This window comes from Arthrobacter cryoconiti (assembly GCF_020905375.1).
Lineage (GTDB): Bacteria > Actinomycetota > Actinomycetes > Actinomycetales > Micrococcaceae > Specibacter > Specibacter cryoconiti.
Window position 1 is genome coordinate 1 of sequence record NZ_JAJJBU010000009.1, and the last position, 115343, is coordinate 115343.

Genomic DNA, 115343 nt, shown 5'->3' on the forward strand with positions numbered 1-115343 from the left:
GTTGCGGGCCGGACTTAGTCCGGCCCGCAACTATTTCTGAAAACGTCCGATTACTTCAGAACGTCTGCAAACTCCTTTTCAAAGTATTGCTTGGGACGGGCCCCTATGACGGTTCCCTTGACTTCACCCTTGTCAAACAAATACACCGCAGGTATGGAAGTGATACCGTACTTCGCCGAGATGGCTGGGTTAGCATCGACGTCCACCTTGATGACAGTAACCTTGTCCGCGTATTCAACAGAGATCTCATCCAGAATGGGTCCCAGTTTGCGGCAGGGGCCACACCATTCTGCCCAGAAGTCAACAATCACTGGCTTGTCTGACTTAAGGACGTCGGCATCGAAGCTTGCGTCGTTTGTGCTCTTTGCGTTGCTCATAGCTATTTCCTTTTCTAGGATTCCGACTCGGACAGGTAGTGCTCCACGTCCAGTGCAGCTACGCAACCGGATCCGGAAGCGGTGATTGCCTGGCGATAGGTGGGATCAATGACATCACCGGCGGCGAAAACTCCGGCAATTGACGTCTTGGACGAGCGTCCCTGAACGGCGATGGTGCCTGCAGGAGTCAATTCCAGTACGTCCTTGACTAAATCAACACGAGGATCGTTGCCTATGGCAACGAAAACGCCGGTGACTGGAAGCTCGCTTTTCTCGCCGGTTAGCAAATTACTAAGTGTGATGCCAGTTACTTTGTTCTCGCCAGAAACGCTGGCAACTTCCGAGTTCCACACAAATGTAATCTTTGGGTGGTTCAAGGCGCGATCTGCCATGATCTTGGAGGCTCGTAGCGTGTCACGACGGTGCACCACTGTGACTGACTCGGCAAACTTCGTCAAAAAGATGGCCTCCTCCATCGCGGAGTCACCGCCACCGACGACGGCAATATTCTGGCCCTTAAAGAAGAAACCGTCGCACGTCGCGCAGGAACTGACGCCGTGGCCGACTAAGCGCCTTTCACCGTCCACACCCAGTTCCCTGTAGGCCGAGCCAGTGGAGACGATGATTGCTCGTGCCTTGAACTGCTGGCCGTCGGCCAGTGTCACGATCTTGACGGCACCATCGAGTTCTAGTGAGGCGACGTCCTCGTACATGACTTCCGTGCCGAAACGCTCGGCCTGCTTGCCGAAGTTCTCCATCAGATCCGGACCCATGATGCCATCGGGGAAGCCCGGGTAGTTTTCCACGTCAGTGGTGTTCATCAGTTCTCCACCTGCGGTGACTGAACCGGCGATCATCAATGGAGAGAGATCTGCGCGAGCAGTGTAAATGGCGGCCGTGTATCCTGCCGGACCGGAACCGACGATGATAACGTCGCGTACCTCATCGGCGGGGGTAACTTGCGTGCTCACAGGTACGGGTTCCTCTTCCTTCAGGGCGTGGTTGCCGACGGTAAGTCGACCAGCACGTGCGTTGCGCGCGTGCCACGCATGGCTTTCGATATTAGACAACTGTAACGGGCACACAAATATTCCGTGCCAACATGCCGTGGTGACTAAAAAGCAGCCTCGGTTTGGATTACTGAATGCTGATTTCAGCGATCTTTAGTCCATAAGGATAGGTTGCAAAAGGCTGCAGCTTAGGGAGCTGTGTGAAGTTGATGATCACATACTGGGCCTTGACGCCGGCAGCAACTTTGAGCGTGAAGTCTGGGGCCGTGAAGGAACCACTGCCAATCTTCACCGCACCTTCAAGGGACGGCTTGCTGTTAGTTAGAATGTTGAATTGGCCACCGGAACCGGCGATCTGGTTGATGGTCACAGAGCTCACAGTTGATTCCTGGGCTAACTCCACGGCCAGGTCGATGCTGGTAGTGACATGGGCAAACGCGTCATCAGTGAACTCAACAGTGGGCCAATACGTGCCCTTGTTGCCGTCGATGGCGTCTTTGAGACGCGGCATAAAAATGTCGTTGTAGTGCTGGGCGCCGGGAGCATAGGCCGTAATATCTGTTAGTCCCTTGATGACGGGAGCGACCACTGGAGCCGAGGAGGGTGTGGCTGTAGCCGGCTGTGCTTCTGTGGCAGCCTGCGAGGCGGAGGATGAGGTATTTCCACCGTCTGCCACAGGCGAGGCGTTGAATAGAGTACCAATGTGGGAGGCGGCGAAGATCAGCGCGCCAACTACCAGGACTCCTACGATGATTCCCGTCAGCCACCGGCCCCCTGTACGCGGAGCATTGCTGTCATCTTCATCCTCGAAGCGATCCTCTGCATTGTTGGAGTCCTCATAGCTGGCCAGCGCGCCACGGGCAGCACTTGAGAATGTGCCTGAACGACGTGCAGTGTCAGGGACGGCGTCGTCGTAATCATCATCGTTCCACAGCGTGACCTTTGAGTCCGTGTCGTCGAAAGCGCCTGAGGAAACGGGAGGCGTGGCAGGAACCGCAGCCGTTGGCGTGTGCTTCGACGCAGGCAGCGCGGAGGAGGGGTGCCCCGGTGTTAGGGGGCTGTTGTCTTCGTAAACGTAGGCGCCGGAGGATGGCGCCTGGTCGCGGGCTGACCCGAAAATCTCGGTGCCAAGGGTATCTGTGAAAAAGGGTTCTTGGTAGACGTCTTGGGCGTCTGTGGGAACAACCAGGTCAAGTAGATCAGCGGGGGTGGTGCGTGCGGCTATCAAATAAGTGACCCCGGCTTCGGACCCCAAGTCCAAAATTGAGACGGAAGAAGGGCGCTCCCCGGTGGCAATCTCACGGGAACTTTGCGTCAAGTTTGCGGAGTTTTCAGGGGCCGCTACCAAGATACTGACTGGTCGGTTCAAGACCTGATCTAGGCCATCCAAAATGACGTCGTCCTCGGCGGAGGCCAGGATACGACCGGTTACTTTGTAGCGGCCGCCGAGGATAGAGCCCACATCAATGGGTTGTGGCACCTAATCCTCCTTGTAAATGGGTTGATCCGGGCATGATGAATAAGCCTAGACCACAGTTAAACTGATTCTATAGGACGAAGACGGGGCTTCCGCGGAAGCATGCGGAATTTAAGCGCGACGCATGCGGATTCTGGAAATCAGTGGGGCAACTGCGTGGTCTAATTCCTTGACTTTCATTAGTTTGAGCATAGCTACGTAAACGATCGCCATCAGGGTCCCCACAACGGCAAGTGTTAGCACCGAAGCGGGGATTGACTGCCACATAAAGCCGTGAGTCCCCCGGCCGCCGAAAAGGGCCAGAACCGCCTCACCAGCCAGGCCAGAAACGAGCGCTGCGAACAGAAAGCGCATATGTGCCCGGAGAATTAGCCCGCCTCCGTAGTCGCCAAGCTTGGCTCGCAGGAAACGGTGGGCGATCAAAGGACCAATGACGTTGCTGATGGTGTACGTGCACGCGATGCCATAAATGATCAGTTCTCGAGGGAGTAAGGCCACGGAGAGCGCAGTACCTAAACTAATGGCGACCACGATGGATTGCATGATAAAGGGTGTACGAGCGTCTTCCTGGGCATAAAAAACACGGTTCAAGATGAAGTTGATGCTGTAAAAAGGGGCACCGATGGCCAAAATGGTCAAAATGATGGCTATTTGTCGGGCTTGGGTCTCTTGATTTCCACCGAACAGCACGCCAAAGGGGCCGGAGAGAACTATTAGTGCAACCGCTGCAAACACCGTGGCCACACCCGTGGTCCGCAGTGCGCCGGATAGAGAATTGCGCAGGCCCGAAGTGTCCTTGACAGCAGCTGCCCGTGCCATGGCTGTGAACATTACGGTGGCAATCGATAACGCAATGATGGAGTGGGGCACGATGTAAAGCTCAACGGCCCGGTTCAACAAATAGACACCTGGTACGGCTGAACTGGCATTGATAGCCGAATCTGACATGCCGTCCGTCGGAATGCTTGCGATATGCAAAATGATAAGGAAGCTCAGATTGCCCACCACCATGGTGCCCATGGTCCAACCGGCGATTCTCGCCGTCGCACCAAGGCCCGTTCCCCGCAAGCCAAACTTAGGGCGTAACCCTAAGCCGAGCCGCTTGACAGGTATGAGGAGCACGAGCGATTGGACCACGATGCCCAAGGTCGCGGTGCCGGCCAGCATCCAGCTCTGCCCGATGGTCCAGTTATCCACTGTGTGTTCAGTGGTGACCGAACTTCCAGCTACTCCAATAAAGACAAGAAGCCCAGCGATGGCAACAACATTGTTGAGCACGGGGGCCCACGCGTACGCCTTGAACGAATTATGCGCGTTGAGCACCTGACCCAACAGTGAGTACAGGCCGTAGAAGAATATTTGAGGAAGCAAAAAGAGCCCGAAAGTGATGGCTAGTTCAAGTTGTTTGCCGTGGAGCCCGAGCACTAGGCCAGTGATGGGTGCTACCAAAACCACCACCAAGACGGTCACGGCTAAAAGCCCGATTACCCCGACCGTAAGGAGTCGGGAGATGAAATCGGCGCCCTTGTCCGGGTTTTTGCTTGCCTTAACGATCTGCGGGATCAGCACGGCATTGAAGACGCCGCCTGCCACGAGCAGGAAGATCAGGTTAGGCAGGTAGTTGGAACTCTCGAAAATATTGGATACCGCGACGCTGCCGACAATTGCAATGCCCAGCACAATGCCTTTGATAAAACCGAGGATGCGAGAGACCAACGTGCCAACCGCCATACTCATGCTTGAGCGGGCAGTTTGCTCATGGGTAAGGGACATCTCATCGAGCTTCGGCAGTGCGCCCGTGGGCGGCCCGCTAGTTGCCACGGGAAAGTTCGACGGCGGCAAGCTGGGTTTGGGGGGGATTCGCACCCGATCTACGTTAGACATCGCCCCTATCATCTCATTGTGAACGGGGAGAGTCTTCAAGAATACTTAGAAGTACTCTGGCAACAGCTCCCGTGCCAGGTCTGTAATACGGCGTTCATTGGGAAAGGACAACTTTCTGCCCAAGTCCTCGATTGGCACCCAGGCAACATCAACGGCCTCATGATCTGGATCATTCTCAATGGTCAAGAATCCGCCTGTGGCACGCAACAAGAAGTGATGGACAGTCTTGTGTACTCGATGCCCACTGACCGTAAACCAGTAGTCAATGCTGCCCAGCGGAGCCAGGATGTCCCCGGCTATGCCGGTTTCTTCCTCGATTTCCCGAACAGCAGCCTCAGCGTAGCTCTCTTCCCCTTCGGGATGACCTTTGGGCAGGCACCACTCAAGGCGTCCACCTCGATTGATGCGGGCAATGATGGCAACCCGCAGACCGCCGTCAAAGTGTTCAATCACCACGCCACCGGCGGAGATTTCCTCCACTGTAGGTAATTGGCTGCCTGAGACCTGTGTTGTAGGCGCAGCGAGGCTACCCGCTGCCGACGGCAGTGGGCTCCTCTTAGGCGCACGCGGCACAGGATGGACCATAAAGTCCACTCTAGCTACCTTTGCCGCGTCTTGATGACAGGGCTCGACACGCTGTTTTGACGGCGAAGTCAGAGGGGTGCACGGTAGCCACACAAAAAGTCTGGCATTCTTAAGGGACTATGGAAATGGCTCCAGATACCTCTAATTTAGACCCGGTGGTCCTTGAATTGGGCCACCTCTTTGCCCTTGCTGGCTTTGAGCTGTCCCTGGTGGGTGGCCCCGTTCGTGACCTTTTCTTGGGCCGGGTATCACCTGACCTTGACTTCACAACCAACGCCACACCGGATGAAATCCTCGCTGTGGCCAATGGCTGGGCGGACTCTCACTGGGAGATGGGACGGGCGTTTGGCACCATCGGCTTCCGCAAACGCAACCGCAACAAGGAAATCCTTCTCCTTGAGGTGACCACCTACCGCGCCGAAGCGTACGACCCTGATTCGCGTAAACCTGCCGTTGCATTCGGCACGTCTCTAGAAGAGGATCTCTCCCGCCGCGACTTCACCACCAATGCGATGGCTCTGCGTCTGCCTACCTTGGAGCTGTTGGATCCGCACAACGGGGCAGCTGACCTCGCAGCGGGTGTGTTGCGTACTCCTGGAACCCCGGAACAGTCGTTTTCCGACGATCCGTTGCGCATGATGCGCGCAGCCCGCTTTGCCTCCCAATTGGGCCTTACACTGCACCCCGAAGTAAGCCGGGCCATGACGGAAATGGCCGGGCGCATAGCCATTATCTCTGCCGAACGTGTGCGCGATGAGCTAGTCAAGCTCATTTGTGGCGCTCACCCCCGCGCTGGGATCGACATCCTGGTCGAGACCGGACTGGCCGATTTGGTATTGCCCGAGGTACCAGCCCTGAAGTTGGAAACGGATGAGCATCACCGGCACAAGGATGTTTATGAGCACTCTCTTCAGGTCTTGGAGCAGGCTGTCGCCCTTGAAACCGGCCCCGACGGGCCCGTGCCAGGACCAGACTTTGTTCTGCGGTTTGCCGCGTTGATGCACGACGTCGGCAAACCTAAGACCCGCCGTTTTGAACCCGGCGGCGCCGTCAGCTTCCGCCATCACGACCTGGTGGGGGCCAAGCTGAGCTCAAAGCGCATGAAAACGCTGCGCTTTGATAATGAATCCATCAAAGCTGTCTCACGGCTCGTGGAATTGCATATGCGCTTTTACGGTTACGGAGACGCCGGGTGGAGCGATTCGGCAGTGCGCCGATATGTCACCGACGCCGGCCCCTATCTGGAACGACTACACCGCCTTACCCGCTCAGACGTCACGACGCGCAATCAGCGCAAGGCTGACAGGCTTTCTTTTGCCTACGACGACCTTCAGGCCCGCATCGACGTACTGGCACAAAATGAAGAGCTAAACTCCATCCGTCCAGACCTGGACGGAGGCGCCATCATGTCAATGCTGGGGCTCAAACCAGGTCCCGTGGTGGGCCGGGCCTACAGGTTCTTGCTTGAACTTCGAATGGAGGAAGGCCCGATAGAGCATGATGCTGCGGAAGCGGCACTGCGACTTTGGTGGGCTCAACAGCCTGAGGCACAAGCGAAAGAATCTGCGCCAGAAGAAGTTCAGCTAGGCGATTCACAACAGTTCCAGTCACAACAGAACAGGAATAACTCATGAACCACCCCGAAACGGCAGAGGGATCCACCCCATTAAGCCATATTCCCGTTCCCGGCGGCCCCAAATTGTGGTTGCTGCGCCATGGTGAAACGGAGTGGTCGCGCAGCGGACAGTACACAGGCTTGACCGACCTGGCCTTGACACAAGACGGTGAAGATCAGGCCCGGGGGGCCCGTGCCGCCGTGGCGAATATCGATTTTGATCTGGTTCTGACCTCGCCCCTGCAACGCGCGCAGCGCACGGCCGAATTAGCAGGTTTCCCCGACGCAGAGGTGGAGCCGAACGCCGTTGAATGGGACTACGGAGATTACGAAGGGATCAACAGTGCCGTGGTACGAGCCGAGAACCCGGGTTACCTGATTTGGGATGATGGCGTTCCCAACGGAGAAACCATAGAGCAGGTAGCTGCCCGTGCCGACGCGATTGTTGAGCGCGTACGCGGTCCATTGGCGGACGGGAGCGTTCCCGCCAATGTACTGCTGGTGGCCCATGGACACTTCCTGCGGATCCTCACAGCCCGGTGGCTGGGACTAGATGCAGGCCAAGGCAGACACTTCCTGTTGGGCACGGCGAAAGTTTGCACACTCGGTTGGGACAAGAAGACACCCGCCGTCGAGCAATGGGGCCTTTAGCAGGCGCACGGGCGAACCATGGAAGCAGCGGGGGGCATGGTTCGCTGTCGCTTTATTCCATCCCTACCCGCGCACTCGCCGTGACTGCGTGGGTGTTTTGTGCTTTCTTTGCCAGCAATTTATTGCTCACGGGAACAGCGGCAGCCATCTGGCACTTCTTGCCGTCGTTATTGGTGGCCGCCTGGGCCCTGTATGTACTGCTGTGGCGGCCACGATTGCTGGTAACAAATGACGGTCTCACGGTGGTGAACATACTGCGTGAGCACCGAATCCCGTTCTCAGCACTCAAATCCATCCGTGTGGGTCAAAACGTCGCCTTAGAGACCACCGACGGGCGTATCGGTAGCTGGGGAGCGCCCAGTGCCGGCAAGCTTGGTCCTCGCCGGGAAGCCGGTTCTAGAGGTATTCCAGGAACACCTGCCCTCTCGCCGACGCAGGCGGGTATTCAGCGGGCCTGGGATGCCTGGGAACAGCGCGAGGGAGATACCCTCAAGCCTGAGCTCACAGGCGTGTCTGGAGACGGTTCAGCCGTTGCCGGCCTCACTTTCGCGGTGGAGAGCCGCTGGAGTGTCGCCGTCGCCGTCGTCAGTCTGGTTCTGTTGCTACTTTGCGTTGCCAGCGCATTGACGTAACGCCGGTATTGGAGCAGGATCGGGCTCCTTGGCCAGTAAATAGGCTCCGGCCCCGCTCGTAGTGAGCGGGGCCGGAGCCTTCGGTGCAAGTGGGGCTTTAGGCTTTCCAGCCCACAGCTGTCCAGTCTACGGAGCGGAACTGAGCCGCGCCGTAGTTGACCAGACCATTCGTCACACCGTATGTGATGGGGGTTGGGGTTAGCGGGATAACGGGGACGTAGGAGAAGATTTCCTTGTCGATGTCATTTGCCATGACCAGGCGCTTGGCCGGGTCCAGCTCAGCGTTGGCCTTCTTCCACATGTCACCCAGCTTTTCGTCGGTGATACCGGTGAAGTTCTGACCAGAATCCACGGGGTAGAAAATCGATTCCGTGGAAGAGATCGGGAATGCCGTGCCGGACCAAGCGAAGCCGGTCATTTCGAAGTTTGACTTCAAAACATAGTCGGAGAAGAACTTATCAGCGGGAACTGTATCGTTCTTCATCGAGATGCCGACAGCTTTGAGATTCGCTTGGAGCTGCTTGAATATTTGTTCTGAAACGGGATTGTTGGCGTCTAGCGTGTAGGTCAGCTCGAGGGCTTTGCCGTCTTTGGCGTACATGCCGTCGGAGCCTTTGGCGTAGCCGGCCTCCTCAAGAAGCGCGGCAGACTTAGCCACGTCGTAGCCGATCGCTGCTGTGCCGTGATCTTCATAGCCCTTCTGGCCGGGCATGAAGATGTAGCTGTTCATGTTGGTCACCGGAGCGCCGATGGGGGCCAGACGGCTGGCGGTGATGGTGTCGCGATTGATGGCATGGGCAACGGCCTGACGTACCTTGACGTCCGCCAGCGGGCCCTTAGAGGCGTTGAGGGTCACATGGTTCCACGTCAAACCGCCGGACTGTTCGATGCCGCCATCCGCGCGCTTCTTTGCGGTGTCGTAGTTGTCCTTGTTGGTGCCGATGCTGATGGCATCGATCTCTTTGTTGGCATAGGCCTGAGCCAATTGATCACGGGAGACAACCTTCATGATAATTTTTTCCAGCTTGGGCTTTTGGCCCCACCACTTCGGGTTCGGCGTGAAGGTTACGATCTTCCCAGTTGTGTCCACTGTCGAAGCAATATATGGTCCGTTGGAAGGCAGCGGCTTGGACTTATAGCCCTCATTGAAGGCTGTGGGATCGGAGGCTATAGCCGCAGGCAGGAAGCTGGCAGTCGCTTGTCCGTTGGTGCTGCCGCCCAAGATGGACGGCCAGTCGGCGTTCTTATTTTTGAACGTGATTTTGAAGTTCTGATCGGTGTCCTCACGGGTGACCGATTCAATGTCCTTGTACACGTTGTCAGCGGCGATCTGAAAGGCTTTGTTGGTGCCGTTGTTCGCCTTCCACGTTGCTTCAAAGTCCTTGTACGTGATGGGGCTGCCATCTTCCCACACCGACTTTGTGTTCAGTTTGATTTCAACAACCTGGGGATCCTCGCTGACGAGCTTCACTTCCGTGGCGTAGTCAGGGTTGATCTCCCATGTTCCATCGTCCTTGATCCGGACGGGCCCGCCTGTCGTTGGGTCCGTAATTTGGGTACCGGAAACATTGGCACCGTCAGCCTGGAGAGTGTTCCAGTTGTCTGGCATCTGGTCAACCGCAAGAGTTAGCTGGCCGCCATCCTTGACCTTTGAGTAGTCAGCCAAGTTCCACGCCGTCGTGGGAAGCTGGCCTGTTTCACTGGCGCCCTTGCTACTGTCTACGGTTGCGTTGGTCCCGCCTCCTCCTCCGGCACTGCAACCGGTGATGGTCAGCGCCAGCGTAAGAGCTCCGGCCCCCATCATTTTTCTAATATTTCTCATGATTTCCTCCTTGATACTTATCCCCATGTGGCCTGAACAGCCGTACTGGCGAGTTAGGGTCTTTGTGGTTGTTTGGTAGTTCCGGTCATACGGTCAATGTGTTCGGCATGGTGGCAGGCCACTTCACTGCTGTTAAGTGGGCGAGAAACAGGATCCACCGTCCTGCACTTCTCTTGGCCGGCCGGGTCCATAAGTAGGTAGAGCGGGCACCGAGTGCGGAAATTGCACCCGCTGATCTCCTCCGTGGGACTGGGAAGATCGCCGTCCAAGATAATGCGCTGGCGGGTCCTCTCCACTGTCGGGTCAGGGACGGGGACCGCTGAGAGTAGTGCCCGCGTATAAGGGTGTTGGGGGTTGTCGAAAATGGCTTCCGCCGGTCCGCTTTCCACAATCCTGCCCAAATACATGACACTCACAGTGTCCGCAATCTGCCGGATCACAGCAAGGTCATGGGCAACAAACAGGTAGGAGAGTCCCAATTTCTCTTGCAGGTCCTCTAAGAGATTGATGACACCGGCTTGGATGGAGACATCCAGTGCCGAGACGGGTTCATCCAGTACTACGATCTTGGGATCAGTGACCAAAGCCCGGGCAATGCCGATGCGCTGACGTTGCCCACCGGAGAACTCGTGTGGATAGCGTGAAGCCATGGAAGGGTCCAAGCCCACTAGTTCAAGGACGTCCAAAACCTTTTTGAGGCGTTCCTTGGCTGGCACACCATGGACGGTAAGAGGTTCGGAAACGATGTCCTGGACGGGCAGACGCGGGTCCAAAGACGCCATGGGATCTTGAAAGACCACCTGAATGTCCCGGCGCAGCGCCTGTCTTTCTTTCTTGGACATAACGGCTACGTCCACGCCATTGATGGTTATCTGTCCTGCTTGGGGTTTAGCCAGCTCCAGGATCTCCATAATGGTGGTGGACTTTCCGCACCCAGATTCCCCCACCAAACCCAACGTCTGGCCAGACTTGATATCAAAACTGACACCATCCACTGCCCGCACCGTGCCAATGGAATGTTTGAACACCGAACCCTTCGTGAGGGGGAAGTGGCGCACTAGTTTCTCCACGCGCAGCACGCTCTTTGAAAGCACCTCTGCCCGATCGGCAGGGGCAATGGGTTCTGGTACCGGATACAACTGTGAGCGGTCCAGCGCGCCGGAGGCAATTTCCGCCACACGCAGGCAAGCCGCCGAGTTTGCTGGGTCATTACCAAAAACTATTAGTGGTGGCTCAGTGGTTCGGCAGGCATCGATGGCCACGGGACAGCGCGGTGCAAAGGGGCAACCCGGTGCCAGGTTGGTCAAGAGCGGCGGACGGCCCTCCAGAGGTACCAAGCGCGTATGGCCGGCTGTCGCAAGGTTAGGCATGGACCGCAGCAGCCCTACGGTGTACGGCATGGAAGGCTCATGGAAGACCTGGTCCACTGTGCCGGTTTCCACAATGCGCCCGGCGTACATGACGGCGATCCTGTCCGCGTTACCCGCTACCACTCCTAGGTCGTGGGTGATGAGTACGACCGCGGCCCCGGTCATTTCCTTCGCCTTTTGCAGAACCTCTAGAATCTGGGCCTGGATGGTCACATCCAACGCCGTCGTAGGTTCGTCAGCGATGATCAGGCGCGGATTGTTTGCGATCGCGATGGCAATCATGGCTCGCTGACGCATGCCGCCGGAGAACTCATGAGGAAACGCTTGGGCTCGACGCTCCGGGTTGGGGATGCCCACCACTTTTAGCAGTTCCACGGCGCGTGCGTTTGCGGCCAGCTTCGACAATGATTTGTCGTGAAGCAACAGGGCCTCGGCAATTTGTGTGCCGATCGTGTACACAGGGGTCAGCGCCGACAGTGGGTCCTGAAAGATGATGGAGATGCCTTCGCCACGCAGCTTGGACATTTCCTTATCGCTGCGGCCCAGCAGGGAGCGACCCTCGAAGAGGATATCTCCACTCACCTGCGCGGATGAGGGCAAAAGGCCCATGACGGCCAGGGAAGAAACCGATTTTCCAGAACCGGATTCGCCCACAATGCCGAGAAATTCTCCTTGGTCAACGTGGTAATTGACGCCTCTCACAGCAGTGACGGAGCCGCTGGGTTGGGGGAACGTGACGGTGAGATCGCGGACTTCCAACAAATGATTCGACGGCGAGGCACCGCGTCGCCGGGCGAGAGAAAGGTCTGTGGTCAAATTTTCAGTCACGGTTGACTCCAGAGGTTGGGTCCACGGCGTCGCGCAGGGCGTCGCCGACCAAGCTGGCGGAGAGGACCGTAAATACGAGGATGGCGGCGGGGAAGATAAAGAGCCAGGGACGCGTCACAGCGGCTCCTTGCCCGGAGGCTAGCAGGGTTCCCAATGACACATCGGGTGCCTGGATGCCAAAGCCGAAGAAGCTCAGGGTGGTTTCACTCAAGATAGCCCCACCCACGCCCAGCGTGGCGTCGATGATCAGCAACGAGGAAACATTGGGCAAAACGTGCCGCCGAATGATGGTCCAGGTGTCCACACCCATGAAGCGTGCTGCCTTGATGAAGTCCCGCTCACGCAGTGACATTGTTTGCGCCCGGATCACCCTGGCCATGATCATCCAACCGAAGCCTGCCAAAAGGAAGATCAACGCCACCCACGAGAGCGACTTGAAAATGGGGCTGAGCAAGATAAACAGAAACAGGCTCGGGAGCACAAGCAACAGATCGATGAACCAGATAATGGTTCGATCCCACCAGCCGCCGAGGTAGCCGGCCACCGCACCGACGATGCCGGCGATGATGGCCGCAATGGGCCCTACCAACAATCCGATGACTAGGGATTTACGCAGGCCCACAATGGTTTGGGCGTAAATGTCCTCGCCAATGTCGCTGGTACCGAACCAGTGCACCGAGTTGGGACTTGAACCCATGCTGTAGACGTCTAGATCGGTGTAATTCCACTGATTGGGAATCAGACCAAATGCTGCCCACAAGATCACTGCACCAAGACCAATGACACCCACCCAAAAGCGTGGTGTGCTGCGCAGCCGGGACAGTACTAGTCTCATCCGGGATACAGGCTTGCTCGCCTGGGCTATTTCTGGTTCCGGAACACCGTTGTTGGATACCGGAATTTCTTCAAGCATTGACATCTTTATACCCGCACTCTCGGGTCGAGGGCGGCGTACACAACGTCGGAGAGAGTTCCGGCAATGAGCACCAGGATGGCATTGAACAGCACAGCACCGGTAAACGCGTTAATGTCACTTTGCTGGATGGCCTGAAAGAGGAACTCGCCCATGCCGTGCCAGCTGAACACCAATTCCGTCACTGCCGCCCCTGCCAACACGGTGGCGAAGGAGTAGGCGAAATATGTGGACATGGGGATCAACGCCACACGTACGCCATGGCGGACCAAGGCAGAACCACGGGTGCGGCCCTTGGAACGGGCGGTCCGAATGTAATCGGCAGAGAGCACATCCAACATGGCACTGCGCTGGTACCGCGAGTAGCCAGCCGCACCCATGAGAGCCAAAGAGATCGTGGGTAACAACAGGTGGGCGGCTCGGTCCCAGAAGTGGACCCACAGGCCGCCGTCGAGCCCTGCAGTGTATTCACCCGTGAAGCTGATGAGCTGAACGCCCAAGAATCCGTTGAGAGCTGTTGCGGCGATCATCAATAAGATGCCCAGCACAAACGACGGCGTCGCCAAGATCGCGAACGAGCCGTAGGAGATTGCCTGATCACTGAACTTGTACTGGCGTACCGCACCCCAGACGCCCAAGATGACGCCAAAGACAGCGGCAATGATGGTACCCAGTATCAATAAACGCAAACTCGTACCGGCCCGTGCCGCCATCTCACTGATGACTGATGTGTTGTGAATGGTTTCACCCAAGGAACCTTGGGTCACCAAATTCACTGCCCAATTCCACAGCCGCTCGATCACAGGAGTGTTGGGGTTGACACCCAGTCCGTCCAGGATGGTGTTTATGGTCGCATCAGAGGGGCGTGGGTTGCGGCCAAGGTAGCGACCCGCTGGATTGAGAATCATGCTTGCTAGAACATAGGCGCTCAAAGTGGCGATCGCGGAGAGTATGGCGTAATTGATGAAGCGTTTGACGATGAAGCCAATCATGTGATTGGCCTCCCGTGTGCAGTACGGTGCGCGTCATCGCTAAGATGCGCCATCCGCCGCGTGGGTGGGTGCAGTGGCAAAAGATCATCCTTTAAGCTGGTCCGCCGAGATGGCCGCTGGTGGTGGCCGCGTCACAGCGGACGGGTTTTAAGTCCCATGGCAGCAAGAGGAATGTGTTCCCCTTCACACCATTACGGAGCTAACTTACCCCCGGTTGCCCAGAGGGTGGGCTGCACTCGCCGATGAAAGAAGATATTTCTCTTTTTGATGGGCACTACCCCCCCGTGAGTCGGGAGGCGGCGTCCGCTGAACGCTTCATGGATACCTTCAGCACTCTGCCGGGGAAGACGCGATTTGTATTTTTTCTTCGCTTATTCACTACGATGCCTTTTAATGATGTAGGTTATAAATTGGTCTCAATGAATTCCCTTGAGATGTCCGCACGCACGGCGATAAGGAGGCCACGATGTTTAGAATCATCAACTTTGGAATTATTGGATCTGGCTGGGCCTTGACCGTGCATGCTCTTAAGGCGTCGTAACCACTTTTTTTGGTTTCGTACGCATCCGGGACGTTGCAGTTGGGGCGTCGCCGAGACCGGCCAGTGCGCCTGAAAATCCTTAGAATTATCGCTGAAGCCACCATCATGGTCGGCATCGATTGCGAACTGACAGGATTTTGCTCCTGGCTACCCGTCGGCTAACGCCGGCATTAATGCACAAAATCAATTCGCGTATTTTTGTGTTCTCATAATGCTCTTTTTCGGGTGGAAATTGAGGCATTATTTGTTGCGCCAAAATGGGAATTCACTATTATTTTCTTCGAATACAAAGGGGGTGAAACAATGAGTCCGAAACCTACGTTTTCATCCATTAAAAGGGTGTTCTTTACGCCTGTGGATGACCGGAAGTTCAAGGAGATGCGGGACCTTCAGGAACAACGGATCCTACGGGTTGACCTGTTCAACATTCGCTAAGCAGCCGACCACGCTGGAGGAGGAGGCCCTGCGATGAGCCTGGCATATCCGTTTCTCGAGAGTCACCCCTGTTTGCGGTTGACGTGCCAAACCGAGCGATTCATGAACAGCCCGCGCTGCCCAGCGCGGGCTGTTTGTGCTCTCATATAAGATGCCAGCTCCACCCGGTAGGCTCATATCCATGCAGGAGCAACACGGCGAAAAACGCCATAGCCCGTCAGCAATTGTTGTGCCGTCCCGGAGCGATCCGCTGCTGCGCACCATGACCGAGCCAGTGGGTGGCCCCCTGGGACGTCGCGCCGCGCCCGGACTAAACAGTCCAGGATTCTTCACGGTGGAACGGGTTCTGGTTCTGATGGCCGGCATATCTGCCTTGTTTGCAGTGGTGAGTAAGTCCCACTGCCGGATGTCCGGCTGGCACACGCCCGACCAGTTCTCAACTGTGTGCTGGTCTCAGTTTCCTGCAACGCTTGTCCAGTCCTTTGGCTTGGCCGAATCCGGACCCGATACTGGAACTAGTCAGGCGCCATTGGTTGGGGTAGTTATCCGATTCACGGCATGGCTGTCCCGGGGAGATGGGAGCTCGAGTGCCAGCCAGCTCGCGTTCTTTGACATCAATGCTGCACTTATTGCGGTGGTGTGGCTGTTCACCGTGGTCGTCCTTGCCCGCACTGCAGGCCGGCGCCCTTGGGACGCTGCTGTTTTGGCTGCCAGCCCGCTACTTTGGCTAAGCGCTTACGTCAGCTGGGACTTCTGGGCAGTGGCTCTGGCGACCCTCGGCATCTACCTATTTGCCCGACGTCGAACTCTGTGGGCAGGGTTTGTCTTGGGGCTTGCGGTGATGGCCGCACCCTACGCGCTGCTGATCTTGTTGGCGATAATCGTCTTGGGTGTGCGGAACCGGCAGGGTACCCAAACGCTCGAGTTCCTGGCGGCGGGTTTAGTGGGCTGGCTAGTGGTCCTGGCGCCAGTCATTGCTTTCGATCCCTCGGGTTGGGGCGCGTATCTGGGTGGGTTTATCACCCGGGCAGCCTCGGAATCGTCCGTCTACGGTGGCTGGAACTTGATGGCCGAACGCCTGGGACTGCCCCTGCTGGATGCAAATGCGGTGAACACTCTGGTGGTAGTTCTAGTGGTTCTAGTGGTGGCCGCGGTTGCGGCCGTGGGCCGCTATGCTCCGCAGAGACCGCGATTGGCACAGCTAGCCGCCCTTGCCGTGGGCGGGTTCATAATTGTGAACAAATTTACGGAGCCTTGGCACGCAGTCTGGCTGCTGCCACTGCTGGCGCTTGCCATACCCCGCTGGCGTCCTTTGCTCTTGTGGCAGGCGGCACTGCTCACGCACTTCATCGCATTGATGCTGTTCCAAAGCAAAGTCTTTGGCGACATTAACGCCCAACATGCTATCGACATGCCCTACTTTCTGATGGCCTCAGTGCTTGCCGGTGCGGCCACGTGCGTAATACTTGGGTTGATCGCCCGTGATGTATGGCGACCGCGCCACGATGTGATCCGGCGTGGGAGTGTGGATGATCCCCAAGGCGGAGTTTTACTAAATGCCAGCGTCGGGGAGATCCACGAAGCTTCGGGGCGCCATGCGTGTGCGGATCCAGCCCGTGGTTGACGTTGCAGTCATCGGTGCTGGCCCTAACGGCCTTGCCGCCGCGGTGACCATGGCGCGGGCGGGTCTGTCCGTCACGGTCTATGAGGCCGCGGCGACTGTGGGAGGGGGAACCCGGACGGCGGAACTCACGCTCCCCGGATTCCGCCACGATGTTTGTTCGGCGGTGCATCCCATGGCCTTGGCTTCCCCGTTCTTTCGCGCGTTCGGGCTGACTCAGCGCATTGAACTCATCGTGCCCGAGATTTCCTACGGGCATCCCCTCGACGGCGGTGAAGCTGGCATCGCCTACCGTGATTTAGAGCGGACGGTAGAGGCCTTGGGTCCAGATGGACAGCCTTGGCGCTCTCTCATGGAACCCTTGGTGCGGCGCTTGGATGGAGTCTTGGACTTCACACTGAACAATTTGCTGAGGGTCCCGCGCGAGCCACTGGCCGCTGTCGGCTATGGTCTGCGAGTACTTGAACAAGGAACACCGGCATGGGGTCGCAGATTTCACGGCGAGGTAGCGCCGGCCATGCTCGCCGGTCTCGGGGCCCATGCCATTGCTCGGCTTCCTAGCTTGGCTACTGCAGGGGCCGGACTGATGCTTGGCGCGTTGGCTCACGCGGGCGGCTGGCCAGTTCCACGCGGTGGCTCGCAGGCAATCGCAGACTCGATGGTGGCTGATCTTTTGGCTCATGGGGGGCATGTTGTGACGAATTTTGCTGTGGAGAGTGTTGCGCAGCTCCGCTGCGATACGCAGGCTAAGGCCATTATTTGCGACCTCACACCACGAGGATTGCTGGCATTGGCGCGAGACGAGTTGCCACCTCGGTATATACGCCAGCTGGAATCTTTCAAATATGGCGCAGGAGTATGCAAAGTCGATTTTGCCCTCTCCGGTCCAGTTCCGTGGGCCAACGAAGACTTGCGCAAAGCACCCACAGTGCATCTCGGTGGACCAAGGGTGGCCATTGCCCGGGCAGAGCGACACGTCTTGGACGGCGGGTTCCCCACTGATCCCTATGTTCTCCTCGCCCAGCCCGGAACGCTCGACTCCACGCGCGCGCCGGAGGGGAAACACACCTTGTGGGCGTACACGCACGTGCCAGCAGGCTCTATGGCGGACCGGAGCGATGTCATTATTGCCCAGGTGGAGCGGTTCGCCCCAGGATTTCGCGAGCTCATCTTAGCGAAGCACACGTCTACAGCGCAGGACTTGCAGTCTCACAACGCCAACTACATAGGCGGGGACATCGGCTCTGGCGCCGTGACGATGCTTCAGTTGCTTCGGCGCCCTGTCATAGCCCCCGAACCGTGGCGCACTCCGGTGTCTGGACTTTATTTGGGATCGGCTTCCACTCCACCGGGTCCAGCTGTGCACGGCATGGGAGGCTGGCTGGCTGCACGGTCCGCCCTGCGCCACACGTTCAAGATGCCGGAACCGGACTTATCCCCTGCCTGAAAAACTGGCCCGCAGTTGGGATTAGGGTTAGCCCCGGCGCTGAAGGGTTCCGATCTTGGCGCCCTGTTCGTTGGTCAGCGTCAAGGTGTTGCCATCAATGCTTCCGCCGGTTGCTTTCGACAGCCACGTGTCAACGCCGTCGCAGGCCATCGACGTTCCGCCTAGTTTCGGGAAAGTAAGCTCCCCACTTTGGAACGCCCACTGTCCCACGACGCGATTGCAGCCGTCACTGCCAGTGATGTAGCCGGCTGTGTCGCCTTTTTGCTCGGCACCGAGTGAGAGCTCCAAGTACGCTTGCTTGTTGGTGTTATAGCCGTTACCCCACGTTCCCACGGGACCGGTCGCTGCACCGCAAGCGGACATTGTGAAGGCGAGGGCTAGGCCGAAGGCAAGACCAAGGAGGCGTTTCATGAAAAGGGGGCTCCGTTTCGGGTGGCGTAATAATGCAGTTTCCTCCATGGTATTGCATGGATTGTCAAAGATCCCCGTTGTGCCAGGTGGCCGGCTACCGAACCTCTAATAGCTCGGACGCAGGCACCGGGGCGCTCAGGAGGCCATCGCGCATAGTTGCCACGGCATCGGTGAGCGGCACAAACTCCGTGTCATGAGTGACCATGACGGTAGCCACGTTGAACTCATCAGTCACCTGGCGCAGTAAACGTACGATCGATTCGCTGCGGTGGTGGTCCAAAGCCGCAGTAGGTTCATCCACCAACAATACGGACGGTGAACCCATCAATGCGCGTGCAATGTTCACGCGCTGACGCTGGCCACCTGAGAGCTGATGGGGACGCTTTTTCCCGCAGTCGGCCAGCCCCACGATTTCCAGTAATTCCGCGGCTCGTCCTGCGGCCGCACGGAGGGACTTTCCCCGCAGGTGATCTCCGATGATGAGCTGTTCAGAAGCCGTCAAGGACGCCAGCAGATTCGGTTGCTGGAAAATGATGCCGACTTTCTCCCGGCGCAGCGCTGCCAGCTGCTTCTCCGGAAGGGAGTGGACGTCTGTGCCGTCGATGCTAACCAGACCCGAGGTTGGGCTCACCAGTGTGGCAGCGACGGCCAGCAGGCTCGACTTGCCGGATCCTGACGGGCCGACGAGTGAGATGAACTCACCGGCACGAACTGAGAGGTTGACAGATGCTAACGCAATGACGGTGCCTTCCCCATCGGGATATTCCAGCGTGAGGTTGGTGAGGGACAATGCGGGGGTATTGATTTGGGACATGATAACTCCGGTTCTTGGATGTAAGTGGGTCGGTGATGGATCCTGGCGGAAGGTCAGTTCCCGCCTAGGGCGATGAGCGCATCGACGCGGGTGACCTTGCGGACAGCCAAGGCGGCTCCGGCCAGGCCCAGGGCCACGATGCCAATCACCGGCAGCAGCGTGGTGGCTGGAGAGACGATGAATGGTGCGGCCTTGGCGGCAAAGAATCCGCCGGCGACTCCGACCAATCCGCCCAGAGCGGCACCCGCTAGCAGGACGATTGCCGCTTGCGTCAGGGCGTCTTTCAACAAGTAGCCCGAAGAGGCGCCCATGGCCTTTAGTACGGCGATGTCGCGGGTGCGCTGAACGGTCCACACGGTCAAGAACGCCACGATTACCAGAGCCGAGATGCCGTAGAGGAATGCCTGCATCATCATCAAAGAGCCATTTTCGCTTTTGTAGCCACCGAGTCCCTGAAAGGATCCACTGCGTGAGGTGCTGATGGTCCCTGCCGCAGCGTTGGCCGATTCAACGTCAACTTGCATTCCAGCCTTGTACGTCACGGCCACGACGGTGGCCAACTGCGTTGGATCGCTGAGGTGGGACATCGCTGTCCACGTCGGCAGCGTTGTCCACACCACTGAGGTATGTGAGTACCATTGCTCGGGTACCACGGCGGATATCTTCAGCGTGGTGCCGCCTAGTGAGGCTTCATCGCCAACTCCCAAGTGCAGTTCCTTGGCGACGTTCTCGCCAATGACAACACCTGAATCGCTCAGGGCCGACGGCGCGATCCCGGCCTCTGTGCCACCGGCACCGACGCCGAAGACAGCGACGTTAGTTGTTCCCTTAGTATCCCCGGCACCTTGGAAACGAGTTTGACTGATGCCAAGGGGTACCGCGGAGGCGACATTGGGTTGCTCACTCCACGCTGATACTTGGTTCTTCGTCACCTGACTTTCAGTGAAGGAAACTTTAGGATCATTGGCCCCAGGGGCGCCAAAGGCCAACTGATCGACAGGTGCTTGGGTCGACTTGCCGAGATCGGCGATTGCGGAAGTGGACTGATTGCCCAGCCCTGCTGTGAGACCGGAGAGTAGAACTAGGAGCAAGCTGATGAGCGCCACGACGGCGCCCATCAAGGCAAAGCGCCCTTTAGCAAATCGGATGTCGCGGATCGCAAGGAACATAGTTGGCTTCTTTCGCAAATGGCGGTTTTCGCAGCCGCCGGAGGACTAGGACTTCTTCTCTTGCTTTCAACTCTGCCGTTTACGGCTCCCGCATCCATCGCCGGGTTGGATGAATCCCCGGGGCCCGAAGGTTGGTCCTTGACTCATCCAAATGGTTGATCCGGGTGACCGCACCAGCGCCTAAGCTGGTGGCATGTCTGCCGTGGATGCACCGACCGTCTCCAGTGAAGCGATCCTGAAATTTCTGCGAGTCACCTTGCATGTTGGCTTTGCGGGGTTGCTCGCTGTGGCCGTCGTGCGCCTTCTGAGCACCCCTCATGATGGCCCACAGCGCTATTTTTTTGTTGGCTTATCCGTGGTGCTGGCCACCGTGTATTTATTGGGTACCGTGGCGGAAAATCGTTTCTCCGCCGGGGTCTCCAAGCAGAACCCGCGGCGCTATACCTACTTGTGGCTTGGGATCGTCACGGCCGTCTGGGCTTCGCTGATGGTGGGATCAGCGGATTTTTCCTGGCTGGCGTTCCCACTTTTCTTTCTGCACCTACATTTGCTGCCACGCTGGGCGGGTATCGCGGCCGTGGTGGCGATGACGATTGGGGTCATCGTGGCTCAGTGGCTGGCGTCTGGGGTGCCAACGCTGCCGGCGCCCGTAGTCCTAGGCCCTGTATTTGGAGCAGGCTTCGCCATTGTCACGTCAAAGGCCTACCGAATGCTTTATGCGGATGGACAGAATCAGCGTCGGGTAGCTGATGAGTTGCGCCGCACGCGTGCGGCGCTGTCCGCCACTCAGCATGAGTCCGGGGTGCTGGCGGAACGGGCCAGGCTTGCCCGGGAAATCCACGACACTTTGGCTCAAGGATTTTCCTCCATCATTTTGGTCGCCAGGGCGGCTGGGAAGTCTCTTGACAGCGGAGATCTCGATTCCGCGCGGGAGAGCATCAGCATGGTTGTCGCGACGGCTTCAGAGAACCTGTCCGAGGCCCGGAACTTTGTCCGGGGGCTCTCCTCACCCGCACTTGAAGGCGCGTCTCTGGCAGAGTCCCTGGCACGGTTATGCGAGAAGACACAGCAAGAAGCCGCTGCGCGTGGGCTGAAACTCGCTTGCAATTTCCGGGTGGACGGGGACCCCGTAGATTTGCCCCAGCCCTATCAAGTGACGCTCTTGCGCGCGGCCCAGGCCAGCTTGGCGAATGTATGGCGGCACGCCCAGGCCAGCACCGCAGTGGTCTCTTTGGCCTATCTCGAGACTGAGGTGAATCTTGACGTGTACGACGACGGCCTTGGTTTTGTCCCGGCGTCGGTGGCGAAATTGCGTAGTAGTCCCGGACGAGCGGATGGAAGCGGCTTCGGGCTGACGTCTCTGCGGCAACGAGTTGACGCTCAAAACGGGAGACTGGAAATTGAGTCCGCTCCCGGCGAAGGAACAGTGGTGGCTGTGCGGTTGCCGCTTGGACAGTGACGCAGGGCCATGGAAACCGCGGATATTCACGGGCAATAATGTGGGAAAGAGCGCAGAAAGTATGGTCGAATTCAACGTTGGGACGCCAGGAGAGCGCATGAGTGAGATACGGATATTGTTGGTGGATGATCATCCCGTGGTGCGGGCCGGGCTGCGGGCTATGCTCACAGGTTTTGAGGGTTTCACTGTGGTGGCTGAGGCGCCAGAAGGCGGGGCCGCGCTGGAGGCGATCGAGCGGTTGCAGACTCTGGGAGAACCCCTTGACGTAGTGCTTATGGATCTGCAAATGGGAGCCGGCATGGACGGTGTCAGCGCCACGCGTGCCATCAAGGCTCTTCCCAAAGGCCCTCCCGTGCTGATCCTGACTACTTATGACACCGATGCTGACATTTTGGCGGCGGTGGAGGCTGGTGCCAGTGGATACATGCTCAAGGATGCCCCGCCGGAACAGATCCGCGCCGCGGTGCAGTCTGCCGCAGCGGGACAAACGGCGCTGGCTCCGGAAGTGGCTGCCCGTCTGATGGGACGTATTCGTAACCCCGTTCCCGCACTTTCGGCTCGCGAGGTGGAATTGTTGGAATTACTGGCCACTGGTATGAGCAACAAGGCCATGGCTAAAGAACTATTTATTTCCGAAGCCACCGTCAAAACACATTTGGTCCACATTTACGACAAACTCGGTGTGGATAACCGCACAGCCGCCATCTCCGTGGCCGTGCAACGGCGGATCATCCGCGCTGGCGGTTAGATCCGCTGGGTTCTAAAACCGGAAGACATCACCGATCCAGGAAAAGCAAAAAGCACCGTTGAACGATGCTGAGCCGGAGATGGGAAGATTAGACGGTGGGACACATTGACGTTGCAAACATTGACTATTTTCTCTCCGACGGCCGCCAGCTGCTCAACGGGGTGAACTTCCGTGTCTCCGATGGCACCAAGACGGCTCTGATCGGCCCGAACGGCACGGGCAAGACCACGCTGCTGCGCATTATCTGCCAAGACGTCAAAGCGGACGAAGGCGTGGTCTCGCGATCGGGAACCATGGGGGTCATGCGCCAATTTGTGGGCCAAGTCCGGGACGAAAGTACCGTCCGGGACCTGCTTCTCTCTGTGGCGTCAGCGACTATTGCCAAGGCTGGAAAAGCTGTTGACACAGCTGAAGAGGCGATGTTGGTTCACGATGACGAACCGTCTCAGATGGCGTACGCCCAGGCGATCGCTGACTGGGGGGACGTGGGGGGTTATGAGATGGAGACCACCTGGGATGAGGTCACCATGGCAGCCATGGGCCTGGACTTTTATAGCGCTCAGTACCGCAGGGCATCCTCTCTAAGCGGAGGCGAGCAAAAACGGCTGGTGCTTGAAGCCCTCTTCTCTGGCCCCGATGAGGTCTTGCTGTTGGACGAACCGGATAACTACCTAGACGTCCCCGGTAAGCGCTGGCTTGAAGCCAAGATGGCGGAGTCGGAGAAGTCAGTGCTGTTCGTCAGTCACGATCGTGAGCTGCTTGCCAACGCCGCAGACAGGATTGTGACACTGGAACCGGGTATCAATGGTGCTTCGAGCTGGACGCATGGCGGAGGGTTTGAGTCCTATGTGAGTGCCCGGGCTGACCGTAATGCCCGTTTTGAGGAATTGCGTAAACGCTGGGATGAGGAACACATCAAGCTCAAAGAGCTGGTGAATATGTACAAGAACAAGGCCGCGTTCCGTTCCGACATGGCCAATCGCTACCAAGCAGCTCAGACCCGATTGGCGAAGTTCCTTGAAGCTGGCCCGCCGGAGGCCCTGCCTGTTGAACAAAACGTGAAGATGCGTTTGAAGGGCGGGCGCACTGCCAAGCGGGCGATCGTGGCAACCAAGCTTGAACTCACCGGGCTGATGAAGCCGTTCAATGCCGAGATCTGGTTTGGCGACCGCGTGGGAGTGTTGGGTTCCAACGGTTCCGGTAAAAGTCATTTCCTGCGGTTACTGGCCGCGGGAGGCTCCGATCCGGATAAGGAACATGAACCGGTCTCCGATGTCGAGATCGCGCACGTTCCCCACTCCGGTTCCGTGAAGCTTGGCGCCCGGATTCGGCCCGGGTTCTTTGCCCAGACACATGCAAGGGACGATCTTTTGCAGCGCAGTCTGCTCGATATTTTGCATCGCGGCGACGAGCACCGTTCGGGTTTGGGCCGGGAAGCTGCCGCTGGCGCCTTGGACCGCTATGGACTGGCCGCCAGTTCGGAGCAGAAGTATGACTCGCTCTCCGGCGGACAGCAAGCCAGATTCCAGATCCTGCTACTGGAGCTTTCCGGAGCCACGCTGCTGCTGCTGGATGAGCCTACCGACAACCTCGATCTGCACTCCGCAGAAGCGCTGGAAAAGGCCATCGATGCGTTTGAGGGCACGGTTCTTGCCGTGACCCACGACCGCTGGTTCGCCCGCTCCTTCGACCGTTTTTTGGTGTTCGGCGCTGATGGCAAGGTCTATGAGTCGAAGGAGCCCGTCTGGGGCGAGAAGCGCGTGGAACGGGTTCGATAAGAGCGCCTCTCTCAGAGCCAAAGTGATCGGAGCTGTCCCCGACTAGAGTGGGATTACCGTTTTCACAGTGTCAGGAAGACCATCCCATCATGAATCAGCAGGCGGTCCGCCGCGCGACTAGTGCCACCTTTGTCATTTTTGCCCTCAATGGTTTCGTCTTTGCCAGCTGGGCTGCCCGGATCCCCGCCGTCACAAGGGTATTGGAGCTGACGGCGGGAGAGATGGGATTGCTTTTGCTGACTATCGCCGCGGGCTCTGTCATTGCGCTGCCCATGGCAGGTTCGGTGGTGGCACGCGTAGGCATAGCGTCCACGATCAGGCTGGGAGGCTTTATCAGCGCTTTTGGCGGACTGATTGTTGCCGCTGGCTTGTCCTTGGGGGCAGTACCGTTGACGGGCGCAGGGCTATTCTTCTTTGGCGTAGGTATTGGGTTGTGGGACGTGGCCCAAAACGTTGAAGGTGCCTCGGTGGAACGTCATTTGGGCCGGACCATCATGCCTCGTTTTCACGCTGGCTTCAGCGGCGGCGCTTTTGTCGGGGCAGTGCTTGGTGCCGGGCTCTCAGCTATGCACGTGAGTATGTCGGAGCATTTAGTGGCCATTGTGGTCTTGGTTTGCGTGGCTATGGTGGTGGTGCCCCGGTACTTTTTGCCAGCAGCAGCTCAAGGGGATGTGAAGTCTCTGGATCCCACGACGGCTGTTCCCGTGCGCTCCACGCCCCGAAGCGCATGGACTGAGGGCCGGACCCTCATGGTGGGACTCGTGGTTCTTGGCGCAGCGCTCACAGAAGGGGCAGCCAACGATTGGATTGCCAAGGCCACAGTTGACGGCATGGGAGCCACCGAATCCGGTGGCGCGGTGATGTTCGCCGTTTTCGTGGCGTCCATGACCTTGTGTAGGTTCTTTGGCGGAGCGTTCGTTGACGCGTACGGACGTGTGATTGTGCTCTACGCCAGTTTGGGTGCGGCACTGGCGGGACTAGTGGTGTTTGTGCTGGCCCCAAATATTTGGCTGGCCGCACTGGGTGCCGTGCTCTGGGGTGCCGGGGCGGCCATGGGCTTCCCGTTGGGAATGTCGGCAGCCGCCGACGACCCCGCCCGCGCCGCTTCCCGCGTGTCAGTGGTATCCACCATTGGTTATCTGGCTTTCCTGGCCGGTCCACCACTTTTGGGGTTTCTTGGTGACCACGTCAGCATCCGGTGGGCATTGTTGGCGATCGCCGTGGCAATCATCGCTTCCATCTTGACTGTGCCGGCTGCCAAGCCGCTCCCACGGTCAGCATTGGAAGATGCCCGCTGATCCACATCCACAATCTCCCTAGCGTGATGGCTGTTGGCACCAGGGCAGCTTCGGTGACGGATGAGTAAGGCTAAGAACAATGCCACTGGGAAGAAGGCATTTGTCCATTCTTGAGTCATCCAAAGGGACGACCCTGAAGTGACCCTGATTCATCCCTGAGACAGACGAAATGGACGCTGGCGTTGAGTACGGTTAGAAACAAGCGGGGATCACCCCACAGTTTCTTATCCATCAAACGCCCGAAGGGGACACACGCATGATTGAGGCAGTAAACCTCGCCAAACATTATGGCGCGAAGACAGCGGTTGGCGGTGTCACCTTCACCGTAAAGCCTGGCATGGTGACCGGCTTCTTGGGCCCCAACGGTGCCGGGAAGTCCACCACGATGCGGATGATCGTGGGGCTAGATAAGCCCACCAGCGGGACCGTGACCGTCAATGGCAAGCGTTACGTTGACCACCATGACCCGCTCCACCAGGTGGGTGCCCTGCTCGACGCCAAGGCCGTGCACACTTCGCGCAGCGCCTACAACCACCTTCTTGCCATGGCCGCAACGCACAATATTCCCACCAAGCGCGTCAACGAGGTCATTGAAATGACCGGGTTGACTTCCGTCGCCAAGAAAAGGGCTGGCGGATTCTCACTGGGCATGGGGCAGCGCCTGGGTATTGCCTCAGCGCTCTTAGGGGACCCGCAGACACTGATCTTGGATGAGCCGGTTAATGGCTTGGACCCCGAGGGCGTGTTGTGGGTGCGTAACCTCGCCAAACATCTAGCAGGTCTGGGTAAGACGGTCTTCTTGTCCTCACACCTCATGAGTGAAATGGCCCAAACCGCTGACCACCTGATAGTGATCGGGCGTGGACAAATCATCGCCGACGCCCCGATTGCGCAAATCCTCGCCGGAACGCAGCAGGCGAAGGTGCGGGTCAGAACCCCCGATGTCACTCGTTTGAGCCAGCTCTTGAGCGGTGAAGGTGTGCTGGTGGGCAGCAGCGAAAACGAGACCTTGGAGGTCTCGGGCGTCAATACGCATCAGATTGCCAGGATTGCCTTGGAGAACAGCGTGCTGGTATACGAACTCACGCCGCTGACCACCACTTTGGAGGAGGCATATTTCGATCTCACCAAGGATGCCGTGGAGTACCACTCGCAAGAATTCAACAACGCCGCCGCCGCGCCGGTCGCTGCACTGAAAGGACGCTGACCATGAGCACGACGACGATTAACGCACCATCCGCCTCCGGTGGGACAGGGCTATCCTTTGCAGGCGTTCTGCGCAGCGAATGGATCAAGTTCCGTTCCCTGCGTTCCACCCAGTTGCTGCTGGGCTTCACCTTCTTGGCCGTAGTAGGCGTTGGCGTGTTGGCCGCCTGGCTGCGCAGCACTGTTGTCCAGCAGATGGTGGAGTTTGGTGCTTCCGGTCCTACCGGACCTGGATCAGTTGGAGGCGCTTCCAAACTGACAGTCGCCCAAGCTGTGGAGGCAGCGAACGGGACGGCGCTGAATATTTATGGCGCCCCGATCGCTGGACTTCAGCTGGGTGTCCTGATACTTGGCGCGCTGTCAGTCTTACTGATTTCCTCTGAGTTCGGTACTGGCATGATCCGCTCCACCATGACTGCCGTGCCCAAGCGTCTTCCGGCGTTCTTTGCCAAAGCAGTGGTTCTGGTAGTGGTCTCCTACGTGGTGACCCTGGCGGCAGCATTCGTCACGTTCTTGATCTCCATGCCGATCATGCACGCCTATGGGATTGACTTAAGTCTGGGCATGGACGGTGTTTTGTACAGCATCTTCATGGCCGGGGTCTACGTGGCAGGTGTAGCGCTCGCTGGCCTTTCACTGGGTACGCTGCTGCGCAGTTCAGCTGGTGGCATCATTGTGCTGGTTGCCCTGTTCTTCCTGCTGGAAATCGCTACGCAACTCCTTGGCTTGGTCCCAGGTGACTTCTGGAAGTACGTGAGCCAGTACACGCCCAGCGTGGCCGGTGGCCGAATGCTGGAGATCGGCGACAAAGATGCCTTCATCACCCCGCTGGCAGGGGGATTCATCTTCCTTGGTTGGATCGTGGCGCTGATGGTACCGGCGGTTATCTCGCTGAAGACGCGCGACGTCTAGGACAGTCCGGGAGCCCATGGATCAACCGGGCTCCTAGACTTAAGACTTATGCGCACCTATAACCAGGCGGGGGCCGCGGAACGAACGGCCGCAGCTCCCGCCGAAACACCCTCCGCCGCGCGGCGGGCCGATGAATTTTCGGCCAGCCGGCGCGGCGTAGTTCGCAAGTACCTCTACGATCACCCCCGGGTCATGGACCTGGTGGTGATCCTGGTGTACCTGCTCATGAGCGCCGCTACTTTCCAAAGCTCCGCTTTCATCACCAACGCGGCCGTGAACATTGCGCTGGTTTTGGTTTCTTGTGTGGTGCTGATATTCCGCAGGGACAAGCCTCTTGTGGTGCTGGCTTTGCTCCTTGCCCTAGAGATCGTCAATGTGATCTTGGTGCATAACACTGCCAATCTGGGCGTAGGTCTGTGGTTTGCACTGTATGTTGTGGCGTTGAACTACTCTCGCGTGTTCAGTTTCTCCATGGCAGCGGCGGTGTCGGCTCCGCTGGCTGTTTATACCCTCTTCTTCTACCAAATCCCCAAGGAATTTTTGGGCGATAACGGTGTTGGTGCAACGGAGAGTAACGTCATCACAGTTATTGTGATGCTGCTGTTCAACATCATTGCCGCGGGTGCCGGAACGTCGGTGCGCCTTGGCCGGGCGCATGAGGAAGAACTGCGACAGTGGGCAGTCCGCAACGCTCAACTGGCCTCAGTTGCCGAACGGAACCGGATCGCTCGAGAGATGCACGATATTGTGGCGCACTCTCTCACTGTCATGGTGGCGCTCTCCGACGGGGCCGCCGTGGTCGTTAGCCGCAACCCTGAACAGGCTGCAGGAGTCCTGAGCCAGTTATCGCAAACGGGACGAACAGCCCTGTCCGACATGCGCCGGGTTCTGGGAGTGTTGCGTGAGGACGATTCGGATAGAGAACGCACCCCTCAGCCAGCGAGTGCCGATCTGGGTGCACTGATTGAGGGGTTCAGGCAGGCCGGGATGCCGCTGAACTTGACCTTTGCAGGTCCATCGCTACCGGCTGACCCTGCCCTGCAATTGACGGTCTACCGGATAGTGCAGGAGTCTCTTACCAACGTATTACGTTATGGAACCGACGTCTCGTGGGTCCGGGTACGCATTGAGAATGATCCCGCACAGGATGTACTGCGCGTGACGGTTGCCGACGACGGGCATGGATCCGTTGATGCCCCGCTGGGCACAGGCCAGGGCATTGTGGGCATGCGCGAACGCGCCAGGATTTACGCTGGAACTGTGCACGCTGGCAAAGCCATTGCCGGGGGCTGGGCAGTGGACGTGACATTGCGCCCACGGGAGGGCCGTCCGTGAGCTTTTGCGGCAAAGAATTTCGGTGCCCCAATACTGTGAAGCAACCCAGGAGAAATGATTGCCAATGGAGTTCCCCACGTCCATGGAGAGTCGAATGAATCAAGAAGCAGTGAAGGTCCTGCTGGTGGATGATCAACCCCTGCTGCGCATGGGGTTTCGGCTCATCCTCGAAGGCGAGGACGATCTCTGCGTGGTCGCGGAAGCATCCAACGGTATCGAGGCTCTGGCTGCCGTGGAAAAATTTGACCCTGACGTGGTGCTCATGGATGTGCGCATGCCGTTCATGGATGGTATCGCCGCCACCCTTAAAATCACGGATTCTCGCTCTGACGCCCGGGTAATCATCTTGACCACCTTTGACCTGGACGAATATGCGTTTGCCGGGCTTAAGGCTGGCGCCTCGGCGTTCCTTTTGAAGGATGTGGCACCGGCAGAGTTGATAAATGCTGTGCGTCTTGTTGCCAGTGGAGACGCTGTTGTGGCACCGAGGGTGACTCAGCGGCTGCTCGAAGACTTTGTGCGCTCGCAGCCGGCCCGCGTGCCGCTGCCCCAAGACCCGCTCCTGGATGGCCTGACCCCGCGCGAGCGCGAGGTGGCGCTCGCCATTGCTCAAGGCCTTTCCAATGCCGAAATTGCGCACCAACTCTTTCTTTCGGAAGCAACGGTCAAAACACATGTACGCCGGATTTTGACGAAACTGCATCTGCGCGACAGGGTTCAGGTGGTGGTCTATGCCTACGAAACGGGCATGGTAACCCCGAGTAACCCAGACTATTGAGCCAGTGCAGCGTTCGTGAGCCGGGGACGCTTAGCGGACGTGATTGAATTCAATCATGACTTCTGTACAGCACATCTTGGACCTTCGAGACTTCATTGAGGCCTCGCCGTCGAGCTTTCATGCCGCCCATGAGGTAGGCCGCAGGCTAGAGACTGCGGGATTCACGCAGTTGGATGAGGCTGAGCCTTGGCCCGCTCGTGGAAAAAACTTTGTGATCCGTGACGGTGCGGTGATCGCTTGGGTTGCCCCGGAAGACGCCGTGGCCACCACGGGGTTTAACATCATGGGTTCGCACACCGATTCACCGTCCTTCAAACTTAAGCCCAAGCCCACCACGGGGAGGTTTGGCTGGTTGCAGGCCGGGGTGGAGGTCTACGGCGGCCCGCTACTGAACTCTTGGCTGGATCGCGAATTACAATTCGCTGGCCGTTTGGTGGACCTCGATGGCACCCAAACGTTGGTGGCCACAGGTCCGCTGCTGCGTTTCCCTCAGCTGGCGATCCACCTGGACCGTGGCGTCAATGACGGCTTGAAACTGGATAAACAGACGCATATGAACCCGATTTGGGGACAGGGGCACCCTGGCAAAGAGGACCTGCTAGGACTCATTGCCGCGCGGGCTGGCGTGAATGCCTCAACTATTGGCGGCTACGACATCGTGGTGGCGGATACCCAGCCAGGCCAGGTCTTCGGTGCCAACAATGAGTTCTTCGCCTCCGGACGCATGGATAATCTCACGTCCGTCCACGCAGGGGTGACGGCCCTGATCAACGCGGCCGACGCCGGTGATGGTTCCGTCATTCCCGTCCTGGCCGCCTTTGATCATGAGGAGATCGGATCAGGCTCACGTTCCGGGGCTTGCGGACCATTCCTTGAGGACATTCTGACCCGCGTTTGCGATGGTCTGGGAGCCAGTGCGAGCGAGCGGTTGCGTGCGTTTGCCAACTCCTTCTGTGTGTCGGCAGACGCCGGCCACGCCGTCCACCCCAACTATTCCGAACGTCATGACCCGGCTAATGTGCCTGTCCTCAACGGCGGGCCACTGCTGAAGATCAACGCGAATCAGCGCTATGCCACCGACGCCATGGGCGCCGCTATCTGGGCGAACCTGTGCCAACGGACCGGGGCCCCTTATCAGGAATTTGTTTCCAACAACGGGCTCCCGTGTGGCTCCACGATTGGCCCGTTGACGGCGACGCGATTGGGAATCCGCACAGTGGATGTTGGTACACCATTGCTGTCAATGCATTCGGCCCGGGAACTGTGCGGCGTGGATGATCCTTTCCATCTCTCGCGTATTACGGAGACGTTCTTCAGCACTGCCGTATAGGGGAGGCTCCTAGGCGGCCAGGCTCACCACCAAGTTGATGGTGGTGGCCAGGATGCCTGTGCCGAATACGAATGCCAGCAGACTATGCCGGAGTGCGGCGGAGCGCATGGCCCGTGTGGTGATGTTGGTATCCGAGACCTGATAGGTCATGCCGACGCTGAAAGCCATGTACGCGATGTCCGTGTACTGCGGAGGCTCATCTTGGTTGAAGCTGATACCGCCCGGCTGGCCAGCATAGTAAATCTCCGCATAGCGCAGGGTAAACAAGGTGTGCACCAGCAGCCACGACATCGCCGTACACGTCAGGGCCAGCAGGGCTAGCAGGAATCGGCCGCTGCCTGTTACGTCCTTGCTACCCACCATGACCAGTACGACGGCGGCCAGCGAGCCCAGCGCGGCCAGCAAGATCAGCAGATCTGAAGTATTGCGTCCGGGATCCTCCTCCTGCGCATGGGCGGCGGTACGCACATGGTCCATGGGCGCGATGGTCAGCCACACCCAGAGGTTGTACATCAGCGCGGCCACGGTCCATGCGGCGGCTGGGGCGTAGACCCAGGCGCCAAAAACTCCTGTGATTGCGCCAGCCGCGACGCCAAAGACGACCATGCCGAGCAGCCGCAGCTGGCGATGTCTGGCGCGCGGACTCGAAGTGCTTTCCATGAAGCGATCATGCCACGAATGCTGCCCGTTCTAGCCCAACCGGGCAGTGCATCTCCTACGCCGGAAAAGACGTCAGTGCGGGGGAGATCAGCTTGGCGAGTAATCCGGGATCCCCCGCGGCTGCGGCCATGCGTGCTTCCTTGATCCAGTCAGGATCCAACGCTTTCCAGTTGACGTTCCAGCCGGCCTGGGTTGCCATCTGGTCCAGCAGTACAGCTTGGCTGCAAATGTTCCCGTGACGGAACGGATCCAAGGCGGCTAATGCACCCCAATGACGGGCCAAAGCCGGGGCGAAGCTCGCCTGATCCAGGCCAGTCAGGAAGTTCTCAGCTTCCAGCGCCGCAAAGACATCATCAGCAGCGGATTCAAGGAACTCGGGGCGGACGTGCATCCGGCTGCTTCCGCGGGCAGCCTTGTCAGTTTCACGCAAAGTTCCGGCCCATTCATAGAGTTCAGAAAAAAGTCGGCGGTGAATCGCTTTGAGGTGCTCAAGGCGGAATGTGGGAGCCTCAGGCTTGCGCAAAAGATCTGCCAGCGCTAGCTCTACGAGACCGTGTTCTAGTCGGTCAAGGCTGCTCTGGTCAACAACGTTGAGCTTGTTGCGCAGCACCGGCGAGTTCGGGTACGTGTATCTGTCAGCCACTGTTGCTACCGTTCCTGCGCCAGAGTGGCGTCAAGATAGCGGCCCACTGCCGATTTGGGCGTGGAGGTGCCGCGCAGAACTCGCCGCGCTAAACGCCGCGCTCGATCATCGGGGGCACCGCCCGCCAGAGCCAGAATACCCTCCGCACGCGTTAGGGCTTCTTGCACGTTGGCGTCACTGAAACCGTTGGGGTTCTCGCTGGCGCACTTGCTGGGGTTCGGCGCTTCGGACATACCGGGCTCCTCTGGACGTGACGGGTTACACCAAAGCCACTCTATGCGCGTTGGGCGTTTGGGTGGGTGGGCGCTGTGGTGAGGCTTACTCGCGGAGGTGATTGTTCGGCGTCGTGCATCCTGTAAGCTAGATAAGTCTGCGCTGGCACCGAGCCCACCTCCATGGTGTGGCCTATGGGTCCGCAGACACCGCAAATGAACCTCCTGTTACGGAAAGACCGTAGCCGCCTAGACCAAAGGAGGTGGGTTCACATATGCGTCCTTACGAACTGATGGTAATCATCGACCCCGATGTTGATGAGCGTACCGTTGAGCCGTTGCTTCAGAAGTTCCTAAATGTCATTACCACCGATGGTGGAACCATCGAAAAGGTTGACATCTGGGGCCGTCGTCGCTTGGCTTACGAAATCCAGAAGAAGTCTGAAGGTATCTACGCCGTGGTGAACTTCACCGCAGCTCCTGCTACCTCTCAAGAACTTGACCGCCTGCTGAGTCTCAATGAGTCCATCTTGCGCACCAAGATCACCCGTCCGGAAGAGCAGAAAGTTGTAGCCGAGTAATTTCGGTTATTTCTTTTTAGTTTTTCTTTGTAGGAAATCACTCAAGCAGGAAGCAGGAGCAGATGGCAGGCGAAACCACTATTACGGTCATTGGTAATCTCACCAGCGACCCAGAACTACGGTTTACACCGAGCGGTTCAGCAGTAGCGAACTTCACCATTGCGTCGACTCCGCGGACCTTGGACCGCCAGTCCAACGAGTGGAAGGACGGCGAAACGCTGTTCCTCCGCGCGTCGATCTGGCGTGAAGCGGCCGAGAACGTTGCCGAGTCCCTGACAAAGGGCACCCGCGTCATCGTTTCCGGCCGGCTGAAGTCGCGGACCTACGACACCAAAGAAGGCGAAAAGCGCACCGTCATGGAGCTTGAGGTCGACGAGATCGGCCCCTCGCTGCGCTACGCCAATGCCAAAGTCAACCGCACCCAACGCTCCGGCGGTCAGGGTGGGGGCAACTTTGGTGGTGGCAACAGCAACAGCAATGGCAACTTCGGCGGCGGCAACGCTGGCGGAGGCCAAGGCGGATACGGTGGCGGCAATTCCGGCGGAGGCAACTTCGGCGGCAATGGCGGTCAACAAGCTGCTCCGGCGGCCGATCCCTGGGCCACGCCCGGTGGCGGTTCCTCCGGTTGGGGTGCGGGTCCGGATAACTCCGAGCCCCCGTTCTAAACAAACCTTCTGCATCAAAAACAGTGTGGCAACCGCCGCACGCAAACCATCCCGCGGATTAATATCCACGGGCTCCACGAATATTAAGGAGCTCCACGATGGCTAAGGCTGAACTCCGTAAGCCCAAACCAAAGTCCAATCCCTTGAAGGCTGCTGACGTCACCGTCATCGACTACAAGGACGTAGCATTGCTGCGCAAGTTCATCTCTGATCGCGGAAAGATCCGTGCGCGTCGCGTCACGGGTGTTACCGTCCAGGAGCAGCGCAAAATCGCCCAGGCAATCAAGAATGCCCGCGAAGTTGCATTGCTGCCCTACTCCGGCGCTGGCCGCGGTTAAGGGAGATAAATAAAATATGGCAAAGCTCATTTTGACCCATGAAGTACCCGGTCTTGGTACCGCAGGTGACGTCGTCGAGGTGAAGAACGGTTACGCACGTAACTACCTTCTCCCGCGCGGCTTCGCCATGGCCTGGTCCAAGGGCGTCCAGAAGCAGTCTGATTCCATCAAAGCTGCCCGTGCCGCGCACGAGCACGCTTCGGTTGAAGCTGCTCAGGCTCAGGCGCACGAACTCTCTGCCAAGCCGGTCACACTGACCGTCAAGGCCGGCGAGGCCGGACGCCTGTTCGGCACTGTCAAGACCGACGACGTTGCAAAGGCTGTTGCCGCTGCAGGTCTGGGAAACATTGACAAGCGCAAGGTTGAACTGCCCACCCACATCAAGTCGGTTGGCACGTACAAGGCAACTGTTCGTCTCTACGAAGATGTCTCAGCTGTTATCACCTTGAATGTTGTAGCAAGCAAGTAAACTGCCTGCAGCTTCATCAAAAGAGTCCGGATCCCTTGCGGGTCCGGACTCTTTTGCTTTAACGCCGTTGCGCCGCCGTTTGGCCGCCGTTGCGCCGCTCCGGGGCGTGCTTTTAGCCACCCGGAACAAATATTCGTTTTGCGGCATGCTCGCCACGACGGGTAAGTGAGCGATTATTCACAGATACGTATATTTCTGTGGATATCTTGGGCATATACCCCATACTCGGGCCTGTCAACAGGCTCTTTTGCTAAGAAAATTTCTTTCGAAATTCCTTTCATCCACAGGACATTTTGAACGTTCGTGCAGTTCAGAGCGTATTTATTGACTTCGAAAAATACTTGTCCACACTCTTATCCCCATCCTGTGCACAAGCTGAGCCGGTTAATGCACAAGTTATCCACAGGTGTCGTGTTTAGCGGGGTTGGAAGTTCTCCAAAGAGCGTCTACGGTTGCACTGAATCCCCTCTGCTAACAGCCATAATTGCTGTTAGGGGCCACAGCACTGGAATCTGGCAAATGCGCAGAAAACAGCTGCTTAAGCGTTTAATTTGGTCAGCAGGGAAGAAAGCGGGAACCACACATGTCAGCGCCAGCAATGGACTCCACCAAGACGTCCCGGGAGTCGGACTTTGCCCGGACTCCTCCACAGGATCTAGTCGCTGAGCAAAGCGTCCTTGGCGGCATGATGCTCTCCAAGGACGCAATTGCCGACGTCGTAGAGGTTTTACGCGGCAACGATTTCTACCGGCCGTCCCATGAGAGCATTTACGAATCCATCATTGACCTCTACGGCCGTGGTGAACCGGCGGATGCAGTGACGGTAGCTGACGAGCTCACGAAACGTGGTGAGATTGCCAAGGCCGGTGGCGCAGCTTACCTTCACCAGCTCATCCAGTCCGTGCCGACAGCAGCCAATGCCGGCTTCTATGCCGAAATCGTAGCCGAGCGCGCAGTGCTGCGAAGGTTGGTCACGGCCGGAACCAAGATCGTGCAGATGGGCTACGCGCAGGACGGCGAGGTTGAGGACGTCGTCAATGCCGCCCAGGCAGAGATCTTTGCTGTCGCTGAACGACGCGCCACTGAGGACTACGTGATCCTCAAGGACGTCATGGAATCCACGGTCGATGAAATCGAGGCCTCCGGTCACAAGGGCGAGGGCATGACCGGCGTGCCCACGGGCTTCTACGAATTGGACGAACTAACCAACGGCCTTCACCCGGGGCAGATGATCGTCATCGCGGCCCGACCAGCTGTTGGTAAGTCAACTTTTGCCCTTGATTGGGCTCGCTCAGCTGCCATCACTCACAACATGGCGACGGTGGTCTTCTCCTTGGAGATGGGCCGCAACGAGTTGGCGATGCGTCTCCTCGCGGCAGAAGCAACCATCAGCCTCCAAGACCTTCGCAAGGGCACCGTCAAGGACGATCAGTGGTCCAAAATCGCCACCACCATGGGCAAGATGAATGACGCCCCGCTGTTCATTGACGACTCTCCTAATATGTCGCTGATGGAAATTCGGGCAAAGTGCCGGCGTCTAAAACAACAACATGACCTCAAGCTCGTGATCTTGGACTACCTTCAGCTGATGTCTTCCGGCAAACGGGTTGAGTCGCGCCAGCAGGAAGTCTCCGAATTCTCCCGTGCGCTGAAGCTGCTGGCCAAGGAACTTCAAGTCCCCGTTGTGGCGCTCTCACAGTTGAACCGTGGCTCAGAGCAGCGCACGGATAAGCGGCCCATGGTCTCAGATCTGCGAGAATCCGGCTCGATCGAGCAGGACGCTGACATGGTCATCCTTTTGCACCGCGAGGATATCTACGACAAAGAGTCGGCACGTGCCGGCGAGGCCGACGTCATTGTCGCCAAGCACCGCAACGGGCCCACCAAGACCATTGTGGTGGGCTTCCAGGGCCACTACTCGCGGTTCGCGAACATGGCCAACGACGGCGGTGGGAGCGGCTACTAGCCCTGTTTTCGCGTCGAGGGCGTGCCATACTGGCGACGGCGTGTGAAAGTTCACGCCACCCCGCCAGTACGGCACGCCGTCGCCGCCTAGAGAGCAGCCCGAATGCCAGGATTGGTGCCGCGCCGATACGCTAGGGGAATGCCCACACAAGCGCCGGCGGCGTCCGAACCGCAATCCGGCCAATCCACCTCGCGAGTGATCCTGCATCTGGCGGTCCCCGCTCTTGGTGCACTGATCGCGGAGCCATTGTTTTTGCTGGCGGACTCGGCCATTGTGGGGCACTTGGGTGTGGCCGAGCTGGCCGGAGTTGGCCTGGCCTCAACTGTTCTTCAAACTGTTGTAGGGCTCATGGTGTTCTTGGCATACTCCACCACACCTGCTGTTGCGCGCCTGCTGGGCGCCGGTAGACGTGCGCAGGCACTCGCTGTGGGGCGAGATGGAATCTGGCTTGCCGCAGGGCTTGGACTAGCACTCGCTGGCGCCGGGTGGCTCGGTGGAGGCCCGCTGCTATCAGTCATGGGTGCCAGCGGGCAGGTTCTGGAATTTGCACACGATTACCTTGTGGTGAGCATGGCAGGCGTCCCCGCCATGCTACTGGTCTTGGCTGCCATGGGTGTGCTGCGTGGCCTTCAAGACACCCGGACGCCGCTGCTGGTGGCCGGGATTGGGTTCGCCGTAAATATCGTCCTGAACTTCATCCTGGTCTACGGCTTGCATCTCTCCGTTGCAGGATCAGCGCTGGGAACTGTACTGGCGCAATGGGGCATGGCAGCTATCTACCTGGCGATTGTGATCCGTGCTGCCCGCGCCGCTGGTGTGGGGCTGCGTCCAGATTGGGCCGGTGTGCGTACGGTCTCCCAAGTGGGTGGCTGGCTCATGGTGCGGACGTTGTCATTGCGCGTGTCAATACTTGCCACCGTGTTGGTCGTGACGGCGCAGGGCCCCATCAACTTAGCTGCGCACCAATTGGCCATGACGTTGTTCACGTTCTTAGCCTTTGCTCTGGATGCCCTTGCCATTGCCGCCCAGGCTCTCATCGGCAAGGAACTGGGAGCCGGGAATGTGCGTTCGGTGCGGTCTTTGACCACCACTATGACCCGTTGGGGGCTGGGATTCGGTGTTCTCACCGGTCTAATTCTGTGGGCTTCCTCTGCGGGCGTGGGATGGTTGTTCACGAACGACGTCGGCGTGCACCATGCGCTGTCTATGGCCCTGCTGCTTATGGCCGTGGGGCAGCCGTTGGCCGGTTACGTATTCGTACTGGACGGCGTGCTGATTGGAGCCGGCGACGCCCGCTATTTGGCGCTCGTGGGACTAGCCAACCTGGTGGTGTACTTGCCACTGCTGTGGTGGATCAACACGGCCGCTCTGGGCGACACCCCGGGGGCCCTCGGTTGGTTATGGGCCGCCTTCAGTTTGGGCTACATGGCAGCCCGGGCGGTGAGCCTTGGCCTGCGGGCGCGGACGGATCGTTGGATGCGCCTCGGGGTTCTTGCCCGGGAAGAAGGGGAGGCCACCCCGGCTAGACTTGAAGGGTGAGTGAAACCGTAATGCCCTCAAATATCAATGCCGCCGTGAACGGAACGTCGTCGTTTCGCCTGTGGCAGCCAGTACTTTTCCGCTCCATGGTCACGCTGCTTTTTGGCATCGTTACTGTATTTTGGGGTGCTCCGGACGTCTTGGGGTTGTGCCTGCACTTTGGCTGGTACTTCCTGGTCATTGCTGCCGGGCAGTATTGGTTCGTCCGCCGTTTGGCGTTGCCCCAACAGGATGTGCGTCGGCTAGTGCTCTTGGCGGCTGCAGCGCTGATGGCCGTATCAGGCGTCGTAATTTTCGTGGCGATCAACACCGCGCTCGCTGCCTGGCTGGGAGGCGCCGCCCTGGTGGCGTTGGGTGCCGCTGAGCTCTTTGCGGCGTTGCATAATCGGAACGTCACGGCCAAGAAATCCGCCTTGCGCAGCGATTGGCTGATCTCCGGGATCCTCGGAGTGGGCACCGGTCTGCTCCTTCCCTTCTTCGTCAATGCGGGGCCCCATGCACTGCTGGGTGTTAGTGGTGGGGGGGCTCTGATGGTGGGGGCGTTGTGGCTCCTGTCCTCGCTCACTTTGCGCCATGATGCCCGAACGCGGAAAGACACGTAAACTGGACAATGTTCTACTTCGCGTAGAACGATAGCGTGGGAAGATGCACGCACATCGCGGCGCCAGGAGCCGGGAACAATCGATCTAAGGACCAAACCGTGGGCAATGCAGAGCCGCACAAATCCTCGTCGGGCAACTCCATAAGGTTCCCCCTCAGCTTCTCCTTTGCCATGGGGGCCGTGGCGGGGCTGGTGACCCTCGTATCCTCCGCCGGAGGCACCATACACGGCCTTCGTTGGGACCTGGGCGGGATCGCCTTTGGGATCGCGTTTATTGCTTCACTTCTAATTTCCTCCTTGCTGGTCATGGGCCACAAGGAGAACCCTGATTATCTCAGCGAGGGCTCAGGTGTGAACCGAAAGTCGTCGGATCGCCTTGACGCCGCACGCCAGAGTAGAGAGAACGCTGAGCGAGCGGCTCGTCAAAAGGCTGCGCAGGCGAGCGACGAAGCGGACCGCGCCAAAGCGGACAATGAAGGCGAACCAGGCGAGGAAAGTCACCCAGACCAAAGCTGAGCGGCCCGGCTCAGCCCCGCAGTGTCGCCAAACTGGCGGAAATCGCTGCGAAGACCTCTGCATCCACAACTTCACCAGCGCGTTTCAAAGCCAGCACCGCAGCTCCGGCAACCCCATCACCTACCGTGACCGGCTCCATGACGGTTGCCCGGGTCTCTTGTTGCAAGGCAGCCACCACGGCGGCTGTCATCGCATGACCTTTGGTCAAGACGCTTCCGCCGAAGACCATGGGCCCTGATAGCTCAGGCTCCATGACGGCACCCAGAGTTTGTGCCAGTAGGGCCGCTGCCCGGTCCAGAATGTCACGAGCGGTCTCATCGTTTCCGGCCGCAAACGCCAAGGGCGCAAAACGGGATAGCTCGATAGGGTCAAGGGCGTACGCTTTGACGATGAGTTGCTGCTGTGCTCTGACCCGACCCTGACGGCGTGAGCCGCCATCCCACTGGATGTCCAAGTCAGCCAGCACCATATCGGTGAGCACGGTAAATGATCCCCGCCCGTCCAAGGCCGCGGAAACTGCCCGCAAGACTTCCCGGCCAAGCCAGAATCCTGAACCATTGTCCCCGAGTAGCCACCCAGTTCCATCTGCCACCGCTGCTAATTTTGCGCTCGAGACCCGGGCAGCCACGGCACCGGTCCCGGCTATCAACGCGTATCCCTCATCATGACGTGTTCCGGAATAAAACGCACCCAATAAATCAGATTCGATCATGAGTGATCCGACCAACCCCAGGGGTGCGAAGCGTTGGTGGAACAAATGCGTCGGTATTTCAAGGGATGCACCAGCCATGCACACCGTGGCCGAAGCGAAGGATTTATCGGTGCCACCCAGGGCAGCCAAGGAGGCTTGGATGAGTGCGCCTGAAGCCCCCTCAATTCCCCGAGAAACCGGGTTTCCTCCTCCTGAAACGCCATAGCCATGACACTGTCCATCGGCGGAAAAAAACACCGCCCGAGTGGACGTTCCACCAGCATCAATTGCGAGGTAATTGCGCATCGTTACCAATCTGTGTCGTAGGTGTGACTTGACTTACATGAGCAGTGATAATAGTTTTCAATTAGTACTCGTCAATAAGAAACGGATTTTCACATGTCGCAATTCACGTCCCCCGTTGCAGTGCTGAACGCTGCCGGTGTCGTGAACCGCATTCAGGCCAAACTACCTGACATGCCGGCGGCCATGGCAAAAATTGGGGCGTTCTTGCTGGAACATCCGCACGCCCCTTTGGAACTTTCCATTTTGGAACTCGCCGGGCAAACTAAGACCTCCCCTGCCACTGTTACCCGGTTCTGCCGACTACTGGGCTACGCCGGATACGTCCCGTTCCGTGTGAGTGTTGCTTCCGACGCTGGCCGAAGTGACGCCCGCGAGTCTTGGAAGGTAGATATTGGCCGAGCATTTGGCCCAGACGACTCCGCTCGGGATGTTCTGAGCACTCTAGTGAACGCTCACACCCGCTCCTTAGAGGAGACAGCAGCAGTCATGGACTTGGCGCTCATGGACAAGATTGCACGCCGGATCGCCATGTCAACGCACGTAGATATCTACGGCATTGGTGGCAGCGCTGTCATGGCCAAGGAACTTCAATCGCGCCTGTACCGCATCGGCATCAACGCCCATCATTGGTCTGAGGTCCATGCGGGCCTGACGAGTGCGGCAATCCAGGACGCGAACTCCGTCGCCATCGGTATTTCCAATACAGGGCGTACCGAGGAGACCATTCAAATGCTGCGAGAGGCTGGGGAGGCGGGTGCCTTGACCGTGGCGCTGAGCAACAATCCTGGCTCACCACTTGCAGAGAGTGCCGACGCTGCGATCATAACTTCCGTCCATGAACAGTTTCTTCAGCCTGACGATCTGTCCGCCAAACACGTTCAACTATTGGTTCTTGACATGATCTATCTGTTAGTCGCTCAGGTTAATTTTTCCCAGACCACCTCAAAGCTGGCCGCCTCCGCGATTGCGGTCTCGCCCCACCGGCGGCCCACTCGCGCAGCGCGTCTGGAACTGGCAAACCACCGTGGTGGGCGCAACGCGGGAACGGGCCAATCACATGTCTGAGACCATACGCGCGTTCAGTCTGGAAGTTTCCACTCGTCTGGATTTGCTGACCCAGTGGGCCCTGGATGGCGGGTTAGAAGAGGCATCCGGTGCCTTGGCTGATGCGTTGGGGGCTGGCGGTGTCATCCAGACATTTGGTACCGGCCACTCGGAGGCCTTTGCGATGGAAATCGCTGGCCGGGCTGGCGGGCTAATCCCCACCAGCAAGATCGCTTTGCGGGACTTGGTGTTGCACGGCACCCGGGCGGCCGCCTCGCTTGACACCTTGGAGGGCTCGATCCTGGAACGGGAAAGTAGCGTGGCCGAGGAACTCTTCGCTCTTTCTCCCGTGGACCCACGGGACATCTTCGTCATTGCTTCCCATTCCGGTGTCAACGGATCAGTTGTTGGTCTGGCTCTGGTGGCCAAGGCGCACGGGCACAAAGTGATTGCTGTGACGAGTGTGGAACATAGCAATGCCGTTGATCCCAAACATCCCAGTGGAATGCGTTTGAGTGATATCGCCGACATTGTTATCGATAACAGGGCTCCCTATGGGGATACGACCCTAGAAGTTTCCGGCGGAGGGGGTGTTGGGGCAGTGTCATCCATAACTGGGGCGTACATCGCGCAGTTATTGACCCTAGAGACTGTTCAACACCTAATCCGTGCGGGGAAGAAGCCGCCCATTTATATTTCCTCAAATATTCCAGGCGGCGACGAACACAACAACGCGCTGGTAGGCCAGTATGCTGGCCGGCTCAGGCGGGAGGCGTGAAGCTCGATGGATAAAAAGTTGACGTCTTGCGCGGCACGCGTGAAGTCAGCCGCATGGCAAGAAATACCTGTACGAATTGTACAAAGCAGTACCTTCTAGCGTTCGTACCATCTATGAAAGGCAGTACACAATGAGTGTTTTGAACAAGCCGCTACAGCGTCGTGGATTCCTTCGCGGTGCTCTGGCCACTGCTGTTCTTCTCCCCCTCGGTGGGGCCCTGGCCTCCTGCGCCGGTGGCGGCGGAACTACTTCCTCCGCCGCAGCTGGTGGCGAAGTCACCGACACCAACCCGTTCGGTGTAGCCAAGACCGGTAACCTTGACGCGGTCATCTTTAAAGGTGGTTACGGGATCGACTACGTCGACTTCGCCGGCGCTATCCTCTCCAAGAACTTCCCGGACGTCAAGGTAAAGATCAACCCGTCCACGGACATCGCGCAGGAACTGCAGCCACGCTTCGTCGGTGGCAACCCGCCGGACTTGATCGATAACTCCGGTGAGAAGGCCATTGGTTTCAGCACTATTTTGGACCAGCTGGAGGACTTGAAGTCCGTCACTGAGGCTAACAACCTCGAGGGCAAAAAGATTGCCGATACTTTGTACGACGGTGTTCTGGCACCGGGCACCTTTGGCGGCAAGGTTGCCGCCATCAACTACGTGCTTACGGTGTACGCAATGTGGTACTCCAAGAGCCTGTTCGATGCCAACAGCTGGAAGGTTCCCACCACGTGGGACGAGGCCATGGCGCTTGGGGCTGAGGCGAAGAAGATGGATAAGTACCTCTTCGTGTGGGGCAAGGAAGCCGCAACGTACTACCAAGAAATGGCCATTGCCTCTGCCATTAAGGAAGGTGGGGATCAGGTTCGTCTGGACTTGGAGAACCTCAAGCCCAACGCCTGGTCCGCCCCGGCACTGCAGAGTGTCTTCGGAGCCTTGGAAAAGATTGTCGCTGCCGGTTACATAAAGCCAGGCGGTTCTGGTACCAAGTTCACTGCCGCCCAGGCTCAGTGGTCCAACAACCAGGACGGCCTGCTGTACCCCTCTGGTTCCTGGATCGAGAACGAGATGAAGGACCAGACGAAGGCTGATTTCAAAATGACTGGTGCAGCGGTGCCTGTCGTCTCGGCCAGCCCGAAGATCGCTCAGACTGGTCTGCACTCGGCGGCCGGTGAGCCCTTCATTATCCCTTCCAAGGGTGCGAATGTTGCAGCAGGTAAGGAATTGCTGCGGACTATGCTCTCCAAGGAAGCTGCAACCAACTTCGCGAAAACGAAGCTGGCCCCGACGGTGGTCAAGGGCACCGTTCCTGCTGACGGATTCGGTTCCACGGCGCTGGTCTCGCAGACCACATTGCTTGACAATGCCAAGAAGGACATCTTCACTTGGAACTTCATTGATCTCTACGGAATGAATGGCGACATGTTGGTTCCGTGGAACTCCTTCCTGGACGGCAAGCTTGACACCGCTGGCCTGACGAAGGCACTCCAGGCGATTACTGACAAGGTAGCCGCTGATAGCTCGGTCAAAAAGATTGAAGTGAAGTGACACAAGCAACAACTCATGTGCAGTCGGACAGCGGCGTTCGCGTCGCTGTCCGGCGGCGCCGGAAAAAACTGACATTCGATAAGGTCAGCTTCATGGCAGTCTTTCTTGGACTGCCGTTGGTGATCTATCTGGTCTTTGTAATCTCGCCGTTCGTTCAGGCAATATATTACTCGATGACCAGCTGGAGCGGCTTCGATAACAGCATGCCGTTTGTGGGCCTGGATAATTATGTGAAGCTCTTCAATGACAGCATCTTCATGATCTCCGTGCGTAACAGCATCGTCTTGGCGATCTTCCTACCGGTGGTCACTGTCATTCTGGCCTTGGTGCTGGCTACATTAGTCACCATTGGTGGTAGTAGCCGTGGTCAGATTAAGGGACTGAAGGGCGCCGGTTTCTATCGGATCGTCTCCTTTTTCCCTTATGTGATCCCCGCAGTCGTCATCGGTATCATCTGGTCACAGATCTACGATCCCAGTTCCGGATTGCTGAACGGCTTTCTGACAGGAATAGGTTTGGGCGGCTTTGAGTCCTTCCCCTGGCTTGGTGATGCGCGTACGGCGATGATCGCTTCCATGGTGGTCATTGTGTGGGGTTTTGTGGGCTTCTACATGATCTTGTTCATTGCTGCCATCAAGGGCATTCCAGCGGAAACCTTTGAGGCTGCTCGGATCGACGGCGCTGGACGCTTCCGTACGGCCACCACGATCACGATTCCGTTGATCCGCGACAACATTCAAACGGCGTACGTTTACATGGGCATTTTGGCCCTGGACGCGTTTGTGTACATGTCAGTCCTGAACTCGGGCGGCGGACCGGAAAATTCAACGTTGGTCATGTCGCAGAAGCTCTTCACCACAGCGTTCTCCAAGGGTCAGTTTGGTTTGGCCTGTGCCATGGGCGTGGTCCTGGCAGCAATTACCTTGATCTTCTCGGCACTGGTATTTCTGGTGAACCGGATCACCGGCGGCAGTCAGGATGTGTCTGAATAATGTCTATCAACCTCAAAAATAGGGCCCCTGCTGCAGGGGATAGCTATACGCGCAAGGCCACGGAGCCCCGCGGTGACAGGATTGTGGCGGGAGTTTCCCACACCATGCTTGGACTATGGTCCGTCATGGTCCTTGTCCCCTTGGCGTGGACAGTGATGTCGTCCTTCAAGACGACCAAGGAAATTTTTGCTTCTCCGTTCTCGCTGCCAAAAGTGTGGCAGTTTCAAAACTATGCCAACGCCTGGAGCACGGCCGGCATAGGCAACTATTTCCTCAACACGGTGATCGTGGTTGGCTGCGCGCTAATCATTGTGATGGTGCTCGGAGCCATGTGTGCCTATGTGCTGGCGCGCTATGTTTTCCCAGGCCACCGAGTGGTCTATTATCTGATGCTTGCCGGCCTCACATTCCCGATCTTTCTAGCTATCGTCCCGCTGTTCTTCATCTTGAAAAACATGGGGTTGCTAAATACCCTTCCCGGGTTGATCATCGTCTACGTGGCGTTTGCGTTGCCTTTCACGGTGTTCTTCCTTTTCGCGTTTTTCAAGGCGCTCCCAGGAGAAATTGGCGAAGCCGCCCAGATTGACGGTGCCGGGGAATGGCGAACGTTCTTTCAGGTGATGCTGCCAATGGCCAAGCCGGGTCTTGCCTCTGTAGCTATTTTCAACTTCTTGGGCTTGTGGAATCAGTATCTGATCCCGGTTGCGATCAACACCGAGACGCATAACTGGGTTCTTTCGCAGGGCATTGTGGCCTTCGCCGGTCAGCAGGGCTACGCAGTGGACTTTGGCCAGCTGTTTGCCGGAGCCGTGATTGTGGTGGTGCCGGTCATGATCGCGTACATCGTCTTCCAGCGTCAATTGCAGGGGTCGGTGTCGGCAGGAACCATGAAGTAGAGGTTTTACTCAGGTTTTAGTGTTCGGTTAACTTTCGACGCCGGTAGGCGGCGACGTGGGCGCGGTTGCCGCAGTTGCCGGTGTCGCAATAGCGGCGTGAACGGTTCTTTGACAAGTCGATCAGAACTGCCTGGCAGTCTTCCGCAGCGCATACCCGGAGCCTGCTAAGTTCCTTGCCTCGGATGACGTCCACCAAAGCCATGGCGGCCTCCACCCCCATGCGCCGCGCCAGCGGCGCAGCGGGGGCCGTTGCATGCAGATGCCAGTCCCACTGGTCGTGTTTGACGAGCTGGGGCAACGCACCTGCTTGGGCGAGCAAAGCGTTGACCATGGTCACTGCAGTTTCCTCCGCGGCTGTCCAGATGGTGCGCAGTTCGGTGCGCATGGCGCGGACGTCGGCAAGCTCTGAGCCGGTGTGCTCCCGAGAACCGGTGAATTGTTCGGCGATGACGAACTCATCCAGTTCGACCAAGGTTGAGAGCGCGTCGATACTGGCGAGCGTCGCTGCGGATGCCGCATGGGTGGGGGCAGTGTTGATCAAGTTGGCCGCGGAGACCAAGGCTACTTCCGTGTCATTGCTAAAGACCATGTTGACTCCTGACATTTGACGGGCGTAATGTCATGAGTCTAACTCTCTTGACTGCTGACATATGGACACGCCCATGACTTCTTCCAAATACTCACTGCGCTTTGTCCGCTCGGGACGTTTTGTGCGCTCGGGCGACCCGGCTGGTTCGCGTGCACCCCTAGCCTCTCCGGCGCTGCTCTTTGCGTTTGCCTCTGCTGCGACATTCGCCTTGTCAGGGTCGTTCGCCAAGTCACTTTTCGAGGCTGGATGGTCTCCCGGCGCAGCCGTGGCGGCACGCATTGGAGGTGCCGCCGTCGTACTTTTGGTGCCGGTCATCCTCACCTTGGTGCGGCAATGGGCGCAGGTGAAGGGATCATTGGCGCGTATCGCCATCTACGGGATTGTGCCGATCGCACTGTGCCAGCTTTTCTACTTCAACGCCGTTTCCCACTTGTCGGTGGGCGTGGCACTGCTGCTGGAATACCTCTCACCAGTGCTGCTGGTGGGCTGGGCCTGGCTCTCCACCCGGACCAGCCCACGCTTGCTAACTATCGCCGGGGCCATTTGTGCCATGTCCGGATTGGTTCTGGTACTGGATCTGGCCGGAAGTACCCAGGTCAGCGTTGAGGGAATTCTTTGGGGTCTCGCCGCGGCGGTGTGTTCGGCGGTCTTCTTCATTATGTCCTCTCGCAGCAATGACAATGTTCCCCCCATCCTCATGGCCGGTGGCGGCATGATGGTGGGGGCCGTACTGATCCTTGGCTTGGGGGCCAGCGGCGTCATGCCCATGACATTCAATGTGGGCAACGTTGTCTTTGCCGGGCATCGGCTCTCATGGTTGGTGCCGGTGCTGGGCCTAGTGCTGATCACGACGGTGTTTGCCTACGTGGCCGGTATTGTTGCCACGCGAGGCCTTGGCTCCAAAGTCGCGTCATTCGTGGCGCTCTTTGAGGTTCTTTTCGCGGTGCTGTGGGCATGGGTTCTTCTGGGGGAGATGCCACGGTTCATCCAGCTAATGGGCGGGCTGTGCATCATGGGCGGGGTGGTGATGGTCCGCTTGGATGAACTGCGTGGAAGCCCCCTTCGTGGTGCCACCTACCCGGTTGACCTGGACCTACCTCACCCGGACCCTACTCACCCGGACCCGGCTCACCTGGACCCGGTGAAGCTCGACGCCGGTCATCAAACGTGAGCGGCACTAGCCAAATAGGGAGAGATTTAGCCTTTCCCGGATTGAGTATTTGCCTTGGCCCTTGGTGCAGGGGGAGTCACGCTAAGGGGACGTCTGGAGCAGGACGCCTGAGATGAGGTTCTGCACGAGCCTGTCTGCATCGTAGTTGGGGTCTGTGGCTGCGCCAACGCAGAGGTTTCCGATGCCTTTAAGCACGCTGTAGGCATTGATTGTAGAGCTATTCTGGGACTGAGCGAGAGCGGCGTGGAGAAGTGCTTCGCAGGCCGGTACGAGGCGGTCAACGAAGTAGGCGTGTAGGGCGTCGGATCCGGCGTTGTCGCCATGGAGAGCGCTGGCAAGTCCGTGCTTGGTGACCAAGAAATTCACAAACAAGGCTACCCACGCACGGAGGGCGGCTTCGGGCGTATCGCTTTCGCGCAGGAGCCTAGGCCCAGCTTCGGCGCACGCCTCTACCTGGTGTCGGTAGACGGCCACCACTAAGTCCGACCGGGTAGGAAAGTGGCGGTAGATCGTCCCCATCCCAACCCCAGCCTTCGCCGCAATCTCTCGCACCGGCGCGTCGACCCCGGACTTGGTGAATACGGCCGCGGCTGCGTCTAAAAGGGACTGTTTGTTTCGCCTTGCATCAATACGTTTTGGGCGCTCCTGAAGTTGTGGAACCTCGTCTGCCGTGGTCTCAGCCACTTCATGCCTCTTCTCGGGTGATGGCGCTTAACTTGTTTTCCGGAACGCTGTTCCGTATAGTTCGGAACATCGCTCCGCTTCTAAGTATGACAGAGCGCCATCCCGAAAGGAACATGTTTTGAAATCAATAATCGTTGACACCCTAGATGGAATCGTCGGTGTTGGTAGCCCAGTTGTGTCCGTCGCTCCCGTCCAACTATCTGCGCCGGATCGGGTGATCCCGCTGGAAGTACGGGTCTCAGCTCCCGTGAACGGCACCAACCTACCGGTAGTGCTGTTCTCGCACGGCAACGGGTGGAACCTCGACGGGTACGCACCCTTGGCGGCGTTCTGGGCATCCCGTGGGTTCGTTGTCATCCAGCCCACCCATTTAGACTCCCGCCGCAATATGATCGATTTCGAAGACCCCCGATTCCCGACGATCTGGACCGAACGGATCGCTGACCTCACCCGCATCCTGGATCAACTCGACACTGTCGAAGAGTCCGTTCCGGGACTTGCCGGTCGCATCGACCGCAGCCGCATCGCTGCGGCTGGGCACTCCTGGGGCGGACAAACTGTCCAGTCAATCCTCGGTGCGCGGGTCTTCGACGCGGATGGACTGGCAGGTACGGACATGTCCGATAACCGCGTCACCGCTGGAATGCTCTTTGCAGCAACCGGACTCGGCGGCGATGACCTCCATCCCTTCGCCAAGGCGAACTTCCCGTTCATGCGTCCGTCCTTTGCGGAAATGAATACGCCAACCCTCGTTGTTGCTGGCGATCTGGATCAGTCAAAAATGTCCAGTCGTGGCCCCGACTGGTTCACCGATGCGTACACCCAGGGCCCGGGAGCGACTGACCTGATCACCCTCTATGCCGCCGAGCACGGACTCGGTGGCATCGTCGGATACGAGGTCGCAGAAACCACGGACGAGAACCCTGAACGAGTTGCCGTCCTGCAGCGGATGAGCACCGCTTACCTTCGCACCGCACTCCATGTGGATGAAAATAGCTGGCCCCAAAGCCGCGCCGCCCTAAACGACAGCGCCGAGCCCATCGGCCGCGTCGATACCAAATAGCTCCTGCGCGACGGACACCTTGCCCAAAAAGTGGACATTGAGTTGAGGCTGCGGGTGGCAACTTCCGTCCGCAGCCAGCGCTGGTACCGGTCGCGGCCCACGAGCAGGACTCCGACGTAAAACAGGAGTCTTGACTATCGCAAACGGCCTTGCTTGTACAGGACGTGAAGGATCCACTCGCCAAAGTTGAGAACGTCCACGGCTAGAGGCTGAACGTTTGGGCCCGGTTGCCCAGGACCCGGCCCGCTCGACGCCGGAACTTCCTGGGACCATGGCCTAGCTGGCGAAGCGGCGCAGTCGCAAGGAGTTGGCGACCACCAGCACGGAACTGGCAGCCATGGCGGCCCCTGCGATCATGGGGTTCAAAAGTCCCAGAGCAGCTACCGGGATACCAATCGCGTTGTAAAAGAATGCCCAGAACAGGTTCGTTTTGATCGTGCCCAGTGTTTTGCGAGCCAGTGCGATGGCGGTGACCACCTGGCCCAGGTCGTTACCCATCACCGTGAGGTCTGCGGCTTCGATTGCAACGTCGGTGCCAGAACCCATGGCGATACCCAAATCTGCTTGAGCGAGCGCTGGGGCGTCATTGACGCCGTCGCCGGCCATAGCTACGGTGGCACCCTCTGCTTGGAGCTTCCTGACGGCCTCCACCTTGCCTTCGGGAAGTACATCCGCGAAAACATCCGCTGGATCGATTCCCACTGCGGCGGCCACCTCAGCGGCAACCGAGGCGTTGTCTCCGGTGAGCAAGATGGGTCGCAGTCCCATCTCTTTTAGATTTGCGATGGCGGAGCCGGACCCTGCTTTGATGGTGTCTCGCAGCGCGATCAGCCCAGCGGCCCTGCCATCTATGGCAACCCAGATCGCTGTTGTGCCGCGTTGTTGCTGTGCGAGTAGAGCCGCATGGTCCGGGGCGGAGATTTCCACATCGTTTTCCTCGAGCCAAGCAGCCCGGCCGGCCAGTACTGTGTGGCCCTCAATGCGGGCTCGCACACCACCCCCGGGGGACGATGAGAAATCTTCCGCTGATGGTAGAGCGGACTGTGCGCGGGCGTACTCTACGATGGCCTGGGCAATCGGGTGCTCGCTGTACGATTCCACGGACCCGGCAAAACGCAAAACGTCCGCGTCCGATACCTGGGCCAGCGCTATGACGTCCAAGACGGAGAGCTTACCCTCCGTAACGGTCCCTGTTTTGTCCAAGACGATGGTGTCCACCGTGCGGGTGTCTTCAAGAACTTGTGGTCCTTTGATGAGGATACCTAGTTGGGCGGCACGACCAGTTCCGGTGAGGAGACCGACCGGGGTGGCAAGGCCCAAAGCGCAGGGGCAGGCAATGATCAAAACCGCCACCGCAGCGGTGAAAGCGGATTGAAGGTCGCCGTTAAAGACCATCCACAAGACGAAGGTGAGAACGGCAATGACCAGCACAATCGGCACAAATACGGCGCTGATTCGATCCGCGAGCCGTGCAATAGGAGCCTTGCCGGCCTGCGCTGCGCTGACGAGTTTGCCCATTTGAGCCAGAGTAGTCTCGGCACCCACCCGCGTTGCCCGCACTAACAGCCGGCCAGAGGTGTTAATAGTCGCACCGGTGACGGGATCGCCCACAGTAACGTCCACGGGGAGGGACTCGCCCGTGAGCAGTGAGGTATCCACACTGGAGCTGCCATCGCTGACAACCCCGTCCGTTGCAATTTTCTCGCCCGGGCGGACCACGAAGATTTCATCCACCGCTAGTTCGGCTGCCGGGATTTTGACCTCAACGCCGTCGCGGAGCACGCTTGCCTCCTTGGCGCCTAAGCTCAGCAGGGCCTTGAGGGCGTCACCGGCCTTCGACTTTGCCTTCGCTTCTAGATAGCGTCCCAGCAGCAGAAATGTGACGACGACGGCTGAGACTTCGAAGTACAGAGGAGCGTGCCCCTCCATGGCGGAACCGTGAGCGGTCATGGTGGGATCCCGAAAAATCTCAACAGCGGAGAACAGAAACGCCGCACTGACTCCGATCGAGACCAGTGTGTCCATGGTGGAGGCAAAATGGCGAGCATTGACGGCGGCAGCCCGATGGAAGGGCCACGCCGACCAAGTCACCACCGGCAGTGCCAGGATGCCCGCCACCCAGCCCCAGTGCGGAAACTGGAGCGCCGGGAACATGGAGATTAGAAAGACGGGGACCGTGAGGACGGCGGCAACAATGAGCCGGGGGCGCAGCGCGGCCGCGGTGCCACCATGGTTCATGTGCCCCTTGTCTGTGCGAGCGGTGTCTGTGTGCTCTTCGTCTGTGTGTCCGTTGTCCGGGTGAGCGGCGCTCGGGTCGGCGGCGGCTGTGTCTGGTGACCCGTAGTCTTGCCCACGATGAGGTGAGGTCTTGACGCTCGCCCGGTAACCGGTGGCCTTCACCGTGTCAATGATTTGTTGCTCGCTCATGCCTGCCGGAACGGTGACGGTAGCTGATTCCAGCGGCAGATTCACGGAGGCGCTGACACCTTCAAGCTTGCCCAACTTGCGTTCTACTCGGCTAACGCACGACGCGCAGGTCATACCTTCGATGTCGAGCTCGATAATGCGTGGACTAGGCGTGGTTGGGTTGGAGAGAGTACTTGAGGCGCTCATGGCGCTCCTTAGAAAGTTTGTTTCGGTTAGGCGTTATTGGCGACGACCGTGTAGCCGGCCTCCGCGACGGCTTCGCTAACTTCCGCCGGATCCAGCGTCAGGGTTGAGGTGATGGTGACCTCTGAGGTGCCTCCGGTATTGAGGTTGACGCTGACGCTTTGTACACCTTTGAGATCGGTTAATTCCTCGGTGACGGAGTTGACGCAATGTCCGCAGGTCATGCCTGAAACGTTGATAGTTGTGGTGTTCATCTTTTAGCTCCTCAGAAGTCGGGAAATGGCGGCGGTGGCTTCGGCAACCTTGGCTGCGACGATCTCCGGGTTGCCGCTCTCTTGGGACTCCTGAGCGGCGTTCACCACGCAGTGCGCAATGTGATCTTCAAGCAGGCCGATGCTCACCGCGTGCAGCGCTTTGTTGACGGCTGCCATTTGAGTGAGGATGTCGATGCAGTACTTGTCTTCCTCGATCATCCGTGCGATTCCCCGAACCTGCCCCTCGGCCCGCTTTAGACGCCGCAGATATGCCTGTTTTTCTTCGCTATATCCGTAAGGACCAGCAGGAGTTTCGGTGATTGTCATGACTTCAACATATACCCCTATAGGGTATATGTCAATTACCCCTAGGGGGTATGTATTGTGAGGGTCTGTCTCATCGCGAAACGGACACTAGACAGGGATCGGCCACAAACCCTTGCCGGGCAGGGCGTTGAGTGATCGAATGTAACGCATGACACACGGTGAAGATTCAACTGGAAACTATTTATTGGCGGTAGGGACCAAGAAGGGTCTCTGGCTTGGTACCAGTCGGGACCGAGCGAACTACACATTTACTGGCCCGCACTTTTTGATGCACGAGATCCCTAGCATCGGCATCGACACCCGCGGCGGACGCACGCGTATTCTGGCAGGATTACGCAGCGAGCACTGGGGACCCACTGTGGCGCGTTCGGATGACCTTGGTGATACTTGGCAGGAACCGGAGAACGGGGCCATTACATTTCCTGAAGACACGGGTGCGTCACTGGAGCGGGTCTGGCAGATTCAGCCTGACACGGCCGAGCGGGCTGGAGTTGTGTGGGCTGGTTGCGAACCGATTTCCGTTTGGAAATCGACCGACGGTGGCGAGCACTTTGAACTCAATCGCGGCCTGTGGGACCATCCTCATCGCACGGAATGGGGTGCAGGCTATGGCGGAGCGGCGGCCCACACTGTCCTACCGAGCCCCTCGGACCCGAACACCGTCCACGTTGCTATCAGTGCTGGAGGTGTTTACCGCAGTTCCGACGCCGGTCAGTCATGGGAAGCGCGGAATCAGGGGATTTCGGCGTATTTCATGCCCAACCCGTTGCCTGAGTTTGGCCAATGCGTGCACAAGGTAGCGCGTGATCCCAACAATCCCAACATCATGTACGCGCAAAATCATCACGGTGTTTACCGCACGGATGACAACGCAGATACCTGGCTCTCCATTGCCGAGGGGCTGCCGGCCGACTTTGGCTTCACGATGCTCACGCATCCGCGCCGCTCCGGGACCGCGTGGGTCATTCCCGTGAAGGCCGACGGCGAGCGGATCCCACCCGATGCGCGCCTGGCGGTGCATAGGACCGACGACGCCGGCCAGTCATGGCGAGCTTTGACGGACGGGCTGGTTCAACCCGAGTACAACGTGGTGTTGCGCGACGCCGCAACTGTGGACAGTGCCGAGCCGGCCGGACTGTTCTTTGGCACTCGAGGAGGCACCGTGTATGCCAGCGCTGATGAAGGTGAACACTTCACCGAAGTCCTGAGCAATTTGCCGGATGTTTTGTGTGTCCGAGCGGCCGTACTTGAAGCCTGAGGGGGAGACCGTGGGTGAAGTGAATGTGCTAGTTCCCCGACTGCTCCAGTCATTGGTAGGCGGGAAGGCGGAGCTCCGTCTGGAAGTAGGGGAAGGGGCCGGCGTGGGTGAACTTCTGGATGTGATCGGGTCACAGTTTCCGGTCTTTGGACGCCGGCTGCGTGAGGAAACCGGTGAACTGCGCAGATATGTGAACATCTACCTGGACGGTGAAGATGTCCGCAGGATGTCCGGGCTTCAAACGCAGGCAACCGCCGGCCAGGAACTGATGGTTGTTCAGTCCATAGCTGGCGGCTAATTGCCAGCTCGTTTCCGACTTATTCGACGTCGGGGTGCACCATCGCTTTCAAGGCTCCCGGGTATGAACCTGCCGTCAGTGCCGACTCCACGTCCATAAGTCCGTGGACGGAGGTGACCAGGCCGTCTAAGTCAACCCGTCCGGAGGCAGCTAGGGCAATGGCCGTTGGCCATGTATTCGCGTAGCGGAATGTTCCGGTAATCATGAGTTCGCGACCCTGAATAAGAGGTACGGGCAATGCTATGGTGTCAGCGCCCATGCCCACAAGAACGCAACGCCCGCGAGGAGCCAGCCGGCAAATGCCGTCCAGTATGGCGGCTTCTGCGCCACTGGCATCGATGAAGACGTCAAATTCCGGCTCTACGGGTGGCGCCGCCGCGGTGACGAAAGTATGTTCAACGCCGTACCTTTTGCCGGCAGTCAACCGTTCTGCTCTAACGTCGGTCAGGGTGACGGTGGCACCCGCCAGCTGGGCAACTTGTGAAATGAGCAGTCCGATCGGGCCGGCTCCTGCCACCAGCACTTTCTCTCCGATCTGAATCTTGGCCGCCTGCCGTGCGGCGAGGGCTACGCTGAGCGGCTCAAGCAGGGCAGCGGCGTCGTCGGACAATGAATCGGGCACCGGGTGGGCGAACACGGCCGGGTGGAGCGCGTACTCGGAGAAAACCCCATCGATGGGTGGGGTGGCGAAGAACCGGACACCTGGATCTAAGTTGTAACATCCAGCCAATGACTGCGCGGATAGCGGGTCCGGTATGCCAGGTTCTAGAGAGACGCGCTGTCCCACGGACCGGTTGATAACGCCCTCACCCAAACTGACAATTATGCCCGCAGGCTCATGGCCCAGTACCAAGGGGGAATCGATTACGTGCGGACCGATCCTGCCCTCCAAGAAATAGTGGGTGTCCGAGCCGCACACGCCAACGGAGGTGATGCGTACGAGCACTTCACCGGGTCCTGGTGTGGGAACGGGACGCCGTTGCGTACACAGTTCCCTTGGGCGCACCAGCACCGAGACGGTCATGGTGTCAGGTATCTGAGCGGGGAGCATCTATTTCACCGCGCCCATGGAGAGGCCGCGAACCAACTGCTTCTGAGCCACCCAGCCGGCGATCACCACCGGCAGAGATGCCAGCACCGAAGCAGCGGAGAGCTTGGCTAAGAACAGGCCCTCACTTGTCATTTGGGAGACCAAAAAGACAGGTACCGTGGCGGCGTTGGCGGCTGTGAGGTTCAATGCGAAGAAGAATTCATTCCACGCGAAGATGACACAAATCAGTGCCGTGGCTGCAAGACCCGGGGTGACCATGGGTATCAAAATGGTCCGCAGCGTCTTGACCAGGCCTGCTCCGTCCATGGCTGCAGCTTCTAGAACTTCTGCGGGCACCTCCTGGAAGAAGGAGCGCATCATCCACACGGCAATGGGCAGGTTCATGGCCGTATACAAAATAATGAGTGTGCCGATGTTATCCAGCACCTTGAGTTGTCCGGCAATCACGTAGATGGGCATGATGACGGCCACCACAGGAAGCATTTTGGTGGAAATGAAGAAGAACAGCACGTCCTGGGTCTTTTCCACCGGACGTATGCTCACTGCATAGGCGGCAGGGACGGCCAAGAGGACCACCAGGATAGTGGAGACTCCCGTGGCAATAAGGGAGTTCAAGAAGTAAGCCCCGGCCCCATTGGCTAAGACCGCCTCAAACTGTTCAAAGGTGGGAGCGAAAAAGAATACGGGGGGATTGGACGCGGCAGCCGATTCAGGCTTAAACGCGGTCATGACGAGCCAGATCACCGGGGCGAAGAAAATGAACGCGAGCAGCCACGTAACCGTGGTGATGGCGGATCCGGTGAACCGCCGTCGCGCTTGAACGCTCTTGCGCTCTTGGGAAACGGTAGCGGGTTCAGTGATGGTGGTAGTCACGGCTTAGTCCTTTGCGTCAAAGCTGCGGAAGATCAGGCGGAGGGCGAATGATGCGATGACGATGGTGGCGATAACCACCACGACACCCATCGCTGCCGCCTGACCAATGTCGAAGCCCAGGAAGGCCCGTTGGTAGATGTAGAACGGCAGGTTGGCGCTGGCGGTACCGGGCCCGCCAGCCGTCATGAGATAGATCTGGTCAAAGGTGTTGACAACGTAAATGGTGCCCAGCAATACGCCCAGTTCAATGTAGCGGCGTAGTTGGGGAAGTGTGACCCAGAGGAACGTCTTGGCCCAGCTGGCACCGTCAATCTGTGCTGCTTCCAGCACATCCTTGGGTTGGGATTGCAGGCCGGCAAGCACCAACAACATGGTGAACGGGGTCCACTGCCACACCAGCGCCATGAGGATGGAGATGATGGGATGCTGCGCCGTCCAGTCGACCGGGGGGATGCCCACCAAGGAAATAACCCAGTTCACCAAGCCGAAGCTTGGGTTGAGCATGGAAATGCTCCACAGGGTGGCACCCGCCACCGGCATGATCAAAAACGGTGTGATGAGCATGGTGCGCACCACACCCTGACCCCTAAATTTGCGGTCCAAGAGGAGCGCAAAAATGATGCCGAGGATCATGGCCAAAAAAACGCAGCCAAGGGTGATGACGATGCTATTCAGTGCTGAGCTGCGGAAGGTGGAGTCCATGAAGATGTCCACATAGTTTTGTAATCCGGTGAATTGGTTTCCGTCGGGGCGCAGCAGGTTCCAGTTGCGCAGCGAGTACCAAATGGTGACAAGGAAGGGTAATTGTGTGATGACGATCGTGAAGATCAGGGCCGGCAGGAGCGGACCACGGCGTCGCCAGCCTTCGGCTTTGGAGATCTTATTTTTCGTCCGCAGTTCATGCGCCTTGAGGTTGTGTCGATCAACCAGGGTGGTGGCCATCACTTCCCTCCTTCTTTGTAGGACTGAGCAATGGGTTCTGCGTAGAGCTGTGCCTGCTTGAGGGCTTCGTCCACGGACTTCTGTCCGGCAATAGCGGCCGAGATCTGTTGACTGACCCGGGTGCCCAGGTCTTGGAACTCGGGGATGCCCACAAATTGCAGTCCGGGGTAAGGGACAGGGTTGACCATGCTGGTTGATTGCTTGGCGCCGTACATGGCATCCAGCGTAGGTTTGGCGTAGGCCTTTGCGACGGCTGCATACTCGGGAATCTCATACGTGGACTGGCGGCTACCCGGGGGGACCCGCTCCCAGCCGATCTTGTTGCCCACCAGCTTGATGTAGTCCTTATCGGTCATCCAAGAAATAAAGTCCCACGCTGCGCTCTTGTGCTTGCTGGTGGAGGGGATGGCCAATGACCAGCTGTAGAGCCAACCTGCTGACTTGGTGTTCTGAACAGGAGCTGGGGCATACGCCGACTTTCCGGCGACCAATGACGATGCGGGGTCTTCAATGCTGGAAACCATGGCCGTGGCGTCGTACCACATTGCCGCTTTCCCTTGGCTGTAGCGGTTAATGCAGTCCCCATATCCACTTGTTGCCGCGCCGGGCTGGCCGGCGTCGTGCAGCAGATTCACATAGTCCGTGACGGCGGATTTTACCTGTGGGGAGTCAAGCTTTGCGTTCCAATCTTTGTCAAACCACTGACCGCCATAGGTGTTGATGACAGTATCCAGTGGGGCCATGACTTCTCCCCAGCCAGCCAGCCCACGCAGGCAAATGCCGGCAAAGTCCTTCGACGGATCATTGAGCTTGCGAGCGATCTCCCCCACCTGCGCCCACGTGGGGTGCTCTGGCATGGTGATTCCGGCCTGCTTGAACAGGTCCTCGCGGTAGACCAAAAACGATGACTCACCATAGAAGGGAACGGAGTAGACGTCCCCTTTGTAGCTCAGCGCGTCCTTGATGGTGGGGATGAAGTCAGCGGTGTCATAGCCCGGTGTGGCATCGGCTAAGGGCTGGAGGTTATCGATCCAACCGTTCGCCGCCCACATCTCGGTTTCATAATTGGAAATCATGACGACGTCGAACTCACCGCCCCCGGTAGCAACCGACGCCGTGATTTTGGCGCGGGCCTCATTCTCTGGCAACGTCACGAACTTGACGTTGACGTCGGGATGTTTCGCTTTGAAATCGTCTTGAAGTGAGACGGCATCCTTCATCTGAGGATTGGCCACGATAGCTACCACGATGGTCTCTTTCGCGTTGTTGGCTGCGGGAGAACAACTAGTCATCGCCAGTGCGGCGACGGCGGCAATAGCTAGGAACTTTCGTGCCTTGGGCAAGTGCAAGGGTGGGAACTTCATTGCTCACTCTCAATCTCGTTGCTCATTTGAGAAGATCTTTACGCTCATTTGTTAAGTGAGCTTAGTCATATATACTCATTTGAGCAAGAGGTGAGGCTCAAGTGTTTTCAGAAGGAGGGTTTGCGATGTCCGATGGAACGCATGAGGAACTGCTCGCAGACATTGGCCGGGCGTATTACTTGGACAATCGCTCCAAGGTCGAGATAGCCACCGAGTATGGCATTTCACGATTTCAGGTAGCCCGTTTTCTGGACGAAGCCCGCGCCGAAGGTATAGTTCGCATCGAAATTCGCCATCCTAGCCGTGATGTTGGGGTCGACGCCGGGGCATTGGCGGACGCTCTTGGCATTAGCAAAGTGGTGGTCGTGAAGTCATTAAGTGACGACTTTGAGCAGCGCGACTTGCTGGCCCGCTCGGTGGCCGAAGAGCTCATGAGCCAGGTGCAAGCAGGCATGACCGTCGGAATTTCGTGGTCGCGCACCATGGACTTGGCCGCCCGCCACGTGGGGGCGCTGCCTAAGTGCAACATAGTCCAACTTGCCGGAGCACTTCCTGTTCCCGGGGGTGGTAATCCCCTGGAATTGGTACAGAGACTGGGGCGGCTTGGAGGCGGCACGACGTGGCCGATGTGGGCCCCGCTGGTAGTGGACAGTGCAGCCACCGCCAACGGCCTGCGCCGGCAACCGGAAATTGCCGACGCCGTGCGGAAGGCTGACTCTTTGGATCTAGCCGTTGTGGCGATTGGTGCCTGGGCGCCGAACTTGTCTACAGTCTGGGAGCGGGTGGATAACACCGTTCGCCAAGACGGCCTGGACAAAGGTGCGGTGGCAGAATGCTCCGGGCGCCTTCTCGCATTTGACGGTTCACCGGTGGTGTCTGACTTAGACGAACGCATTCTCTCCGTCACCCTAGGCCAGTTGCGCCGGACACCCACGGTGCTCGCTGTTGCGCAGGGAGCGTCTCGAGCTGCAGCGGTCAAGGCCTGCATTGCCGCCGGGATTGTTCAGACACTAGTGGTGGATGAATCCTTGGCGCTCTCGCTGCAAGGATCCACCGACGCGCTGAAAGAGGCCGCAGAATGAGGCAGGCGCTCCGTGAGATCGTCGTGGGGATCGATTCCTCAACGCAGTCCTGCAAGGTGCTCGCCGTCAGCGCCGCCACGGGAGAAATGCTGGCTTCAGGATCCTCCCCGCACCCCGATGGAACCTGCGTGGACCCGAACGTGTGGACCCAGGCACTCGCCAATGCTTGGGAATCTGCCGGTATTGCCGACTTGGATGGGCGTCTGATCGGTGCCGCCGTCGCCGCCCAGCAGCACGGTATGGTCGCTGTGGACTCAGACGATGTACCCGTCCACGACGCTCTTTTGTGGAATGACGTTCGGAGCGCTGGACAAGCCGCCTCCATGGTGGATGAAATCGGGGCCAAGGCCTGGGTTGACGCCGTCAACGTTGTGCCTGTGGCATCCTTCACTTTGGCCAAACTGGCCTGGCTGGCCCAAAATTACCCGAGCGACGCAGCACGAGTGGCAACCGTGGGACTGCCCCACGACTGGCTCAACCTCCAATTGACCGGCCAATGGGGAACCGACCGCAGTGACGCCACCGGAACCGCGTACTTTGATCCGGTCTCCAATACATACCGCCCAGATTTACTCGAGCGTTTCTTCGGCTCCGGGGTGCAGTTGCCGCCCGTTCTGACACCCGAGGCAAGCGCTGGGACTCTGTTGCCGCGCTGGGGCTCAAGCGCCGCCGTCGTTGGCGCCGGAATGGGGGACAACGCCGGAGCCGCCCTGGGGCTGGAATTGGTACCTGGGGAAATCGTCGTCTCCGTAGGCACCTCCGGAACGGTGTTTGCCGTGTCCGAAACGCCGGTGCGCGACGTCGGTGGAGGTGTCGCTGGATTTGCCGACGCAACGGGCGCGCATCTGCCGCTGTTGGCAATGATCAACTCTGCCCGCGTTCTGGCTGCCGGAGCTGCGATGCTCAATGTGGACCTGCCCGAATTCGATCGGCTGGCGCGCGCCGGAGACCCTGACGCTGGAGGGCTGACTTTACTGCCCTACCTCGACGGCGAACGCACACCAAATCTGCCCGATGCCACCGGGACTCTAGTGGGGCTGACCCGGAGCAATATGACACCGGAAAATTTGGCACGGGCGGCAGTTCTGGGCGTGCTGAATTCGCTCGCGGACGCGCTTGAAACAATGACGTCTTTGGGTGTTCCCGTTCGGCGCGTATTGCTCATTGGCGGCGGTTCCAAGTCCCTGGCGCTGCGCGAAGGTGCTGCCACCGTGTTTGGTGTACCAGTTGAGATTCCAGAAGCCCGTGAATATGTGGCTCTCGGCGCCGCGCGGCAGGCTGCCTGGGCCGCCACCGGAGAGCTCCCCAAGTGGGGGCGCCGGATCGAGGCATCGTATGAGCCTTCTGGAGAGTGGGGCCCGGTTGTGAGGGAACGGTATGTTGCTGCGCGCAAGGCCCTCTACGGCTGAGCTGGCGTGATTCGTCCAGGCCCTCTACGGCTGAGCTGGCGTGATTCGTCCAGGCGGGGCCTAGTCGGTCCGGCGGCGGTGAGACCGACGGCGACGAGAGGGCCACGGCGACGGCGTGGGCGGCGGCGACGGCGTGGGTGAGGGCGTGCCAAAGTGTTCACGGCGTGTGAAAGTCCACACGCCGTGAACACTTTGGCACGCCCTCACCGCCAGCTTCAAGGTGGAGGCGTTGAACCCGCGGCAGGTTATCCACAGTTGGGGTGTCGGCCATTGAAATGGGCGTCTACACAGCCAACGCTTGAGAGATGGACAAACGTCAACTGGGCCAGAAAATCGAACGGGATTGGCCCCCCGCATGCACGGTGGTGACTACCGCTCAGTTATCGAATGCCGGTCTCAGCCCACGTCTCCTTGCGGCAGCCGTCAAATATGGGCTGCTCCATGACATTCGGCACGGAGCTTACGTACGAAGTGAGGAATGGCAGAGTAAATATCGTTCCGAAAAGGACTTGCTGCGGATCAGTGCTCATTTTCAGGCTACCCACGGGCACGCCGTGTACAGCCACATCAGTGCTGCGTGGCTACTGCGGCTTGCCGTCTGGAATGCTGCGCCAGGCATCCATGTCACCACTCATTCCCCGGTTTCAGCTATGAGTTCGGTTGATGGCGTTCTGGTGCATCGAAGGGCGCCCGGCGCCTGTACTGTCCAACGGATTCAGCATTCAGAGCTGGGACTGGTCACTGTCACCAGCTTGGAACAAACCATCGTGGACTGCGCGCGGACTGAACCTTTCGTCACAGCGGTCGTCATTGGCGACTCGGGCCTACATAAGGGTGCCGATGTGGCAGCAATGCAAGAACTATTGGCGAAAATTCCTGGGCGTCGTGGGGTGCGTGGCGCTCGCCGTGTATTGGAGGCTCTTAATAGGGGCTCAGAATCCGCAGGAGAGACGCGGCTGCGGCTTGCGATTGCGGGGATGGATGTTCCCCAGCCGGAGTATCAAGTGCAACTTCACGCCGCTGGCAATGAATATCGTGTGGATGGAGCCTGGCGGGAGCTCAAACTTGCCTTGGAATTTGATGGCAAGACGAAGTATTTCAACTATTCGCGGACCGATGCGGTCATTTACGAGGAACGCAGGCGGGAACGCGAGCTGATGGAAATCGGTTGGAGCTTCATTCGATTCGAGTGGAAGGACCTTGGCAGCCCGGAGATGATGAGGACCCGGATTTTGGTGGCCATTGGTAACGCCCGTCGACGCGCTGCATCTGCTCGCTGAGTCGGTTTGCTGACTCGGGTTGCTGTCCGCGGACCGTGACGGCGTGCCAAGCTATCCACGGCGTGTGGAAGTTCATGCCACCCCGACGGTTTGGCACGCCGTCGCCGGACGGGAGAGCTCATCTTCCCAATGCGACGAGTTCCTCCACGGCTGACCGGGCGCCCTTGTGATGCAAGGTGTCCAGTGTGCGCAGGTATGCTGCGGTGAAACGAGCATTGTCCACGAGGTCGCCAAAAACGTCGCGGTTGCGTAAAAAGGCGAGCTTGTCCTCACTTTGAAGCGCTGCGGCGGCCATGAGCGGCACTTTCAAGGCGTCTACGATCTCGATGGGCTGGCCCGATTCGTCGGTCCCTTCGGCGTATCTTGCCCACGAGGCGACGATTCCTGCTGAACGCTCAATGCCGCCGTCGTGCTCCAGATTGTGCCAAATAACAGGGACGAGCCACTTCGGAATGCGGTCTGAGCTTTCAGCGCACAATCTGGCAAGGGTGTCCCGGACGTACTCGTTAGCGAACCGTTCAATGAGGGTGCGCTTGTAGAGCGGTAGGTCCACGCCGGGCAAAGGGGCCAGCGCGGGTGTGCCCTCGAGGTCCATGTAATCGAGCAGGAACGCTACGAACAGGCTGTCCTGCGCGACTTCGTGAGCGTAGCGGTAACCGGCAAGGTAGCCGAAATAGCACAATGCTTGGTGGCTGGAGTTGAGCAGGCGCAGCTTCATGAGCTCGTAGGGCGCCACGTCATGCACCACTTGCACGCCAGCGTCCTGGAAAGGCGGGCGTCCCAGCGTGAAGTTATCTTCCAGAACCCATTGCTCAAAGGGCTCGCACACTACTGGCCACTGGTCGATGATTCCGAATTCCTCGGCGATGGCAGCGCGGTCCTCGTCGGTGGTGACCGGGGTGATTCTATCTACCATCGAGTTGGGGAAAGCCACATTTTCGCGCATCCAAGCGCCCAGTTCAGCATCTTTGAGCGCGGCGAAGGCTGTGAACATTTTCTTCGCGACGTCGCCGTTGCCTTGGATGTTGTCGCAGGACATGACGGTGAACGGCTCAATGCCACGGGTACGACGACGGGCCAAGGCTTCGGTGACGAGGCCAAAGGTGGTGCGTGGGGCGGCCTGGGGCGTCAGATCGTGGACGACGTCCGGATTTTCGGCGTCGAACTCACCGGTGACGTGATGGAAGTTGTAGCCACCCTCGGTGACGGTGAGCGAGACGATGCGGGTGGTGGGAGCGGCCATCTTCTCGATGACGGCTTCAGGATCGGCCGGAGCGAAGAGGTACTCGGTCATGGACCCTATGACGCGTGCCTCACGGGTTCCGTCGGGGTGCTTGAGGACCAGGGTGTAGAGGCAGTCTTGCGCGTCCATCACCTGAGCCATTTTTTCATCGTGTGCCAGAACGCCGACACCGCATATGCCCCAGTCCATCGCCTGACCCGCGTTCATGAGACGGTCCATGTACATCGCTTGGTGAGCTCTGTGAAAGCCACCGACGCCAAAGTGCACGATTCCCGTGATGACTTTGTTGCGGTCATAAGAGGGGGAGACAACGTTCCCTGATAGATGTGGGAGGTTGGCGGCGTTCAGCTCAAGCACGGCATGCTCCTTCGGGAAGTTATGTTAGTAACATCATATCAAATGAGCAAATTGATCACGCTCATGTGAGCGTAACGTTATGAGTGAAAATTTGTGCGTCGCTCGGGACTATATTGGCTTCTAAGTGAACGCCGGATCAAGCTACGTCAGGGAGCCACCATGGCCAGAGAACTTGCCACACAGCTGATTGAACAACTGCAAGCAGCCGGAGTGCGGCGCATCTACGGAATAGTGGGAGATAGTCTAAATCCGTTGGTGGATGCCGTACGCAAGACCGGCGGGTCCAGCTGTGGCGGCATTGACTGGATCCACGTCCGGCATGAGGAAGCGGCGGCCTTCGCCGCCGGGGCTGAAGCACAAATTACGGGTGAATTAGCGGTGTGTGCTGGCTCCTGCGGACCCGGGAACTTGCACCTCATGAACGGGCTCTATGACGCCAATCGCAGCGGTGCACCCGTTCTGGCCATTGCATCGCATATACCTAGCAAACAAATTGGCAGCGGCTTTTTCCAAGAAACTCACCCGGACCGGATCTTCGATGAATGCTCCGTGTACTCGGAGTTGGTGAGCTCCTCCGATCAGGCTCCGCGCGTTATGTACAACGCCATTGCCCATGCAGTGGGCTTGCGCGGTGTGGCCGTTGTGACACTTCCCGGTGACGTTGCTAACCTTCCGGCCACAGCCCCGACTCCCATGCAGCGTTTGGTACGGCCGGCCGCTTTAGTTCCGGCGCAAGAGAGCGTCCAGGAGCTGGCCAACGCCATCAACAGCGCAGACAAGGTGGCGATTTTTGCCGGTGCGGGAGTGCAGGGAGCGCACGACGAAGTGGTGGCCCTTGCCGAGAAGATCAATGCTCCCATCGGGCACAGCTTGCGGGGTAAAGACTTTATTCAATACGGGAACCCCTATGACATTGGGATGACGGGACTGCTTGGCTACGGCGCGGCGGCAGAAGGTATTGAGGATGCCGATCTGTTGATTTTGCTGGGCACCGATTTTCCGTATGATCAGTTCCTTCCAAAAACCCGCACCGCCCAGGTGGATAGGGCTCCGGAGAATCTGGGTAGGCGCACCGATGTGGACATTGCGGTGCACGGCGACGTCCTTCCGACTTTGACGGCGCTGATGCCTCTTATCGAGGCGAAGAAGAGCTCTAAATTTCTTGACACGATTTTGAAAAAGCACGACAAACTTATGAACAAGGCCGTGGGTGCCTACACGCGCAGGGCAGAGAAGTTGGTTCCGATCCACCCTGAATATGCCGCATCTTTGTTAGATCAGATGGCCGACGACGACGCGGTCTTCACCGCGGACACCGGCATGTGCAACGTATGGAGCGCTCGCTACATCAATCCGCTTGGTACCCGCCGGCTCATCGGGTCCTACTTGCACGGTTCCATGGCCAACGCTCTGCCGCAGGCGATCGGTGTGCAGGCAGCGTTCCCGGACCGGCAGGTTATCTCTCTTTCCGGCGACGGCGGCCTGTCCATGCTGTTAGGAGAACTCATCACGGTGGCAGCGCATAAGCTTCCCATCACGGTGGTGGTGTTTAACAATTCCACGTTGGGGATGGTGAAGCTGGAAATGCTTGTGGACGGACTGCAGGACTTTGGAGTTGACGTCCCCGACGCCAACTATGCCGCTGTGGCCGCTGCGCTGGGTTTCCAATCCGTGCGTGTCAGCGATCCGGAGGACATTGCAGCGGCGTACCGGGCTGCGTTTGACCATGACGGGCCATCCCTGGTGGAGCTGATCACAGATCCCAATGCCCTGTCCATCCCGCCCAAGCTCAAGAGCGGGCAGGTGCTTGGCTTTGCCACGGCCATGTCCAAGGTGGTTCTTAATAAGGGTGCGGGCGAGGCCGTCAGTATGGCGCGCAGCAATCTGCGCAATATTCCCCGAGGCTGACCTCCACATCATCAACAAAGTGCCCTCGGACCGGCGGGTTGAATTAGAGCGGCGCGCTCATCACGGTCAAAGTGAGCACGGCAGTGAGTCCCACGAATGGCAGGCACATAAGCGCGTGCAGTACCCGGTGTTCATTGATGATGGCGACGAATTCGCGCAGGAACGCACTGGGCAGAAAGTACAGGGCCGTCGGTGAACCGATCACTTCTGCATCGATTCCCAGCTTGCGTGAGAGGAGAGCCGCGCGCAGCACATGGTAGTTGTTGGTGACAACCATCAGGGGGCCACTTCTCCCGTGCGAGCTGGCCAGCTTGGCTGCAAAGAGCAGATTCTGGGCCGTGTTTTCCGCCTTGCTCTCAGCCAGTACATCAGCTTCGCCAGCGCCTGCAGAAATTAGGTATTCAGCCATAGCCTCACCCTCGGGCCGCGATTCGTTAGGACCCTGTCCGCCAGTGGGGATTATCAGTGGGGCCGGGGAAGCGCAGCGGTACACTTCCAGCGCCTTATCCAGCCGGGAGCGCAGGAGTGGTGGGACGCTTCCATTGATGATCTGGGAGCCTAGAACTACGACGGCGTCCGGGTTGGTTTGGGGTTTCATCCTTGCGTACACGATGGCGTAGGCCAGAAAAACAACAAAAACGACGCCGAAGTAGCTGGAGAGGAAGAACAGGAGCGCCGCCAAACCGATGGCGATTGGTTTTAAGGTCAACACCAGCAGTACTGCCATGACGGGCAGCGCAAAAATGGCGACGCCAGCCACGAGCGAGAGCAGGTTGCCCAGGCTCTTTCCTTCGTTGCGCAGCATCGCCACACCGTTAGCTACCAGGAAGCCGCCCAGGACCATGACGGCCAGCGGTGTCAGGGCAATGACGCCCAGCACCCCCCATTCAAACCCCGGCAACCGAGCAGCCAGGAGTTCGACGATCCCAACGATGGCGAACCAGCAAGCGGCGACCAGCACCAGTCCATTGCGGAGCATGCGAGGATCCCGGCGTCGTAAGAGCGCGTAAACGGCGGCCAGAATGATGGCCAAAATCAAGGAGGGCACGGCTCAAGTCTAGGGTGCGGCTCACGGTCTTCCATGATTGATAAATGCACCCCGGTGTGATCTTCGCTGCCAAGACGGGACATGTGGGGCATTCTAGGAGACAATGGGAAGGATGACTTCCCCCCAAAACAATCCCAGCACCCTTGCCGTCTCCCCGGCGGCAGCCACTAAGACACGACCGGCCAGCAGACCGGCCCAAGTCAAGCCTGCCACGGAGGGGTGGAAGCAGGCGACGGGTCCGGCTGGCCGGCCGTTGCTGCAGTTTAAATCTCCGCGCGTATCCCAGCCCCCGACGCATTTGGCGGACATGACGCTGCCCGAGCGTGAGGCCAAGTTCAAAGAGATGGGCCTGCCGGCATTTCGAGCCAAGCAGCTCTCGGTGCATTACTTCACGCACTACACCACCGATCCCGAGCGCATGAGCGATCTTCCCAAGGATCGCCGGGCAGAGATCACGGAAACGATGTTCCCGAAGCTGTTGACCGAGGTCAAGCGCCTGACCACGGATAACGGGGACACCATCAAGTTCTTGTGGCGCCTCTTTGACGGTTCCCTCGTGGAGTCCGTTCTCATGCGCTACCCCGGTCGAGTGACGTTGTGCGTATCCAGCCAGTGCGGCTGCGGCATGAATTGTCCGTTCTGCGCCACTGGTCAGGCCGGGTTGACCCGCAATATGTCGACGGCGGAGATTCTGGACCAGATCGTCCAGGCAAATAGGGTGATCGCTGAAGGCGGGCTGGGGAACCTGCGCCGCGATGGCGGCCACGACGCGGAGCGCGTCACCAATATTGTGTTCATGGGTATGGGTGAGCCGCTGGCCAACTACAAGCGGGTGATGAACGCCGTACACCGGATGGTGGCCGAAGCCCCCGAGGGTCTTGGCATGTCCGCCCGGGGTATCACGATCTCCACCGTGGGTCTGGTTCCGGCCATTAACAAGCTCGCGCAAGAGGGCGTCGCCGTCACTTTCGCCCTGTCTCTGCATGCCCCGGATGATGAGCTACGCGATGACTTGATCCCAGTCAATGACAAGTGGAAGGTTGATGCAGCACTGGATGCTGCGTACAACTATTACCAGGTCACTGGCCGCCGGGTGTCCATTGAATACGCGCTGATCAAGGACATGAATGACCACCCGTGGCGTGCCGAGCTTTTGGCGAAGAAACTAAATCAGCGTGGCCGCGGCTGGGTTCATGTCAATCCGATCCCGCTGAACCCGACTCCCGGATCCATCTGGACGTCCTCGGAGCCGCACGTCATGCAGGAATTCATTGACACGCTCATCGCTCACGGCGTGCCAACCACGTTGCGTGACACCCGCGGCAAGGAGATCGACGGCGCATGCGGCCAGCTCGCCGCTGCCGAGTAGCACGTTAACTAGGTGAGTGGTAACTAGGTGAGTGCGGCGGCGGGATAGCTAGTAGGTAACAGTGATCTCCGGTCAGGCGCTGTCCGCTGTCACTGTCCGCTGCCAAAGTCAGCAACCACGAACGCCGTGGTGGAGCCTGGCTCAATCTCGGTGCGGCCTGCATCTTGGATGACAGGCCCCGATGCGCGGCGGGAGCCTCGACGGAAATCCCTTTTGGACGCGTGGAGGACACTCACGGGATAACCCGCCTGGGCCCAGGCGTCCACGGCTGGCTGGCCTGCGTCGAGTAGCCAAGCAAAGAGGGCGTGGGCAGCCTGCGCGGCCGCCTTGCCGGTGGACATCGCCAGTGAATCATTGAGAACGATTGACAGTGACTGGACGGGCTGTGTTTCACCGGCTGGAAGCTGGGTGCCGGAAACTTGGAGCTTGGCTAGCAGTTTGGGTAGTGCGTCTGCTGGCATGGGGGGCAGTGCGGCGGCACTTGCGTGGCCCACGGTGGCGAGCACATGTTCGGGGAACGCGATCAAGACCTTGGCGAATGTTTTCGCGTCGGCTCGCCGGACGGACTTGGCAAAGGCTCCAGAAGCCCACACCTGCCAGTTCGGGTTGTGGGGATCGTGCAGGTAGGCCTGCACTGAAGCCAATGCAGCGGCGGCAATGCCTTCGTCTTGGTCGGCAGGATCAACCCTGTCAACTAGCAAAATAATAGGCTGGACCAATTCGGTACTGACGCGTTCGCTAAATTCACTCACGGTCCAAGCCTATGCCGCCACTGCGGTTACAGCTGCACGGTGAGCCTGCCACAAAAGCTGGCGCAAAACGACGTCGATGGAAGTCCAAAATATTCGCCTCTGATTGTCTTTATTAAACGCCTTGACTTGCAAAATTGTAAGCGCTTACAGTTGGTTTTGACGGTGCGGCATCGCCACTGATCATCCACGTTTTGAAGGGTTGGACAATGTCGCATGGCTAGAGCGCGCAGGACCACTATCGCCGACGTCGCACTGCTGTCAGGGTTATCTATTTGCACCGTTTCCCGCGCACTGCGCAATTTATCGAACGTCTCCGATAAAGCCCAGGCACAGGTTGCGGATGCAGCGCAGAAGCTTGGGTATAAGGCTTCCTCCGCAGCGGCCCGCCTAGCAGGTGGCAGTACTGGCGCGATCGCGATCGTGGCTCCGAGCGCCACGTCCTGGTTCTTTGCCCAAGCGGTGGAGGCAGCGGAGGAGGTTTTTGCGGACAGCGGTTGGGATTGTGTGCTGATCAGTTTGCGCAACAAGCCCAGTGTCCGCAAGAAGGTCTTTGGGGACTTGGACGCGCTTGCCCAGAGAGTGGACGGCGTGCTGTTGCTTAACGTCGACCTGGACGCGGAGGAAATATCGGACCTGGAAGCCTCTGGTCTTGCAGTGGCCAGTGTTGGCATGAGCCGAGTACCGTGGGATAACGTGGGCATTGATGACGAACACGCCGCATGGACTGCCACGAACCATTTGCTAGAACTAGGGCACTGGGAACTGGCGGTGCTCACCGGTCATGAGATGGATGGGACGTCGGTGCTCTCCTCGCGTGACAGACTGACCGGATTCCGCCGGGCACTGGCTGAAAGTGACCTGACCGTTCACCCGGACTTGGTGGTGGCTGCCGGTTCAACCATTGAAGGCGGCCGGCGGGCCATGACGGAAATTTTGGCCAACCGGGATATGCCTACAGCAGTCTTCGCCGCCTGTGATGAGGCTGGGTTCGGGGCCCTGATGGCGTTACGGGAGCACGGACGGAATGCGCCCAAGGACGTCTCGCTCATTGGGCTCGATGACCATCCCATGAGTTGGTTCATGGGATTGAGTACAGTGGCTCAACCCGTAGCTGACCAGGGTGCGTTTGCTGCCAACCTGCTCTGTGAACGACTCGCGGACCCATCGGCTCATGACAGGGCCGCGCGGCATATGCTGGGCGTGAAGCTCATCGAACGCAAAACCACCCGCCACAAGCGTTGAAGGAACCGCGATTATGAATCTCATCAGCTCACCAGCTCCGATGAACTGGGCCGACGCAACAGCCGTGCTCTTTGACCTCGACGGGGTGTTGACGCCTACTGCGTTGGTACACGAGCAGGCCTGGCAGCAGCTTTTCGATGGCTACTTGGCTAAGACCGGGCACGCCGCATACAAAAATAGTGACTACTTTGATTTCATCGACGGTAAGCCCCGCTTTGACGGAGTCCGTGACTTTCTTTCCTCCCGGAAAATCACACTGCCTGAGGGCCCGTTAGATGACGACCCGGCCCACGACACCGTCCACGGTTTGGGTAACCGCAAGAATATGGTCTTCAACAAGATCATTACCGAAGATGGTGTGAAACCTTATCCTGGCTCCGTTCGCTTTATGGAAGAGGCGCTGACCCGCGGACTCAAGCTCGCCGTCGTCTCCTCCTCACGCAACGCGCCAGCGGTACTGAAGGCAGCTGGCTTGGATCAATACTTCCCCGTAGTGGTGGACGGCGTGGTTGCGGCCGCCCACGGGCTGCCCGGCAAGCCCGCGCATGACACCTTTACCTACGCGGCGGCACTTCTGGGGGTGCCCACGCAGGAATGCATCGTGGTGGAGGACGCGGTCTCTGGGGTGCAGGCCGGACATGCGGGGAACTTCCGGGCCGTGATTGGCGTGGATCGCGGCGCCGGGCACCAAACGCTGCTCGACGCCGGAGCCACCTACGTTGTCAGCGACCTCGACGAACTTCTCTAACGCCAACGGCGCCCGGCACAAAACTTCCGAAGGAAAGACTTCTTTTATGGCATTGATTAGCTCCGATCGTCGGCGTTTCCCCTGCGATCCTTGGAAATTGATAGAAACCTCACACGACGCTGACGAGGACGGTACCTTGGAAACGCTCATGGCCCTTGGTAATGGGCACTTGGGCATCCGCGGCTCTCACACGCTTGGCAGCGAGGGCGTGCTGCCCGGAACATTTATCAATGGTTTCTATGAGACTTGGGAGATCAAGCACGCCGAGAACGCCTATGGTTTTGCGCGTACCGGGCAGCGGATCGTTTACGTTCCGGATGCCAGCAACTTCACCGTGAGCATTGACGGGGAGCAGCTTTCGCTGGAGGAATCGACCGTCCTTGATTACCGGCGCAGTATTGATTTTTCCACGGGTATCTATGAAGCGGCAGCAACCTGGGCGACCCGCTCAGGAGCCACTGTCACCACGTCTGTGCGCCGGGCCGTCGGTTTTGAATCACGCGGAGCGCTCGGCATTGAACTGGTGATCACAGCGGACCGTGAGGTCTACGCGGATGTCGTGAGCGTCGTCGTCGACCGCCAAGATAAGCCTTCCACTGAACAGAATGCGAACGACCCCAGACGCCCAGGACGCCATGCAGATAGGATTCTCAACCCGCTTCATCTGGAAGGGGTGGATGGGTCGCTCGCTCTGGCGTGGGAGACAGCAGCGTCGCACCAGCGGGTGGCCGTGGCCGTGGAGCACCAGATTAACCTGGAGAACCTGCCCTTTGAAACGGTGGTGACGGAGGATGAATCAACTGTCAGGTACGTTTTAGCCATCGAGGAAGGCGTTACGTTCAAGCTGGCGAAAAGCGTCAGTTACGCAGTGGCTGGGGAAAGTTCTGCGCCGGACAGGGGAGCACAGTTAGCAGCAGAAGCTCGAACCACTTTGGTGGATGTTGAAGGAATCTTTGCAGATAGTGCCTCGCATTACCGTAAGTACTGGGACTGCGCGGACATCGTGGTGGATGGCGAACCAGAATTGCAACAAGCGGTGCGTTGGAACCTTTTCCAACTTTCCCAAGCCACGGCGAAGGCGGGGGTGTCCGGGATTCCCGCGAAGGGGGTCAGCGGTGCTGGCTACGAGGGACATTATTTCTGGGACCAAGAAATATACCTTTTGCCGTACCTAACATACACAAACCCGCAGGCTGCCCGTCAGGTACTCCAATCCCGCCACGAGATGCTTCCTACGGCCCGACGCCGTGCGGCGGAGCTCAGCGTGGACGGGGCATTGTTCGCCTGGCGCACCATTAATGGCCTCGAAGCCAGCGCCTATTACGCGGCCGGAACAGCGCAGTTCCACATTGCCTCGGCGATCGCGTTTGCGGCTAACCGTTATCAGTGGGCTACAGAAGATCCCAGTTTCGCCGTGGAGATTGGCTCGGATCTGCTCATTGAAACAGCCCGAATGTGGGCGTCCTTGGGCTTTTTTGGCAAGGATGGCATGTTTCACATCCACGGCGTCACGGGTCCGGATGAGTACACGGCAGTGGTCAACGACAACCTATATACCAACGTGATGGCGAGGTTCAACCTGCGGGCTGCGGCAGCCTTGACGGGGCATCCGGACGTGAGCGAAAGAGAACGTCAGACGTGGCAACAAGCGGCAGAGCGCATGTCCGTCCCCTACGACTCTCACCTGGAAGTTTTTAGCCAGGACAACGACTTCATGACGTTGGAACCGTGGGACTGGAACACGCCAAGGGATAAATACCCGCTGTTGCTGCACTTTCACCCACTCGTTATCTACCGCCACCAAGTGCTCAAGCAAGCGGATACCGTGCTGGCTATGTTCTTGCAATGGCAGGATTTCACGGCCGAGCAGAAGCAACGCGCTTTTGATTTTTATGACCCGATCACCACGGGTGACTCCACGCTGTCCGCGTGCGTGCAAGGAATCATGGCTGCGGAGGTGGGGTATCCCCATACTGCACTGGAGCACTTCACCGACGCGCTGTTCATCGATCTGGATAATACTCATGCCAACACGGTCGACGGCGTGCACATCGCCTCCGCCGGTGGGATCTGGAGCTCGCTGGTATGTGGTTTTGCCGGTATGCGCGATCAAGGCGAAATGCTCCAATTTGATCCTCACCTACCCGGTGATTGGAGCGGACTGTCCTTTAAGCTGAGCCTTCGCGGCGAGCTGCTCTCGGTCTTCCTTGCCCAGGATTCCATTACGTTTTGCCTCCCTGAAGGGTGCGACGTCGGCCCCCTGAGCGTGCGCGTACGTGGCGCCGAGGTCCAGCTCGCGGCCGGAGAAGTGCGCGTTGCGTTGGATCCCGATTTGGCGGTGGAGCCGTCGATCTTCCCCAGTGCTTTCCCGACCACGGGCATTCCGATCATTGGGCAGGGGCTTTCCTGATATTTTCTGGAGGCTGGGGATGGGCTATCGCTGCGGCGGGCCCCAGCGCTGATTTCTTCCCTCGCGGGACACTGAAGCGGGACAGAGGTGTGGCAAGCTGGAGCTGACAGCGACGCCGCCGTCTCGAATCATTGTGCAAAGGAGCCTGTCTTGACCCGTCCACTCTGCGTCGCCGAGCGTGCCAAGGTGCCGCCGTTTCAGGTTATGGACATTCTTTCCCGTGTGGCAGAACTTCGTGCTGAGGGCCGGTCCATTATTTCCCTGTGTGCAGGCGAGCCGGGTGGGGGAGCCCCGACGGGCGTCTCGGCGGCCGCCGCCAGGATCCATGCAAGCGGTATCCCGCTGACGTATACGCCGGCGCTGGGCATCGCCGAGCTTCGCGCTGCCATTGCCGGGCATTACCGGCGCTGGTACGGGCTGGATGTTCCGGCTCGCAACGTGGCCGTCACCACCGGTTCCTCAGGGGCTTTCATGCTGGCGTTCCTGTCAGCGTTCAATGCTGGCGATCGAGTGGCCCTGGCCCGTCCCGGCTACCCGGCCTATAAGAACATTCTGCGTGCGCTGGGTATCGAGGTGGTGGAGCTGGACTGCGGTCCCGCGACGCGCTTCCAGCCGACGCCCGCCCAACTGCGGGACGCCGCACGCACCCACGGGCCGCTGGCTGGATTGGTACTCGCTTCACCGGCTAACCCCACTGGAACCATGGTTTCCCGAGAAGAACTTTTGGGGCTATCAACATGGTGCGCCGAGAACTCGGTGCGGCTCATTAGCGACGAAATTTACCACGGCATCACCTATCCAGCGCCCGGCGCCGCGGATCCCCGGGGAGTCTGCGCATGGGAGTTGGACCGCTCCGGCGTCGTCATCTCCAGTTTTTCAAAGTACTGGGGCATGACCGGGTGGCGCCTTGGCTGGGCACTAGTGCCTGATGACCTGATCGATGTGGTTGATGCCTTGGCGGGCAATGTGGCTCTCTGCCCACCGGCACCCGCGCAGATGGCGGCTGTTGAAGCCTTCAGTGACGCATCATATGCCCAAGCGGACATATTCCTGGCTGAGTTTTCAAGAACCCGTGACTATCTTCTGGACAATGTTGGGCGGCTTGGTTGGGGGGACGTGGCGCCAGCGGATGGTGCCTTCTATTTCTACGCCAACCTTGGTGACGCGATGGACGGTTTTGCCAACTCAACAGAGTATTGTTCGGCTCTCCTGGAGCGGGCTGGGGTGGCTGTGGTTCCAGGCCATGATTTTGATACTGCTGCAGGTCTCGGTGCCGTGCGGCTTAGTTTTGCCGCCGGGTTCGACGCCGTCCGCGAAGGGGTGGAGCGGATCGTCGCGTTTCAGCAGAGCCGGGTTGGGAACTAAATAGTCACGGAGGGTTTCGCATGATGATCGCGTATTGGGTCATTGCCGCATTGCTGGCAGTGGTGTATTTATACTCCGGCGGCATGAAGTTGCTGCGCTCAAAAGAACAGCTCCGGCCAGCGATGACGTGGGTGGAGCACACGCCGCTGTTCTTAGTCCGGGTCATTGGCTTTTTCGAGGTTCTCGGAGCCTTAGGGCTGCTTTTGCCACCGCTCACCGGAATCGCTCCATGGCTGGTCATGGCAGCCGCCATCGGTCTTGTGGCGGTTCAACTCGGGGCCATCCCACTGCACCTGCGTCGCCACGAAGTCAATGTGATTGCTCTGAACCTCGTGCTCCTCGTTCTTGCAAGCGTTGAGATATGGCTCGGTACTATCTGGCTCTGACCGCGCGGCTTCCCGCCTGGGAGGCGCTTGATACTCAGCTGGCACCCGGCCGCGCTTGAGAGCGCTAGCCGGGTGACGCCGTCGTACTTCACCGTTTGTCTTGCCAGCATCCGCGCATCAGGGCATTGGCTTTGGAACCGCTATTTCAGGTGGTCCACCAAGGACTCAGCGATACCGATGTATTTCCCCGGGGTAAGTGCCAGCAGACGATCCTGGGCCTGGGCGGACAAACCCAAACTCGAGACGAACTCCTGCATCCGGGCAGCATCCACGCGGTGACCGCGCGTGAGGTCCTTCAGACGCTCGTAGGGATCTTCCATGCCGGGAACCCCGGCAATGGCCTCGGCTCGCATGACCATCTGGATAGCTTCGGCCAACACTTCCCAGTTATGGTCCAGGTCGTCGGCCAGCACGGCCTCGGCGCTGTCCAGCCGGCCCAAGCCACCCAGGACGTTGTTGATAGCTAGAAGGGAGTGGCCAAAGGCTACGCCAATATTGCGCTGGCTGGAGGAGTCTGTGAGGTCCCGCTGCCAGCGGCTGGTCACCAGTGTGGCGCCCAAGGTGTCCAAGAGAGCGTTGGAGATCTCCAGGTTGGCCTCCGCGTTTTCGAAGCGGATCGGGTTCACCTTGTGCGGCATGGTTGAGGAGCCTGTGGCGCCGGGAACTGGGATCTGGATGAAGTAGCCAATGGAAATGTAGCTCCACACATCTGTGCAGAGATTGTGCAGAATACGGTTGAAGCGGGCCATGTCCGCATAGAGCTCAGCTTGCCAGTCGTGCGATTCGATCTGCGTGGTGAGCGGGTTCCAGGTCAGGCCAAGGCTCTCAACAAAGCCCTTGGCAACGTCCTGCCAGTCAGCGGCCGGGACCGATGCGTAGTGGGCGGCGTAAGTGCCCGTCGCGCCGTTGATTTTGCCCAAAAATTCGGTTTTAGCAATTCGGTCCAGCTGGCGTGTCAAACGGTGCGCGGTGACAGCTAGTTCTTTGCCCAACGTGGTGGGGGTTGCGGGCTGGCCATGCGTGCGCGAGAGCATTGGCAGGGCGCGGTTTTCCTCTGCCATGGAGGCGATCTTCGCGACGACGGCGCGGGCGGCGGGCAGCCATACATCTTGGACCGCGCCCTTGATGCCCACGGCGTAGGAGAGATTGTTGATGTCCTCGCTGGTGCAGCCAAAGTGGACCAGTGGCTTGAGGCGCTCCAGACCCAAATCCGCCAGATGGTTGCCGATGAAATACTCCACAGCCTTGACATCGTGGACCGTGACCTTCTCGATGGCGGCCAGCTCGTTGATGGAATCGGCATCAAATTCCGTAACAATGGCACGTAAGCCGGATTGTTGCTCCGCGGTCAGAGGCTCGGCGCCCGAAAGCACACGGTTGGTAGCCAAGTGAATGAACCATTCGACTTCTACTCCCACGCGGTCCCGGTTCAGGGCAGCTTCGGAAAGGTAATCGACCAGCGGCGCTACGGCACCCGCATAGCGGCCGTCAAGCGGGCCCAGAGCGATCTTTTCCCTTGATGTGGCCAATGACAAACGGCCGGACGGAATACGGGCAGGTGCGGTGGCGGAATCAGACATGTCTCAATTCTTTCATGAACAGCCAAGTCCTCCACAGCGGGGTCTGTGGGGACGCCTCTCCACATACTTTTTGGCTCCATGGCGGAGGGCTGCTGGGGATACCTAGGCTGAAGAACGACGGCGGCAATAGGAGGTGGTGGGGGAGATGAATATAGGAGAGGTAAACCCCTGGCGGAGCGATCCCGTGCAGTGCCGCGTTCCCACGGCGGAGTGGAATAGCGGGACATCACCGGGGGACGTTGCAGCATTGTCAGCCCGGATCGGCCGTCTGGGCGAGGAAATCGAGGGGGTTCGGCAAAGGTTGCTCTTGGCAGCGTCCTTGGACTGGCAATCCGCGGCGGCAACAGCCTTCAGAGCACAATCCCAAGCTTTGGCGGGTGATCTCACCGGCACCTGTACTTCTGTTAGAGAAGCGTCTGCCTGGGTGTCCAGCTATGCCAGGGCACTTGAGGCACTCGGTGAGACGGTAACAAGATGGGGCGGTGGTGATGGCTGATAGCAGCGAGTCTGCGACGGGGTTCTCCATCACTGGTGGGTTTGGACGGGTGCAATTCACGTTGGCTGAGATCGAGGCGACGGCACAGGGGATAGCCCTGGTGGGAAGCGAGTTAAGCGAGATTGCTTCCACGCTCAGTGCAGAGCTCACGTGGCTGGCCGACTTCTGTGAAAAGGTAGCGGCTGTTAGAAGCATTGAGGCGAGTTCCACTTATTTCTATTCCGCGCAGGCAATCTACGCTTTGCGATCCGCTTCTTTAGCGGCGTCGACTTGCCACGGGGCCGTGACCGAACTGGCCGCTCATGCAAGAGATGCCGCGCGGCGCTATGCTGACGCCGAAGCTGGCGTGGTTGCTATCGAGCAGATCAAGCGAAGCCAGGCTGTTCAGGATGGCACGGCCGCCTCAGGATGGGGGCTTCTGGCGCCCCTGAAAATGGGGTGGCAAACCTGGGACGTACTGCGCGACGGGCACCGGGACGGGATGCGCGGCAAAGCCGAAGACATACTCAACGACGGCCCGGCCTTTCTGTTGGGCCTTTTGGGTCCCTCCGTGGGCCTCGGGTATTTGTTGACGCATAGAAACTACGCGGGCCGAGGTACGAGCGGAGTGGTTCCAGCAGACGCCGTAAGGAAGACGTTTGACTGGACGGGGCTAAGCACACCCGGCCATCTAAGAATTCGCCAGGTTTCGCCTGCGGAATGGAACGAGGAAACGCGTACTTGGCCCCCTGGCCATGCACTTCCCGGGCTAGAAGAGGGCGTGGCGGGCGTTGTCGACTCCAGCTTCAAAGGGGTCCTCTCTGGCAGCCGTGATGCGTACGGCTACCCACCCGGGTCTATCGGCGTTTACCAACTGGACCGGCCTGACGGCTCGCACGCCTGGATGGTCAATTTGCCGGGCACTGAGGATTGGTCCACGGTGGACAGCACCAATCCTTGGGACCTGGAGGGCGATCTTGAAGGAATGACGGCAGCACACAAGGAGCTGTTTGCTCAACGCCAGAACATGATCCAAGAATTCATCAAAGAAGCCTTGCGAACCGTCGGCGCCCTCCCCACGGACGATGTCATGATCACCGGGCACAGCGGAGGAGGTATTCAGGCGGCTGCAGCAGCCGCGGATCCGGCATTCTTGGCCCAGGTCAACGTCAAGGTCATCGTCATGGCCGGCTCGCCAGCCCGAAATCAGAACATCGCACCTGGAATTGACGTCCTGGATCTGGAAAATGAGCATGACATTGTTACGGCGGCAGACTATGGTCCGGCGCCAACTACCGATCATTGGGTGACCGTGACCTCGCATCGGCCGGGGGCGGTTGGCGGTGTGAAAGACGCCCACAGCCTTGAGAACTATCTTGACGATGCCGCAGCTCTTGACCAGAGCCACGATCCAGGTATTTCCGGGTTGCGGGCGGCAGTGAACAACTTTATGGCTCCGGTCATCCCGGGTGGGGCGGTCAACGTTAAAAAGTTTGTTTTCCAAGGAACGGACAAGAACGGACCGCCGCCGCAAAGAAATACTACGGGTAAGCCTCTTCCAAAGCTCCCTGAACCCGGTGTGCCACGAGGGGGCAACCCACTGGAGCCAGAACAGAGTGATCAGGATGAGGAGGGGAGCCGTTCACATTATGGTCTAAACCGCGGCACACCCCTGTGGGAGAGGCCCGGGTGGGGGCAGAAATGAGGCCTCAACGCGAAACGCTGGCGCCACGGGCGTGGCTATCGGCGAGTGTTTGATCCGGCAAGACCACTCATCAGCATGGAGACAAAACTGATGATGAGTGCAGCAAGAATGGCCGTCCAAAAAAATGAATCAATCGTGAAGTGAACGGGGGTGTAGGAGCTTAGCCAAGCCGTAAGCCAGAGCATGGCGGCATTGATAACGATGGTGAACAGACCCAGCGTCAGGATGGTCACTGGCAAGGAAAGGACCTTCAGGACAGGCCTCACGAGGGCGTTGACGATGCCAAAGACCACGCCAAGAAAGATGAAGGCCACTACGGTGTTCACTGTTGCGTTGGACGTTTCCAGCCCGCTGGCCCCGGTAGGAGCGATGTTGACTCCCGGCAGGAGCCACGCGGCAACCCACAGTGCCACGGCATTGATGAGGACACGAACCACTATCTTCTTCATGGCTCCATGGTTTCACAGTCCGGCACTCCCATGGATTCTGCGGTGACTGTTTTGCTCGCTGCTCTTGTCGATGACGCGGTCACGTGGAATGCGGGGACTGCTCTGGCTATTGGGTATGGACTTGCAGGGACACCCCAACGCGGTCCGTTGGTGGCAACGGCGGGCACAAATGCAGGACAGATATCTGGCTCTTCGTAGTTAGGGAGTTCCTGAATCCGCGCGCATTCCGCCGGGTGGTTTCGACGGCTACGATGGCGGCTTAGGTAGGCCCATTCGAGGTGCTTTGGGGTTTAGAGTAGGCCAGTACTTCTTCGTGAAGTTAACAAGCCACAAGTGGTTCACGCCACTCTAAATTGCAGCTTCGTTAAATCTGGAAGGAAGACTAGTGAGCAGAAATCGCATGGATTTATCCGTCGGGTCTGCCCTTGTCTCTTGAACCCATGGGTTTCCAGGCGATTAGGTTATGAGACACTTCAGGGCCATTTCTGGTTCACCCGAGGGGATACTGGCTAAGAGTTGAGAGTTAACGGTCAGAACCGTAAAAAAGGAAATCTGGCGGTCGGGTTGACCGACAGTAGATGCCTGTAAGGGGAACGCCACTCGGGACCGGTACTCCCTTACGTTCTAAGTGGTGGGTTTGAGGGCGTTGTAGGCTCTTGACCACCCCAGGATGTTGGGTATGGCTTCGGTACTCCAGCCCCATACGGATGGCTTCTCTAGGATGGCCGCCTGGCATCTTTCGATGGCCTTGACCGCTGATTGAGAAACGCGGCCTGTTCCCCGAGAACGGGTATCGCTTTGTAAGGGAGCGTCGGGAGGGTTCGTTGACGGGGTAACGCCAGCACGTACCGTTGAAAGGAGCTTTGACATGGCCGGGTTTTGGGCTGGAATTGATGCTGGAAAGTCCCACCATCATTGTGTCGTGATTGATCAGGACGGGAAGAAACTTCTCTCTCGGAAGATCAGTAACAGTGAGGGCGATGTCCTTGATCTTATCGGCGCTGTTCTCTCAGTAGCTGCTGGTCAACACGTTCAGTGGGCGACCGATATGCGCAGGGGCTGCTCAACCCTGCTGCTCAGTGTGCTCTTTGGCCACGACCAACAAGTGGTCTACATCCCGGGCAAATCACTCCATCACGCCTCCTACTCATACCGGGGAGAGGGCAAGACGGACGCTAAAGATGCGGCAATCATCGCTGACCAGGCACGTATCCGCACTGATCTGTACCCGATCAATGGTGCACACGAAACAGAAACCGAGCTACGGCTACTGCTAGCGCACCGGTCCGATCTGGCCGCGGACAGGACCCGTGCGATCAACCGGCTTCGGGCAACCCTGTCCGAATACTTCCCTGCTCTTGAAGCAGAGTTCGACTACGCCCAGTCACAAGTAGCTCTTACCCTGTTGACGAGGTATCAGACCCCGGACGGCATCAGGCGCTCCGGGATTGCCCGGATCGGTGCCTGGCTGCGCTCTCAAGGATGTCGCACTGGTGCAGGAGTAGCCCAGCGAGCTCACCACGCAGCAACGCAACAGCACACCACGGTCACTGCCCAGTCCATTGCGGCAGCCCTCGTGGCTAAACTTGCCGCCCAAGTCCTGGCACTCGATGAGGAATTGAAACAACTCGGAACCCAGATCGAAGAACGTTTCCGTCAACATCCCGACGCGGAGAACTTGCTTTCCGTTCCGGGATTCGGGCCGCTGCTCAGCGCTGAATTTCTCGCACAGACTGGAGGGGACATGGCCGTTTTTGCCTCGGCCGACCGGCTTGCCGCCGTCGCCGGCCTGGCACCGGTACCCCGTGATTCCGGGCGGATCAGCGGGAATCTCCACCGTCCGAAACGGTACAACCGGCGTCTCTTACGCGCCTGCTACATGGCTGCGGATGTCGCTTCACGCAGCTGCCCGATTTCAAGGTCCTATTACCTGCGAAAACGCGCAGAAGGCAAGACCCATAAGCAAGCCGTCTTGGCCCTAGCCCGCCGCCGGATCAACGTCCTCTGGGCCATCCTCCGCGACCATGTTCCCTACCAACCCGCCAACCCCACACACATCAAAACCGCTTGACAAAACACATTGAGATCCTAGAGCTGGCCATAGGGGCTACGGGAGGTCGACTTTCTCAAAGCTTTTGTACAGGTCGCCGGCTTGGTGAGTGAGGAACGGAATTGGTAGCGGGTGTGGGCTTGCCATGTGGCGGTGTCGGCCAGTTTTTTTGTTGCGGTTGGCCACGCCGTTGAGCACGATGGGCTGGTCATCATCGGTGCGGCCATCGACGGCGTCCCGGAGGTTTGAGATGTTCATCGTTGGCGCTGCCAGGCCCATCTCCAACAGGGTGATGCGGATGATGCCGGCATGGTAGGCCTCCACGGCAAGGATCCGGGCGGCCGCACTGAGGTAGATCCTTTTGGTCACCAGCGGCAAGGCACCGTTGTAGGCGGTGACGCCCACGTCCTCGAAGACACAAGCTCCAAGGAGGAAGTTTTGTTCGTTCGCGTAAGGGGGTGGGGGGCTTGCCATTCATTTGCAGACTGCGTCATGCTGGGGCCATGACTGATAACGAAGGAAGAATTACTGTTGCCCGGCTGTTCGATGCCCCGGCGAAGGAAATCTTCAAGGTATTGAGCAATCCAGCCAACCATGCAGAGCTCGATGGCTCCGCTATGGTGCAGTCCGACGAGAAATCGGACAGGATCACCGCTGTGGGCCAAGTCTTTACCATGAACATGTATCTTGAAAAGCTCGGCGGGGAGTACCAGACGGACAACCATGTGGTCGGATATGACGTAAACAAACTGCTGGCCTGGAAAACGGCGGAGTCCGGAAAAGAGCCCGCAGGATGGCAATGGATATGGGAGCTGGAGGCGCAATCACCGGAATCCACCAGCGTCTCGCTCACCTATGATTGGAGCCAGGTCACGGACAAGGATGTGCTGGGGCATATTTCCTTCCCCCTGGTCCAGGCGCACCAGTTGGAGGGGTCGCTTGGGAAGCTGGCCGAAAAAGTGGCCGGACCGCACCACACGGACTAACTACGGCAGCTGTTTCCCAATCCCACTGGGCTAGGGTGCTGATTCGAAGTCCAACGGTCGCACTCAACGCCTACCCTGTAGGTGGTCATCGGTCAGGTAAGAGTTCCAAGGGTGGAATCCACCTACATTGACGCCGATAAAGCGAGAACCACCATCTCCATCACCCTGGGCCGGAGTCGTGAAGGACGGTCCTCCACCGGAGCATGTGCAGGCCGCTTTGGAAAATCTCGAAACTGGCAGGCTCCGCAGGAGAGGCATTTCCGTATACCCAGTCCGACTCAAAGCCCGGTGAAGGTGCGGCAGATTTTATCTGTCAACTCAACACATTAGCCGTCTCGAATCCCATAGGATACGAGACGCTACAAAATCTAAGCCCGACACCGAGGGCGCGGCCAGCAGGCGCTGCGGGCGGGAATCGATCGTTCAAAAAGCTTGTTCCGCACGCACAGGCCTGCCGGCACTTTCGGCGCAACTATTGGTACACGCAAGTTACGTGGAATCCCGGCATGTTTCACGAATGGCCGCTTCTCAGTGGGGGAGTGTCTCGGTTCCTTGGAAATGAGATATTCTCATTGGCACTTCCGCGCATTGATTAGCGCCGTGTGGTGCGACGGGGGCCCGGCTGGTCCATGAAAAGAGGCACGCTTTCATCTCGTTACTCCGCCCTCTGGGACGAAGTAACCATCGCCAAAGCACTAATTCCCACGAGGTATATGTGCAGCTGCACGTAGAGACATTTCCCGGCTTGGCCACTAAATTACGAGCCCACGAGCACGTGCGCTAGGCGTTCTCCGATCATGACGGATGGGGCATTGGTGTTTCCCGTGGGTATTAGGGGCATGATCGAGGCATCGGCAATACGCACCCCGGACAGACCATGGACTCTGAATGTGCCGGGGTCGACGACGGAAAGTGCGTCAACCCCCATCTTGCACGTGCCGACCTGGTGGTGATAAGTCACCACTGATTCACGGACGTATTGTTCCAACTCATCGTCAGAAATTCCGGGCCCGGGATAAATTTCTTCCGGTTCCCATCCTGCCAAGGCTTGGGTGCGCCCAATCTCACGGCACTGGCGAACGGACGCCACTAAGGCATCCACGTCGGCCTGCTCCGAGAGGGCGCCCAGATCAATCAGAAGCGGATTCTGCTCGCCGGGGCCGCTGAGGGTGATCTCCCCACGGCTCTGTGGCCGAACCAAACCGCCGAGCATGGAAAAAGCGTTGTCGGGCCCGGTCATTTCTCCTTGTGCGTAGTCCTGGGAATACATGGGAACTGAGAAGAAGATCGGCTGGGTGTCTGCTACGGGAAGATCGGGATGGCTCTTGGCAAAGAAGTGGACCTCGGCTGGCGCAACATCACCCATGGGGACCGGCTTGGCTTTGGTGGTGAAGATGACGGGAGAGAGAAGGTGGTCCTGTAGGTTCTTTCCGACACCGGGCAAATCGTGAACCGCTTGGATTCCGGCATCACGCAATTCCGCGGCTGGACCAATCCCTGAACGCAGTAGTATTTCTGGGGTGTTGATGGCTCCCGCTGACAGGATGGTTTCCCCGGCCTGAATCATCTGTCTGCTGCCCTTATGATCGAACTCGACGCCGGTCACGTGACCATCCGCAATGAGAAGGCGGCGCACATGGGCGCCTGTAAGTAGAGTCAGGTTTGGGTGCTCCGCTACCGGTTTTAGGTAGGCATGCCAGGTGTTGAAGCGTTTGCCATCGCGGACGTTTAGTTGCATGCGCGAGACGCCCTCCACGCTCCCGGAGTTGTAATCCTCATTGAATGCAATGCCAATTTCTTGCGCACCGGCCAGCATGTCTTCCTGGATGGGGTTGCGCGCAAAGTCTTGGACAACATCGAGTAACCCTGAGCCGCCATGTGTTTTCGAGGATCCGCCGTCGAAGTTTTCGATGGTCTTGTAGAAAGGCAGTACGTCATCCCATCCCCATCCTGGGCATCCTGACTTTTCCCAGTTGGTGTAATCCCAGCGGTCACCACGGACCCATATGGTGGCATTGAGAGCATGGGATCCACCCATGACCTTTCCGCGGGGTAGGTGAATACGCCGTCCGGCGCATCCTGCCTGCTCGGTGGTGTAGTAGTCCCAATCCTGTTCACTATGCCAGAGCATGCCTAGGTTGTAGAGCGGGGGGATGTTCGGATTGATGTCGTAGTCTCCGGCCTCAAGAACAGCAATTCGTTTTCCTGCGTCCAGCAATCTGCGGGCAATAACGTTGCCCGCAGAACCTGCGCCAATGAGAACGTAATCAAATTCCATATTCGTTGTCCTATCGTGTAGCTACCTTATGATCTGGGACTGGCCCGACTTACTTCATTCGCTCGGGTGCGCGTTCTAGGTCATGAACTGAACGTTGGGGGCATGCTTTGGAATGCCCCACCTCTAATGTGACTAGGATCACAAGTTGGAAGCTTGGCTTTGCGCGCATAGCTCTTGCCAATAGGCGCCAAGTGTTCCGGCGGAATGGGGCTGGACCTACTTCGTGCCGCCGCCAATAACGCCCTGAACGTGACGGAATCGGATGTTATCCGGGTTCCAGGGTGAGGTAGCGGTAGACTGTGGCGCGGCTTGCTCCGATGATTTTGCCGATGTCGGCTGCTTGCAGTTCTTGTTTTTGAGTACGTTGGCTAGTTTCACCTTGAGGTGGGAAGCCGTGACTCTTGGCGTCGTGCTTTGCGGCCGTGGGCGGCCGCGATGGCCATACCGGCTTTGGTCCCGCTGATCCCATGGTCTCGGCAGATCCGTTCACAACCGGTAGCTTCCAGCTCCCGAATCTGCATCTCGGTTTCCTGGTCCACGGTGCTCACCCGGGCGCATCCAAGACGCGTCATGAACTTCCGACCGTACTTTCTTGTCGGAGGTTATTTTTCCCTGATGTTGAGAATAGCGGGATGAGACACATTGTTGGGATTTCTAGGGTTTCACGCAAACCACGGGTACTCGGCGATTCAGGGCGATTAGCATCATCAGATGTTGGCTCAGGGGAGTGACGGCTGGTTGTCCCATCAATGGTTCCTTTGATGAGATTTATAGTCGGATGTGGGTCACTGGGCCACCACGCGCAATCGGTAGTTGCGTCCGGGGACTAGTGTGTCTCAGCGGTGACGAGTGGGTCCGGTTCAGGGTAGCTTATTGTTCCTGCCATCTCTATTGCGAAACCGTTCCGTACCCAGTACTCGTAGCCGCCAATCAGCTCGCGGACGTCGAAATCTGCCGCGAGCAGTCGGTGTGCGGTGTTCGTTGCACCGTTGCAGCCCGGGCCCCACCCGTAAATGATCAGGCAGCGGTCGTGGGGGAGGGTGTCCGGGAGGGTATCCAGCGCATCTGCAGGCAAATGCAGCGCGCCGGTTATATGGCCGTGGTCCCACGATTGCTGTTTACGGCTGTCGATGATTACCGCGGAGCCGCTGGCTTGAGCGCCAGCGGCCGCCACTGCATCGATCTCGTAGGCGAGCTTTGCTTCGATGAACGCGAGCATCTCGGTGCGGGTGGGCATTACTGCCTTGCCGACCCGCGGGGGCTATCATTGCCTAGCAGCGTTGCGAGCCGAGGGAGCTGGTCAGGGTCTTCAAGGGCCGAACCCACGGCGACAACGCGTGCTCCCGCAGCCAGGAACGTACCCGCGTTGGCAGCATCCATACCGCCGGTTGTGACAAATTTGGCCTGTGGGAAAGGACCGTGCATTGCCTTTATCCATTGGGTGCCCAACACGGAGGCAGGGAACGCTTTGAGCCACGTCAGCCCGGACTTCAGTGCCAGCTGGACCTCTGTGGCGGATCCAACCCCTGGCATCGGGGGCATCCCTGACTCCGAGGATGCCCGAACGACCTCCAAGTCGAAACCCGGGCTGACAGTGAAGGAAGCCCCCGCGGCGGCAGCTAGACGAACGTGTTCAATAGAGACCACGGTGCCCGCGCCCACCGCTTTTCCGCGTTCACGTGCCGCCGTAGCAACAGCTTTCAGGGCACTGACGTCTTCCTCCGTCTGGATGGGGATTTCGACGACGTCGATGCCAAGGTCCCAGGCTATCGTCGCGACAGCGAGGCTTCGTTCTGTGCCCATGCCGCGAAGAATTGCCATCAGTGGTGCAGTAGTGAATATCTCGCTGAACTGCGCGTTTTCAGTCATTTCTTTGCTCTGTCCTTAGAATGCGTGAATTTTGGTTAGATTTTGCTGGTTTGGGTGGGAACCGGTTCGGCGATGAAGTCACTGGTGGAAAGCAGTACGAGCCGCGCGCGTTCGTGGCCTGCCCGCAATCGAACGGCGGTGGGATCTCCTCGAAGAGCCGCAGAGAGGTACCCCGCGGCAAAGGCGTCACCGGCTCCTACGGCCTCGATCACCTCGGTGGGGATGGCCGGTTCGAACGCCCGTGTCCCGGCGCTGAATTCGGTTGCCCCCACATCGCCGTCCTTGATGATGAGCCGCCCGGTGTCCGGCAGGATCGCGTGGACGTCTTCCGGCGTGACGCAGTCCCACAGTGACTGTGCTTCGTCCAGGCCGACAAAGACAATGTCTGCCCGGTTGGCCAGGGAGAGTAGTGCCGGTGCCGCTGCGCCGGCACGCCAGAGTGAGGGCCGGTAGTTGACGTCGAAGCTCAGTGACGCGCCGCTTCCGGCAACCCGTTCGAACACGGCCTCGACAAGATCGGCGCAGGATGACGAGAGTGCTGACGTAATTCCGGACAGGTGAACAATCTCGGCCTGTTCAAGTGGCACGGACGCCACCGTTGAGGGACCCATTCGAGAGGCCGCTGAATCGCGGCGGTAGTAAAGCACACCGCGTCCGGGGTCCTTGAAATAGACCCCGGTAGAAGCATCTGGATTGTTGGTCACCCATCGAACGTCGACTCCGTGGCGTTCGATGGATGTTCGGATGCGGCGGCCGAGAACGTCCTCACCCAACACGCTCACCCATGCCGAGGGAATGCCAAGGTGTGCGGCGTGGCTGGCCACATTCGACTCTGCGCCACCCGGATGAAGACTCAGTTTTGATGCCGTTGCCAACGGTTCGGCGTGCTCGGGGGTGAGCATCATCATCGTCTCGCCAATGGTGATCAGACGTGGAATGGGTCCGGCGGTTGCCGTTGCCCGTGCAGTGTGTGGCATCGATATCCCTAATTTTTGGTGTGTTCGCGCCGGAGGCCTAGGCCGGGTGTGATGGTCGAGAGTCTGCCGCCGGCCAGGACCTGTTGGCCGGCCACGAGCACGTCGTCGATTCCTATCGCTTCGCCGAGGGGTTTTTCATAGGTGGCGGTGTCAGTGACCGCTTGTGGGTCGAGGACGATGAGGTCGGCCTTCCAGCCTGCTGCGATCCGGCCGCGTCGTCCGAGGCTGAAGCGCGCTGCCGGCGCGGTGGACAAGTGCTGCACTGCTTCTGGCCATGACCAGGTAGGTGTTTCGCGCACGTATTCACGTAGGTATCTGGCGAAGGTTCCACGTGCCCGTGGATGCGGGTGGGCACCGATGAAGATTCCATCGGAGCCTCCCATATGACCTTCTTGGGAGAAGATGGTGGCCAGCTCTGCGATGGAACGCTGGTGCGGTACCGCCATGACGGCGTTGACCTCCAGATGGGAGGCGGCCAGTAAGTCCAAGGTGATCTCGATTGCATCGGTGCCGGCATGCTCGGCAGCGGCTTCAAGGGTGAGGCCGTGTGCCCAAGCGAATTCAGGGGCGGCAATGTGGGCCAGCGTGATCATGGAAGGCCACTCGGGTCCCAGACTCGCGTTGTGTTCGATTTTAGGGAACCAGTCACGGCGCAGTCTCCCGCGCTCAGCCGGATCGCTGATGAGATTGATGACCGTATCGGCCGGCAATACCGAAAGTTCCGGCGGCAGCAGCGGCATGGCCAGCAACGTGCAACCACGGGTATATGGATAGGCGTCAAAGGTCGTGTCCACTCCCGCGTCCCGGAGGAGCTTCAACTGGCTGCCGATGATGGCAGCCTGCGCATGAAAGTGGGAAATGTGGACGCGGGCCCCCGATTCCGCAGCAATGTGGGCGATCTCAGAAATACCGGCGGCAGAATTCGCCTCGTAACCTCCGCGCATATGCGTGACGTAGAGCCCTCCGGCGGCAGCGACTGGCTTGCACAGGGCAGCGATCTCGTCAGCGGTTGCGAAGATGCCCGGCACGTAGTCCAGCCCGGTGGAAATCCCGACGGCACCGTCACGCATCCCCTGTTCAACCAAGGCAACCATTCGGACGATCTGCGATTCGTTGGCGGGAGCACTTGATCTTCCGCAGACTTCTGAGCGAACGGTTCCCGCGGGGACAAGGTAGGCGAAATTGAGTCGGGACCGGCCCGCGACCGCTGCGAGATAGCTGGCTACGCCGCCCCCGGCATACTGCGGATGTCCGCCATTGATGGCTGCGAAGTACTTGCTCGCGTACTCGCCGTTGCCCGGGGCATAAGAGACTCCGTCCTGCCCGGTCACCACCGTCGTCACGCCCTGTTTCAGCACGGCTTGTTGAACGGCGTCGTCCGCAACGAGTCCGTCGGCGTGTGAATGGACATCGATGAATCCGGGCAGGACCAGGCGGCCGTGACACTCGATGGCACGATCACCTGTCGATGGCGCGACGTCGCCAACCTCCGTGATTGTTGTTCCTTCGATTGCGACGTCTGCTTTACGCATGACGCCGTCGTCTACGATCGTGCCGCCGCGCATCACCAAACGCATGGTGTTTTCCTTTCAGACTTGTCGGTTAGAAGAAGGTTCGGACGAGGCCTACGACATGGTCGCTGTGTCGAGAAGCGACCATGGGGAGGTAGTGCCATTTGTCGAATGTGGTGCATGGATGTGACAGGCCCAGCGAGACCACCTGTCCGATTCCCACGTCCTGGTCGGTGAGTCCTAGATAGCTGTGCTGGTCATTCATGGCCAGGATCGAGGCACCGTCGAGTTGCCTCCATTGGCTGTCGAGTTCGTGGGACACCTGTCTGGGGATCGGGAGCCCTTCGTCGAAGGGGAAATCGCGCTTGCCTCCGTCGACCAGTGCCAGTCTCGGCTCGGGGTGTGACACTACGCGGGCAAGTCCCCACATTGCCGGGCGGAGTTTTTCGGAGGCCGGATGGTTTTCTGCCATTCCCTCGTCAAGCGGGGAGATGCGACGGTAGAACCCGTCGTCGTGTGTGATGTAGGCACCGCTGCGCAGCGTCCACAAAGTTCGCGAGTCATCGGCCATCGCGGCTCCATACACCTCGGCGACGACGTCGAAGTATGCGCTTCCTCCTGCGGTGACATAAATTTCGCCTTCATCGTAGAGCTCACGCAGTGATTCATGGAGCTGAACTTGCTGTTGAAGATAGCTTCGTACGTTATCCAACGCCACCGCCGAGCGGTCATGGCCAAGGGACCCTTCGTATCCGGCCACGCCTGCCAGACGGATGACATCGGAAGCGGCCGCGTGCCGGGCGACCTCAACCGCGTCTGTAACTGTGCGTGCCCCGGTGCGCCCACCGGGCGCGCCGAGTTCAATACAAACATCCACGGGCCGCGGGGTACCAGCGGTTCGAAGAGCCCGCTCCATAATCTTGATCGCTTCGACTGAGTCGGCCCAGCAAGTAAAGCGAAACTCCGGGTCAGCAAGTTCCGTGGCGAGGTAGCGCAGGGAGCGTTCATCGACGACGGCGTTGGCGAGCATGATGGATTCCAATCCAAAGGTGCGCGCGGTGCGGACCTGACCCATGGTGGCAAGCGTAATGCCGATGCTTCCGGCATCGAGCTGCTGTTGCCAAAGCTCTGGCGCCATGGTTGTCTTTCCGTGCGGCATGAGCTTGAGCCCGCGCGAGGAGCACCACTGCGACATCAGATCTAGGTTGCTTTTAATCGCGCTTTCATCCAGTGCAACGAGAGGTGTCCAGAACTCGGAGAGTTTTGGTCCGCTGGCAAGAAACTCGTTCACGGTCAAGCCAAATGCGCGCGTTGGGACTCCCTTGTCACATGGGGATAGGTGCGCATTCCCCAGCTGATGAAGCTTTAGCTCTTGTGTCATTGTTCAGTCTCTACTGTTCTACTTGCCTGCGGGCACGACGGCGACGACGTCGATCTCCACGAGGATGTTCGCCAGCTGTGATCCGACGGTGGTGCGCACGGGGTACGGCTCTGAGAAGAACTCCTTATAGGCTTCGTTGAACTCGGTGAAGTCCGCCAAATTTGCAAGGTGCACCGTGGTCTTGACGCAGTCGTCCATGGTGAGACCTCGCTCGGCGAGAATGGTCTGAACATTACGAAGTACCTGACGAGTCTGGTCGGCCGCGGTGTCTGGAACTGCCCCGGTGGCGGGGTCCTGCGGACCGAAACCTGCCGTGTAGAAGAACCCGTTGGCCTCAACACCCTGGCTGTAAGGGCCGGCGGGCTGAGGAGCCTGGGTGGTGTGGAACGCGGTCTTGGAAGTTGACGTCATGGGGTGTCCTTTTCTCTAATTTGAGTTCTGTATGGATATTTCCGAATGTATCGGCGTACGTCGTGTGGGCTCGAAAAGCTGGTTACGTGTAGAGCCGACCTGCGTTCTCGACGTCGGGCCGGAACGAAGCAAAGGCGGTAGCTACGATACCGATGAGTGAAATAACCGCGGCATAGACGATCACTGGCCATATGCTGTCGAACGCCACGGATAATGCAGTGGCGATGAGGGGCGCGAATCCGCCACCGATTGTATTGGAGATCTGATAACCGATATTGACGCCAGTGGTCCTAGCTTCGACGTCGAACATTTCAACTAGCATCGTCTGGAGCGTGCCCTGCATGGCAACCCCGGGTATAACGAATCCAATGATCATGCCCAACCAGATAAGCACTGCCACCTGGGTGCCGTAGAGAGCAAATGTGGGGTAAATGAGTAGGGCAAAGCCGATGCACCCACCGATGTAGACCTTGCGTCGACCGATCTTATCCGACAAACTCCCCCAAAGTGGTGCAGCGAAAATCTGCAAGACGCCAACGATCATCGTGCCGATGAATCCAACTTGCGCATGAGTTCCCTTGGAGACCATGTAGGCAAGTCCGAAGGTCAATACGATGTACCCGGCGATGCTTTGCGGTAGGCCAATAAGGATTCCTAGAATCGCGTTCTTCGGATGCCGGAACACATCCTTGAGCGGTGAGTTGCGGGTTTTTGGTTTGAGAGCGCGTGCGGCTGCAAGTTCCTTGAACTCATCGGATTCTTCCAACTTGGAGCGCAATACGACCGCAATGATAGCGAGAATCGCGGCGAAGACGAATGGGATCCGCCAGCCCCAAGTTAGGAAGAACGACTGCGATCCGGATCCGACCGCCGTCATGAGCCCGGCGGAAGCGACATTAGCGATGCCGGCCCCGCTGATCAGCAGCGCCCCGAAGAACCCGCGCCGGCCTGCAGGTGCATGTTCGACGACGATTGATGCCGCGCCGCCCATTTCACCACCGACGAAAAGTCCTTGGAACATACGGAAGAAGAGGAGCAGAATTGGCGCTGCAATGCCAATGGTGCTTGCGGACGGTATCAGCCCTATGCCCGCCGTGCAGATACCCATTCCGATGACTGTGATCATCAGAGATGTTTTGCGGCCCATCTTGTCTCCAACATGGCCAAATATGAGGCCACCCACCGGGCGCAGCAAGAAGCCGAAGGCAAAGCTTGCAAAGGACGCCAGCGTTCCGACCACTGCACTGTCCTGAGGGAAAAATACAGCGGGGAACACGGTGGCTGAGGCCAATCCGTACAAGTAATAGTCGAAGTACTCCATTAAGGTGCCGATTGCGCCACCTGCTATGGCACGGCGTTGTTTCTTTGAAAGTGCCGTCATCTGTGCTGCCGGCTGTACCTGCTGTAGTCCTGCCATGGGAGCCTCCTTGCCCGCCGCGAAACATGAGTGACGCCGCTCACTAATCCGCGGCTGAATTCAAATTACCACCACTTGTACAATGTGTCTAGGATCTTTACGATTTGTATATGCGACCTTTGGCGTATAGAAATGCCTTATGAGTGAGGACGTTATAACGATGATTTCCGCACAGCCCCCCGATGAGAACTTGGCGTACATGGGGACCTATGAGTCCATGGCCGACATTCTCATGGTGTTCCGACCCGTCATGCACGCTATGGCCGCCGCTGCCGGGCCCGGCTGCGAAGTTGTTTTGCACGATCTTTCGGCTCCGAAACCCGATCTCGGCCACACGATCGCGGCGATCGAGAACGGGCACGTCACCGGTCGAGAGATCGGCGGACCTTCCTCGAGTTTGGGGGCGGCTGTGCTTCACAACCAGTCGGCGGACCACAACGCCTTCGGGTACCGCGGCTTAACAAGTGATGGACGCCAGCTACGTTGTTCCTCCGTGTATTTTCGCAACTTGTCTGGCCGGATCATCGCGGCGTTGTGCGTAAACGTTGACGTAAGTGCGATTCATCAAGCTAGAAACCTTCTCGATAGCCTGATGCCGCAGGACTCGCCCGATTCTTCGGAGCAGCCAAATGAGTACTTTGGTCAAGACTTGGTTGGTGTAATGGATGTGATGATTGCCGAAGCCATTCGGGAAGTGGGCAAGCCGGTTGATCAGATGAGTCGGGACGACCGCATTTCGGTGCTGGGAAAGTTGGGCCAACAAGGCGTGCTGCAAATGCGCAAAGGCGTTGAGAGGATTGCCTCACGCTTGGACATCTCGAGGGTTACGGCATACTCATATCTTGAGGAAGCTCGAAGCCAAACCCCTGACGCGGGCGCCGCGGACCCTGTCAACCGCTAGGTAACCCTTGGAACTCGACTTAGGCCTGTGCGCCGTCGAGTTGCATTGATGCTAGCAAAGCGTAGCGTGCCGCTGCTTGCGTGGGGCGTCAAGATTGGGCACCAGCCTCGCATCGATGAACTCTTTGAGCGGATCCAGCTTCGATTCTCGCTTGACGTATTCTGCGCGTTGGGATGGAGACGCCGAAACCAGCGCCGCTTTGACCGTTCGCCACCCCGCATAGTGGGTGCCTTGAATCACACACTCTGACTCCAACACAAATACAGCTCAGGAAAACCCTGGACGGGAATGCTGCGACCAGGATGATGCTCCGTGGAAGAGAGGAAAAGCAAGTGACTGGTTTCGACGTTAGTCTTCGACGGATGGACACTGACCTGCCCGCCCAACTCGCTCAATGGCAATCGAGCTACCTCAGTGTTGTTAATGAGTTAGCGAAAGAGCGCCTGGCGAATGTCCACAGCCGGCCAAGCTTCAGTTTGAAGCATGGGATCAAAGCTAGGCCCGGAGAGGACTTATTTTAGATAATCATCGATAACGGCGTTAGAGAAGTTTTTGCACGACAACAGGTTCTGCGATGTAATGCCCAGCGGCTGAGATCACTAGCGGTTGACGGCCCTGTCCCCCGAGTGGCGGTCCCTACCGTGCCGGTTACGGAGTCTTGCGAACTGTGAGAGCTTGGAAATTTATTGCAGCAGCTGATTCGAGGACTCAATCGCTGGCGTAACTGAATACGGAAGATTTGCTCTTTACCCTCAGGGGCACCCTTGACTGACTGCGCCGTAACTTGGAGTCGTGCAATCGTCCTCATGGAGGCGTCAGATAGTTCTGCGAAAGCCACCTGAGGTATTTCTGAGGCTCACAATACTGTTGGTCTCCGCTCTGGCTATCAATCTTGCATCTCCGGGGTTGTGACATGTTCTAAGTAGATAGTGTGAGGGCTATCCGAGTCCTATAGCGGACCCGCGGGGTCCAGACTGTGAACCAGAGGCCCGAGAATCGATGCCAGAGCTGCGGCATCGGTAGGTGAGATCCGGTCCATGACCATTTCTCGGGCCGCGTGCGCTTGGATTTTTGCCGCTGCCAGGAGAACTCGCCGGCCAGCAGGAGTGAGTTCGATATCCGAAACGCGTCGGTCGGATGGCGAGGCGGCTCGTCGTACAAGGCCGCGCTCCTCGAGACGCCCGACAACTTTCGACATGCGAGGCACCGGGGCATACGTCCGCTCTGCCATCTCACTGATCCGCAGAACGCGGTCGGGTGCGTCCGAGAGAGTCATCAGCGCTCCGTACTCGAACAACGTCAGCCCGACCTCACGCAGGCGCTGATCCATAGCCGGGGTGAAAACCTGGGACAGCACCGTCAATGCAACCCACAGGTCTGTTTCAAACTCGTTCAGCCCGTGCATTTTCTTCGCCATATGCTCATCCTATGCGATAACTTGCACCTGCAACTAAGTGATCATATAGTTGCACGTGCAAGTAGATGTCTGAAGGTAAGAGGCCGTCTCTCCCGGAGGGGAAACCGCCGCGGAAGCCGACGCAATCTTCCTCGTCATCCGCTCCCAGCTCGGCGTCGACTGCGCCGTTCACCGACTGACCAACGTCGTCGATCAGTCGCACCCGCCTCCGGATGGCGCAGAACATCAACTAGAAAGGCCTTTCTGCAATGGCACCTTCCACCACTCATCTGTCCGCCATCGATGCCCCTTACGTGTCGGTCAAACCCATCGTTCTTCCGGTACCGGGCCGCGGCGGTGACCTGGTCCTGCGCCTATCCGCCCCGCTAACCGGCCACGAACTTCCTGTTCTCTTGTTCTCACATGGCTACGGAGAGTCCTTTGATGGATACGGTCCTCTTACTGATTTCTGGGCTTCACAGGGTTTCGTCGTCATTCAGCCGACATACCTCGACTCCCGCAGCCTAGGCCTGACCGACAACGACCCGCGGCGGGCTGGTATCTGGAAGCAGCGCGCTGCCGATGCAACACTCATCCTTGACCGGCTCGAACAGGTGCTCGCCGTCATCCCCGGCTTACGCGAGCGCGTGGACACCAACCGGATCACGGCCGCCGGGCATTCCTTCGGCGGCCAGACAACCGGGATCCTTCTTGGACTCCGGGTCATCGATCCCGAAACCGGCGCGATCGAAGACCTCCGGGACCCACGCGTCCAAGCCGGGGTGCTGATGGCCACAGCCGGTCGCGGTAGCGATCTCTCCCCTTTCGCCGCTGAACACTTCCCCTTCATGAACCCGACGTTCGATCACATGAGCACCCCGACCCTGATCGTGCTCGGTGACCAGGACGACTCACTTCTGTCGACCCGCGGCCCGGATTGGTCTGCCGATCCCTACACGGACAGCCCCGGTGAGAAGCACCTACTCACCCTGGTCGGTGGCGAACACTCCCTCGGTGGGATTCCCGGTTACGACGTTAAGGAAACGACGGACGAGAACGCAGAGCGTGTCATCCTCCTCCGCACGGTTGCCGCTGCGTTCCTCCGCCATGCACTCGGCATCGACGAGATTGCTTGGGACGACGCCCGCCAAACCCTCGGTGGGATCGGAACGGACATCGGACGGATGGAGTCGAAGAAATGACCCGCATCATCTGGCTCGAAGAGCATCTGGTCACCTCCGACGCCTCAACTGCTTGGCTGTCATAGGACCCGCAGCTGAAAGAACCAGCTGCGATCTGCTCCGAGGCATATTGGAATCCGCGCTTGTCCGGCCTGCGATCTGTCTAAATTTGCACGTCTAAGGCCCTACCTCTCACCGCGCAGCGAACGAGCGGATGAAGTGGTGAACTAACCTTCGGGCTCTGCCCTCGGCGCCTGGTGTCGTGAGTCTTGCGGCTCCGGCGTTGGCCTCGATCAACAATACGACGTCGTCCCAGGCAACATCGGTTGACGCCTTTCCGTTGCGCTGTGCCTGACGGATGATACGTTCCACCGATCCTCTGACGACGGCTTTCTCGTCGTCGAATGACACACCCTGTAAGAACGAGCGCACGACTAGGTCGGCGCAGACGCCGTCGTGGGCCTGTTGCACGCAGGCGTCTTCGAGGAGGGTCATTAGAGCAGTCCAAGCGTCGGGAGCATTTTCAGCGGCATCCACTGCGTCCATCCACCAGTCCAATTGGCGAGCAAAGACGGCATCCATCAAGGATTCCCTGGTAGGGAACCGTCGCGAAAGGGTCGCCGCGCCCACACCAGCGCGTCGGGCGATCTCTGACATTGGTGTCGCAAGCCCACTAACCGCGTATAGCTGCTCAGCGGCGTCGACTATGCGGTCACGATTGTCTCGGGCATCGGACCGTAGTGTCATTCCTTCATCCTAGTCAAGTGAAAGACCCCATTCAGTTAATGTTACAGTCGCTAAGTGGAAGCCATCTTTCACTTACCCTGTAACTAGGAGCCCTTATGCGTGCAGCGCAGATTACCCGTTTTGGCGATTGGCAAGCAGTCAAAGTGGCGGACGTGCCCGTCCCTGTTCCCCGCGCGAGCGAGGTACTCGTTCGCGTCGCGGCCTCGAGTATCAATTCCGTAGACGTCTCTCACCGCGAAGGTCAACTGAAGATCCTCACTGGGCGACGAATCCCGCAAGGACTGGGAATCGATCTGGTCGGCACCGTAGAGAGCGTCGGGACGGCCGTCCGAGGATTCTCCCCGGGAGAGCGTGTCTGGGGTATACGAGCCGGCGCTTCTGGGATGAAGAACGAGACGGGTTTGACCGCTGATTTTGCCGTCGTCGATGCTCGTCGACTGTCTCGCGCCCCGGAGTCGCTCGGTGACGTGGAGGCGGCAAGTTTGGTCGTCGGTGGATACACCGCGCTGAGGGCGCTGAAGGACGTTGCTCGACTCCAGCCCGGCGAACGGGTCCTAATCCGTGGAGGAACAGGCGGAGTCGGAAGCGCCGCCATCCAGATTGCCGCCGCACTCGGGGCCCGCGTCGCCGTCCTTGCCTCTGCATCCACCGACAGGATTGTGAGAGATCTTGGCGCCATCGATTTTTTTGACTACTCGACGGCGACCCCCGCCTCGGTTGGGAAGGTGGACGTCCTCATGGACACCGTTGGGACGGGCCTGTTGTCCTGGCGGCGGACACTCGCGCCCAACGGACGTATGGTCGGCGTCGCGTTCGACTCGCTCGCCGGGCTCGCATCCATCGGGGTGTCCAGCGTCTTCGCATCACGCCGGATCCAGACTTTCGCCGGGCAGCCTCCCGCGGGCTCACTCGAAGCCCTCGGAGAATTCCTAGACGCCAACGGTATCCGTGGCTTAGTTCACGCGATCTACCCGATTGAGGAAATTGCCGAAGCGCACCGCGTATTTTCTGCTGGCCGCGTACGAGGCAAAATCGTCATCACGGCCGCCAGTTGATTTGACGTGTGCCGAGTCGCGGGCAGCTGACAGGCCTAAGTCCAGGGCAAAGATCCCCCTCCGTGCCTCCGATATGTCTCGTAACAAGAGAGTGCTGAAACCGGCGAATTCAGATAGACCATGCACGGATAAACGAGCATCACGCAATGCACTTATATGCGTGCATTTACTTTTAGCGCTAATACGTATCTGCGGAAGAACTTAACCCGGCAACGACGGTCAGCTCTGCGCGAGGAATAAGCCTCAGTGTTTCCGTGAGCTCTCATCACAATCCCGACTTTTTCACGAAGCCTGGGCAGGATCAGAACGTTTTTGTTGGACGGTCACGCGCCCGTTGGAGTAGACACTCGGCCGTTGGAGACACGTGCGTCCAATCCCTGATTTAGGCTAAGGACATGACTTCTCAAACACCTGCGCAGGATTCTTCCGTTCATCCGCGGCCCGTCGTCGGCCGCTTACCCAAATATGCGGCGGGAAAGCCGCCGGTGGAAGTGCCGGGTTTGGAGAGCTTCAAGCTCTCTTCCAATGAAAATCCACTAGGTCCAGTGCCCGCAGTGCTGGAATTGTTGCGTGGAAAGTTGGAAGTCCACCGCTATCCGGACACCACTTGTACGGCACTGCGCGCCGCTCTAGGAACTTTCCTAGACGTTCCCGCGGAGGATGTCGTCACGGGGGCTGGATCCCTCGGTGCCTTGAATCAGATCATGGCTGCTTTTGCCGGTCAGAATGATGACGGCGCCCAAGATGAAGTTGTGTATGCATGGCGTTCCTTCGAGGCGTATCCCATCTGCGTAGGGCTTGCCGGAGCGAAGAGCGTGCAGGTGCCTGTCCGCGCCGATGGCACCCACGACTTAGCGGCCATGGCCGCGGCAGTCACGGATCGCACTCGAGTTGTTCTGCTGTGCACACCAAACAACCCCACCGGGCCTGTCCTGCGTACCGAAGAGACGGAGGCGTTCATCCGCTCCGTATCCTCCGACGTCGTGATTGTTATCGATGAGGCCTACCAAGAATTCGTCCGGGCCACGGATGCCGTGGACGGCCTGGCAATGTACCGCAAGTACCCCAACGTGGTGGTTCTGCGTACGTTCTCCAAGGCGCATGGCCTAGCAGGCTTGCGCGTTGGCTACTCGGTGTCCCAACCAGAGGTGACAGCATACTTGCGCGCGGCAGCAACGCCTTTTGCCGTGTCATCTGTTGCGGAACAAGCCGCTGTGGCTTCTCTTGAAAACTACGACCAAGTTGTGGAAAGGGTACAAAGCCTCGTTGATGAGCGTGAGAGGGTCACGGCCGGGCTCAAAGCTTTGGGATGGAACATTCCAGAGGCGCAAGGTAACTTTGTCTGGCTGGCACTAGGGGAGAATACTCCCGAATTCGCGGCATTGGCTGCTGAGCATGCGCTCTCTGTTCGGGCTTTCGGCAACGAAGGTGTCCGGGTCAGCATTGGCGAAGTGGAGGCAAACAGCCGATTCCTGGCGATCTGTGCATCCTATACAAAAGCGCCGGGCCGTTCCTAGCGATTAACGAAGGCGTGAAAATGCCGCGCTAGCCGATACAGTTGTAAATCGAAATTGGAAACATATGCGATAACAGGAATGTATTCCTCTTGTGGCATGTATCGATGGACGGGGCGGCTTCATCCGCCAGCCAGCACGTAGCGATTTTGCAAACAAGGAGACGGTATGGGCACGGCTCAGGAATCTGCCACCAACATAGACATAAACGGGCAGAAGCCCGGCGCATCCGTCGGTGTGCTGCATCCACACGTTGTTGGTCAGGCGGAGATGGTCCAACTGCTCGATGTGGAGGGCGTCCGTCACGCGGACGCCACCTTCACCCCGTATATCGATGCCCTGACTGCCGAGACCGTGCGTGGCTTTTACCGGGATATGGCGATCGTGCGCCGTTTTGATGCGGAGGCCACGGCCTTGCAGCGCCAGGGTGAACTGGCCCTGTGGGTGCCTGTGATCGGACAGGAAGCCGCCCAAATCGGCTCTGGGAGGGCCATGCAGCCCGCCGACTATGCCTTTCCCACCTACCGCGAACACGGGGTAGCCCTGGCCCGCGGTCTGGACTTGGCTGATCTCCTGAAGCTCTTCCGCGGCATCTCCAACGGTGGTTGGGACCCCAAAGAAAACAACTTCCACCTCTACACATTGGTTCTGGCAGCCCAAACGCTCCATGCCGTGGGTTATGCGATGGGCATCAATCGGGATCTCGCTGCGGCTGAACTAGCAGATTCCGGAGCGGCTGAGGTAATCGACCCGGCCGCCGTCGTAGCCTATTTTGGTGACGGCTCCAGCAGCGAGGGAGACGTCCACGAGTCCATGGTGTTTGCCACATCCTTCAACGCACCGCTCGTTTTCTTTTGCCAGAACAATAACTGGGCCATTTCGGTGCCGTTTGAGGTGCAGTCCAAGATCCCACTGGTCAATCGCGCGGGTGGCTACGGTATGCCTGGCATTCGGGTGGACGGAAATGACGTCTTGGCCGTCTATGCAGTTACGCAGTGGGCGCTGGAACACGCCCGTTCCGGGAAGGGCCCCGTCTTGATCGAGGCTTCAACCTACCGAATCGGGGCCCACACCACTGCCGATGACCCCACGAAGTACCGGATGCTGGCCGAAGAGGAAGCCTGGAAGGCCAAGGATCCGCTGATTCGCATGGAGCGTTATCTGCGTGCCGAAGGTTTGGCCGATGACGAGTTTTTCGAACAAGTTAAGCACGACGGCGACGAGATGGCAGCTCACGTTCGGAAGGCCACCTTAGCCTTGGACAGTGCAGATATCCGACAAAAATTCGCAACGGTTTATGCCGAAGCGCACCCGTTGGTCGCCGAGGAACTGGCGTGGTTTGACCAGTACGAGGCATCTTTCGCTGACGCTGCTGCACAGATTTCCCAGGGAGGTGCCGCGTGAAGACGATGACCATAGCCAAGGCGATCAACGAAGGCCTACGTGCCACCCTTGCCAATGATTCAAAAAGCTTCCTCATGGGTGAGGATATTGGTTCGCTCGGTGGCGTGTACCGCGTCACGGAGGGTCTCAAAGCAGAATTTGGCGCCCATCGGGTCATCGACACTCCTCTTGCTGAGTCCGGGATTATCGGCACCGCGATCGGACTTGCCCTTCGAGGTTACCGGCCCATCTGTGAAATTCAGTTTGACGGATTCGTGTTCCCGGCGTTCAACCAAATCACCTCACAATTGGCAAAGATCCACACCCGCTCAGACGGTTTACTCAGTGCACCGGTAGTGATCAGGATTCCGTACGGTGGTGGCATCGGCTCCATTGAGCACCATTCCGAGTCTCCTGAAGCTCTGTTCGCCCACACGCCCGGCCTGCGCATCATTAGCCCGTCTAACGCCAACGATGCTTATTGGATGATCCAGCAAGCCGTCGCGTGCAAGGATCCCGTCATTGTTTTTGAACCCAAACGCCGCTACTGGCTGAAGGGTGAGGTGGATACGGAAAGTGCCCCGAGCGATCCATTCAAGGCACAAGTACTCCGTGCGGGAAGCGACGCCACGATTGTCACCTATGGGCCGCTTGTCCCGGTTGCGTTGGCGGCTGCCAATGCCGCACAGGAAGAGGGACGGAGCGTGGAAGTCATTGATCTGCGTTCCATCTCGCCGATTGACTTTGACACGGTGGAAGCCTCGGTGAACAAGACGGGCCGGCTGATCCTCACTCACGAGGCGCCCACCTTTGGCGGAATCGGTGGCGAAATAGCCGCACGTATCAGCGAACGCTGCTTCTACTCCTTGGAAGCGCCCGCCATCCGGGTGGGGGGTTTCCATATGCCCTACCCCGTAGCGCGCGTGGAGGAGCATTACCTACCAGACATCGACCGCTTGCTGGAGGCGTTGGACCGCGCCTTGGCATATTAGAAAGGCCACGCATGTCGACCCTGAATTATTTCAATTTGCCGGACGTTGGTGAAGGACTGACCGAGGCCGAAATCGTGGCGTGGAAGGTCAAGGTGGGCGACGTTGTCGCCGTCAACGAGGTGCTGGTCGAGATTGAGACGGCCAAATCAATCGTGGAACTACCGTCGCCGTACGCCGGCGTCGTTGCACAGCTGATGGTGGCCGCGGGCGAAACTACAGACGTTGGGACGCCCATCATCGCCATTGGCCAGGATGCTGGTGCTGACTCATTCAAGGGCGGACCCTCCGCAGGTGATGAGCCTGAGATGAAGCCGTTGGTAGGTTCTGGTCCCAAGGCCGACGCCGTCAAGCGCCGTCCGCGTCGCGGCCAAGGGGGAGCCGGCGTCGAGCATTCCACCCCGGAAGCAAAAGCTCTGGTGACTGGCAGCCTTCCACAGGCTAAACCCGCCGGTAACCGCGTGCTGGCGAAGCCTCCAGTGCGTAAAGCCGCGAAGGATCTCGGGATAGATTTGAGCGATGTTGTAGCTACCGGGCAGCGTGGGGAAGTCACCAAGAAGGACTTGCTGAGCTATCAGGACCGGCGCACGGACGAGCCAAAGGAAGCGGGCGGTTTCTATTCGAATGCTTCCGCAGGCTCCGCCACTGGTGACCCCCGGATCGAACGGATCAAGGTCAAGGGTGTCCGCAAAGCAACAGCTAAGGCAATGGTGGAGAGCGCATTCTCGGCGCCGCACGTGAGCATCTTCGTAGACGTGGATGCCTCACGGACCATGGAGTTCGTTAAGCGGCTGAAAGAGTCCCGCGACTTTGAGGGCATCAAGGTCTCACCGCTGCTGATCTTGGCCAAGGCCGTGATCTGGGCAGCCGCCCGCAACCCGTCAGTGAATGCGACGTGGACAGGGGATGAAATCATCGTGAAACACTTCATGAACCTGGGTATTGCCGCTGCCACGCCACGGGGACTCATGGTTCCGAACATTAAGGATGCCCAGGAACTATCGCTAAAAGGCCTGGCACTTGCTCTCAATGAGTTGGCGATGACGGCACGGGCGGGGAAGACTCAGCCTGCCGATATGCAGGGCGGTTCGCTGACGATTACGAACATCGGGGCGCTGGGAATTGACACCGGAACTCCCATCATCAACCCGGGCGAAGTGGCCATTGTTGCGTTCGGCACGATCAAACAAAAACCGTGGGTGGTCAATGGTGAAGTGGTCCCACGCTGGGTCACAACGCTCGGTGGCTCCTTTGACCACCGTGTTGTGGACGGAGACCTATCAGCCCGCTTCATGGCGGACGTTGCCGCCATCATGGAGGAGCCTGCACTCTTGCTGGACTAAAGGAAAAGTGTGGTGAGGGATGAGGCCTGCCACGGCTGCGTCTGCTCAGGTACAGTGATTCTATGAATCAGCGTCAGCGCGTGAGCATAGTCCTTTTCGACGGATTCGAGTTACTGGACGTGTTTGGTCCCGTCGAGTTGCTTGGCATGGCTCCGGATCTGTTTGAGCTGGATTTCCTTGGCCCGAGCCGCGATCTAGTGTCGAGTTCGCAGGGGATGAAGGTGGCTGTGACCGAAACTTACGAGACTGCTTCGGAGCCGGACATCGTGCTGGTTCCCGGCGGTATGGGAACCCGGAAGCTGGTTGAGCAGCCGGAGTTTTTGGAATGGTTGCATGGCTTTTCGCGGTCGGCCTCGCTGGTGACCTCTGTGTGCACCGGGGCTGCCGTGCTTGCGGCAGCCGGTCTTTTGGACGGCCACCGAGCGACCTCCAATAAACTTGCCTTTCGATGGGTCACGACGCAGGGTCCCCATGTCGAGTGGGTGCCAGAAGCGCGGTGGGTTGTGGACAGGAACCGGTGGACCTCCTCAGGAGTCGCTGCCGGAATGGACATGACGGCCGCGCTTATCCGATACATCCACGGCGATGAGGTTGCGCAGAACATCACGTCCATGATTGAGCTTGACGTCCATCACGACTCAACGTGGGACCCGTTCGCTCATCTGCACGGGCTGGTCGAGGACTAGCCGCGCCCCCGGAGTGGGGGCTGTGGAACTAACTAAATGCCGGTGGTGCCCACGATGGCGGAAGAGAAGGTAATGACGCTGGATTGGCCGCAAATGCGATGGGTAGATGAGCCAGAGACGCTCGGTCCGCTCCTGCGAAAGCAACTTTTAGAGTGCTGGCGGGACGTGTCCAATGCCGGTGGTGCCGTGGGATTCCCCTTCTCCCCGGTATCACCTCAGCAAGTGCTCTCCGCCTTGGAAGCCATGCTCCGATCACTGAATGAACCACAGAATCGACTACTGCTGGCGACCATCAAAGGGGAGCTGGCCGGTTGGCTGTTCCTAGCAGGTAATTCCAGCGAGCTCACTGCACACTGGGCGCAGGTGCGCCGCGTTCAGACCGCACTCGGGTTTCGGAGACTCGGTGTGGGCAAGGCGCTTATGACGGAGGTAGCGCGAGCAGCACGGGATGACTTGAAGCTTGAACAACTCCACCTTGAATTGCGATCAGGTAGAGGTCTTGAAGCTTTCTACAAGTCATGCGGTTGGCAAGAAGTTGGCAGATGGCCGGCAGCCCTTCGGTTTCCCGACGGCGACCACGACGAGATCCTTATGGTTCTGTCGCTGACGATGAAAGCTACGTTTTCGCTGCGACGGACAACTCCCGCCGATTGGAGTGAAATCCGTCATCTGCGACTTGAGATGATTCGAGACACCCCGACCGCTTATGCGGAAACGGTCGAGGAAGCATTGGGCGCGGACGAGGCTCAATGGCGAAAACGTGGTGAAAGGGGGACCGCCCGGAATGGACTTGAGGTTGTCGCAATCGCGGAGAATGGATCCTGGGTAGGAACAATGGGTGCTTTTGTTCCTTCTCCGGGGACTGTGCCGTTGCTTGTAGGCGTGTATGTAGCTCCGGCCTTTCGCGGCCCGCAGGTGGGGGTGGCTGACGCACTATTAGCGTCGATGGAAGAATGGGCCCGCGCGCAGAGCAATCAGTTGACCCTCCATGTTCATGAGGATAACGTTCGGGCGAGAAAATATTACGAGCGTCGTGGCTTCACTATGACGGGACAAACCTTTGCCTACAAGGTGGATCCCGCTAAGCGCGAGCTGGAAATGGTCAAGGAACTCTGAAGTTCGCAGTGACTACGGAGTTCTCCGCGCCCGGCGAGGGGCCCAATGTTCGGTGTATAGCTGAATTATGGCCAAGAAGGTGCACAGCCACAAAAATATAGAGCTAAGAACCAAGGTGTTGACCAGAACGTCTGAGGCGTCCGGGATGGCCTGCACTGTCCATACTGTTGCACCCACTGCAGCAATGGTGAAAATAGCCATCCCAACAACTAGGGTTCGCGGCACCGGTCTTAGCTTCTGTTCGGATGCGGCTTTTACTTGGAAGAGATTACTCAAGAGTAGACCGGCGAACGCAGTGAAGTAAGCGAACTCGGCGCGTGGATTTAACAGCTGGGAACCCAAAGCCAAAACTATGAAGAGGGCTACGATGCCATTGACTATCGGTGAGGAGCGGCGGGTCCAATATGTGGCGTTGGCTCCTGCTCGCAGAAAAGTTGTGGCTTTGGCGAGAGTAAGTGCTGACAGCACTAACCCGATGACCACGCCCACCGTGGAGCCTCCGCCGAACTTGGGCAATACGAGCAATAAGATCACCGTCAACAGTGCCAGCAACGCCATGAGCGTACCGCTTGCAATCCTAATCCGGGCTTCTCTGTTTTTCCCCATTCCTCATACTTGCATACTGCCTCCGGCATCGGCGATCACATTAAAGGCAGCTAGTCTTTGAGAGTGGATGATCAAGAGATCCCTTTGGAGGGCGGTAATGCCACAGACGGTGTTGTCCGGATTGGCGCGACCGTCCGTAAGCCGTGGACCGCGAACAGCCCAGCAGTCTTTGAGTTCATGAACGCCGTGCGAAACGCCGGCGTTGACGTGCCAGCCACGCTTGGTAGGGACGGTCAGGGGCGCCAAATCATCGAGTTCGTACCCGGATGCCTGGCAATGAACGGGCCGCTTTTGACTCTACCGGAACTGATGCGCGTCGGCGCACTGGTTCGATCGATCCACGATGCCGCCGCTCTCTTCATGCCACGAGAGCCGATAATAGCCGCGATGTTGCTGCCAGCTCCCGAAGAAGAATTAATATGCCACAACGACTTGGCGCCATGGAATTTGATGGTGGGGGACCGTTGGCTATTTATTGATTGGGATGCGGCTGGGCCTAGCACGCGGCTCTGGGATCTGGCTTACGCAGCGCAAGCCTTCACGCTCAACGATCCTACGCAGAACGTGGAGCTTGCTTCCCTTCGTCTTGCGGCGTTTGTCCGCGGGTACCGAGCGGATAACGATCTTCGTGAACGCCTTCCAGCTACGATGACACGCCGGACCCAGGCCATGTATGACTTATTGGCCACCGCGCATCTTTCAGGTAGTGAACCGTGGGGAACCATGTACGCCCAAGGTCATGGCGATCACTGGCGTGCTGCGGCCAAGTACGTAAAGCGAAACCAGAATCTCTGGGCTGAAGCGCTTTCCTTTGCCGGGGAGGCCATTTCACCTCATTAGGGTACGGGTGGGGTGGCGCGCGCCGGGCTGGTCCTGGCGTTTTTTGGCGTCCTCGCGAGAATCACGGACGTAACCGAGCCCAGTACGACGGCGACTCCTAGGCTTTGTGCAGGCGTGAGTACTTCCCGGGCAAGTCCCCACCCAAGGAGTATTGCAAGCGTCAGGCCTCCGGTGGTCAGCTGCCAGGAAGTGGTGGCTCTCGGGGTTGTTGGCTGCCCCATTTCTTCAAAAGCACTATTCCCTATTTTCAGTATCCCGAGAACCCATGCCCGCCTAGGCAGGACCTTTGCGAGGCACGGACTGGATGCGGCGTCCTTCGACGTACTCGCGACGCTTTTGCGCAGTGGCGTCTCTTACCGGATAACCCCAGTGGAACTGGCCAGGGAAGCTATGATCACGACGAGCCCCGTGGCACAGCGGCTTAACAAACTCGAAGGCCGGGGTCTTATTCAGCGCGCACTAAACCCGACGGACGCGGCAAAATCGTTGCGCTCACCCATGTTGGAAAGACCCTCATCGAGTCAGCGCTCCCAGATCACCTTCATACCGAACGCACTTTGCTCGCCATGCTCAGCATCGAGGAACAGGCGCAGCTATCCCTACTTCTTGGACGAATCGACGAAGCCTCCAAGGCGGCAGAATGAGGAAATCGTTGTTGAAATCCCAGCAACTTTCCCCCACGGAAAGACTTTGCCCAACTTTCGTGGGGTCATCCCCGTTCCAGCGATTATCCTGCGCCAGTGATTTCAACAAAGATCGGGTTGGCATAAAACCAGGTGTCTGCCCAGGGATCCCCTTCGCCGGGTCCGTGCGGAACGGGGCCTTGTGGATCCACCTGCGCACCCATCGGCCCGACTCCTGAACGGGCGCCGTCGCTACCCCGAAGACGCACATAGAACGGTTCGGTGACATTGCTGAAAGTGCGTTTCAGTACGATTTCACCCGTCAAAGTACTGGTTTCAATGCGTTCTTCCACCTTCGTGTGAGGCGCCGTAAAGGTATCTTGGTCGGCAACAGGTCCGGTGACCAGGCCTTTGATGATGTCCACGTGGGCCAGCTGAGGCACTGTTCCGTTGGCGTTCGGAGAAGTCGTGGGCTTAATGGTGATGAGCAGTTCCACGTCACTGCCGGAGGCCACGGCGAGCGTGGATCCCATGACCTTACCGGGGCCAGTATGGCCCACTGGCCGCAGGCGGAAGTCTAGGCTGGCAATCAAATGTCCGTGATCAACCCACATGCGTCCTGCCCGCATTGCCTCAAGCACGTCGGCGTAGTTGCGGGTCCGAGCACCGATGTGGGTGCGGCTGAACTGCCCCGGCCAAAAGTCGCTGCCATTTTGGGGAGTACCTGCCGCCACAGGGTCAGGGCGACGTCCTGCTTTGTTGAAGTTATTCAAGGAGGCGCCGTTATCCCAACCTTCACCGCTCGGGAAATCGCCAATCCGCATCGTGTCTTTGACGGTCAGGTGGTTGTCGCTATTGGAGGTAATCCAAAAGGGCTTTCCCTCGGCAAGCATGGAATCCCACTGCCCGCCCACTACACTGCTCACCCAGTCGAAGCCGCCGCGGGTCTTGTAGGTCTCCGCCGGAAAGCCAGGAAAAGAGAACTCACTCGGCGAGTTCTCATACTCGCCCCGTTGACTGGAAGCGTCGGCAAACGCGCTCACCGCTGATGCCTGGGCGCCGGGCGCACCCTCCATGCCGATCACGATCTCAGGGGCAGCGTCGCGCCAACCGCGCATCTCGTGGGGCGAGTCGATGCCGAGGCGGGACGGATGATTGGCTAGCACTACGACGTCATCAATGAAGCCAGCCTTCTTCTGCGCGGCCAGCCACTCGATGGCTGCACGTGCCTTGGGCTCCCATTCGACGGCCTGATTGGACGCTGGGGCCGGCTTCTCCCAACCGTTGAGCTTGCCATCCCACATGAGCTCAAACTGGCGCAGAATGCGCGCTTCGTTGGGGCCCGGGGCAACAAGAATGGAGGCATGCTCTGCCGCCGGAATATACCATTCCAGTCCTTGGAAGATGAGCATTTGCGGGCGGGCTGCCCTGGCTGCGGCGATATCACGCTGGGAATTTAGTGCCCCACCCATGTTCGCGTGGCCCCAGTTGCTGTGTTCGGTGAATGCGATGACATCAACACCATATTCGGCAGCCTTATCAAGAAGTTGTGTCTGCAGGTACTTGGCGTCATGGCTATAAACGGTATGAACGTGGTGGTCGCCCACCAACCAGGCCAGGTCTTGGGGGTCGTCAATTCCCGTAGCGGCACTTGCCCGAGTGGCGTAACTAGTGGGTCCGGCAACCAGACCTGCCGCGACGAGTGCGCCAGCACTCATCAGCTGACGTCGGGATACCCGCATGGGTGTTTGTGGTGTACACATCGATTTAGGTTCTCCTCGTAAATTTCCAACATCCCAGAGCCTAGGTAACACTCGTGAACGCATGGTGCGAGGAAGATGAACGGGTGAAAATGCTCTGGATGCGCAAATTAACCTTCCCGCTACTACCAGTCCATCTTGATAGGAGACGATGCATCCGCCGCACTCCCCAAAAAGGCGACTACCAGAAGGAATTCTCACGTGTTACTGAAAACTGCCGCACACCGCGTCACCGTAGTCGGTGTTGCCGCTCTACTCCTCGGCGCACCAGCAGCCGCCCACGCGAGTGCCCCGGCAGCACCTGCCAATAGCGTTGGCGTGCTCACACTCTTGGATGCAGACAGTCAAATAATCGCCGGGGGAAGCCTTGCCGCCCAGCCTAGTTTTGCGGCCGCACGCGCACCAGTGGCATGTCCTGCAGGTTTCCGGGATGCCGCAAGGCTGGCGGCAATCCGTACCGACGGAACAGTAGTTGTCATCTCCGCCACAGTGCCCTTGATTGAAGGGTCAATGCCGGCTCAGGTTCCCATGGTCTCAGTTTTGTCCGACTTTGGCTTGGGTGATGGAGCTACGCTGGCTATGGAATGTTTGTCTTTACGCGGTGGCATTCCTGTTCCAGCGGCCACAGTTTTCAGCATTGGCTTGGACATCTCAGCGGATGTATTCATGCTCCGCCCCGCCCCTGCGATACCTACAACACCACCACCGACAACAACACCAACAACACCCGCCGGGGGAGTTGACCCGGGGCAGGTGTTGCCGCCGCCAGCCGCTGGGTCAGCGATCCCGTCTTCCACCGCTGGTGCGGCTTCGGCTCAGCGCGAGGACAACTTGGCCACCACTGGATCCACTGTATTTCCACTGCTTGCCAGCGCCGGATTGCTCCTGATCGGCGGCATCGGTGCCGTGCTCTGGCGCCGGCGTAAGACCGCGATCCAACATTTGGACTCTTCGGCGGGGGCTGAAAACGGCTGAGGAATGTACGTGTAGTGTCAGCTTCCAGCTGCCTATGCTGGTGCCTGTGACGAGGTTGCGCACTCCCTGCTAGCTCATAAGAAACTCTCAGCTGGCACCCTTGAATGTCTTAAGCCACACGGTCATAGTGGTGACTATGAGTTGTCTACCGTTCCCGCTGGGGAAACCTGCACTGCCGCGATTTGGGCTGCAGTCATGAACCCTAGGAGTGGGTGGCGGGCGCTCCGTGCCTGGTTTCATCGGCTTGGCCACGCAACGGTCATACTCTCAGCCTTGGCGGTAGTTCTTGTTCTGCTTTCCAGTACTGCTGCGGATGCCAGAGTTCCAATCACTGACCCGGTGACTTCGGTGCACGTGGACGTTATTGGCGACTCGCTCAGCACCGGATTCCGCACTCCTGGAGACACGTGGCCGGAGCAGGCCCAGAGTATATTTGCCGCCAAAGGTCTCAAAGCCACGATCACCAATGCCTCGGAAAACGGTGCTGGCTATGTTGTTCCCGGAGAAGGTGGAGATGTTTACCTGGATCTGGTGAACCGAATTGTGAACTCGCAGTCGCAAGTGGTGCTACTTTTCGGCTCCGACAATGACTCCGGGGCGTCGGGCCTGGACGCCGCCGTTGCTACTGCCTTGGCCCGTGTCAAGGTACTCGCCCCTGCGGCAACGGTGATCGTGGTGGGGCCCACCTCTGAATCTGGTGACGTCCAAGGTGAGCTGGCCCCCATCATTCAAACACTCAAGGTGCAGGCGGACGACGACGGCGTGCAGTACGTTGATCCCGTGGCTCTCGGTTGGTTTCAAGGTGAGAGCAGTGGATTCCTCACGGACGATCTGGAACATCCCAACACGGCGGGGGAAACCTACCTGGCCCAACGAATGGCAACTATTTTAGCGCCAGCCATTAAGGATTCCATGCACCAAGATCAGCTCAAGCGCTCGGCCCATGATCGATCCCTGGGCCAAACGCTTGGCGCTGAAACAGCCTAGGTCTTAAAAGTTGTCGGCGATCGCCTTTGCCAAGACGGGGGCGAGCCGCTCCACACCGGTGCGCAAGAGCGCGGGCGGAACGGCGCTGAAAGCAAGCCTCAGTTTGTTGCTCGGGCCTTCGGTAACGGTGAACGCTGCGCCCGGAACAAACACGACGCCGGCATCGATCCCCTGATACAGCAGCGGGTAGCTGTCGATTCCGGTGGGCAGGGTGAGCCAGACGAAGAAGCCACCCTCGGGACGCGTCCACGTGACGCCTTCAGGCATGAACTCATCAAGGGCTTCCAGAAGCGCAGTGCAACGCTCCTGGTAGAGGGCCCGGTACGTACGGATCTGGCCCATCCAGTCATAGTTGTTCAGATAGTCGCTGACTAATAATTGGTTGAACGTGGGTGGGCACAGGGTCACGGCCTCGCTGGCAAGATAATACCGTTGCTTCAAATGTGCCGGGACCAGCGCCCAGCCAATGCGCAGCCCGGGAGCGAAGATCTTAGAGAATGAGCCCAAATAGAGCACATCGTCAGGGTTGGCCGCGCGCAGAGGTTCCGGCAGGACGCCGTCGAACTTTAGCAGCCCGTAAGGGTTGTCCTCGAGAACCAGGATGTTTGCCTCGCGGCAGATATCCACGATTTCCTGGCGGCGTTCCGGGGCCAGCATCACACCGGACGGGTTATTGAAATTGGGGATCGTGTACAGCAGCTTGATCCGTTTACCCTCGGCTTGGAGCTCATTGATGCGTGCTCTTAGCTGCTCGGGGATGATGCCGTGCTCGTCCCCGGCTACCGGCTGCACGTCCACCTCGTACGCTTCAAAGGTATTCAAAGCGCCCACGTACGTGGGGTCCTCGAGCAAGATGACGTCACCAGGATCGCAAAATACCTTTGCCGCGACGTCTTGGGCGGATTGCGAGCCGGCAGTGATGACCACGTTCTCCGGATCAGCATCCATAATGCCCTCCGCCGCCATTACTTCGCAGATCTGGGTCCGTAACTCCAGCGTGCCCTGTCCGCCACCGTACTGGAGTGCTTCAAGTCCATGTTCAGCAATGATGGCGGCCGCAGTGGCGCCCAAGCGATCCAGGGGGAGCGATTGAAGATAAGGGTTCCCACCGGCAAGGGAGACCAGCCCCGGTTGCATGGAAATCTCAAACACGTCGCGGACCGCGGATTGCTTAATGTTGGCAGCGCGGGCAGAGAGCAGGGCCTCGTGCGGATGTGCGCCCTTGGCTGGCTGTTCGCCGGAGGTCCCGGCGCGAACGAGGGCGTCGACTGTTTCTTCGGACAATGTTTCGGCGGCTGCGTTGGCGCCAGGAGCTGGAGTGTTCACCGTGTCAGGATACAACCAAATGCCTTTCAAGTGTTGCTAAATAGGCATCAAAAGTTTTTCAAACAGCGTTTATCTCCAACTACCCGGCGCAAGCGCCCTGCGCGCAGCTGCTTCTCCCAGCCGTTTCGCCCAGCCGTTTCGTCCAGCAGCTTCGCTTAGACCAACTGGCGCCAGTTGGTGTCCAGAGGAAGGTCATGGGCTCCGGACACTGAGGGGTGGGTCACGGCACCCCCGGCAACGTTCAAGCCAGCAACAAGGGCGGGATCGGCCTCCAACGCAGCCGCGACGCCCAAATTAGCAAGGGCTACCGCGTAGCGCAGCGTCACGTTCGTCAATGCGTATGTGGAGGTGTTGGGTACGGCCCCGGGCATGTTGGCAACGCAGTAGAACACGCAGTTGTGGACCATGAAGGTTGGGTTCTCATGCGTGGTGGGATGGGTGTCCTCAAAGCAGCCGCCCTGGTCAACGGCGATATCCACTAGAACTGATCCTGGCTTCATGCGGGACACTAGCTCGTTCGTGACAAGCTTGGGGGCCTTGGCGCCTGGGATCAAAACGGAGCCGATAACCAAATCGGCGTTCAGCAAGGCCCGCTCGATCTCCAGACGATTGGATGCGATGGTTTTGAGTCTGCCCTGGTAATGGTCGTCGAGCTGATGGAGCCTGTCGATGTTGATATCCAAGATGGTCACGTCAGCGCCAGCACCGATGGCCATGGCGGCGGCGTTGGTGCCGGAAACGCCGGCACCAAGAATAACTACGTTGGCGGGCCGAACCCCGGGGACTCCGCCGAGCAGGATGCCTTTGCCGCCTGCCGGCGCAGTGAGGCACTGGGCGCCAACCGCTACGGATAAGCGCCCGGCCACTTCAGACATGGGTGCCAAAAGCGGCAGGTTGCGCCCAAGCTGAACGGTCTCGTAGGCGATAGCCGTGACGCCAGCGTCCAGGAGTGCGTGCGTCAGTGCTGGCTCGGCCGCCAGATGCAGGTACGTGAACAGGAGCAAACCCTTGCGGAAGTACGCGTATTCACTCTGAATGGGTTCCTTGACTTTGACCACCATGTCAGCGCGGCCCCAGACGTCGCTTGCGGCCGTGACCAGTTCGGCACCAGCGTTGGCGTATTCCTCGTCCGTGATGCCGGAGCCTGTACCTGCGCCGCTTTCCACCAGCACGGTATGTCCGTGTCCGGTGAGTTCGTGCACGCCGGAGGCTGTCATAGCCACCCGGAATTCGTTGTTCTTGATCTCCTGGGGAACGCCGATGATCATGGATTGTCCTTAGTACACGGGTGGGCCGCTGTCCGGCTGGGTAAACAAAACATTAGGGTCAAAATGTGGGGTGATTCACGGGGCCAGAACTGCCCGGTTCTGAGCACATGCCTAGAATCCGCGTGTTTCGGCGCAAGACGATCGACATATGTCGAGGCAAAAGCATTCAGATGTCCCCCCTTGTCTTTGTGCGCCTTACCCTTGGAGCATGAGAAATCAGGAGATCGAAGACCTTGTGGAGCAGCTCGCTGTGGAGCTGGGTCGCGGACTTTCTCTTGAAGATCTAGATGGGCTCTTGCTGGCCTATAGTTCCAACCAGTCTCATGCCGACAGGGTACGTGTGAACTTCCTGCTCAGCAAGCGTGTGGCAGCAGATGTGGGGGCGTGGCAGCTCTCCCACGGAATCGCGAGGGCGGTCCGACCCGTGGTGGTCCCTGCCAATGAAAACTTGGGGATGTTGGGCCGGGTTTGTGTTCCGCTGCTGGTCCGCGGCTTTCGGGTGGGTTACCTGTGGGTTCAGCAGGATGGAGAAGAGCAAAGTGCGACGGCGATCCTCGCCGCGCTGCCTCGGGTGCGGGACTCGCTTGATCTCCTGGCAACGCTACTTCTGGATTCCAACACTGCTGAATCCAGCCAACGCCGCGCCCGGGAGCAGCTGTTTCTCGCCGCGACCGACGGTGACAGGCAAGCGATCGACGTCGTGGCGGAGTGGCCCGAAGTCCGCCAGCGCGGCCCGTGGCAAGCAGTGACGGTCTATGCGGCTCCGGGGCCTGGATCGAGCGGGGCTCCGGTTCCGGGATTTGTCCCTGGAAAGGTCTTGGACCCGCTGGCGGCCGCTTTGGTCCACCGCAGCGCCGGGCTCACGGCAACCGTAGGTGTGGACGTTGCGCTCTTTACTGCCGGACTGGGCAGCCATGCGCTCATGCTGCTCCGGGCCACGCAATCACGCACTGCTCATGCCGAGGTGCTGAGACGTTACGGCGCTGAGCTAGCAAAGCGAACGGGCGCTCCGGCGTCGGATGTGGTGATGGGGATCGGGGAACCATTTGATTCCTTCCGCCAGCTACCGTCCGCGTATCGGCAATCCCGCATTGCCGCCCAGGCTGCTGCAGTGGACCCCGCCCTCGGCACTATTTTGGATGTCCGCGGCGCCGGTGTGTACGAGCTGCTAGCTGGCGGCGCCGCCGATCCCAACGACAGCGTGTATTACCGGCTCCTACATCATCGCGACGACGCCGCTGAACTTTTCACGGTTTTAGAGCACCTTTATGACAATGATGGCGCGGTAGCCAAGGTGGCCGCGAGCCTGCATCTGCACCGTTCTAGCATCTACAACCGCCTCGCGCGAGTGCGCGGGGTCATCAGCGCTGACCCCTTAGCGGGCAGGGTCCGGCTGGAGCTCCACCTTGCCCTCAAAGCAGCGCGCTGGGCGGGACGGCCACGAATCTAAGGAAGCTCTGGAGCCCACTTAATGGTCAAGGAGATGTGCCGTTAGCTCAGTCTGGACAAATCAGCGGGAGTGTCGATGTCCGCGCCGTCAGCGAGGTCGCTGCAGTCCACCACGTCCACAAGAGCCGGGTGCGTGCGCAGGTACTCGCGGGCGCCAGCATCCCCACGCGATAATTCTGCGGCCCCCAACGCCTGCTCGCGGGAGAACACCACAGGATGGCCGCGAACTAGAGGGCCATCTGGGCCGTCCCTGAATCCGGCCGCCGTGACCCTGCCTTGGCGGTGGGCGCTGAGCAGCCTTGCCACGAGTGCGGCACTGATTCCGGGCTGGTCCACCAAGGCTATGAGGACGTTGTCTGCGTGGGTGTTTTCGGCAAGTGCGGTGGCCACGCCAACGCAAAACGAACTCCCCATTCCGGAGTCCCACTCTGTGTTCACGATCAGTGTGCACTCATTGAGCGGACGCCCTGGTTGCTGCAGAGCAGCGACCCCGCATGCGCCCGCACCCGTGACGACCACGACGGAAGAACACCCGCCGTGGTGCAGAACTGTTGACACATGCTCCACCAGAGTGCCGCCACGAAAGGGCAGCAGCGCTTTAGGCCCGTGTCCTAGCCGGGTGCCAGCCCCAGCGGCCAAGACGACGCCCGCTGTTGGGGACGTCCTCAAGGCGCGCTAGTTTCGCCTGTGCTGCCTGTGCTGCCTGTGCTGCCTGTACTGCCTGAACCGCCTGTGCCGGCTTGGTTAGCGAGCCAGGTGAGGACGTCATCGCGGCGGATGCGTCGGTGTGAGCCCCTGTATTGCACCGCGATCTCACCGCGATCCGTGAGGTTGCGCAAAAAGGTGTGCGAAATTCCAGCCAGCTCGGCAGCTTGAGAGGTGGTGAGTAATTCGGCAACACTGGCCACGGTCACAGCGTCGCCCCGCGAGAGCCGCCAGAGAAGGTCGACGACGGCGTCCTGCGCACCGGGGGTCAGGCGATGTGCGGTGCCGTCGACAAAGACTGTGATGTCGGTGGACCCCTTCAGCGTTCGCGCTAAGTCGTGCTGCTCTGCGGGAGGGAGTGCGGGCGACGCGCGTGGTGCATCTAAGCTCATGCCAGCAGGCTACCAGCGTGACGGGTATCCGGACACGGCTGCGCGCTGCGC

General features: G+C 58.9%; 108 protein-coding genes. 60 read left to right on the plus strand and 48 right to left on the minus strand.

The window, feature by feature from the left end; translation table 11 throughout:
* Positions 1–50 precede the first annotated feature (50 nt).
* The 5 genes from trxA to LOH53_RS05620 all read right to left on the minus strand — a co-directional run bounded on the left by trxA (position 51) and on the right by LOH53_RS05620 (position 5333).
* Positions 51–377 (minus strand): thioredoxin, encoded by a 327-nt coding sequence (gene trxA / locus LOH53_RS05600; RefSeq protein ID WP_230066748.1) that lies wholly within the window; start codon positions 375–377, stop codon positions 51–53.
* 14 nt (positions 378–391) lie between these two features.
* The gene (trxB, locus tag LOH53_RS05605) at positions 392–1348 is read right to left on the minus strand and encodes a thioredoxin-disulfide reductase (protein WP_230066749.1); all 957 of its coding nucleotides are present in this window, start codon (positions 1346–1348) and stop codon (positions 392–394) included.
* Between the two features lie 166 nt (positions 1349–1514).
* Positions 1515–2867: a hypothetical protein gene (locus LOH53_RS05610; RefSeq protein ID WP_230066750.1), complete on the minus strand. Its 1353-nt coding sequence runs from the start codon at positions 2865–2867 to the stop codon at positions 1515–1517.
* A gap of 108 nt (positions 2868–2975) precedes the next feature.
* Positions 2976–4748, minus strand: coding sequence for a murein biosynthesis integral membrane protein MurJ (gene murJ / locus LOH53_RS05615; RefSeq protein ID WP_230066751.1), 1773 nt, complete (start codon positions 4746–4748; stop codon positions 2976–2978).
* A 45-nt stretch (positions 4749–4793) separates the two neighbouring features.
* Positions 4794–5333 carry an NUDIX hydrolase gene (locus tag LOH53_RS05620; protein ID WP_230066752.1) on the minus strand — a complete coding sequence of 180 codons (540 nt, stop codon included), beginning with the start codon at positions 5331–5333 and terminating at the stop codon, positions 4794–4796.
* A gap of 125 nt (positions 5334–5458) precedes the next feature.
* Here LOH53_RS05620 and LOH53_RS05625 point away from each other — a divergent pair, with 125 nt between their 5' ends.
* From LOH53_RS05625 to LOH53_RS05635, 3 genes are read left to right on the plus strand one after another with little or no spacing between them, the layout of a single operon-like run.
* Positions 5459–6967, plus strand: coding sequence for a CCA tRNA nucleotidyltransferase (locus tag LOH53_RS05625; RefSeq protein ID WP_230066753.1), 1509 nt, complete (start codon positions 5459–5461; stop codon positions 6965–6967).
* Positions 6964–7599, plus strand: a complete 636-nt coding sequence (locus LOH53_RS05630; protein WP_230066754.1) for a histidine phosphatase family protein — start codon at positions 6964–6966, stop codon at positions 7597–7599. The genes LOH53_RS05625 and LOH53_RS05630 overlap by 4 nt, the downstream gene beginning before the upstream one ends.
* Entirely contained in the window at positions 7587–8231 is a 645-nt protein-coding gene (locus tag LOH53_RS05635) for a PH domain-containing protein (protein ID WP_230066755.1), read from the plus strand. The genes LOH53_RS05630 and LOH53_RS05635 overlap by 13 nt, the downstream gene beginning before the upstream one ends.
* 97 nt (positions 8232–8328) lie before the next feature.
* Here LOH53_RS05635 and LOH53_RS05640 read toward each other — a convergent pair whose 3' ends face one another.
* From LOH53_RS05640 to LOH53_RS05655, 4 genes are read right to left on the minus strand one after another with little or no spacing between them, the layout of a single operon-like run.
* Positions 8329–10053 (minus strand): ABC transporter family substrate-binding protein, encoded by a 1725-nt coding sequence (locus LOH53_RS05640; RefSeq protein ID WP_230066756.1) that lies wholly within the window; start codon positions 10051–10053, stop codon positions 8329–8331.
* Positions 10054–10106: 53 nt separating this feature from the next.
* Positions 10107–12251 carry an ABC transporter ATP-binding protein gene (locus LOH53_RS05645; RefSeq protein ID WP_376991788.1) on the minus strand — a complete coding sequence of 715 codons (2145 nt, stop codon included), beginning with the start codon at positions 12249–12251 and terminating at the stop codon, positions 10107–10109.
* Positions 12244–13164, minus strand: coding sequence for an ABC transporter permease (locus tag LOH53_RS05650; RefSeq protein ID WP_230066757.1), 921 nt, complete (start codon positions 13162–13164; stop codon positions 12244–12246). Before LOH53_RS05650 ends, LOH53_RS05645 begins: the two co-directional genes overlap by 8 nt.
* Before the next feature lie 8 nt (positions 13165–13172).
* Positions 13173–14156, minus strand: coding sequence for an ABC transporter permease (locus LOH53_RS05655; protein ID WP_230066758.1), 984 nt, complete (start codon positions 14154–14156; stop codon positions 13173–13175).
* A gap of 1157 nt (positions 14157–15313) precedes the next feature.
* On the opposite strand from LOH53_RS05655, the gene LOH53_RS05660 reads away from it, so the two are divergent.
* Positions 15314–16756 (plus strand): hypothetical protein, encoded by a 1443-nt coding sequence (locus tag LOH53_RS05660; protein ID WP_230066759.1) that lies wholly within the window; start codon positions 15314–15316, stop codon positions 16754–16756.
* Positions 16749–18200 (plus strand): phytoene desaturase family protein, encoded by a 1452-nt coding sequence (locus tag LOH53_RS05665; RefSeq protein WP_230066760.1) that lies wholly within the window; start codon positions 16749–16751, stop codon positions 18198–18200. The genes LOH53_RS05660 and LOH53_RS05665 overlap by 8 nt, the downstream gene beginning before the upstream one ends.
* A gap of 27 nt (positions 18201–18227) precedes the next feature.
* Here LOH53_RS05665 and LOH53_RS05670 read toward each other — a convergent pair whose 3' ends face one another.
* The 3 genes from LOH53_RS05670 to LOH53_RS05680 all read right to left on the minus strand — a co-directional run bounded on the left by LOH53_RS05670 (position 18228) and on the right by LOH53_RS05680 (position 20594).
* Entirely contained in the window at positions 18228–18611 is a 384-nt protein-coding gene (locus tag LOH53_RS05670; protein ID WP_230066761.1) for an META domain-containing protein, read from the minus strand.
* A gap of 94 nt (positions 18612–18705) precedes the next feature.
* The gene (locus LOH53_RS05675; protein WP_230066762.1) at positions 18706–19425 is read right to left on the minus strand and encodes an ABC transporter ATP-binding protein; all 720 of its coding nucleotides are present in this window, start codon (positions 19423–19425) and stop codon (positions 18706–18708) included.
* Positions 19426–19478: 53 nt separating this feature from the next.
* Positions 19479–20594, minus strand: a complete 1116-nt coding sequence (locus LOH53_RS05680) for an ABC transporter permease (protein WP_230066763.1) — start codon at positions 20592–20594, stop codon at positions 19479–19481.
* Between the two features lie 193 nt (positions 20595–20787).
* Between LOH53_RS05680 and LOH53_RS05685 the strand changes: the two genes are divergently transcribed.
* From LOH53_RS05685 to LOH53_RS05725, 9 genes are all read left to right on the plus strand, one after another.
* A complete protein-coding gene (locus LOH53_RS05685) occupies positions 20788–22053 on the plus strand; it encodes a sensor histidine kinase (protein ID WP_230066764.1) in 1266 nt (421 codons plus the stop codon).
* A 97-nt stretch (positions 22054–22150) separates the two neighbouring features.
* Positions 22151–22801, plus strand: coding sequence for a response regulator (locus LOH53_RS05690; protein WP_230066765.1), 651 nt, complete (start codon positions 22151–22153; stop codon positions 22799–22801).
* Positions 22802–22896: 95 nt separating this feature from the next.
* Entirely contained in the window at positions 22897–24579 is a 1683-nt protein-coding gene (locus tag LOH53_RS05695) for an ABC-F family ATP-binding cassette domain-containing protein (protein WP_230066766.1), read from the plus strand.
* 89 nt (positions 24580–24668) lie between these two features.
* The gene (locus LOH53_RS05700; protein WP_230066767.1) at positions 24669–25877 is read left to right on the plus strand and encodes an MFS transporter; all 1209 of its coding nucleotides are present in this window, start codon (positions 24669–24671) and stop codon (positions 25875–25877) included.
* Between the two features lie 256 nt (positions 25878–26133).
* Positions 26134–27084 carry an ABC transporter ATP-binding protein gene (locus LOH53_RS05705; protein ID WP_230066768.1) on the plus strand — a complete coding sequence of 317 codons (951 nt, stop codon included), beginning with the start codon at positions 26134–26136 and terminating at the stop codon, positions 27082–27084.
* Positions 27085–27086: 2 nt separating this feature from the next.
* Positions 27087–27995 carry an ABC transporter permease gene (locus LOH53_RS05710; protein ID WP_230066769.1) on the plus strand — a complete coding sequence of 303 codons (909 nt, stop codon included), beginning with the start codon at positions 27087–27089 and terminating at the stop codon, positions 27993–27995.
* Between the two features lie 48 nt (positions 27996–28043).
* Complete coding sequence (locus LOH53_RS05715) at positions 28044–29330, plus strand: sensor histidine kinase (protein WP_230066770.1); 1287 nt, start codon at positions 28044–28046, stop codon at positions 29328–29330.
* 94 nt (positions 29331–29424) lie between these two features.
* Positions 29425–30108: a response regulator gene (locus LOH53_RS05720; RefSeq protein WP_230066771.1), complete on the plus strand. Its 684-nt coding sequence runs from the start codon at positions 29425–29427 to the stop codon at positions 30106–30108.
* A 55-nt stretch (positions 30109–30163) separates the two neighbouring features.
* Positions 30164–31438, plus strand: a complete 1275-nt coding sequence (locus tag LOH53_RS05725; protein WP_230066772.1) for a M18 family aminopeptidase — start codon at positions 30164–30166, stop codon at positions 31436–31438.
* Positions 31439–31447: 9 nt separating this feature from the next.
* Here the strand turns inward: LOH53_RS05725 and LOH53_RS05730 are convergent, their stop codons facing one another.
* The 3 genes from LOH53_RS05730 to LOH53_RS05740 are packed head-to-tail and all read right to left on the minus strand — an operon-like array spanning position 31448 to position 32974.
* Positions 31448–32098: a DUF1345 domain-containing protein gene (locus LOH53_RS05730; protein WP_230066773.1), complete on the minus strand. Its 651-nt coding sequence runs from the start codon at positions 32096–32098 to the stop codon at positions 31448–31450.
* A gap of 55 nt (positions 32099–32153) precedes the next feature.
* The gene (locus LOH53_RS05735) at positions 32154–32741 is read right to left on the minus strand and encodes a Fic/DOC family protein (protein WP_230066774.1); all 588 of its coding nucleotides are present in this window, start codon (positions 32739–32741) and stop codon (positions 32154–32156) included.
* Positions 32742–32746: 5 nt separating this feature from the next.
* Entirely contained in the window at positions 32747–32974 is a 228-nt protein-coding gene (locus LOH53_RS05740; RefSeq protein WP_230066775.1) for a hypothetical protein, read from the minus strand.
* A gap of 254 nt (positions 32975–33228) precedes the next feature.
* On the opposite strand from LOH53_RS05740, the gene rpsF reads away from it, so the two are divergent.
* From rpsF to LOH53_RS05780, 8 genes are all read left to right on the plus strand, one after another.
* Positions 33229–33534 (plus strand): 30S ribosomal protein S6, encoded by a 306-nt coding sequence (gene rpsF, locus LOH53_RS05745; RefSeq protein ID WP_230066776.1) that lies wholly within the window; start codon positions 33229–33231, stop codon positions 33532–33534.
* Positions 33535–33596: 62 nt separating this feature from the next.
* Entirely contained in the window at positions 33597–34199 is a 603-nt protein-coding gene (locus LOH53_RS05750; RefSeq protein ID WP_230066777.1) for a single-stranded DNA-binding protein, read from the plus strand.
* A 98-nt stretch (positions 34200–34297) separates the two neighbouring features.
* On the plus strand, positions 34298–34537 hold the full coding sequence (rpsR, locus tag LOH53_RS05755; protein ID WP_005273147.1) for a 30S ribosomal protein S18: 240 nt from the start codon (positions 34298–34300) through the stop codon (positions 34535–34537).
* Positions 34538–34553: 16 nt separating this feature from the next.
* Positions 34554–35006, plus strand: coding sequence for a 50S ribosomal protein L9 (gene rplI / locus LOH53_RS05760; RefSeq protein ID WP_230066778.1), 453 nt, complete (start codon positions 34554–34556; stop codon positions 35004–35006).
* A gap of 583 nt (positions 35007–35589) precedes the next feature.
* A complete protein-coding gene (gene dnaB / locus LOH53_RS05765; protein WP_230066779.1) occupies positions 35590–36972 on the plus strand; it encodes a replicative DNA helicase in 1383 nt (460 codons plus the stop codon).
* 138 nt (positions 36973–37110) lie between these two features.
* Entirely contained in the window at positions 37111–38511 is a 1401-nt protein-coding gene (locus LOH53_RS05770) for an MATE family efflux transporter (protein ID WP_230066780.1), read from the plus strand.
* Entirely contained in the window at positions 38508–39113 is a 606-nt protein-coding gene (locus LOH53_RS05775) for a hypothetical protein (RefSeq protein WP_230066781.1), read from the plus strand. Before LOH53_RS05770 ends, LOH53_RS05775 begins: the two co-directional genes overlap by 4 nt.
* A 98-nt stretch (positions 39114–39211) precedes the next feature.
* On the plus strand, positions 39212–39628 hold the full coding sequence (locus LOH53_RS05780; RefSeq protein ID WP_230066782.1) for a hypothetical protein: 417 nt from the start codon (positions 39212–39214) through the stop codon (positions 39626–39628).
* Positions 39629–39638: 10 nt separating this feature from the next.
* On the opposite strand, the gene LOH53_RS05785 is transcribed toward LOH53_RS05780, so the two are convergent.
* Entirely contained in the window at positions 39639–40625 is a 987-nt protein-coding gene (locus tag LOH53_RS05785; protein WP_230066783.1) for an N-acetylglucosamine kinase, read from the minus strand.
* 93 nt (positions 40626–40718) lie between these two features.
* On the opposite strand from LOH53_RS05785, the gene LOH53_RS05790 reads away from it, so the two are divergent.
* The 5 genes from LOH53_RS05790 (at position 40719) to LOH53_RS05810 (ending at position 45878) form a co-directional block, all read left to right on the plus strand.
* Positions 40719–41690 (plus strand): MurR/RpiR family transcriptional regulator, encoded by a 972-nt coding sequence (locus LOH53_RS05790; protein ID WP_230066784.1) that lies wholly within the window; start codon positions 40719–40721, stop codon positions 41688–41690.
* The gene (locus tag LOH53_RS05795) at positions 41683–42447 is read left to right on the plus strand and encodes a sugar isomerase domain-containing protein (protein WP_230066785.1); all 765 of its coding nucleotides are present in this window, start codon (positions 41683–41685) and stop codon (positions 42445–42447) included. Before LOH53_RS05790 ends, LOH53_RS05795 begins: the two co-directional genes overlap by 8 nt.
* A gap of 130 nt (positions 42448–42577) precedes the next feature.
* Complete coding sequence (gene ngcE, locus LOH53_RS05800) at positions 42578–43990, plus strand: N-acetylglucosamine/diacetylchitobiose ABC transporter substrate-binding protein (RefSeq protein WP_230066786.1); 1413 nt, start codon at positions 42578–42580, stop codon at positions 43988–43990.
* Between the two features lie 92 nt (positions 43991–44082).
* A complete protein-coding gene (locus LOH53_RS05805; protein WP_268250998.1) occupies positions 44083–44982 on the plus strand; it encodes a carbohydrate ABC transporter permease in 900 nt (299 codons plus the stop codon).
* A gap of 104 nt (positions 44983–45086) precedes the next feature.
* Positions 45087–45878 carry a carbohydrate ABC transporter permease gene (locus LOH53_RS05810; RefSeq protein ID WP_230066875.1) on the plus strand — a complete coding sequence of 264 codons (792 nt, stop codon included), beginning with the start codon at positions 45087–45089 and terminating at the stop codon, positions 45876–45878.
* A gap of 16 nt (positions 45879–45894) precedes the next feature.
* Here the strand turns inward: LOH53_RS05810 and LOH53_RS05815 are convergent, their stop codons facing one another.
* Entirely contained in the window at positions 45895–46467 is a 573-nt protein-coding gene (locus LOH53_RS05815; protein ID WP_230066876.1) for a CGNR zinc finger domain-containing protein, read from the minus strand.
* A 73-nt stretch (positions 46468–46540) separates the two neighbouring features.
* Between LOH53_RS05815 and LOH53_RS05820 the strand changes: the two genes are divergently transcribed.
* Complete coding sequence (locus tag LOH53_RS05820) at positions 46541–47638, plus strand: EamA family transporter (RefSeq protein ID WP_230066788.1); 1098 nt, start codon at positions 46541–46543, stop codon at positions 47636–47638.
* An 81-nt stretch (positions 47639–47719) separates the two neighbouring features.
* Here the strand turns inward: LOH53_RS05820 and LOH53_RS05825 are convergent, their stop codons facing one another.
* Positions 47720–48322: a TetR/AcrR family transcriptional regulator gene (locus LOH53_RS05825; RefSeq protein ID WP_230066789.1), complete on the minus strand. Its 603-nt coding sequence runs from the start codon at positions 48320–48322 to the stop codon at positions 47720–47722.
* Between the two features lie 118 nt (positions 48323–48440).
* Here LOH53_RS05825 and LOH53_RS05830 point away from each other — a divergent pair, with 118 nt between their 5' ends.
* A complete protein-coding gene (locus LOH53_RS05830; protein ID WP_230066790.1) occupies positions 48441–49385 on the plus strand; it encodes an alpha/beta hydrolase family protein in 945 nt (314 codons plus the stop codon).
* Positions 49386–49661: 276 nt separating this feature from the next.
* On the opposite strand, the gene LOH53_RS05835 is transcribed toward LOH53_RS05830, so the two are convergent.
* The 3 genes from LOH53_RS05835 to LOH53_RS05845 are packed head-to-tail and all read right to left on the minus strand — an operon-like array spanning position 49662 to position 52576.
* Complete coding sequence (locus tag LOH53_RS05835) at positions 49662–51998, minus strand: heavy metal translocating P-type ATPase (protein ID WP_230066791.1); 2337 nt, start codon at positions 51996–51998, stop codon at positions 49662–49664.
* 26 nt (positions 51999–52024) lie between these two features.
* Positions 52025–52249 (minus strand): heavy-metal-associated domain-containing protein, encoded by a 225-nt coding sequence (locus tag LOH53_RS05840; protein ID WP_230066792.1) that lies wholly within the window; start codon positions 52247–52249, stop codon positions 52025–52027.
* A gap of 3 nt (positions 52250–52252) precedes the next feature.
* On the minus strand, positions 52253–52576 hold the full coding sequence (locus LOH53_RS05845) for a metal-sensitive transcriptional regulator (RefSeq protein WP_230066793.1): 324 nt from the start codon (positions 52574–52576) through the stop codon (positions 52253–52255).
* Positions 52577–52724: 148 nt separating this feature from the next.
* Here LOH53_RS05845 and LOH53_RS05850 point away from each other — a divergent pair, with 148 nt between their 5' ends.
* Together LOH53_RS05850 and LOH53_RS05855 are read left to right on the plus strand one after the other, a co-directional pair.
* Positions 52725–53834 (plus strand): WD40/YVTN/BNR-like repeat-containing protein, encoded by a 1110-nt coding sequence (locus LOH53_RS05850; protein WP_230066794.1) that lies wholly within the window; start codon positions 52725–52727, stop codon positions 53832–53834.
* Positions 53835–53844: 10 nt separating this feature from the next.
* Positions 53845–54132 (plus strand): MoaD/ThiS family protein, encoded by a 288-nt coding sequence (locus tag LOH53_RS05855; RefSeq protein WP_230066795.1) that lies wholly within the window; start codon positions 53845–53847, stop codon positions 54130–54132.
* A gap of 19 nt (positions 54133–54151) precedes the next feature.
* Here LOH53_RS05855 and LOH53_RS05860 read toward each other — a convergent pair whose 3' ends face one another.
* Genes LOH53_RS05860 through LOH53_RS05875 form a run of 4 tightly spaced genes read right to left on the minus strand, consistent with a single transcriptional unit; the run spans position 54152 to position 58362 of the window.
* Entirely contained in the window at positions 54152–55183 is a 1032-nt protein-coding gene (locus LOH53_RS05860) for an NAD(P)-dependent alcohol dehydrogenase (protein ID WP_230066796.1), read from the minus strand.
* Positions 55184–56056, minus strand: coding sequence for a carbohydrate ABC transporter permease (locus LOH53_RS05865; protein ID WP_230066797.1), 873 nt, complete (start codon positions 56054–56056; stop codon positions 55184–55186). It lies immediately after the preceding gene.
* Between the two features lie 3 nt (positions 56057–56059).
* On the minus strand, positions 56060–56998 hold the full coding sequence (locus LOH53_RS05870) for a carbohydrate ABC transporter permease (RefSeq protein ID WP_230066798.1): 939 nt from the start codon (positions 56996–56998) through the stop codon (positions 56060–56062).
* Positions 56998–58362, minus strand: coding sequence for an ABC transporter substrate-binding protein (locus LOH53_RS05875; protein WP_230066799.1), 1365 nt, complete (start codon positions 58360–58362; stop codon positions 56998–57000). The genes LOH53_RS05870 and LOH53_RS05875 overlap by 1 nt, the downstream gene beginning before the upstream one ends.
* Before the next feature lie 125 nt (positions 58363–58487).
* On the opposite strand from LOH53_RS05875, the gene LOH53_RS05880 reads away from it, so the two are divergent.
* From LOH53_RS05880 to LOH53_RS05890, 3 genes are all read left to right on the plus strand, one after another.
* Positions 58488–59444: a sugar-binding transcriptional regulator gene (locus LOH53_RS05880; RefSeq protein WP_230066800.1), complete on the plus strand. Its 957-nt coding sequence runs from the start codon at positions 58488–58490 to the stop codon at positions 59442–59444.
* Positions 59441–60853: a xylulokinase gene (locus LOH53_RS05885; RefSeq protein WP_230066801.1), complete on the plus strand. Its 1413-nt coding sequence runs from the start codon at positions 59441–59443 to the stop codon at positions 60851–60853. Before LOH53_RS05880 ends, LOH53_RS05885 begins: the two co-directional genes overlap by 4 nt.
* A 305-nt stretch (positions 60854–61158) precedes the next feature.
* Positions 61159–62133 (plus strand): type IV toxin-antitoxin system AbiEi family antitoxin domain-containing protein, encoded by a 975-nt coding sequence (locus LOH53_RS05890; RefSeq protein ID WP_230066802.1) that lies wholly within the window; start codon positions 61159–61161, stop codon positions 62131–62133.
* A gap of 118 nt (positions 62134–62251) precedes the next feature.
* Here LOH53_RS05890 and LOH53_RS05895 read toward each other — a convergent pair whose 3' ends face one another.
* The gene (locus LOH53_RS05895) at positions 62252–63733 is read right to left on the minus strand and encodes a mannitol dehydrogenase family protein (protein ID WP_230066803.1); all 1482 of its coding nucleotides are present in this window, start codon (positions 63731–63733) and stop codon (positions 62252–62254) included.
* A gap of 159 nt (positions 63734–63892) precedes the next feature.
* Between LOH53_RS05895 and LOH53_RS05900 the strand changes: the two genes are divergently transcribed.
* Complete coding sequence (locus tag LOH53_RS05900) at positions 63893–65641, plus strand: pyruvate dehydrogenase (RefSeq protein ID WP_230066804.1); 1749 nt, start codon at positions 63893–63895, stop codon at positions 65639–65641.
* A gap of 43 nt (positions 65642–65684) precedes the next feature.
* Here LOH53_RS05900 and LOH53_RS05905 read toward each other — a convergent pair whose 3' ends face one another.
* A complete protein-coding gene (locus LOH53_RS05905) occupies positions 65685–66689 on the minus strand; it encodes a YdcF family protein (protein ID WP_230066805.1) in 1005 nt (334 codons plus the stop codon).
* A 112-nt stretch (positions 66690–66801) separates the two neighbouring features.
* Between LOH53_RS05905 and rlmN the strand changes: the two genes are divergently transcribed.
* Positions 66802–68058: a 23S rRNA (adenine(2503)-C(2))-methyltransferase RlmN gene (rlmN, locus tag LOH53_RS05910; RefSeq protein ID WP_230066806.1), complete on the plus strand. Its 1257-nt coding sequence runs from the start codon at positions 66802–66804 to the stop codon at positions 68056–68058.
* A gap of 89 nt (positions 68059–68147) precedes the next feature.
* Here rlmN and LOH53_RS05915 read toward each other — a convergent pair whose 3' ends face one another.
* The gene (locus LOH53_RS05915) at positions 68148–68810 is read right to left on the minus strand and encodes a peptidyl-tRNA hydrolase (protein ID WP_230066807.1); all 663 of its coding nucleotides are present in this window, start codon (positions 68808–68810) and stop codon (positions 68148–68150) included.
* A gap of 213 nt (positions 68811–69023) precedes the next feature.
* Between LOH53_RS05915 and LOH53_RS05920 the strand changes: the two genes are divergently transcribed.
* The 5 genes from LOH53_RS05920 to LOH53_RS05940 all read left to right on the plus strand — a co-directional run bounded on the left by LOH53_RS05920 (position 69024) and on the right by LOH53_RS05940 (position 74961).
* Positions 69024–70052: a LacI family DNA-binding transcriptional regulator gene (locus LOH53_RS05920; RefSeq protein ID WP_230066808.1), complete on the plus strand. Its 1029-nt coding sequence runs from the start codon at positions 69024–69026 to the stop codon at positions 70050–70052.
* 13 nt (positions 70053–70065) lie between these two features.
* Entirely contained in the window at positions 70066–70800 is a 735-nt protein-coding gene (locus tag LOH53_RS05925; RefSeq protein WP_230066809.1) for an HAD family hydrolase, read from the plus strand.
* Positions 70801–70846: 46 nt separating this feature from the next.
* The gene (locus tag LOH53_RS05930) at positions 70847–73210 is read left to right on the plus strand and encodes a glycoside hydrolase family 65 protein (RefSeq protein WP_230066810.1); all 2364 of its coding nucleotides are present in this window, start codon (positions 70847–70849) and stop codon (positions 73208–73210) included.
* A 150-nt stretch (positions 73211–73360) separates the two neighbouring features.
* Positions 73361–74575, plus strand: coding sequence for an aminotransferase class I/II-fold pyridoxal phosphate-dependent enzyme (locus LOH53_RS05935; RefSeq protein WP_376991800.1), 1215 nt, complete (start codon positions 73361–73363; stop codon positions 74573–74575).
* Positions 74576–74595: 20 nt separating this feature from the next.
* Positions 74596–74961, plus strand: coding sequence for a DoxX family protein (locus tag LOH53_RS05940; protein ID WP_230066811.1), 366 nt, complete (start codon positions 74596–74598; stop codon positions 74959–74961).
* 140 nt (positions 74962–75101) lie between these two features.
* Here the strand turns inward: LOH53_RS05940 and purB are convergent, their stop codons facing one another.
* The gene (gene purB, locus LOH53_RS05945; protein WP_230066812.1) at positions 75102–76541 is read right to left on the minus strand and encodes an adenylosuccinate lyase; all 1440 of its coding nucleotides are present in this window, start codon (positions 76539–76541) and stop codon (positions 75102–75104) included.
* Positions 76542–76686: 145 nt separating this feature from the next.
* Here purB and LOH53_RS05950 point away from each other — a divergent pair, with 145 nt between their 5' ends.
* Together LOH53_RS05950 and LOH53_RS05955 are read left to right on the plus strand one after the other, a co-directional pair.
* Complete coding sequence (locus tag LOH53_RS05950) at positions 76687–77037, plus strand: hypothetical protein (RefSeq protein WP_230066813.1); 351 nt, start codon at positions 76687–76689, stop codon at positions 77035–77037.
* Positions 77030–78721 carry a PGAP1-like alpha/beta domain-containing protein gene (locus tag LOH53_RS05955; RefSeq protein ID WP_230066814.1) on the plus strand — a complete coding sequence of 564 codons (1692 nt, stop codon included), beginning with the start codon at positions 77030–77032 and terminating at the stop codon, positions 78719–78721. Before LOH53_RS05950 ends, LOH53_RS05955 begins: the two co-directional genes overlap by 8 nt.
* Before the next feature lie 35 nt (positions 78722–78756).
* Here the strand turns inward: LOH53_RS05955 and LOH53_RS05960 are convergent, their stop codons facing one another.
* The gene (locus LOH53_RS05960; RefSeq protein ID WP_230066815.1) at positions 78757–79170 is read right to left on the minus strand and encodes a phage holin family protein; all 414 of its coding nucleotides are present in this window, start codon (positions 79168–79170) and stop codon (positions 78757–78759) included.
* Positions 79171–79176: 6 nt separating this feature from the next.
* On the opposite strand from LOH53_RS05960, the gene LOH53_RS05965 reads away from it, so the two are divergent.
* Positions 79177–79368, plus strand: a complete 192-nt coding sequence (locus LOH53_RS05965; protein ID WP_230066816.1) for a hypothetical protein — start codon at positions 79177–79179, stop codon at positions 79366–79368.
* A gap of 670 nt (positions 79369–80038) precedes the next feature.
* Complete coding sequence (locus LOH53_RS05970) at positions 80039–81241, plus strand: IS110 family RNA-guided transposase (RefSeq protein WP_230066817.1); 1203 nt, start codon at positions 80039–80041, stop codon at positions 81239–81241.
* 36 nt (positions 81242–81277) lie between these two features.
* Here the strand turns inward: LOH53_RS05970 and LOH53_RS05975 are convergent, their stop codons facing one another.
* On the minus strand, positions 81278–81694 hold the full coding sequence (locus LOH53_RS05975) for a ferritin-like domain-containing protein (RefSeq protein WP_230066818.1): 417 nt from the start codon (positions 81692–81694) through the stop codon (positions 81278–81280).
* 29 nt (positions 81695–81723) lie between these two features.
* Here LOH53_RS05975 and LOH53_RS05980 point away from each other — a divergent pair, with 29 nt between their 5' ends.
* Positions 81724–82206 (plus strand): SRPBCC family protein, encoded by a 483-nt coding sequence (locus LOH53_RS05980; RefSeq protein WP_230066819.1) that lies wholly within the window; start codon positions 81724–81726, stop codon positions 82204–82206.
* A gap of 757 nt (positions 82207–82963) precedes the next feature.
* On the opposite strand, the gene LOH53_RS05985 is transcribed toward LOH53_RS05980, so the two are convergent.
* The 9 genes from LOH53_RS05985 to LOH53_RS06025 all read right to left on the minus strand — a co-directional run bounded on the left by LOH53_RS05985 (position 82964) and on the right by LOH53_RS06025 (position 92050).
* The gene (locus tag LOH53_RS05985; protein ID WP_230066820.1) at positions 82964–84484 is read right to left on the minus strand and encodes a GMC family oxidoreductase; all 1521 of its coding nucleotides are present in this window, start codon (positions 84482–84484) and stop codon (positions 82964–82966) included.
* A 374-nt stretch (positions 84485–84858) separates the two neighbouring features.
* Entirely contained in the window at positions 84859–85056 is a 198-nt protein-coding gene (locus LOH53_RS05990; protein WP_230066821.1) for a recombinase family protein, read from the minus strand.
* A 254-nt stretch (positions 85057–85310) separates the two neighbouring features.
* Positions 85311–85721, minus strand: coding sequence for a rhodanese-like domain-containing protein (locus LOH53_RS05995; protein ID WP_230066822.1), 411 nt, complete (start codon positions 85719–85721; stop codon positions 85311–85313).
* Entirely contained in the window at positions 85721–86353 is a 633-nt protein-coding gene (locus LOH53_RS06000; protein ID WP_230066823.1) for a bifunctional 4-hydroxy-2-oxoglutarate aldolase/2-dehydro-3-deoxy-phosphogluconate aldolase, read from the minus strand. The genes LOH53_RS05995 and LOH53_RS06000 overlap by 1 nt, the downstream gene beginning before the upstream one ends.
* 35 nt (positions 86354–86388) lie before the next feature.
* A complete protein-coding gene (locus LOH53_RS06005; protein WP_230066824.1) occupies positions 86389–87330 on the minus strand; it encodes a sugar kinase in 942 nt (313 codons plus the stop codon).
* 8 nt (positions 87331–87338) lie between these two features.
* The gene (locus LOH53_RS06010) at positions 87339–88907 is read right to left on the minus strand and encodes an N-acyl-D-amino-acid deacylase family protein (RefSeq protein ID WP_230066825.1); all 1569 of its coding nucleotides are present in this window, start codon (positions 88905–88907) and stop codon (positions 87339–87341) included.
* Positions 88908–88932: 25 nt separating this feature from the next.
* Complete coding sequence (locus tag LOH53_RS06015) at positions 88933–90132, minus strand: type III PLP-dependent enzyme domain-containing protein (protein ID WP_230066826.1); 1200 nt, start codon at positions 90130–90132, stop codon at positions 88933–88935.
* A gap of 108 nt (positions 90133–90240) precedes the next feature.
* Positions 90241–90633: a RidA family protein gene (locus LOH53_RS06020; RefSeq protein ID WP_230066827.1), complete on the minus strand. Its 393-nt coding sequence runs from the start codon at positions 90631–90633 to the stop codon at positions 90241–90243.
* Positions 90634–90715: 82 nt separating this feature from the next.
* Positions 90716–92050, minus strand: a complete 1335-nt coding sequence (locus LOH53_RS06025; RefSeq protein ID WP_230066828.1) for an MFS transporter — start codon at positions 92048–92050, stop codon at positions 90716–90718.
* 139 nt (positions 92051–92189) lie between these two features.
* Between LOH53_RS06025 and LOH53_RS06030 the strand changes: the two genes are divergently transcribed.
* A complete protein-coding gene (locus LOH53_RS06030) occupies positions 92190–92951 on the plus strand; it encodes a helix-turn-helix transcriptional regulator (RefSeq protein WP_230066829.1) in 762 nt (253 codons plus the stop codon).
* Between the two features lie 949 nt (positions 92952–93900).
* On the opposite strand, the gene LOH53_RS06035 is transcribed toward LOH53_RS06030, so the two are convergent.
* Complete coding sequence (locus tag LOH53_RS06035; protein ID WP_230066830.1) at positions 93901–94368, minus strand: MarR family winged helix-turn-helix transcriptional regulator; 468 nt, start codon at positions 94366–94368, stop codon at positions 93901–93903.
* Between the two features lie 248 nt (positions 94369–94616).
* Between LOH53_RS06035 and LOH53_RS06040 the strand changes: the two genes are divergently transcribed.
* Positions 94617–95549, plus strand: coding sequence for an alpha/beta hydrolase family protein (locus LOH53_RS06040; RefSeq protein WP_230066831.1), 933 nt, complete (start codon positions 94617–94619; stop codon positions 95547–95549).
* A gap of 171 nt (positions 95550–95720) precedes the next feature.
* On the opposite strand, the gene LOH53_RS06045 is transcribed toward LOH53_RS06040, so the two are convergent.
* A complete protein-coding gene (locus tag LOH53_RS06045; protein ID WP_230066832.1) occupies positions 95721–96275 on the minus strand; it encodes a TetR/AcrR family transcriptional regulator in 555 nt (184 codons plus the stop codon).
* Between the two features lie 95 nt (positions 96276–96370).
* Here LOH53_RS06045 and LOH53_RS06050 point away from each other — a divergent pair, with 95 nt between their 5' ends.
* The 7 genes from LOH53_RS06050 (at position 96371) to LOH53_RS06080 (ending at position 104361) form a co-directional block, all read left to right on the plus strand.
* Positions 96371–97330 carry a quinone oxidoreductase family protein gene (locus LOH53_RS06050; protein WP_230066833.1) on the plus strand — a complete coding sequence of 320 codons (960 nt, stop codon included), beginning with the start codon at positions 96371–96373 and terminating at the stop codon, positions 97328–97330.
* 395 nt (positions 97331–97725) lie between these two features.
* On the plus strand, positions 97726–98847 hold the full coding sequence (locus tag LOH53_RS06055) for a histidinol-phosphate transaminase (RefSeq protein ID WP_230066834.1): 1122 nt from the start codon (positions 97726–97728) through the stop codon (positions 98845–98847).
* 165 nt (positions 98848–99012) lie between these two features.
* Complete coding sequence (gene pdhA / locus LOH53_RS06060) at positions 99013–100248, plus strand: pyruvate dehydrogenase (acetyl-transferring) E1 component subunit alpha (protein WP_230066835.1); 1236 nt, start codon at positions 99013–99015, stop codon at positions 100246–100248.
* Positions 100245–101219: an alpha-ketoacid dehydrogenase subunit beta gene (locus LOH53_RS06065; RefSeq protein ID WP_230066836.1), complete on the plus strand. Its 975-nt coding sequence runs from the start codon at positions 100245–100247 to the stop codon at positions 101217–101219. The genes pdhA and LOH53_RS06065 overlap by 4 nt, the downstream gene beginning before the upstream one ends.
* Positions 101220–101230: 11 nt before the next feature.
* Entirely contained in the window at positions 101231–102559 is a 1329-nt protein-coding gene (locus tag LOH53_RS06070; protein WP_230066837.1) for a dihydrolipoamide acetyltransferase family protein, read from the plus strand.
* A 62-nt stretch (positions 102560–102621) separates the two neighbouring features.
* On the plus strand, positions 102622–103245 hold the full coding sequence (locus LOH53_RS06075; protein WP_230066838.1) for a DJ-1/PfpI family protein: 624 nt from the start codon (positions 102622–102624) through the stop codon (positions 103243–103245).
* 54 nt (positions 103246–103299) lie between these two features.
* Positions 103300–104361: a GNAT family N-acetyltransferase gene (locus tag LOH53_RS06080; RefSeq protein WP_230066839.1), complete on the plus strand. Its 1062-nt coding sequence runs from the start codon at positions 103300–103302 to the stop codon at positions 104359–104361.
* A 12-nt stretch (positions 104362–104373) separates the two neighbouring features.
* Here the strand turns inward: LOH53_RS06080 and LOH53_RS06085 are convergent, their stop codons facing one another.
* Complete coding sequence (locus LOH53_RS06085; protein WP_230066840.1) at positions 104374–104967, minus strand: hypothetical protein; 594 nt, start codon at positions 104965–104967, stop codon at positions 104374–104376.
* A 63-nt stretch (positions 104968–105030) separates the two neighbouring features.
* Here LOH53_RS06085 and LOH53_RS06090 point away from each other — a divergent pair, with 63 nt between their 5' ends.
* Positions 105031–105807 (plus strand): phosphotransferase, encoded by a 777-nt coding sequence (locus LOH53_RS06090; RefSeq protein WP_230066841.1) that lies wholly within the window; start codon positions 105031–105033, stop codon positions 105805–105807.
* 192 nt (positions 105808–105999) lie between these two features.
* Positions 106000–106551: a MarR family winged helix-turn-helix transcriptional regulator gene (locus LOH53_RS17000; RefSeq protein ID WP_376991823.1), complete on the plus strand. Its 552-nt coding sequence runs from the start codon at positions 106000–106002 to the stop codon at positions 106549–106551.
* Here the strand turns inward: LOH53_RS17000 and LOH53_RS06095 are convergent.
* Positions 106535–108193: a PHP domain-containing protein gene (locus LOH53_RS06095; RefSeq protein ID WP_230066842.1), complete on the minus strand. Its 1659-nt coding sequence runs from the start codon at positions 108191–108193 to the stop codon at positions 106535–106537. The two genes, LOH53_RS17000 and LOH53_RS06095, sit on opposite strands and share 17 nt — an antisense overlap.
* A 198-nt stretch (positions 108194–108391) precedes the next feature.
* On the opposite strand from LOH53_RS06095, the gene LOH53_RS06100 reads away from it, so the two are divergent.
* Together LOH53_RS06100 and LOH53_RS06105 are read left to right on the plus strand one after the other, a co-directional pair.
* Positions 108392–109165, plus strand: coding sequence for an LPXTG cell wall anchor domain-containing protein (locus LOH53_RS06100; protein WP_230066843.1), 774 nt, complete (start codon positions 108392–108394; stop codon positions 109163–109165).
* Between the two features lie 195 nt (positions 109166–109360).
* Positions 109361–110152: an SGNH/GDSL hydrolase family protein gene (locus LOH53_RS06105; RefSeq protein ID WP_230066844.1), complete on the plus strand. Its 792-nt coding sequence runs from the start codon at positions 109361–109363 to the stop codon at positions 110150–110152.
* Positions 110153–110155: 3 nt separating this feature from the next.
* Here LOH53_RS06105 and LOH53_RS06110 read toward each other — a convergent pair whose 3' ends face one another.
* Entirely contained in the window at positions 110156–111478 is a 1323-nt protein-coding gene (locus LOH53_RS06110) for an aminotransferase-like domain-containing protein (protein WP_230066845.1), read from the minus strand.
* Between the two features lie 155 nt (positions 111479–111633).
* A complete protein-coding gene (gene ald / locus LOH53_RS06115) occupies positions 111634–112746 on the minus strand; it encodes an alanine dehydrogenase (protein WP_230066846.1) in 1113 nt (370 codons plus the stop codon).
* A 208-nt stretch (positions 112747–112954) separates the two neighbouring features.
* Here ald and LOH53_RS06120 point away from each other — a divergent pair, with 208 nt between their 5' ends.
* Positions 112955–114196: a PucR family transcriptional regulator gene (locus LOH53_RS06120; protein ID WP_230066847.1), complete on the plus strand. Its 1242-nt coding sequence runs from the start codon at positions 112955–112957 to the stop codon at positions 114194–114196.
* Positions 114197–114237: 41 nt separating this feature from the next.
* Here LOH53_RS06120 and LOH53_RS06125 read toward each other — a convergent pair whose 3' ends face one another.
* Both LOH53_RS06125 and LOH53_RS06130 read right to left on the minus strand, forming a co-directional pair.
* On the minus strand, positions 114238–114864 hold the full coding sequence (locus LOH53_RS06125; RefSeq protein WP_230066848.1) for a nucleotidyltransferase family protein: 627 nt from the start codon (positions 114862–114864) through the stop codon (positions 114238–114240).
* Positions 114861–115292 carry a helix-turn-helix domain-containing protein gene (locus tag LOH53_RS06130; RefSeq protein WP_230066849.1) on the minus strand — a complete coding sequence of 144 codons (432 nt, stop codon included), beginning with the start codon at positions 115290–115292 and terminating at the stop codon, positions 114861–114863. The genes LOH53_RS06125 and LOH53_RS06130 overlap by 4 nt, the downstream gene beginning before the upstream one ends.
* Between the last annotated feature and the right edge of the window lie 51 nt (positions 115293–115343).

Excerpts from the sequence above, each read along its gene's own strand:
- LOH53_RS05845 (WP_230066793.1), bottom strand. The coding sequence starts at position 52,576 with ATGACAATCACCGAAACTCCTGCTGGTCCTTACGGATATAGCGAAGAA.
- LOH53_RS06010 (WP_230066825.1), bottom strand. The coding sequence starts at position 88,907 with ATGCGTTTGGTGATGCGCGGCGGCACGATCGTAGACGACGGCGTCATG.
- LOH53_RS06035 (WP_230066830.1), bottom strand. The coding sequence starts at position 94,368 with ATGGCGAAGAAAATGCACGGGCTGAACGAGTTTGAAACAGACCTGTGG.
- LOH53_RS05990 (WP_230066821.1), bottom strand. The coding sequence starts at position 85,056 with ATGACGCGTCTTGGATGCGCCCGGGTGAGCACCGTGGACCAGGAAACC.
- LOH53_RS05985 (WP_230066820.1), bottom strand. The coding sequence starts at position 84,484 with ATGGAATTTGATTACGTTCTCATTGGCGCAGGTTCTGCGGGCAACGTT.
- LOH53_RS05860 (WP_230066796.1), bottom strand. The coding sequence starts at position 55,183 with ATGCTCCCCGCTCAGATACCTGACACCATGACCGTCTCGGTGCTGGTG.
- LOH53_RS05640 (WP_230066756.1), bottom strand. The coding sequence starts at position 10,053 with ATGAGAAATATTAGAAAAATGATGGGGGCCGGAGCTCTTACGCTGGCG.
- LOH53_RS06105 (WP_230066844.1), top strand. The coding sequence starts at position 109,361 with ATGAACCCTAGGAGTGGGTGGCGGGCGCTCCGTGCCTGGTTTCATCGG.
- LOH53_RS05840 (WP_230066792.1), bottom strand. The coding sequence starts at position 52,249 with ATGAACACCACAACTATCAACGTTTCAGGCATGACCTGCGGACATTGC.
- LOH53_RS05720 (WP_230066771.1), top strand. The coding sequence starts at position 29,425 with ATGAATCAAGAAGCAGTGAAGGTCCTGCTGGTGGATGATCAACCCCTG.
- LOH53_RS05870 (WP_230066798.1), bottom strand. The coding sequence starts at position 56,998 with ATGGCCACCACCCTGGTTGATCGACACAACCTCAAGGCGCATGAACTG.
- LOH53_RS05770 (WP_230066780.1), top strand. The coding sequence starts at position 37,111 with ATGCCCACACAAGCGCCGGCGGCGTCCGAACCGCAATCCGGCCAATCC.
- LOH53_RS05625 (WP_230066753.1), top strand. The coding sequence starts at position 5,459 with ATGGCTCCAGATACCTCTAATTTAGACCCGGTGGTCCTTGAATTGGGC.
- LOH53_RS05950 (WP_230066813.1), top strand. The coding sequence starts at position 76,687 with ATGAATATAGGAGAGGTAAACCCCTGGCGGAGCGATCCCGTGCAGTGC.
- LOH53_RS05675 (WP_230066762.1), bottom strand. The coding sequence starts at position 19,425 with ATGTCCCAAATCAATACCCCCGCATTGTCCCTCACCAACCTCACGCTG.
- LOH53_RS05740 (WP_230066775.1), bottom strand. The coding sequence starts at position 32,974 with ATGTCCGAAGCGCCGAACCCCAGCAAGTGCGCCAGCGAGAACCCCAAC.
- LOH53_RS06130 (WP_230066849.1), bottom strand. The coding sequence starts at position 115,292 with ATGAGCTTAGATGCACCACGCGCGTCGCCCGCACTCCCTCCCGCAGAG.
- LOH53_RS05650 (WP_230066757.1), bottom strand. The coding sequence starts at position 13,164 with ATGCTTGAAGAAATTCCGGTATCCAACAACGGTGTTCCGGAACCAGAA.
- LOH53_RS06080 (WP_230066839.1), top strand. The coding sequence starts at position 103,300 with ATGGCGGAAGAGAAGGTAATGACGCTGGATTGGCCGCAAATGCGATGG.
- LOH53_RS05655 (WP_230066758.1), bottom strand. The coding sequence starts at position 14,156 with ATGATTGGCTTCATCGTCAAACGCTTCATCAATTACGCCATACTCTCC.
- LOH53_RS06030 (WP_230066829.1), top strand. The coding sequence starts at position 92,190 with ATGAGTGAGGACGTTATAACGATGATTTCCGCACAGCCCCCCGATGAG.
- LOH53_RS06055 (WP_230066834.1), top strand. The coding sequence starts at position 97,726 with ATGACTTCTCAAACACCTGCGCAGGATTCTTCCGTTCATCCGCGGCCC.
- LOH53_RS05975 (WP_230066818.1), bottom strand. The coding sequence starts at position 81,694 with ATGGCAAGCCCCCCACCCCCTTACGCGAACGAACAAAACTTCCTCCTT.
- LOH53_RS06005 (WP_230066824.1), bottom strand. The coding sequence starts at position 87,330 with ATGCCACACACTGCACGGGCAACGGCAACCGCCGGACCCATTCCACGT.
- LOH53_RS05890 (WP_230066802.1), top strand. The coding sequence starts at position 61,159 with ATGGACAAACGTCAACTGGGCCAGAAAATCGAACGGGATTGGCCCCCC.
- LOH53_RS05980 (WP_230066819.1), top strand. The coding sequence starts at position 81,724 with ATGACTGATAACGAAGGAAGAATTACTGTTGCCCGGCTGTTCGATGCC.
- ngcE (WP_230066786.1), top strand. The coding sequence starts at position 42,578 with ATGAGTGTTTTGAACAAGCCGCTACAGCGTCGTGGATTCCTTCGCGGT.
- ald (WP_230066846.1), bottom strand. The coding sequence starts at position 112,746 with ATGATCATCGGCGTTCCCCAGGAGATCAAGAACAACGAATTCCGGGTG.
- LOH53_RS06040 (WP_230066831.1), top strand. The coding sequence starts at position 94,617 with ATGGCACCTTCCACCACTCATCTGTCCGCCATCGATGCCCCTTACGTG.
- LOH53_RS05820 (WP_230066788.1), top strand. The coding sequence starts at position 46,541 with ATGACTTCTTCCAAATACTCACTGCGCTTTGTCCGCTCGGGACGTTTT.
- LOH53_RS05670 (WP_230066761.1), bottom strand. The coding sequence starts at position 18,611 with ATGAAACGCCTCCTTGGTCTTGCCTTCGGCCTAGCCCTCGCCTTCACA.
- LOH53_RS06075 (WP_230066838.1), top strand. The coding sequence starts at position 102,622 with ATGAATCAGCGTCAGCGCGTGAGCATAGTCCTTTTCGACGGATTCGAG.
- LOH53_RS05930 (WP_230066810.1), top strand. The coding sequence starts at position 70,847 with ATGGCATTGATTAGCTCCGATCGTCGGCGTTTCCCCTGCGATCCTTGG.
- LOH53_RS05805 (WP_268250998.1), top strand. The coding sequence starts at position 44,083 with ATGGCAGTCTTTCTTGGACTGCCGTTGGTGATCTATCTGGTCTTTGTA.
- LOH53_RS05785 (WP_230066783.1), bottom strand. The coding sequence starts at position 40,625 with ATGCGCAATTACCTCGCAATTGATGCTGGTGGAACGTCCACTCGGGCG.
- LOH53_RS05705 (WP_230066768.1), top strand. The coding sequence starts at position 26,134 with ATGATTGAGGCAGTAAACCTCGCCAAACATTATGGCGCGAAGACAGCG.
- pdhA (WP_230066835.1), top strand. The coding sequence starts at position 99,013 with ATGGGCACGGCTCAGGAATCTGCCACCAACATAGACATAAACGGGCAG.
- LOH53_RS05835 (WP_230066791.1), bottom strand. The coding sequence starts at position 51,998 with ATGAGCGCCTCAAGTACTCTCTCCAACCCAACCACGCCTAGTCCACGC.
- LOH53_RS05995 (WP_230066822.1), bottom strand. The coding sequence starts at position 85,721 with ATGCCCACCCGCACCGAGATGCTCGCGTTCATCGAAGCAAAGCTCGCC.
- LOH53_RS06095 (WP_230066842.1), bottom strand. The coding sequence starts at position 108,193 with ATGTGTACACCACAAACACCCATGCGGGTATCCCGACGTCAGCTGATG.
- LOH53_RS05700 (WP_230066767.1), top strand. The coding sequence starts at position 24,669 with ATGAATCAGCAGGCGGTCCGCCGCGCGACTAGTGCCACCTTTGTCATT.
- LOH53_RS05925 (WP_230066809.1), top strand. The coding sequence starts at position 70,066 with ATGAATCTCATCAGCTCACCAGCTCCGATGAACTGGGCCGACGCAACA.
- LOH53_RS05885 (WP_230066801.1), top strand. The coding sequence starts at position 59,441 with ATGAGGCAGGCGCTCCGTGAGATCGTCGTGGGGATCGATTCCTCAACG.
- rplI (WP_230066778.1), top strand. The coding sequence starts at position 34,554 with ATGGCAAAGCTCATTTTGACCCATGAAGTACCCGGTCTTGGTACCGCA.
- LOH53_RS05850 (WP_230066794.1), top strand. The coding sequence starts at position 52,725 with ATGACACACGGTGAAGATTCAACTGGAAACTATTTATTGGCGGTAGGG.
- LOH53_RS05750 (WP_230066777.1), top strand. The coding sequence starts at position 33,597 with ATGGCAGGCGAAACCACTATTACGGTCATTGGTAATCTCACCAGCGAC.
- LOH53_RS05715 (WP_230066770.1), top strand. The coding sequence starts at position 28,044 with ATGCGCACCTATAACCAGGCGGGGGCCGCGGAACGAACGGCCGCAGCT.
- LOH53_RS05730 (WP_230066773.1), bottom strand. The coding sequence starts at position 32,098 with ATGGAAAGCACTTCGAGTCCGCGCGCCAGACATCGCCAGCTGCGGCTG.
- rpsR (WP_005273147.1), top strand. The coding sequence starts at position 34,298 with ATGGCTAAGGCTGAACTCCGTAAGCCCAAACCAAAGTCCAATCCCTTG.
- LOH53_RS05795 (WP_230066785.1), top strand. The coding sequence starts at position 41,683 with ATGTCTGAGACCATACGCGCGTTCAGTCTGGAAGTTTCCACTCGTCTG.
- rlmN (WP_230066806.1), top strand. The coding sequence starts at position 66,802 with ATGACTTCCCCCCAAAACAATCCCAGCACCCTTGCCGTCTCCCCGGCG.
- LOH53_RS06070 (WP_230066837.1), top strand. The coding sequence starts at position 101,231 with ATGTCGACCCTGAATTATTTCAATTTGCCGGACGTTGGTGAAGGACTG.
- LOH53_RS05960 (WP_230066815.1), bottom strand. The coding sequence starts at position 79,170 with ATGAAGAAGATAGTGGTTCGTGTCCTCATCAATGCCGTGGCACTGTGG.
- LOH53_RS05900 (WP_230066804.1), top strand. The coding sequence starts at position 63,893 with ATGGCCAGAGAACTTGCCACACAGCTGATTGAACAACTGCAAGCAGCC.
- LOH53_RS05815 (WP_230066876.1), bottom strand. The coding sequence starts at position 46,467 with ATGGTCTTTAGCAATGACACGGAAGTAGCCTTGGTCTCCGCGGCCAAC.
- purB (WP_230066812.1), bottom strand. The coding sequence starts at position 76,541 with ATGTCTGATTCCGCCACCGCACCTGCCCGTATTCCGTCCGGCCGTTTG.
- LOH53_RS05920 (WP_230066808.1), top strand. The coding sequence starts at position 69,024 with ATGGCTAGAGCGCGCAGGACCACTATCGCCGACGTCGCACTGCTGTCA.
- dnaB (WP_230066779.1), top strand. The coding sequence starts at position 35,590 with ATGTCAGCGCCAGCAATGGACTCCACCAAGACGTCCCGGGAGTCGGAC.
- LOH53_RS05690 (WP_230066765.1), top strand. The coding sequence starts at position 22,151 with ATGAGTGAGATACGGATATTGTTGGTGGATGATCATCCCGTGGTGCGG.
- LOH53_RS06050 (WP_230066833.1), top strand. The coding sequence starts at position 96,371 with ATGCGTGCAGCGCAGATTACCCGTTTTGGCGATTGGCAAGCAGTCAAA.
- LOH53_RS05790 (WP_230066784.1), top strand. The coding sequence starts at position 40,719 with ATGTCGCAATTCACGTCCCCCGTTGCAGTGCTGAACGCTGCCGGTGTC.
- LOH53_RS06120 (WP_230066847.1), top strand. The coding sequence starts at position 112,955 with ATGAGAAATCAGGAGATCGAAGACCTTGTGGAGCAGCTCGCTGTGGAG.
- LOH53_RS05940 (WP_230066811.1), top strand. The coding sequence starts at position 74,596 with ATGATGATCGCGTATTGGGTCATTGCCGCATTGCTGGCAGTGGTGTAT.
- LOH53_RS06020 (WP_230066827.1), bottom strand. The coding sequence starts at position 90,633 with ATGACGTCAACTTCCAAGACCGCGTTCCACACCACCCAGGCTCCTCAG.
- LOH53_RS05880 (WP_230066800.1), top strand. The coding sequence starts at position 58,488 with ATGTCCGATGGAACGCATGAGGAACTGCTCGCAGACATTGGCCGGGCG.
- LOH53_RS06000 (WP_230066823.1), bottom strand. The coding sequence starts at position 86,353 with ATGACTGAAAACGCGCAGTTCAGCGAGATATTCACTACTGCACCACTG.
- LOH53_RS05970 (WP_230066817.1), top strand. The coding sequence starts at position 80,039 with ATGGCCGGGTTTTGGGCTGGAATTGATGCTGGAAAGTCCCACCATCAT.
- LOH53_RS05680 (WP_230066763.1), bottom strand. The coding sequence starts at position 20,594 with ATGTTCCTTGCGATCCGCGACATCCGATTTGCTAAAGGGCGCTTTGCC.
- LOH53_RS05955 (WP_230066814.1), top strand. The coding sequence starts at position 77,030 with ATGGCTGATAGCAGCGAGTCTGCGACGGGGTTCTCCATCACTGGTGGG.
- LOH53_RS05875 (WP_230066799.1), bottom strand. The coding sequence starts at position 58,362 with ATGAAGTTCCCACCCTTGCACTTGCCCAAGGCACGAAAGTTCCTAGCT.
- murJ (WP_230066751.1), bottom strand. The coding sequence starts at position 4,748 with ATGTCTAACGTAGATCGGGTGCGAATCCCCCCCAAACCCAGCTTGCCG.
- LOH53_RS05660 (WP_230066759.1), top strand. The coding sequence starts at position 15,314 with ATGCAGGAGCAACACGGCGAAAAACGCCATAGCCCGTCAGCAATTGTT.
- LOH53_RS05965 (WP_230066816.1), top strand. The coding sequence starts at position 79,177 with ATGGTTTCACAGTCCGGCACTCCCATGGATTCTGCGGTGACTGTTTTG.
- trxA (WP_230066748.1), bottom strand. The coding sequence starts at position 377 with ATGAGCAACGCAAAGAGCACAAACGACGCAAGCTTCGATGCCGACGTC.
- LOH53_RS05630 (WP_230066754.1), top strand. The coding sequence starts at position 6,964 with ATGAACCACCCCGAAACGGCAGAGGGATCCACCCCATTAAGCCATATT.
- rpsF (WP_230066776.1), top strand. The coding sequence starts at position 33,229 with ATGCGTCCTTACGAACTGATGGTAATCATCGACCCCGATGTTGATGAG.
- LOH53_RS05710 (WP_230066769.1), top strand. The coding sequence starts at position 27,087 with ATGAGCACGACGACGATTAACGCACCATCCGCCTCCGGTGGGACAGGG.
- LOH53_RS06025 (WP_230066828.1), bottom strand. The coding sequence starts at position 92,050 with ATGGCAGGACTACAGCAGGTACAGCCGGCAGCACAGATGACGGCACTT.
- LOH53_RS05725 (WP_230066772.1), top strand. The coding sequence starts at position 30,164 with ATGACTTCTGTACAGCACATCTTGGACCTTCGAGACTTCATTGAGGCC.
- LOH53_RS05810 (WP_230066875.1), top strand. The coding sequence starts at position 45,087 with ATGCTTGGACTATGGTCCGTCATGGTCCTTGTCCCCTTGGCGTGGACA.
- LOH53_RS05620 (WP_230066752.1), bottom strand. The coding sequence starts at position 5,333 with ATGGTCCATCCTGTGCCGCGTGCGCCTAAGAGGAGCCCACTGCCGTCG.
- LOH53_RS05635 (WP_230066755.1), top strand. The coding sequence starts at position 7,587 with ATGGGGCCTTTAGCAGGCGCACGGGCGAACCATGGAAGCAGCGGGGGG.
- LOH53_RS05685 (WP_230066764.1), top strand. The coding sequence starts at position 20,788 with ATGTCTGCCGTGGATGCACCGACCGTCTCCAGTGAAGCGATCCTGAAA.
- LOH53_RS06085 (WP_230066840.1), bottom strand. The coding sequence starts at position 104,967 with ATGGGGAAAAACAGAGAAGCCCGGATTAGGATTGCAAGCGGTACGCTC.
- LOH53_RS06045 (WP_230066832.1), bottom strand. The coding sequence starts at position 96,275 with ATGACACTACGGTCCGATGCCCGAGACAATCGTGACCGCATAGTCGAC.